The organism is Microbacterium sp. FW305-3-2-15-F-LB2 (genome assembly GCF_058787255.1).
In genome coordinates, this window is record NZ_JBYSZO010000001.1 from 1,065,906 (window position 1) to 1,179,223 (window position 113,318).

Genomic DNA, 113,318 nt, shown 5'->3' on the forward strand with positions numbered 1-113,318 from the left:
CTACGCCAAGCACATCTCGCCCAGCGGCGAGATCCCCGCCGGCGCGCGGGCCGAGCTCGACCGCAAGACCGGTCATGTCGGCATCTTCACCCCGGTCCTCGACGACGAGGGCGTCGTCATCGGCGAGGAGGAGCAGGCGCCCGACGACTTCGGTCGCATCGCGGCGTTCGCGGCGAAGCAGGTCATCAGCCAGCGTCTGCGCGACATCGCCGACGACGCGGTACTGGGGGAGTTCCGCGGCAAGGAGGGCGACATCGTCGCCGGCGTCGTGCAGCAGGGGCCGAACCCGCGCATGGTCCACGTCGACCTCGGCACCGTCGAGGCCATCCTCCCGCCCGAGGAGCAGGTCCCGGGCGAGACCTATCCGCACGGCTCGCGTCTGCGCGTCTACGTCACCTCGGTATCGAAGGGCAACAAGGGCCCCCAGATCACCGTGTCGCGGACGCACCCCGGTCTGGTGCGCAAGCTGTTCGCGCTCGAGGTCCCCGAGATCGCCGCCGGGCTGGTCGAGATCGTCTCGCTCGCTCGTGAAGCCGGTCACCGCACGAAGATCGCCGTGAAGGCGAACGACCCGACGGTCAATGCCAAGGGCGCCTGCATCGGCGAGGTCGGCCGCCGCGTCCGCGCCGTGACGGAAGAGCTCTCCGGCGAGAAGATCGACATCATCGACTACGACGCCGAGCTGCCCAAGTTCGTCGCCAACGCGCTCTCGCCCGCGAAGGTCACGTCGAGCTTCGTGCTGGACGCCTCCACCAAGGCCGTCCGCGCCCTGGTGCCGGACTACCAGCTGTCGCTGGCGATCGGCAAAGAGGGCCAGAACGCGCGTCTGGCCGCCAAGCTGACCGGCGCGAAGATCGACATCCAGCCGGACAGCATCCTCGAAGACAACTGAGCGTCCGTCGTCCGGACGACCGCGAGGTGTACCATGGAGCCTGTACGAACGTGCGTCGGATGCCGCGCACGTGCCCCCCGATCATCGCTTCTGCGTGTGGTCGCGGAGGGGTCGGTCCTCGTCAGAGACGAGCGGGCGGTCCTGCCGGGACGGGGTGCGTGGGTGCACGAGACGGACGCGTGCGTCGGGAAAGCTCTCGCGCGCCGCGCCTTCGTACGAGCATTGCGTGTGTCAGGCCCGCTTGACACGCAGACCTTCGAATCAACCCTCCAGCGAAACGGCTGAACGGCTATGGACACGAAGTGAACGGCTCGAAATGAGACCCGTCCGCAACTAACGGTCTGCCCTGTCCGGGGTAGACCCCTCAGACAGGAGAATTGTGGCAAAACCACGCGTGCACGAGATCGCTTCCGAGCTCGGCGTCGACAGCAAGGTCGCGCTCGCGAAGCTCAAGGAGCTCGGCGAATTCGTCAAGAGCCCCTCATCGACCATCGAACCCCCGGTGGCCCGTAAGCTTCGCGCTGCCTTCGCGGCGGAAGGCGCGTCCGGATCCTCGGATGCCAAACCCTCGGCCGCCGCGGCGCGCCCGGGTGCTCGCCCGAACCCGGCCCGCCCCGCAGCGGCACCCGGCGCACGTCCGTCCGGTCCCACGCCCGGACCGGCGCGTCCCGCCGCGCCCAAGAGCGCTCCGGCCCCTTCGGCACCCGCCCCCGCTCCGGCGGAATCCGCCCCGTCGGCGTCCGCTCCGGCGGCGTCCGCTCCGGCGAAGCCCGCCTCATCCGCTCCGGCCCCCGCGGCCCCGGCGCAGGCTCCCGCGTCGCAGGCGCCGAAGCCCGGCGGCCCGCGTCCCGGTCCCGCCGGTGGCGGGTCGAACCCCCGCGTCCCGGTGGTGCTCCGCGCCCCGGTAACAACCCGTTCGCGTCGGCGCAGGGCATGGGACAGCGTCCCGCCGGCCCGCGCCCGGGTAACAACCCGTTCGCGTCGGCGCAGGGCATGGGACAGCGTCCCACCCCCGGCAACATTCCGCGTCCGCAGGCCCCGCGCCCCGGCGCTCCCCGTCCGGGCGCTCCGCGTCCCGGCGGTGCAGGTCGTCCCGGTGGCGGCGGTCGTCCCGGTGCTCCGTTCCAGCAGCGTCCCGGCGGTCCCGGTCGTCCCGGCGGCGCGGGCGGTGGCTTCCAGCGTCCCGGTGGCGCGCCCGGCGCGGGCGGCGGTTTCGCCGGTCGTCCCGGTGGTGGTGGCGGCCGTGGCCGTGGTCCCGGCGGTGGCACCGCGGGTGCCTTCGGTAAGGGCGGCGGCAAGTCCAAGCAGCGCAAGTCGCGTCGGGCGAAGCGGCAAGAGTTCGAGATGCGGTCGGCGCCGGTCGTCGGCGGCGTCAACGTCTCGAAGGGCAACGGCGAGATCATCCGCCTGCGTCGCGGCGCCTCGATCGCCGACTTCGCGGACAAGCTCGAGGCTCTGCGCGGGTACACCGTGCAGCCCGGCACGCTCGTGACCATCCTGTTCAACCTGGGCGAGATGGCCACGGCCACCGAGTCGCTCGACGAGGCCACCTTCGAGGTCCTCGGCGCGGAGCTCGGCTACAAGATCCAGATGGTCTCGCCCGAGGACGAGGACAAAGAGCTCCTCGAGGGCTTCGGCCTCGACCTCGACGCCGAACTGGAGGCCGAGAGCGAGGACGACCTCGAGATCCGTCCTCCCGTGGTCACCGTCATGGGTCACGTCGACCACGGTAAGACGCGACTGCTCGACGCCATCCGCCAGACGAACGTCGTGGCGGGCGAGGCCGGCGGCATCACGCAGCACATCGGTGCGTACCAGGTCTGGACCGAGCACGACGGCATCGAGCGCGCCATCACCTTCATCGACACCCCGGGCCACGAGGCGTTCACCGCCATGCGTGCCCGTGGTGCGCAGGTGACCGACATCGCGATCCTCGTGGTCGCGGCCGACGACGGCATCATGCCCCAGACGGTCGAGGCGTTGAACCACGCACAGGCGGCGAACGTGCCGATCGTGGTCGCGGTCAACAAGGTCGACAAGCCGGATGCCAACCCCGCCAAGGTGCGCCAGCAGCTCACCGAGTACGGTCTGGTCGCCGAGGAGTACGGCGGCGACGTCATGTTCGTCGACGTCTCGGCCCGTCAGGGCACGAACATCCAGGAACTCCTGGACGCCGTGCTGCTGACCGCCGACGCCGGACTCGACCTGACGGCCAACCCGAACAAGGCGGCCCGCGGTGTCGCGATCGAAGCGAAGCTCGACAAGGGCCGCGGTTCGGTCGCCACCGTCCTGATCCAGTCGGGAACGCTGCGCGTCGGAGACGCGATCGTCGCCGGAACGGCCTACGGCCGCGTCCGCGCCATGATCGACGAGAACGGCGACGCGGTCGACGAGGCTTACCCCTCGCGTCCCGTGCAGGTGCAGGGCCTCAACTCGGTCCCGCGCGCCGGCGACGTCTTCATCGTCACCGAGGAAGACCGCACCGCGCGTCAGATCGCCGAGAAGCGTGAGGCCGCCGAGCGCAACGCCCAGCTGGCCAAGGCTCGCAAGCGCATCTCGCTCGAGGACTTCACCCGCGCTCTCGAAGAGGGCAAGGTCGAGTCGCTCAACCTCATCATCAAGGGCGACGTGTCGGGTGCCGTCGAGGCGCTCGAGGAGTCGCTGCTCAAGATCGAGGTCGACGACAGCGTCCAGCTGCGCATCATCCACCGTGGTGTGGGTGCGATCACCGAGTCGGACATCAACCTGGCCACGATCGACAACGCGATCGTGATCGGCTTCAACGTCCGCCCCGACACCAAGGCCCGTGAGCGTGCCGCCCGTGAGGGCGTGGACGTGCGGTTCTACTCGGTCATCTACAACGCGATCGACGACGTCGAGCAGTCGCTCAAGGGCCTGCTCAAGCCGGAGTTCGAAGAGGTGCAGTCGGGTGTGGCCGAGATCCGCGAGGTGTTCCGCTCCTCGAAGTTCGGCAACATCGCCGGTGTCATCGTCCGCTCGGGAACCATCACGCGCAACGCCAAGGCGCGCGTCATCCGCGACGGTGTGGTGCTGGCCGACGGTCTGGCCATCGAGTCGCTGCGTCGCTTCAAGGACGACGTCACCGAGGTTCGTACGGACTTCGAGGCCGGTATCGGACTCGGCAAGTACAACGACATCCAGATCGGTGACGAGATCGAGACCACCGAGATGGTCGAGAAGCCGCGAGGCTGATCCGTCGAACGGGGGTCGCGCCTGCGGGCGCGGCCCCCGTTCCGTCCTCCAGAGAAGGAGAAGGAAGTGGCAGGGGAACGACAGGCCCGTGTGGCCGACCGCATTCGCGTGGTCCTTGCGGAGCGCCTCGAGAGGGGACTGCGAGACCCCCGGCTCGGATTCGTCACGATCACGGATGTCCGGGTGACGGGCGACCTGCAGCACGCGTCGGTGTTCTACACCGTCATGGGCGACGAGGCGCACCGGGCCGATACGGCCGCGGCGCTGAAGTCCGCCACCGGCATGCTGCGCAGTGAGGTCGGCAAGAACCTCAACACGCGGCTCACTCCGTCGCTGGAGTTCATCCTCGACGCGATCCCCGAGAACGCCGACCACATCGCGGCGTTGCTGCGCGAAGCGCGTGAGCGCGACCAGTCGGTGGCGGGTCTCGCCGCGAGCGCCTCGTACGCCGGCGAGGCCGATCCGTATGTCAAGCCGCGGGAGTTCGGTGACGACGACATCGACGATGACGACATCGACGACGACGAGGGTGACGACGACGGAGACGAAGCGCGCCCCTGACAGCGTCGTGCGAACGGCCGGATGCCGCCCCCGCGGGGGTCGTGTCCGGCCGTTCGTCGTTCCGCATCGCGAGGAGGAGCGTCTCTCCGTCGCGCGGGGGAGGTGGTGGCATCCGGGGCTTCGTAGGGTCGAAGCATGACCGCTTCGTCTCGCCCGGACTGGCTCTCCATCGGCGTCTTCGCCGTCACCTCTGTCGCCCTGTCGTGGCTCATCGCGCTGCCGCTGTGGTCGCGCGGACAGGGTTTGGCGGATCCGTTCCTGGGCCTCGTCGCCGCTGCCATGATGTTCACTCCTGCGCTGGGAGTTGTCGCGGCGCTTCTGGTGCAGCGGCGTCGTCGCGGACGCCGTGGTGCACGCGTCGTGCTGCGGGAACTCGGGATGTGGCCGCTGCGACCGGCCGCGCGGACGATCTGGACCTGCGTGGCCGTCATCGTCGGCGCACCGCTGCTCGTCGCGGTCGGTCTCGTGGTGGTGGGGGCTTTGGGCCTCGCGACCTTCGATCCGATCGGATTCTCCGGCTTCGAGAAGACGCTGGAGGCCGCGGTGCCGTCCGGGACCCCGCTGCCGCCGGTGGGAATTCTCGTGGCGGTGCAGCTGGCCACGATCCCGCTCGGCGCCATCATCAACGCGCCGTTCGCGTTCGGTGAGGAGCTCGGGTGGCGCGGCTTCCTGTTGCCCGCCCTGCGGCCGCTCGGAGTGTGGCCGGCGTTGCTCCTCTCGGGCGCGTTCTGGGGGTTCTGGCACGCCCCGCTGATCCTGCTGGGCTACAACTTCCTCGAGCCCAACGCGTTCGGCGTCCTGCTGATGATCGGTGGCTGCGTCCTCTTCGGCGTGCTGCTGGGGTGGACGCGACTGCGCACGGCATCCGTGTGGCCCGCGGTGTTCGCGCACGGAGCGTTCAACGCCTCGGCGGGATTGGGTGCGCTGGTGGTCGCGGCCGACTCGGTCACTCCGTCACCCGTGCTTGCGGGTCCGCTCGGCCTCGTCATGTGGGGCGTCTTCGCGGTGGTCATCGCGGTGCTCGTCCTCACGGGGCAGTTCCGGGCCGACCGCCTCGACGCGCGTCTCGGGCCGGATCCGGTGCGGTCGGCCCCGGTCACGCCGACGGTCTGAGCCGAGCGCCCTCAGCGGGGCAGGAAGAGCGCGCCGTCCTCTGCTTCGGCGAGTCCGTCGGCGATGAGTGAGTCGATCGCCCGGTCCCGCTGCACGGGGTCGGGCCAGTCGGGAACGACGTCGTCGAGGCGCACCGCCGCGGGTGCCGCATCGCGCAGCACCTTCAGCACCGCGCCGCGCGCCTGACGGTCGCTGCCCTCGTACTTCGCCTGGCGGCGACGCCGGTCCTCGGATGCCGGGTACCCCGCCGCCCGCCACGCGCACTGCGTTGCCAGGGGGCACACACCGCACTTCGGTGAGCGTGCGGTGCAGACGATGGCCCCGAGCTCCATGGCCGCGGCGTTCACGATCGCCGCCTCGCCCACGTCTTCCGGCAGCTCCGCCGTCATCCGGGCGAGGTCGGACTTCCCTGGCGGACCGGGTTGCGCGACGCCGTCGATCACGCGGGCGAGGACCCGTCGCGTATTCGTGTCGACCACCGGATGCCGGTCGCCGTACGCGAACACCGCGACGGCACGGGCGGTGTAGTCACCGATCCCGCTGAGCGCGAGGAGCGCGTCGACGTCGCGCGGCACGACTCCCTCGTGCCGGTCGCGGATCTGCACGGCCGCACGGTGCAGCCACAGCGCGCGTCGCGGGTAGCCCAGGTTCGCCCAGTGCGCGACGGCTTCCGCGGGGGGTGCGGCGGCGAGGTCAGCAGGTGTCGGCCACCGCTCGAGCCACGCTTCGAGGTGCGGGATGACGCGGGCCACGGGCGTCTGCTGGAGCATGAACTCGCTGACGAGAGTGCCCCAGGCCCCGAACCCGTCCCGGCGCCACGGCAGGTCTCGGGCATTGTCGCGATACCAGGCGATCAGCGGTGCGGCGATCCCTGGCATCCCTCAACCCTACGGTCGCCACCGCCCCGGGGGCGGCGCGAGAGACGGCGTTCGTCAGGGGAAGGCGATGTCGCCGCGTGGCTCAAGAAGAGGCGGTGTCGGTGGGCGACCGTAGGCTGGAGGCATGTCGAGCGAGAACCCCGTCGAGACCCTGCAGCGCAGCCTCCGCGATCTCCTGCATCAGAACGCGGGCAACGGCCGTCTTGTCGTGGCGATCGACGCCCTGGATGCCGCCGCCGCCACTGCTTTCGCTGACGCCTTCGCCGCGGCGGTCGCCGAGGACGGCACCGCGGTGTTCCGCGCGACGCTCGGCGACGGCGCCGACGACGTGCGCGAGGGTCTCGTCGCGCCGTTCCGCGCGGGCGAGCCCTTCGAGGGCAGCGGAACCGCCGCCCCCGAACGCGCGGTCCTCGTCGTCGACGGCCGTTTCCTTCACGCGTCCGGCCTGCGCGGCTTGTGGAACTGGTCGGTGTGGCTCGAAGCCAACCCGCCCTTCGGTGCTCCCCGTCCCGAGCTCCCGGATGCCGAGAAGCAGTACGTCCGGTCATCGCGGCCCCGGGCTGCGGCGTCGGTCATCGTCGAGAACTCCGACCCCGCCCACCCGGTGCAGGTGTTCGGCGACTTCTGCTGATGGTGCGCGCGGGCATCCTCCTGGTCGACAAGCCGGGGGGCATCACCAGCCATGACGTCGTGGCGCGCGCGCGTCGCGCGCTGGGTACGCGGAAGATCGGCCACGCGGGCACGCTCGACCCCATGGCCACGGGCCTGCTGGTGCTCGGCGTCGAGGGCGCGACGCGCCTGCTCACCTACATCGTGGGCGCCGACAAGACCTACGAGGCGACGATCCTCCTCGGGGTCTCGACCGACAGCGACGACGCCGACGGAGAAGAGACCGGGCGCGCGGATGCCGCGGCGGTCGACGCCGTGACCGAGACCGCGATCGCCGCCGGTGTCGCCGAGCTGACCGGCGAGATCGAGCAGGTGCCCAGCACGGTCTCCGCGATCAAGGTGCAGGGCCGTCGCGCGTACGACCTGGCCCGCGCCGGCGAGGCGGTCGAGCTGAAAGCGCGTCGTGTGACCGTGTCACGCTTCGACGTGCGTGCGATCCGGAGAGAAGCGGCGACGATCGCCCTCGACGTCGTCGTCGACTGCTCCAGCGGAACGTACATCCGCGCGCTCGCCCGCGACCTGGGCGCCGCGCTCGGCGTCGGCGGCCACCTCACCGCTCTCCGCCGAACCCGCATCGGGTCGTTCGGCGTCGGGTCAGCGGCATCCGTCGACGACATCGCCGAGGAAGCCCTGGTGAACCCGGCCACCGCCGCCGCGACGGTCGTCGGTGCTCTCGCGGTGAGCTCCGACGACGCGCGCGACCTCCGCCACGGCAAGCGCATCGACGGCGGCGGGCGCCTCACGGGCGAGCGCGCGGCCGCGATCGATCCGGACGGGCGGCTGGTCGGGATCGTGGAGCGGCGGGGGAGTCAGCTCAAGAGCGTCATGAACATGCCCGGGGAGGTCGCGGGATGATCCTGTGGTTCACACTCACGCAGGTGGGGGTCGCGGTTCTCGCGGGCCTCATCGCCGTCGTCGCGGGGCTCGCCGGACGCCGACCGTCCGACCTCACGGTGGGGGCCCTCGCGCTCATCGAGGTGCTGCTCATCGTGCAGATCGTCGTCGCCATCGTGTCGCCGTTCGCCGGGAACCCGCCGACGGGCAGCCTGCTGGAGTACTGGACGTACCTCGTCTCGGCCGCACTCCTCCCGCCCGCCGGCGCCGCGTGGGCGCTCATCGAGCGCAGCCGGTGGAGCACCGTCATCATGGGCGCCGTCGCCCTCGCGGTCGCCGTGATGGTGTGGCGCATGCACGTGATCTGGACGGTGCAGGTCGCCTGAAGCGTCGGTGGCGGCCGAGGCGAGAGGACGCCGGGAGAACTAGACTCGGAAGGTCATGGCATCCATCACTCCCGCCCGCACCCGCGGAATGACCGGCGTCGGCCGGGTCCTCGTGATCGTCTACGGCATCATGGCGCTCGCCGCGACGGGACGGTCGTTCGTGCAGATCGTCCGTGAGTTCGACGACGCGCCGGTCGCCTACACGCTTTCCGCGCTCGCGGCCGTGGTCTACATCGTCGCGACGCTCGCGCTCGTCTTCTCGGCGCGGCCCGCGTGGTACCGCGTTGCGTGGGTCGCCATCGGTTTCGAGCTCGTGGGAGTCCTCGTCGTGGGCACGCTGAGCCTCGCGCTGCCGTCGCTGTTCCAGCATCCGACGGTGTGGTCGGTCTACGGCATCGGCTACCTGTTCATTCCGCTCGTGCTGCCGTTCCTCGGTCTGTGGTGGCTGGTGCGGCACCGCCGGACGGCGTCGTGATCGTCTTCCGCGACCCCGCGGAGGTGCCCGCGGGCTTCGGTCCGTCGGTCGTGGCGATCGGCAAGTTCGACGGCGTGCACACCGGCCACCGTGCCGTGATCGACCGGGCTCGCGTCGAGGCGGCGGACGGCGCGCAGGTCGTGGCCGTGACCTTCGACCGCAACCCGTTGAGCGTCCTGCGACCCGAGAAGTGCCCGCCGGATGTCATCGGCCCGCACCAGAAGCTCGAGCTCCTCGATCGCGCGGGAGTGGATGCCACCCTGCTGCTGACTTTCGACGAGACGCTGGCCGCGCAGCCGGCCGACGCCTTCGTCCGGCGAGTGCTCGTCGACGCCCTCGCGGCTCGGACGGTGCTCGTGGGGCGCGACTTCCGCTTCGGCGCCGGGGGCGCCGGCGATCCCGCGATGCTCGTGCGGCTGGGGGAGGAGTACGGCTTCCGGGTGGACGTGGTCGACGACGTCCGCGCGGTTCACGCCGACCGTCGCGTGTCGTCGACGTGGATCCGCGAGGCCCTCGCGGCGGGTGACATCGCCACCGCCGCTCGTCTCCTCGGTCGGGCTCCCTCGGTGTGGGGCGAGGTCGTGCACGGGCTCAAGCGCGGGCGCGAGCTCGGATACCCGACGGCCAACCTGTCGCCCGACCTCGAAGGGTTCGTGCCCGCCGACGGCGTGTACGCGGGGTGGCTCGTCGACGTCGACGGCGCGCGTCGCATCAGTTACCCGGCCGCCATCAGCATCGGCACCAATCCGACGTTCGACGACGTGCACACGCGGCAGGTCGAGGTGTACGTCCTCGACGAGACCGACCTCGATCTCTACGGGCACCACGTCGAGGTGCGTTTCGTGGAACGGGTCCGCGGCATGGCGGCTTTCGACGGCGTCGAGGCCCTGCTGGTGCAGATGGCCGACGACGTGGAGCGCGTCCGCGGCATCCTGAGCTGACGACGCCCGACGCGTGGGCGCCGAGAGCGCGTTACGTTGCCGCCGCGGCGACCTCAGTCCCGTCGCGACAGGTGGTTGCGGATGCCGAGGAACGACGTCGCCGCGCCGAGCCCCATGAGCACCGCGGTGAAGATCGCCGCGCGGTGGAACCCGTCGAGGTCGAGGGCGCCGCCGGCGATCGCGGACACCGCGGCGATTGCGAGGAGACCGGCCACCCGCGACACGGCGTTGTTGACCGCCGAGGCGATTCCCGACCGCTCCGTATCGATCGCGCCCAGCACCGCGGCGGTCAGCGGAGACACGGTGGCGGTGAGACCCAGGCCGAAGACGACGACGCCCGGCAGCACCTGCGTCCAGTAGTCGAACTCGGGGCGAACCGTCAGCAGCAGGAGCGCCCCGACGGCCATGACGGCCGGTCCGAGCGTCATGAACAGCCGCGGCCCGATGCGGCCCGACAGTGCGCCCATCCGTGAGCTGAGGGCGATCATCAGCAGCGTGCTCGGCAGCGATGCCAGGCCCGCGAGGGTTGCGGGCAGTCCCGCCCCCTGTTGCAGGTAGACGCTGAGGACGAAGCCGTTCAACGACAGCGCCGCGTAGACGAACATCGTCGTGAGGTTCCCGGCCCAGAAGTTGCGGGATCGGAAGAGGTCGAGCGGCATCATCGGTTCGCGCGCGACGCGCTGGCGCACCAGGAACCCCGCGAACGACACGACCCCGAGCGCAGCCGGTATCCAAATCACCGGCGAGCCCCATCCGAGGTTCGGTTGCTCGATGAGCGCGAACACGATCCCGCCGAGGCCGACGGCGCACAGGACCGCACCGAGGATGTCGACGTGCGCGCCGGGGCGGCGCTGGTCCGCATGGCCGCGTCGCGCGAGCAGCCACAGCGTCACGCCGATCGGCAGGACGTTGACGAGGAAGACCAGGCGCCACGACAACGCGTCGACGAACACGCCGCCGATGAGGGGTCCCGCGATCATGGCGACGGTGGTGGCACCGGTCCAGATCCCGATCGCGCGGGCCTGCGCGGCGCCGCGGAACGTCGACGTGATCAGCGCGAGGGAGCTGGGCACCAGCAGCGCGCCCGCGACGCCCTGGAGCGCCCGCGCGGCGATGAGGAACTCCGCGGTCGGCGCGGCGGCGATGGCGATCGAGGTGACGCCGAACCCGATGAGGCCGATGCGCAGCACGAGCGTGCGGCCCAGGACGTCGCTCATCGATCCGGCGACGAGGATGAACGCGCCGAGCGTGACGAGGTAGGCGTCCACGACCCACTGCTGTGTGGACAGCCCGCCGCCCAGGTCGCGGGAGATGGCCGGGAGCGCCACGTTCACGACGGTGCCATCCAGGAACGACACGAAGGATGCCAGCACCGCCACGGTCAGCACGACGCGTTGGTCCCGCGACATCCGTTCGGCCATGGGCCCAGCGTACGGGCGGTGGGACCGCTGCGGTCGAGCGGCCGTACCCCCGGGCCGTGACACCTCGGGCGGGCCTCCCCGACGACTCGCCCGCAGGCACTCCGGAACCGCACTACGCCCGGGTTAGGGTCGATCCGATCCTCGGAGGTCTCATGCCCGCCCTCGCCCGTGTGCTCGCCGTCGGCTCCGCCGCCGCGGCCCTTGTCGTCGCCCTGAGCGGCTGCGTTCCGGAACCGTCCCCGACTGCGTCGCCGACCTCCGAAGCATCGGTGTCGAGCACCCCGTCGGCGTCCGCGACGCCGAAGCCGTCCTCGTCGATCCCCTCTCCGACAGTGAGCCCGAGCACGGCTCTCCCCGCCTCCTGCGACGACGTCTACTCGGATGCCATGCTCACCCGGCTCCAGGAGCAGGACGGCCCGCTCAACGATCCCGGGGTCTCCCTGCTCTCCACCGACCAGGCGTCGTTGCTCGAGCTCCTGGACTCGATCCCGACACTGCGCTGCTCGTGGGGCCCGCCGGGAGAGAAGGGTCTGTCCACGAACGTGTCGATCGTCGACGCCACGCAGGCGGCGTTCGTCCGCGACGCGCTGTCGTCGAGCGGATTCGGGTGCGACACCAGTGACTCCGCGACCATCTGCCGTCTCGACCAGCGCGGGGTCTCGCTCGACGACGTGCCGTTCGAACGCGGCGAAGTGCAGGCCATCCGTGGGGAGGTCTGGGTCACGACGTCGTGGATCAACTTCGATCCGGAGGGCTACACCGAGGACATTCTGTCGACGGTGGCGGGGTGACCGGCTCCGAGAACCGCTAGAATGGATGCGACCCCGTCACCCGCCTCCTCGCGAGCCGTTCCGGTGAAGACGCGTTACGGGTCGCAGACGCTGCCGCTCCGGTGGTCAGTCTCGCGGCATTCTCCGGGGTCATCGATCCACCGGCTTCAGGCCGGACGTCCCGGACCCATCCGGACGACACGCTCAGGAGGAGCATGCCGACCACGGCAACCGCCGCCCGAAGCTCGAGCCAACGGCGCCGCAAGACCTCGTCATCCCGTCGCGATGACGAGGCCCCCGTCATCCCCATCCTCGCCCGCAAGGTGCGAGAGGTCGAGGCCAAGGCCCAGCGCGGCAAGCTCGGTCCGACCAACCGCGTCAAGTTCCAGGTGATCGCTTTCCTCGTCCGCGAGGAGCGCGCCCGGGTGAAGGCCGACACCGAGATCACCGACGCCGCGCGCGCCGAGCTGCTCAAGCGCCTCGACGGCGTGGCCACGATCCTCGCGAAGACCGCTGCGCGCGACACGTCTCTCATCCAGCTGCTCGAGGTCGACCAGGCCACCTCGCCGGTCGCGCGGCGTATGCGGCGCGACTGGCTGCTCGAGTCCGGTGCCGAGCTGCCGCCGGACGAGCTGATCATCACCGACAACGCGCCCGCCACCGCTCCGGTGGTGCCCGCGGCACTCGCCGAGAAGCAGGTCGTTCCGGCCTCGATCGAGGCGCGCCAGATGGCGAACCCGTTCCTCGCTCCCGATCTCACCCCCCGATCGACGGGTGATGCGCCCCGCCGCCGTCTGGACGGCTGGGAGCTCATGGGACCGCTGTACAAGGCGTTCGAGACCGGTGCCGGCGGTTCGGCCGCCAGCATGGACCTGCCGCCCGTCCCCGAGTTCGACCGCCTGTCACCGCGCGGACTCGAGGTCATGCCGCACCAGTCCCGCTTCCTCGAGGCGGTCCGTCAGGGTCACCGCTCCTTCCTCCTCGCGGACGAGCCGGGCCTGGGCAAGACCGCTGAGTCGGTGCTCGCGGCTTCCGTCGCCGAGGCCTACCCGCTTCTGGTCGTGGTGCCCAACGTTGTGAAGATGAACTGGGCTCGCGAGGTGCAGCGCTGGACGCCGCATCGTCGTGCCACGGTCATCTCCGGGAGTGGCGCCGACATCGACGCGTTCGCCGACGTGTTCATCGTCAACTACGAGATCCTCGATCGCCACCTCGCGTGGCTGTCCTCGATCGGCCTCAAGGGCATCGCGGTCGACGAGGCGCACTTCATCAAGAACCTGTCGTCGCAGCGGTCGCAGAACGTGCTGGCTCTGGCATCCCGTGTCCGCCAGCAGACGCGCGACCCGCTGATGCTCGCCCTGACCGGTACGCCGCTGATCAACGACGTCGAGGACTTCGACGCGATCTGGCGCTTCCTCGGCTGGACCACGGGTGAGAAGCCCGGTCCCGAGCTGATGGAGAAGCTGGATGCCACGGGCCTGACCCCCGCCGACAAGGCGTTCTATCCCGAAGCGCGCGAAGCCGTGATCTCCATGGGCATCGTCCGTCGCAAGAAGAAGGACGTCGCCGCCGACCTCCCCGACAAGCTCATCGCCGACCTCCCCGTCGAGCTGGACGACGAGTTCGGCCGCTCCATCCGGCACGCCGAGCGCGAGCTGGGTGCCCGTCTCGCGGCGAAGTACCGGCGCATCATCGAAGCCCGCGGCGACCGCGGTCTCGCTCCCGGCGAGATCGACGAGGACATCGTGCGCCTCGTCGCGCACGGCGAGCTCGAAGAGAGCAAGGCAGCCGGCACCGGATCCGAGAACGTCTTCACCATGGTCCGCCGCATCGGCCAGGCCAAGGCGCAGCTCGCGGCGGACTACGCCGTGCAGCTGCAGCGCTCGGTCGGGAAGGTCGTCTTCTTCGCCAAGCACATCGACGTCATGGATGCCGCGGAGGCGCACTTCAAGGCATCCGGGCTCAAGGCGGTGTCCGTGCGGGGCGACCAGACGTCCACGGCTCGCCAGGCAGCGATCGACGCGTTCAACACCGACCCGAGCGTCGGGATCGCCGTGTGCTCGCTGACGGCCGCGGGCGTGGGCCTGAACATGCAGGCCGCGTCGAACGTCGTGCTCGCCGAGCTCTCGTGGACCGCCGCCGAGCAGACGCAGGCCATCGACCGTGTGCACCGCATCGGCCAGGAGGAGCCCGTCACCGCGTGGCGCATCATCGCCGCGCACACGATCGACACGAAGATCGCCGAGCTCATCGACTCGAAGGAGGGCTTGGCGCAGCGCGCCCTGGACGGCCTCGCGATCGAGCCGGGGTCGAGCGATTCCGTGCAGCTGTCCGCGCTGATGCACCTGCTGCGGCAGGCGCTCGGGGGCTGACCCCGGTCGGCTGCCCGGCCCCGCTACGTCGGAGGCTGTCGCTAGGGTCGAGGGCATGTCCCTCGACCCTTCGGCGTTGCTCGACGGCCCGCGCGGTCGACGGCTGTGCCTGGAGATACATCGTGCGGCACCGGACACCGTCGAGAAGAGCGACGCCGTCCACGCCGTGTTCTGGGCCGGCCACGCTCTCGCGGAGAACCCGGGCACGGTCATGTGGATCGGGGAGACGCCACGGGAAGAGCCGAAGGTGTCGGTGGCTGAGGCGGCGGCCGCGCTCGCTCGCGTCCCGACGCCCGAGCTGACCCCCGCGCTCATCGACCGGGCGCTCCAGGTGGCGGTCGATCTGGCCGCCTACTGGCAGCCGCCCTACGGCGAGGACGTGCTCGCCGCGGCCGATGATGTCCGTGCCGTGCTGGCTCCCGTGGCGGCTTCGGTCGCGGAATCCGCACACGTGCGCTGGTGGGAGAGCACCGTGGCACGAGACGACCAGTGGACGGTGGTGCGCGAGGGTGAGGCCAGAGGCCCCGATACCCCGGAGGCGATCTTGGAGGACTGGCCCAGGGGGATGGCGGCGACCGAGCTGCAGTTCGCGGCGGCCGAGAACGCCGGTCAGCTGTCCGGACCGTGGTGGTCGACGCCGCCGATGTCCTTGCCTCGCACGACGAGACGGAGGGGTGCGGCAGGTCCGGTCGCGCTGTCACTCGTCGAGGATTCGTTCGGGTGGCGTTCCGCGCGGGTGCAGCCGGCCGCCGTGCCCTCGGGAGACGTCATCGAGATCGACGGACCCGAGGCGTGGGCCGCGCTGTGCCGACGGCATCCCCTGATCGTCACCGCCTCGCGACGCGCCGTGTGGCGCTGGACCACGGGGCGCGAGGGCGTGTGGATCCAGCCCGACTGGTCCGCCGTCGCACGGGAGGCGGTGGGCGTCCACCTGACGGTCGCGGGGTACCTCACGACCGCGGGGAAGGTGGTCGACCTCGGCGACCTCGGCGCGAGTGTGCTCGCGGGGTGGGGTCCCGACGAGACGTTCTGGTTCGACGACGTCACGCCCGCGGGCGCGGCCGAGGAATGGATCACCGCCGACTCCGGCGAGCCCGGCTCGTGGCGTCGCGCCTGACGCGTCCCCCATTTGACGAGCGCGCCGGGTGGGGCACTAATGTCGAACGCGGCAGCGTCGCCGACTCGATCACCCGACTAGCGAGGTTCACAGCATGAAGATCGGCATCCTGACCAGCGGCGGCGACTGCCCCGGGCTCAACGCCGTCATCCGTGGCGTCGTGCTCAAGGGCACCACCAATCACGACATCGAGTTCGTCGGCATCCGGGATGGGTGGCGCGGCGTCGTCGACGGCGACTTCTTCCCCCTGACCCGGCACGAGGTGAAGGGCCTGTCCAAGGTCGGCGGCACGATCCTCGGCACGAGCCGAACCAATCCGTACGAGGGCGTTCGCGGCGGGGCGGAGAACATCTCCAAGACGCTCTACGGGCACCGCATCGACGGCATCCTGGCCATCGGCGGCGAGGGCACGCTGGCCGCCGCCGATCGCCTGTCGAAGGACGGCATCAACGTCATCGGTGTGCCCAAGACCATCGACAACGACCTCCGTGCGACCGACTACTCGTTCGGTTTCGACACCGCCGTGAACATCGCGACCGATGCCATGGACCGCCTGCGCACGACCGGCGACTCGCACCAGCGCTGCATGGTCGCCGAGGTCATGGGCCGCCATGTCGGCTGGATCGCCCTGCACGCCGGAATCGCCGCCGGCGCCCACGTCATCTGCATCCCCGAGGTGCCGATGTCGATCGACGAGATCGTCGAGCAGGTCACGCGGGCGCACGATCGCGGTCGCGCGCCGCTCGTGGTCGTTTCCGAGGGGTTCAAGCTCACCGGCATGGAGGAGGCCTTCAGCGACAAGGGCCTGGATGCCTTCAACCGCCCCCGCCTCGGCGGGATCGGCGAGCTGCTGGCGCCCGAGATCGAGCGCCGCACCGGCATCGAGACCCGGGCCACGGTGCTCGGGCACATCCAGCGGGGCGGTTCCCCGTCGGCGTTCGACCGCGTTCTCGCCACCCGCCTGGGGCTGCACGCCGCCGACGCGCTCGCCGACGGTGCCTGGGGTCAGATGGTCGCGATGCGCGGCACCGACATCATCCGGGTGCCGTTCGCCGACGCGCTCGGCGAGCTGAACAGCGTCCCGCTTTACCGCTACGAAGAGGCCGCCGCGCTCTTCGGCTGAGCCACTGCCGCTGCGCCCCGTCCCGCCTGCGCGGGGCGGGGCGCTGTCGTTTCGGGGCGGTGCTGCGCTGGATAAGCACCCTCGTCCCACATATGGCGGTGCATGTCCCACTCTTTGTCGGTTCAGGCGCGCTGAGACAGCCACAAATGGGACATGCCCCGCGCTCGAGGCAGCTTCCTCCACAGGTGACGGTCGAGGGGAAGGGGCTGTGGACATCGCCGACCCACGCGAGCACGTCCGGGACCCTGGGGGCATGACCCGACTCCAGCCCCTGCCGGGAGGCCTGCCCGAACGTTTCCACGTCGCCCACGCCATGGAGAAGGGGGCGAGTCGAACTCGACTCCGCGCCTCAGACCTGTCGGCACCCTTCCACGGTGTGCGATCGCTCTCGCTCGGGGAAGCCGACACCATCCTCGACCGATGTCGTTCCTATGTACCGCGTCTCGCCCCGGGGCAGTTCTTCAGCCACGAGACCGTGTTCGTCTTGCGCGGGCTCAGCACACCGGAGTGGCCTTACGTTCCTCGCATCCATGTATCCGCACATCGGCCGGCCCGGGAACCTCGCACCCACGGCGTTGTCGGTCACCGGCTGCAGACGCGTGAGCCGGCCATCGACGTCGGACCGGAGGGGATGCCGATCGAGAACGCCGTCCGAGCGTGGCGGCAGTGCGGTCGGCTCTGGGGCCTCGATGATCTCGTCGCGGGTGCCGACGCGCTCTTGGCGGGCCGACACCCGATCGCCTCCCTCGGCGATTTGGAGGACGAGGTGGCTCTCATGGGCGATGTCCGCGGCGGCATCCTGCGGCGATCGCTCGCCTTGGCCCGTCCGGGTGTGAGGTCACCGAGAGAGACGCACCTGCGTCTCCTCCTCGTGCGCCGGGGATTTCCGGAGCCGGACGTCAACGTCGACATCTTCTCGACGCGCGGAGAGTTCGTCGCGGAGATCGATCTGGCCTTCGCGGCCTGGCGAGTCGCTGTCGAGTACGACGGGCGGGTGCACGCCGAGGACCCGCGACAGTTCGCCCGGGACGCTGACCGCTGGGCGGCGATCCGCGATGCAGGCTGGGACCACGTTCGCATCCTGAACCACCACCTCCGCGGCGGCGGTGCTCCGGCCGTCGCGATGGTGCGCGCTGCTCTGATCAGGGCGGGCTGGCGGCCCGGCCTGTGACCCTCGTCCCACTTATGGCTGCTTCAGCTGGCCTCAGCCGACAACATCTGGGACATGCACCGCCATATGTGGGACGAGGTTCCTGCACCCGCGCGCCGCCTCTACTCCGCGAGCCCCATCACGTCGAGGAGCCATGCGAGCTCGAACGACCGCTCGCGCCACGCGTTGTAGCGACCGCTGACGCCGCCGTGGCCGGCCACCATCTCGCACTTCAGCAGTGCGTCGGCGCCCACCTCGCGCAGTCGCTGCACCCACTTGGCCGGCTCGACGTACAGCACGCGGGTGTCGTTGAGCGAGGTGACGGCGAGGATCCGCGGGTAGGGCACACCGTCGCGCACGTTCTCGTACGGCGTGTACGACTTCATGTACGCGTACACGTCCGCGTCGTGCAGCGGGTCGCCCCACTCGTCCCATTCGATGACGGTGAGGGGCAGCGACGGGTCGAGGATCGTCGTGAGGGCATCGACGAACGGAACGTCGGCGAGGATGCCGGCGAACAGCTCGGGCGCGAGGTTCGCGACCGCGCCCATGAGGAGGCCGCCGGCGCTCCCGCCTTCGGCGACGAGCCGGTCGGGGGTGGTGTACCCGGATGCCACGAGGTGGCGGGCCACCGCAACGAAATCGGTGAACGTGTTGCGCTTGGCACCCAGCTTGCCGTCCTCGTACCACTGGCGCCCCATTTCGCCGCCGCCGCGGACGTGCGCGACCGCGAAGATCGCGCCGCGGTCGAGCAGCGACAGACGCGGCACCGAGAAGCCCGGTTCGATGGAGTGCTCGTAGGAGCCGTAGCCGTACAGGTGCACCGGTCGCGGCGCGGTCCCGGGCTCGCCGAACGAGCGCTTCCACACCAGGGAGACGGGAACCTGCGTGCCATCGTCGGCCGTCGCCCATGCGCGGGCCTGGCCGTAGTCGGCGGGGTCGAAGCCGCCGAGCACGGGCTGCCGCTTGCGGAGCAGCAGCTCACCGGTGTCGATGACGTAGTCGAAGACCGTGCCGGGAGTGACGAACGAGCCGTACCCCACGCGGAGGACGGGCGGTGCCCACTCGGGATTCCCGCCGGTGCCGACGCTGTACAGGACTTCGTCGAACCCGATCTCGGTGACCGCCCCGTCGGTGTACGACAGCAGGCCCAGGCGCGCGAGCCCGTCACGACGGTAGGCGACGACGCCCCAGTCCCGGAACGTGTCGACGCCGAGCAGGCGCTCGCCGGGGCGGTGCGGGATCACCGTCTCGCGGGCGCCTTCGGGATCGGATGCCGAGACCCGCACGAGCTCGAAGTCGAGAGCGCCGTCGTTGTGCAGGATGTACAGCACGTCATCGCCGTCGACGATCGCGTGCTCCGCCGAGTACTCCACACCCTCGCGCCGCGGCCACACCACGCGGGCTTCCCCGCGCAGGTCGTCGGCGTCGATCAGGCGCTCCTCCGAGGTGATCGAGGACCCGACGCCGATGACGAGGTAGCGGTCGCTGCGGGTGAAGTCGGCGCCGACCCAGAACCGCTCATCGGGTTCGTGGAACAGCTTCACGTCGGCATCCACGTCGGTGCCGATCTCGTGCAGCCACACGGTGTCGGGGCGCCACGCGTCGTCGACGGTGGTGTACACGATGAAGCGGCCGTCGGGCGAGAACGTCGCGCCCGAGAACGTGTCGGGGATCTCGTCGGCGAGCGTCTCTCCGGTGACGAGGTCGCGGACGCACACGGTGTAGCGCTCGTCCCCGGCGACGTCGATGCCGTACAGCATGCGGGTGCCGTCGTTCGAGACTTCGAAGCTCCCGAGCGAGAAGAAGTCGGTGCCCTCGGCCTCGACGTTCCCGTCGAACAGCACCTGCTCGCCCGGGACGGGCTCGTCGGGCGAGAGGACGGGCGGCGTCCAGTCGTCGGGCGAGGCCAGCGGAGCGCGGCACTGGATGCCGTACTGCGCTCCCGCCACCGTGCGGCCGTAGTACCACCACTCGCCGCGGCGAGCGGGCACGGAGAGGTCGGTCTCGAGCGTCCGGCCCTTGATCTCGCCGAAGATCTCGTCGCGGAGGGATGCCAGGTGCGCGGTGCGCGCGTCGGTGTAGGCGTTCTCGGCTTCGAGGTGGGCGATCACCTCCGCGTCGTCCTTCGCGCGCAGCCATTCGTACGGGTCGTCGAAGGTGTCGCCGTGGTGGGTGCGCGTCGTGACACGGCGGGCGGCGACGGGCGGAACGAGGTGGGCGGGCGTGTCGGTCACCTCTCCACGGTAGTCGGCTGCGGGGCGACGGTCGCCGACCGCCGCCGTCCGTTTGACCGGGGGAGACGCCGGTGAAATGATGTCGACGGCCCGGTGAACGCGAGCCGAATGTCAGGTGAACTCTTCGTTCTCCGCGCCGATCCCGTCGGCATCCTCCCTTCCCCCTACGGAAAGCGATCGGTGGAGAGCGCAGCCCTTGTCATCGTGCTGGTCATCGTCCTGGCACTGTTCTTCGATTTCACCAACGGCTTCCACGACACGGCGAACGCGATGGCGACGCCCATCGCGACGGGTGCCCTCAAGCCGAAGGTCGCGGTGCTCCTGGCTGCGAGCCTCAACCTGGTCGGAGCGTTCCTGTCGACGGAGGTGGCCAAGACCATCTCCGGCGGCATGATCCGGGAAGACCAGCTGAGTCCCGACATCTTCCCGCCGATCATCTTCGCCGGTCTCATCGGCGCGATCACGTGGAACATGCTCACGTGGCTGCTGGGCCTGCCCTCGAGCTCGTCGCACGCCCTGTTCGGCGGTCTCATCGGCGCGACCCTGGTGGGCGTGGGGGTCTCGGCCATCGACACGGGTGTCGTGCTGAGCAAGGTCATCCTGCCCGCCCTGATCGCGCCCCTCACGGCAGGCATCATCGCCTTCACCGTGACGAAGATCGCCTACGGGGTCACGCGCCGCTACGACATGAAGGCGGACGGACGAGACGGCTTCCGGTGGGGGCAGATCTTCACGTCATCCCTCGTCGCCCTCGCGCATGGGACCAACGACGCCCAGAAGACGATGGGCGTCATCACGCTCGCCCTCATCACGGTCGGGTGGCAGTCGACGTCCGAGCCCGACCCGCAGCTGTGGGTCGTCCTCGCGTGCGCGCTCACGATCGCGCTCGGCACCTACATGGGCGGCTGGCGCATCATCCGAACCCTCGGCAAGGGCCTCACCGACGTCAAGCCCGCGCAGGGCTTCTCGGCCGAGACGTCCACGGCCGCGACGATCCTGGCATCCAGTGCGCTCGGCTTCGCCCTTTCGACGACGCAGGTCGCTTCGGGGTCCGTGATCGGCTCCGGACTCGGGCGTCGCGGGTCGACCGTCCGGTGGCGGACGGTGGGTCGTATCACGATCGGGTGGGTGCTCACGCTGCCCGCCGCCGGGGCCGTCGGAGCCGCGGCAGCGCTCCTCGTCGTCTGGCTGGGTGGCTGGGGGATCGCGGTCGACGCTGTCATCGCGGTGACGATCGTCTTCGGGCTGTTCCTGCGCTCCCGGCGCGACGAGGTCACCTCGGCGAACGCGATGAGCGAGGTCGCCGACTCCGGTGCCGCGGTGAAGGTGCCGCGCAAGCCCGGGCCCACGCGTCGGCAGCTCCGCCTCGAGCGTGCCCAGGCCGGGAAGGACGGCGACGCATGATCATCGACTGGGAAGCCTTCCTCCACGTCTTCGTCGCGGCGCTCGCCGGCGCCGTGATCGTCGTGACGTTCTACGCCCTCGGCCTGCGGCTCCTCGTGCGCGGTGGCCGCCCGCCGCTGGTCGCGCCGGCGGAGTTCACGGATGCCATCACCGTGCTCACCGACAAGCAGAAGCGTCGCGCCGAGAAGGCGGTCGCCAAAGCGGCCGCGCGCAACCCGCTCAGCGCGGGGCAGAAGAAGGTCGCTCTCGTGGCGGCCTACGCGTGCTTCGCGGTATGCGCGGCGGCCGTGCTCGGCGCCCTCCTGCTGATCCTGTTCCACTGACACGGGGTGTCGGTGCCCCCTCGTAGGCTGGGGACATGGCATCCGTGCAGTTCGGTCAGCACGCGCCCGCGCGGCGTGTGATCCTTCACCTCAGCGACACGCATCTGCTCGCCGGTGATCGGCTCCTGGGCGGACGCTACGACACCGCCGCCCACCTGCGACGCACACTCGAGGCCGCCGAGGCCACGGGGGTGCGTCCGGATGCCGTCGTGTTCACGGGCGACCTGACCGATCTGGGGGAACCCGAGGCGTACCGGGCTCTGCGCGATGCCGTCGAACCGTGGGCGGAACGTCTCGGTGCGCCGGTGGTGTGGGTCGCGGGCAACCACGACGAGCGTCCCGCCCTGCGCGCAGGGCTCCTGGATGCCGAGCCGACCGAGGAACCCGTGACGGGCGTCTGGGACCTCGACGGTCTGCGGTTGATCGCCCTCGACTCGACCGTTCCGGGGTGGCACCACGGCGACCTCGACGCCGCGCAGCTCGAGTGGCTGCGGGCCGAACTCGCCGAGCCGGCGCCGCTGGGGACGATCCTGGCGCTGCACCACCCTCCACTGCCGACCCACATCCCGTTCTTCGACATCCTGGAGCTGCGCGACCAGCCCGGGTTGGCGGCGGCGATCGCCGGGAGCGATGTGCGCGCGATCCTCGCGGGCCACCTCCACTACTCGACGTCGGGCACGTTCGCCGGGGTACCGGTGAGCGTCTCGGCGGCTTCCTGCTACACGATGGACCTCGCGCGCCCCGCGGACGAGGTCAACGGAATGGATGCCGGTCAGTCGTTCCACCTCGTCCACGTGTGGGACGACACGATCACCCACGCGGTGGTGCCGGTCGTCGACGCCGAGCCGGGCGGCTACTTCACGCCCGAGTGGGTGGAGCGGATGGCGGCGCTCACGCCCGAGGGACGCCTCGAGGAGTTCTCGCGCAAACGGTGACCCGCTGTACGCGGGGGAGCGTCCGCCTCTTTCACCCGGCCGTGGCGTCCAACGACGACGCCCCTCACGGTCGTTAGGTGTACCCGGTCAGGACGTTGGTGACTGACAAATAGCGAGAAGGCCCCCAAGATGAGTGGTGTCTAACGTCACTCTCCAAAGGAGGCCTTCTCGTGTCCCACCGTAACGCCAAACTCACTGCCGCGGGCAGACGCATCCTGGTCAACCGGGTACTTTCAGGGCGCCCGGTCTCGCACGTCGCGAAGGAAATGGGTATCTCCAGGCAGTGCGCTCATCGCTGGGTCGGGCGCTACCGGCGCCACGGCCTCGCGGGTCTGCACGATCGTTCCTCGAAGCCCCACAGCTCGCCCGACGAGACCGCGATGCAGATCTCGGAGCACGTACTCCGTATCCGGGCAGACGAACGGATCGGACGCGATGAGATCGCTCGGAGAACCGGTGTGAGCGCCTCGACGGCGTCACGGATCATCGCTCACGCCGGGCTCCCGGCGCTGCACCAGCTCGACCCCGTCACCGGGGCGAGGATCCGGGCGTCTCGCCGCACGAATCATCGTTACGAGCGCGATGCCCCAGGAGATCTCATCCACATCGATGTGAAGAAGCTCGGCCGGATCCCCGACGGCGGCGGGTGGCGCATCGACGGTCCGGACGTGATCAACCACAACCGTGGACGTAAGAAGTCGAAGAAGCTGGGCATGGATCGGGTGCACGTCGCTGTCGATGATCATTCCCGGCTCGCGTTCGCCCGCGTGCTGCCCGACGAGACCGGGCCGACCTGCGCACAGTTCCTGCTTGATGCCGCACAGTTCTTCGCCACTCACGGGATCCGCATTCGTGAGGTCATGACCGATAACGCGCTGAACTACCGACTCTCCCGAGATTTTCACGCTGCCCTGGCCGTGCTCGGCGCAAAGCACATCCTGACGCGACCGTACTCGCCGTGGCAGAACGGCAAGGCTGAACGCTTCAACAGGACGCTCCAGGAGGGGTGGGCGTACCGGCATCCGTTCGCTTCGAACCAGGATCGTACTGACGCTCTACAGCCTTGGGTAGATCACTACAACTACACTCGTCCACACACCGCTTGCCGAGGCCTCCCGCCGATCAGTCGACTGACACCAACGTCCTGACCGGGTACAGTTAGGCTCGAAGGATCCCTGACCGCCGTGACGACCCACAAGGACACCCCCCATGGCTTTGGACGCAATGACGCGCACCCGTATCGAGACCGACTCCCTCGGATCGCTCGAGATCCCCGCCGATGCCTACTGGGGCATCCACACCGCGAGGGCTCTGGAGAATTTCCCGATCGCAAAGCGACCGATCTCGGTCTATCCCGATCTCGTCCGGGCCCTCGCCATGGTCAAGCAGGCATCGGCTCGGGCTAACCGGCAGATCGGCGTCCTCGACGCGGCCAAGGCTGATCTCATCGATCGTGCCGCGCAGCGCGTCATCGACGGGGAGTTCCATGACGAGTTCGCCGTCGGCGTCATCCAGGGCGGGGCCGGCACCTCGACCAACATGAACGCCAACGAGGTGATCACCAACATCGCCCTCGAGATGGCCGGCCGCGAGAAGGGTGATTACGGCTTCCTCTCGCCCATCGATGACACCAACCGCAGCCAGTCGACGAACGACGTGTATCCGACCGCGATCAAGATCGGCCTTTCCCTGACGCTGCGGAGCCTGCTGGAAGAGCTCGGGCTGCTGCGGCAGTCCTTCCTGACCAAGGCCGAGGAGTTCCACGACGTCCTCAAGGTGGGGCGCACCCAGCTCCAGGATGCCGTGCCCATGACGCTCGGCCAGGAGTTCCACGGCTTCGCCACGACGCTCGGCGAGGACTACAACCGCCTCACCGAGAACGCCTACCTCCTGTTCGAGATCAACATGGGCGCGACGGCGATCGGCACCGGTATCACCGCGCACCCGGAGTATGGTCCGGCCGTCTTGCGCCACCTCCGGGAGATCACGGGTCTCGACCTCGCGACCGCCACCGACCTCGTGGAGTCCACGAGCGACACGGGCGCGTTCATGTCGTTCTCGTCATCCCTCAAGCGCAACGCGATCAAGCTGTCGAAGATCTGCAACGACCTGCGGCTGCTGTCCAGCGGCCCGCAGGCGGGTCTCGGCGAGATCAACCTGCCGGCGCGGCAGGCGGGGTCGAGCATCATGCCCGGCAAGGTCAATCCCGTCATCCCCGAGGTCGTCAACCAGGTCGCGTTCGCCGTCGCCGGTGCCGACCTGACTGTCACGATGGCCGTCGAGGGCGGTCAGCTGCAGCTCAACGCCTTCGAGCCGGTCATCGCCCATTCGATCTTCCAGTCGATCACCTGGATGCGGCAGGCCATGTGGACCCTCCGGGTCAACTGCATCGACGGCATCACAGCGAACCGCGAGCGTCTCGGCGCCATGGTGGGTTCGTCGGTCGGTGTCGTGACGGCCCTGACACCGTTCATCGGCTACGCCGCGGCTGCCGCGCTGGCGAAGACGGCGCTGTTGACGCATCGCAACGTGGCCGACCTGGTCGTCGAGGCCGGGCTGATGACGCGCGACGAGGTCATGAAGCAGATCTCGCCGGCCCGCCTGTCGGGGCTGCAGGCGATCACCGAGGCGATTCCCGTCATCCGCGCCGCCGACAGCCTCGTCGAGGACTGACCCCGCGCCCCCGCGCGGGTCCCCGCCCGCGGCCCCGCCCCTCACTTACCCGCGAGACTTCATCGCGCCGACAAGTCCCTTGCAGGCTGCGGGGCACATGTCGGCGCGATGAAGTCTCGGCGTCTCCGGGAACGGACGAACGGTCGGGAGGGAGAGGGAGAGACAGCAGAGCGGTCAGTCGAGGATGCGGCAGTGGGTCGTCAGCTCGCCGATGCCGTCGATCCCGACGGTCACGGTCGAGCGGTCGCGCAGGAAGATCTGCGGGTCGCGCGAGTAGCCGGCGCCGCCGGGGCTCCCGGTGGAGATGAGGGTGCCCGGGAGGAGCGTCGCGGACTCCGACAGCTTGTGGATGAGCGTCGCCACGGACCGCACCATCTGGCCGGTCGAGGCATCCTGAACCGTGTGACCGTCGACGACCGTCCAGATGTGGAGATCCTGCGGGTCGGGGATCTCGTCGGCCGTGACGACGAAGGGGCCGGTCGGCGTGAAGCCGTCGAAGGACTTGCAGCGCGACCATTGCGCCTCGGAGAACTGGATGTTGCGCGCGGTGATGTCGTTCACGACGGTGTAGCCCCACACGTGGTCGAGGGCATCCGCCTCGGCGACGTCCCGGCCGGGGCGTCCGATGATGACCCCGAGCTCGGCCTCGTAGTCGACGGCCTCGCTGAGGGCGCGCGGCCACGACGTGGTCGCGTCGTGGGCCGTCAGGGAGTTGGGCCACAGCACGAAGACCGTGGGCCCGGCATCCGTCTTCAGCCCGAGCTCGCCGGAGTGTGCCGCGTAGTTCAGTCCGACGGCGAGGATCGTCGGGGGAGCGAGCACCGCCGAGGCGAACAGAACACCGTCGAGACCGTGCCGGGGAGCGCTCCCCGCCGCTTCGCGGACCCGATCCAGGAGGTCGTCGCCGCCGGCGATGAGCTGCTCGAGGGTCGACGGGGCGCCCGGGAACAGCTCGTCGACGAACGTGTACTCCCCGCCGTGCACGCTGACGAGACGAGGGGCATCCGCCGCCTCCGGGGAACGGACGTGGGCGAAACGCATGCACCCACGCTACCGGGCCGAGGAGAGATGGATGCCGTCGGCCGCCGCCGCAAACCCGCCGATCCGGTGTCCGCGCGCCCCTAGGCTGTGCGCATGAGCTACCCCTCGCCGCTGTGGCAGCCGGGCCCGGGTGAGCCCGCGCGCATCGCCGACGCCCCGCCGTCCGCCGGCGCCGTCGTCCCGCCCCGCCCTCGACGCAGCGGCGTGCTCCTGTGGGTCGTCGCGGCGCTGCTCGTGCCGGTGCTCGCGCTGCTCGTGCTGTACTTCCTGCGCTTCCTCGGGCCCGCGGCATCCGTCGTCGGGGTGATCCTCGCGGTGGTTCCGTTCGTGATCGTGTGGTTCGCGGTGCGCCTCATCGATCGGTGGGAGCCTGAGCCTCGACGGCTGCTCGTCTTCGCCGTCGCGTGGGGGGCCGTCGCGTCGGTCGCCATCGCGCTCGGCGTCGACGCGCTGCTGGCGTTCCTCGTGGGCGGATTCGGCGACGTGTTCAGCTCCGTGGTCCAGGCGCCGATCGTCGAGGAGGTCGCGAAGGGATTCGGTCTCCTGCTGCTGTACGTCGGCGCGCGCCGATCGTTCGACGGTCCGGTCGACGGCATCGTCTACGGCGCGCTCATCGGTGCGGGCTTCGCCTTCACCGAGAACGTGCAGTACTTCGCGATCAGCTTCATCGAGGGGGGCGCGGTGCAAGTGGGTGGCGTGTTCTTCCTCCGCGCGGTCCTGTCGCCGTTCGCTCACGTCATGTTCACGAGTCTCACGGGGTTCGCTCTCGGGCTCGCCGCCCGGCGTTCGCTTCGGCCCGGTGCTGCCCTCCGCTACGCCCTCACGGGGCTCATCGGCGCGATCGTGCTGCACGCGCTGTGGAACGGCTCGGCGACCTTCTTCAACTTCTTCGAGCTCTACGCCACCCTCCAGGTGCCGCTGTTCGTGCTCTTCATCCTCGGCATCCTGGTCCTCCGGCGCGAGGAGGCCCGACTGACGCGGGCACGGCTGGGGGAGTATGCCGCGGCGGGCTGGTTCACGCCACAGGAGGTCGACATGCTCGCCACCGGCGCGGGACGCCGGTCGTCGGTGACGTGGGCGCGGTCGCTCCCGGGCGACCGTTCCGCGGTCATGAGGGAGTTCATCCGGGATGCCACGGCGCTCGCCGCCGCGCGCCAACGCGCGCTCTCGGGACGGGACGCTCACGCCGCCTCTCACGAGCGCGAGCTGTTGCAGCGGACCACCGCGGCGCGGGCGGCCCTGCTGGCCCCGTGAGGGGGGCGATCCGTCCCGCTTCGCCGTGCTCGCCCGGGTCGCGGGAGGGGGCGATCCGTCCCGCTTCGCCGTGCTCGCCGGGGGTCGCGGGAGGGGGTCTTGACACGGGCCGGTGGGCCGGAGCACCATCGATGTAGGCCAACTCAGCGCCCGGGAGACACGCAGGCATCGCCGCGGCACCGGGCGCTGAGTCTTTGTGCAGGGGGTTCGCGGCGGCGCTTCGCGTGCTTGGATGGTCTCATGACTGATCGCACCAAGCCGGAGTTCGACGCTCCCACCGGCCCTGCCCCCTCCGACCTCGTCGTCCGCGACATCATCGTCGGCGACGGCGACGAGGCCAAGCCCGGCGACACCGTCACCGTGCACTACGCCGGTGTCGAGTACGAGTCGGGCGAAGAGTTCGACTCCTCGTGGGGACGCGGCGAGAGCATCCAGTTCCCCCTCCGCGGCCTGATCCAGGGCTGGCAGGACGGCATCCCGGGCATGAAGGTCGGCGGACGCCGCGAGCTCGTGATCCCGCCGCACCTCGCCTACGGTCCCGCGGGCGGCCACTTCCTCGGTGGCAAGACCCTCATCTTCATCATCGATCTGCTCAAGGTCGGCTGACACCGCGTTTCACCGTCTGTTCACGAACCCGAGGGCGCTCCGGCCCCCTCGGGTTCGTGTTTTTCGGGAATCGTGGAATACATTCGTATGAATGCGAGTTGGACCGCGGCAGGACGCCGATCCGGCTCCCCAGACCTCAAGGAGTGACATGACCGACACGACCACGCTCGAGATCCCCGGCTACAAGGCGGGCACCTGGGTGCTCGACCCCTCGCACAGCGAGGTGACCTTCACCGTTCGCCACATGATGATCTCGAAGGTCCGCGGCACCTTCGGCATGAAGAGCGCGACGCTCGTCGCCCCCGAGAACCCGCTCGAGGCCACCGTCGAGGCATCCGTCGACGTGACCTCGGTCGACACCAAGGACGAGGGCCGCGACCAGCACCTGCGCTCGGCCGAGTTCTTCGACACCGAGACCTACCCCACCATGGACTTCCGCTCGACCGGTGCCCGCGTCGAGAACGGCGACTTCCTCGTCGACGGTGAGCTCACCATCCGCGGCGTCAGCAAGCCCGCCACCTTCGCGATCGACTTCGGCGGCTTCGGCACCGACCCCTGGGGCAACTACAAGGCCGGCGCGACCGCGAAGACGGTCATCAACCGCGAGGAGTACGGCCTCACGTGGAACGCGGCGCTCGAGACCGGCGGTGTGCTCGTCGGCAAGGACGTCACCATCGAGCTCGACCTGCAGTTCGCCCTGCAGGCCTGATCGCCTCTCCTTCACGCGGGTCCCGGATGCCACGGCATCCGGGACCTTCGTCGTTTCCGGAACCGTGAGTCAGGCGCGCTGGCGGCGGCCGAAGCGGACCCGCTCCTGCACGAGCAGGATCCCGAGGAAGACGATGACGGCGCCGGTCGGCTCGTTCCAGGTGAGTCGCTCGCCCAGGATCAGGATGCCGAGGGCGACCCCCACGACCGGGGTGATGTAGGTCACGGTCGAAGCGCGGGTGGGTCCCCACGCGCGCAGCGTGTTCTGATTCCACACGTACGCCAGGCCGGTCCCGAGAACGCCGAGCGCGACGATGCTGGCGACGACCTCGGGGGTCAGCCGCATCGGCTCGGCCAGGATCATCGGCGACAGGAGCACCATGAGTGCCGCCGCCGGGCCGATGTAGCCGAAGGCGAAGGCGATGCCGGACAGGCCCGCGTCGCCGAGGAATCGCCGCATGTACGCGAGGCTGAAGCCGTAGCACGCCGTCGCGCCGAGCAGCGCCACCTGCGCGACGGTGCTGCCGCCCACGTCGGTGAGCGCGCCGGGGGCGATGATGACGATGACGCCCAGGATGCCGAGCGCGATCCCGGCGAGCTGACCCGCGCGCAGCCGTTCGACGCGGAAGACCGTCCACGCCATGATCGCCGTCATGATCGGGGTGGTCGCGTTGAAGATGCTCGCCAGTCCCGACGACACGTGCTGCTCGGCCCACGCGAAGAGCAGGAACGGCACGACGCAGAACGACACGCTCAGGACGCACAGGTGCGCCCAGACGCGGAGCGTGCGCGGCAACGGTTCCCGGCGCAGGGCGACGACCGCGGCGAGCGCGAGCGCCCCGAACACCAGCCGTCCCCCGGCGACCTGCGCGGGCGTCAGGCCCGTCAGGGCGACCGCGATGAACAGGAAGCTCGAGCCCCACACGATGCCCGTCAGAACGAACTGCACCGTGATGGAGACCGGGGAGGGGGAGGGGGAGGATGCCACGTCCTGACCCTAGGCCCGGGGTCGGACACGCGTGCGGGCCGTGGGCTGAGACGTCCGGAATCCGCCGGTGGTTGGCGCTAGGGGACGGGGTTCAGCGCGTCGTACTCCCGGAACCGCGGAGACAACCGCACGAGCAGCCCGACGAGGGCGAGGATCAGGATGCCACCCAGCAGCGGCGGCACCCAGAGGGCCGTGAGCGTCGCGAGAGTGCCCGCGTAGAGCGCTCCGACGCGCGGGCCGCCGGCGACCACGACGATGAAGATGCCCTGGAGGCGTCCGCGCATGGCATCCGGGACCGCCGCCTGCATCATGGTCGAGCGGTAGATGGCGCTGACGTTGTCCGCGGCTCCCGACACCGCCAGCACGATCGCCGCGAGCACGATCAGCACGATCGCCCCGGAGTCCTCTCCCGTGTCCGGGGGGCGCGCCCAGCCGAATGTCGCCGCCAGCAGCACGAGGCCGAACGCGCCGATCGACAGGCCGTAGACCTGGATCGCGCGTTCGATCCCGAGGCCCTGGCGTCGCACGCGACCGACCGGTCCCGAGAAGAGGCTCGACAGGAACGCCCCGGCGGCGACGGCCGCGGTCAGGACGCCGGTCGTGATGGCTCCACCGCCCAGCAGCACCGCGCCGATCGCGGGGAACAGGGCGATGGGTTGGCCGAACGTCATCGCGGTGATGTCGAGCAGGTACTGCAGGCGGATGTTCGGTGCGCGGCGGAGGAATCGAGCGCCGTCGCGGAACGACTCCAGCCCGGGGCGGACGACCTCGCCCTCGGGCCGGAGCTTCGGCAGCGACCACAGGCCGAGGAACAGCGAGGTCATGAGGAGCACATCGAGCGAATACGTCCAGGCGTACCCGGCGACCGCGACGAGCACCCCCGCGAGGGCGGGACCGGCCATGACCATGATCCCGACGGTGACGCCCTGCAGCGCGGCCGCGGCCGGGAGGAGGTCACGGGGGAGGAGGCGCGGGGTGATCGCCGAGCGCGTGGCCATGACGATGGAGTTCGCCGCCGAGTTCACGACGCTGAGCACGAAGAGGGATGCCACATTCTCCAGGCCCGTCCATGCCAGGGCCGCGAGGAGAGCGGTCGACACGAACGTCACCGAGGCGGCCAGCAGTGCGACCGTCCGGCGGTCGAACGCGTCCGCGAGCATGCCGCCATACAGCCCGGCCAGCACCATCGGCACGAGCCCGGCGACCGCGATCATCGACACCGCGAACGTGCTCTGGGTCAGCTCGAACACGTGCAGCATCACCGCCACGACGGTGAGCTGGCCGCCCATGCCCGAGAGCGTCGACCCGATCCACAGGCGCGCGAATGCGGGGGAGGTGGTGAGCGGGCGCAGATCGATCAGCGCGCTGCCGCGACTCACTCCGCGACCTCGACGCGTTTGACCCGCGCGGTGTGGCCACGCACGATCTCGACGTCGCGCGGCGCGACGCCGAAGTGATCGGCCAGGGCGTGGACGACGCCGGCGTTCGCCGCGCCGTCGGCGGCGCGCTCGCGCACGTGGACGAGGAGGCCGTCCGGTCCGTTCTCCACGAGGGGGCCACGCCGGCTGCCCGGCTTGACGCGGACGGTGATCTGCACTCGTCGAGGCTACGGCACCCCCGGGGAGGGCGGCCGTCGCGCGGGTGGGTGACGGCATCCGGATGCTGGTAGACTCATTCGGTTGCCGTTGGATCGGCCGCGGATAAAGAGAGCCCACGCATCAGGCGTCGGGCGCCGCGCAACTAGAGGAAGGGGATCCCATCTATGGCACTCGAAGCAGACGTCAAGAAGGCGATCATCGAAGAGTACGCGACGCACCCCGGTGACACCGGATCCCCCGAGGTGCAGGTCGCGATGATGACGCAGCGCATCAAGGACCTCACCGAGCACCTCAAGGTTCACAAGCACGACCACCACTCGCGCCGTGGCCTGTTCCTGCTCGTCGGTCAGCGCCGTCGCCTGCTGGGTTACCTGCAGGATGTCGACATCAACCGTTACCGCTCGCTCATCGAGCGTCTCGGTCTGCGTCGCTAATCGCACCAGCGTTCTATCGCGCAAAACATTCTTGGAAGGCCGCCCCACGGTGTGGGGCGGCCTTCGTCATTCCCGGAGGCCGGGCGGGACGTGAGGCACCCGCGCGCGCCGAGGCGCCCGGAGCCTGGCATCCATCGATAAACGCTCCCTGCACTGAGACACGCTCTCGGCGAGCGTTTCCCGGTGCAGGGAGCGTTTATCGGGGAGGGGCGGAGCGCGCCGACCCCGCCGGACCGATCAGGATGCCGCGCGCGCGGCGACCAGGTCGGGATGCCAGCGCTCGGCGACGTCGGGGTGCGCCCGCAGGCGTGATTTGAGGGCGTTCTCGCCGTAGGTGGCGTGGATCGGGTTCGTCGGGTCGTTCTCGACACCGTGGGCATCGGCGGCGAGCTCGGCGGGCAGGTCGATGATGGGGAGGACCGCGTCGAGGGCCGGGTTGAAGAAGAACGGCACCGAGATGCGCTCGTCGGGGAACCGCGGCGAGATGACCCGATGATTCGTCGCCGTGAGGTAGCCCTGCGTGGCGTACTCGAGCAGCTCCCCGATGTTGACGACGAAGGCGCCGGGCACCGGCGGGGCATCGACCCATTCGCCGTCGCGCAGCACCTGCAGGCCGCCCTTGCCCGGCTCCACCCACAGCAGCGTCAGGACGCCCGAGTCCTTGTGCGCGCCGACCCCCTGCTGGGGCGTGGGGTCGTCCTTGCCGGGGTACCGCACGATCTTTATGAGGGTCTGCGGGTCGCCGAAGTGACGGTCGAAGTAGTCTTCATCGGCGCCGAGTGAGAGGGCCCAGGCGCGCAGGAGCTTCCGCGCGATCCCCGTCAGGTGGTCGTGCCACTCCGACACGACATCGCGCAGCTCCGGCTGCGCGGCCGGCCAGAGGTTCGGGCCGACGAGTCGGTTGTAGCCGGGGCCGTCGGGGTCGGTTATCGCCTCGCGCTCCGGTCCGATGTCGATCTGCTCGCGCCAGTCGACGCGGCCCTGCGTGAGTTCGCCGCCGACGCGCGTGTATCCGCGGAAGTGCGGGCTCGTGACGTTCTCGATCGCGAGCTTCTCGGCCTCGGGGAGCGCGAAGAAGTCCTTCGCGGCGTGAAGGAGGCGCGCCTCGAGCTCGGGGCTCACGCCCGTTCCCGTCAGATAGAAGAACCCGACGTCGCGGGTCGCGGTCCGCAGATCGTCACGGAAGCGAGCGGCGGCCTCGGGCCCCTGGTCGAGGAGCGAGAGATCGAGGATCGGGAGGTTCAGCTCGGGCATACGTCGAGGCTAAGTCGGTCGGTGGCCGCGATGGTCGAATGTTGCCGAGGGTTACCGCCCGATGCGCGACCCCCGCCGGTTGGCGGGGGTCACCCGCCGATGGGTGGGGTGCGGGCGGAGGCCGACATTGCGTAAAGTTGCTGAGTCAGGTGAGGCTGTCCTTACCTACCCGCAGTGCCGCGGCATCCCTTCCGAAATCCCGAAAGTCGGTCTTCGCCCGTGCTCGCCTCCTTCTTCGCCCCGTTCGTCATCGGGTTGCGTGAGGGCCTGGAAGCCGCCCTCGTCGTGGGCATTCTGGTCGCCTATCTCACCAAGCTCGGGCGGCGTGACGCGCTGCCCCGCCTCTGGGTGGGCGTGGGGCTGGCGATCGCCCTCGCCGTGGTCATCGGTGCGATCTTCACCTTCGGTGCGTACGCCCTCACGTTCGAGGCGCAGGAGCTCATCGGCGGAGGGCTCTCCCTGCTCGCGGTCGCCATGGTGACCTGGATGATCTTCTGGATGCAGAAGGCCGGACGCACTCTCAAGGCGGGGCTCGAGGGCGGCATCGATCGCGCGCTGCAGGGCAGCGTGTGGGCGCTCGTCGCCGTCGGGTTCGTCTCGGTCGCGCGTGAGGGCGTCGAGACGACGCTGCTGCTGTGGTCGATGGTGCAGGGCTTCGGCGACAAGCCCGTGTCCCTGGTCGGCGCCCTCGTCGGCCTCGTCGTCGCGGCTCTGCTGGGCTGGCTCATCGCCCGCGGAATGCTGCGGCTGAACCTCGGCCGATTCTTCACCTGGACCGGCGCATTCCTCGTCATCGTCGCGGCGGGCGTCCTCGCGTACGCGGTCCACGACCTGCAAGAGGGCGGCGCGCTGCCGGGCCCGTTCGGTGCGTCGGCAACCATCGACCCCGCGACGGGCCTCGCTGCCGTCGGATGGGCGGGCTTCCCGTTCGGCTGGGCTTTCGACCTCTCCGGCGTCATCGCCCCGAGCGGTGGACTCGCCGCACTCCTCCAGGCGACGGTGGGTTTCATGCCTCAGATGACGTGGCTCCAGGTCATCGCGTGGGTCGCCTATGTCGCCGTCGTCGTCCCTCTCTTCGTCCGCGGCGTGCGGGCGAACCGTCGCCCGTCCGGTGCGTCGGCCCGTGCTTCGCGCACGGATGCCGAGCCCGCCGCCCCCACCCCGACTCCGGATGCCGCGCCCGCCGCGGCATCCGTCGCCCACCCGAACGGAGCATCATGAACCCGACTCGCCTCCTCGCGGCCACGGCCGCAGCCGGCGCGGCCGTCCTCGTCCTCTCGGGCTGCGTCGCCAAGACCGACGCGGCCGCCACCGGAGCCCTCACCGTCACCTCGACGGCCGACGGCTGCGACGTCTCGGCCGCGACGGCCCCCAGCGGGACGCTCGCTTTCGACGTGGCGAACAAGGGAGACCAGGTCACCGAGTTCTACCTGCTCGCCTCCGACGGCCTGCGCATCGTCGGTGAGGTGGAGAACGTCGCCCCGGGCGCCTCGCGCACGCTGACCGTGACGGCCCAGCCGGGTGACTACTTCACGCTCTGCAAGCCCGGAATGGTCGGCGACGGAGTCGGTCGCGCCGCGTTCTCGGTCACCGGTGAGGCCGTCGCGATCGATGGTGAGGATGCCGAGCAGAAGCAGCAGGCGATCGACCTGTACGCCGCGTTCGTGAAGGACCAGGTCGGACAGCTGCTTCCGGCCGTCCAGACGTTCGCGGACGTCTACGAGTCCGGTGACGACGCCGCCGCGCGCGAGCAGTTCCCGCACGTCCGCGCGTTCTACGAGCGCATCGAGCCGATCGCCGAGGCGCTCGGCGACCTCGACCCGCGGATCGACTACCGCGAGGTCGACGCCGTCGCCGAGGGGCTGTCGTGGACCGGGTTCCACCGGATCGAGAAGGATCTGTGGGTCCCCGCGCAGGACGCGCTCAACGCCGACGGCGAGACCCCGGCGTGGAAGGACTGGGCGCCGTCCACCCCCGCCGAGCGGGCGACGTACGGCGACACCCTCATCAAGGACACGCAGGAGCTGTACGACTACGTCCACTCCGACGCGTTCGAGCAGGCGCTCACAGATCAGGGCGTGGCGGGTATCTCCAACGGTGCCATCGCGCTCCTGGACGAAGTCGCCACCGGAAAGATCAGCGGCGAAGAGGACTGGTGGTCGGGTACCGACCTGTACGACTTCGCCGCGAACGTCGAGGGCTCCAAGATGGCGTTCTCGCTGGTGCGGGACTTCGCCGAGTCCAAGGGTGACAAGGGCGCGTCGCTCGTCACCCGTATCGACACCGGCTACGCCGACCTCGAGGCGGCCCTGGCCACGCACGGCTCCGCCGATGCCGGCTTCGTGCCGTACTCGCAGCTGACCGAGGATGACAAGCGCCAGCTCACCGACCTCATCAACGCGCTCGCCGAGCCGCTGTCGCAGCTCACCGTCACCGTCCTCGAGTGACATGACTGAGGTCGAGAACTCCCCGGATGCCACGGGTCTGTCGCGGCGCGGCCTGATCGGCCTCGCTGTCGGGGCCGGTGCGGCGGGCCTCGCGATCGGGGCCGGTGCGGGTGTCGCGGGCGGGGTTGCGCTGGGCCGTGCGCGCGAGCGGCAGGTTCAGGATGCCGTGGCGTCAGGGGATGGCATCCATCAGCCGGGGATCACCACGCCGGTGCAGGACCACCTTCACTTCGCGTCCTACGACATGATGGCGCGGACCACCCGGGACGACCTCTCGTCGCTGCTCGCGGACTGGACGTACGCCGCGACGCGGATGATGCAGGGCCTCGAGGTGAGCGCCACCGGCGCGGTCGGGGGATCACCCGAGGCTCCGCCGGACGACACGGGCGAGGCGCTGGGGCTGCCCGCCAGCAACCTCACGATCACGTTCGGGTTCGGACCGTCGCTGTTCGACGACCGTTTCGGCCTCGCGGACCAGCGTCCAGCCGGGCTCGAGCGCCTGCCCGCCTTCCTGGGCGATGACCTCGACCCCGAGCGCTCCGACGGCGATCTGTGCATCCAGGCGTGCGCGGACGACCCGCAGGTGGCCGTCCACGCGATCCGCAACCTCAGCCGCATCGCCTTCGGGCGCGCGAGTATCCGGTGGTCGCAGCTCGGATTCGGGCGCACGTCCAAGACGACCACCGATCAGGCGACCCCGCGGAACCTCTTCGGTTTCAAGGACGGCACGGCGAACATCCTGGCGAACGACGCCGAAGCGCTCGACGAGAACGTGTGGGTGTCGGCATCCGAGGGGCCGGCGTGGCTCGCGGGTGGGTCGTATCTCGTCGCGCGGCGCATCGCGATGCTCATCGAGACGTGGGACCGCACGCGCCTCGCCGAGCAGGACCGCGTGGTCGGGCGAGACAAGGCGCAGGGGGCTCCGCTCTCCGGCGGGGACGAGTTCACGGCACCGGACTTCGCCGCGACCGACGCGGCGGGCAAACCCCGCATCGACGAACGCAGTCACGTCCGTCTCGCGCATCCGGAGATGAACAACGGCATCCGGATCCTCCGCCGGGGCTACAACTTCGTCGACGGCACCACCGACCTCGGCCGGCTGAACGCCGGTCTGTTCTTCCTGTCGTTCCAGCGCAGCCCCGACCGGTTCGTCACCCTGCAGCGCGCTCTCGCGACCGACGCGATGGGGGAGTACCTCAAGCACGTCGGCTCCGGGCTGTGGGCCGTCCCTCCCGCGCCGACGTCCGGCGCCTCGATCGGCGCGAGCTTGCTCGGCGCCTGACTGTCTCGTGCAGAAACGCTCGGGCTCGGCGGAAACGCCGGGTCCGGGCGTTTCTGCTGAACGGCAGCGTTTCTGCGTGCGGATGCCGGACGCGGGGCTCGGGAATAGATCTCGCGCCCACGCGTTCTCCCATGTATATTCAGGTGCATACAAAAAGGAAGGGCATCGTGAACGAGACGAACAACTGGCCCGGGATGCAGTTCGGTGTCATGACGGTGAGCGACATCACCCAGGACCCGACCACCGGCAAGACCCCGAGCGAGGCCCAGCGCATCAAGGACACGCTGACGATCGCGAAGCACACCGAAGAGGTGGGGCTCGACGTCTTCGCCCTCGGTGAGCACCACAACCCCCCGTTCTGGTCGTCGTCGCCGACCACGACCCTCGCGTACATCGCCGCCCAGACCGAGCGGCTCATCCTCACGACCTCCACGACCCTCATCACCACGAACGACCCGGTGAAGATCGCCGAGGACTTCGCGATGCTGCAGCACGTCTCCGGTGGTCGCGCCGACCTCATGCTCGGCCGCGGAAACACCGGCCCCGTCTACCCGTGGTTCGGCAAGGACATCCGTCAGGGCCTGCCGCTGACCATCGAGAACTACGACCTGCTCCACAAGCTGTGGCGCGAGGACGTCGTCGACTGGGAGGGCAAGTTCCGCACACCGCTGCAGGGCTTCACCTCGACCCCGCGTCCCCTCGACGGCGTTCCCCCGTTCGTCTGGCACGGTTCGATCCGCACGCCCGAGATCGCTGAGCAGGCCGCCTTCTACGGCAACGGCTTCTTCGCGAACAACATCTTCTGGCCCAAGGAGCACTACCAGCGCCTCATCATGCTCTACCGCGAGCGCTTCGCCCACTACGGCCACGGCACGCCCCAGCAGGCGATCGTCGGCCTCGGCGGCCAGGTGTTCATGCGGTCGAACTCGCAGGACGCGGTGCGGGAGTTCCGCCCGTACTTCGACAACGCGCCGGTCTACGGCCACGGCCCGAGCCTCGAGGACTTCAGCGAGATGACCCCGCTGACCGTCGGCTCGCCGCAGCAGATCATCGACCGGTACGCCGCGATGCGCGAGACCTTCGGCGACTACCAGCGTCAGCTGTTCCTCATCGACCACGCCGGACTCCCGACCAAGACGGTGCTCGAGCAGCTCGACATCCTCGGTGGCGAGGTCGTCCCCGTGCTCCGCAAGGAGCTGCAGAAGAACCGTCCGGCCGAGGTGCCCGACGCCCCGACGCACGCGAACCTGGTCGAGAAGACCTACGCGGGTGCCGCTCCGCGGCAGGCCGTTCCCGGCGCGAACCGCGGCGACAACCTGACCGCGGGCAGCCCGTACCAGGACGCCCCGGCCAAGGCCGGCAGCGCCTTCGGTGCCGCCGCGACGCGAGTGGGGGCCTGACATGACCGCCCGCCGTATCGCGGTCGTGACCGCGGGGCTGTCCACCCCGTCGTCGACGCGGATGCTCGGTGACCGACTCGCGCATGCGGCGCTCGCCGAGCTCCGCGAGCGCGGGATCGATGCCACGAGCGACGTGTTCGAACTGCGCGACTTCGCGCACGACCTGACCGACAACCTGCTGACCGGCTTCGCGCCGCCCGCGCTCGAGCAGATGATCAACTCCGTGGTCTCTGCCGACGGCCTCATCGTGGTGACGCCGATCTTCTCCACGAGTTACTCGGGTCTGTTCAAGTCGTTCATCGACGTGCTCGACCCGCAGGCTCTCAGCGGCACGCCGGTGCTCCTCGGCGCGAACGCGGGGACCGCTCGCCACTCGCTCGCGATCGATTACGCCATCCGCCCCCTTTTCACGTACCTGCATGCGAACCCGGTTCCGACCGGCGTGTTCGCGGCATCCAGTGACTGGGGTGCGAACGCCGACGAGGTCGCCCCGCTCGGTGCGCGGGTCGACCGCGCCGCGCGGGAGTTCGCCGACGCGATCGCCGCGCGGGAGCCCGTGCAGGACGCCGACCCGTACGACCCGGCCTCGTACCTGGGTGCGGGCAAGTCGTTCGGCCACCTGCTGGGCGGTCTCGCCGGCGAGTGACCCGTTCGAAGCCCCGCTCTCCTCCGGGAGGGCGGGGCTTCGTGCCGTCCTGCCCGCGTGCGTGGGCTTCGCGTGCTGCGCGGCGTGCGCGGGCGCGCTGGCTCAATGATTCGCGCAACCTCAGTCCGGCTGCGGGATTCGTGCTGAGCTGGGGCAGATCGCTGAGGTTGTGCGGCGGGGCGCTGTGGACGGGTGGATGCGGAGCTGTGGGGCGTCACGGCGTCCGCTCCGCGCAACCTCCGCGATTAGCGCAACCTCAGTCCGTTCGTGCGGATTCGTGCTGAGGTCGTGCAGATCGCTGAAGGTTGTGCGGGCGCGCGGCGCCGACGTCGCGCGCATCACCGCGGTCCTGCGCCGGCCATAGGGTGAGGGCATGGATGCCGCGCAGTGGGACGAGCGCTATCGAGCCTCGGCCGGAGGGGTGTGGGCGAGCGAGCCGCCCGCCATCGTGCGGGAGATCGTCGGGCCATTGGCGCCGGGATCCGCCATCGACGTGGCCACGGGTGACGGGCGGACCGCGCTCTGGCTGGCCGCGCGCGGCTGGGGCGTCACGGGCGTCGACTTCTCGGCCGAGGCGCTCGCCATCGCGGCCTCCCGGCCCGGCGGCGACGCGGTGTCGTGGGTCCAGGGCGACGTCCACGCGTGGGAGCCCGTGGCATCCGTCGATCTCGTGGTGTCGTGCTACCTGCACCTGAGCGACAGCGCTTCCGCGATCGCGCGCATCGCCGAGTGGGTGGCGGTCGGCGGGACACTCGTGGTCGTTGGACACGACGTCGAGAACATCGCGGCCGGGGGACACGGACCGTCGGACCCCGCGATCCTCTACACGCCCGAGCTGCTGCGGGGCGCTCTCGACGACCGGTTCCGGATCGAGCGCTGTGAACGGATGATCCGAGGTACCGCGGACGCCGAACTCCGCGGCGGGCACACGCACGCCGCGGTCGATACGGTGCTGCACGCGGTGCGCGTGCGCTGAGCCCGCGCGGCGCGGAGCCGGCGATCAGAGCACGATGTCGTCCGCACCCCGCAGCTCGCGAGCACCCGCCGGTCGAACGCCGGGTCGCACGAGGACGTCCGCGCCCGCGAGCGGACCGACATCGACGCCCGCCTCGGCGGCGATGTCGGCGATCGGCACCTGGAACGTGCGGAACGCCCCCAGGGGAGGCACGCGCAGGCCCTGACGCGTATCGACGAGCGAGGTCTGGTCGAGCACGAACCCGGCGGCGGCGAGTCTCGCGTCGGAGCGCCAGGCGGCGATCTTCCAGAACCGCAGAGGCACCCGGATGCCGCGGTAGGGAGGATCTGCCTCGTCGAGCACCGGCGCCGTGAAGACCACGATCCGCTGGTCGGTGGTCTCGGCGTAGGCGAGCACGTGGTCCTCGAGCCCCAGCCAGAGATCCTTCGACTGGTTGAAGCCCGCGGCCTGTGGGGCGGCGTTCGTGTAGAAGAACGTGGCGGCGGTGGCATCCCGAGCCTCGGACACGCTGCCCCACCCGGGATCGCGGCGCCGAACGAGATGGCCGCGATCGAGGTCGTTGCGGCTGTAGATCTCGGGACCGGCCTGCGCGGTCTCGGGTGCGCGCGGGTCGAGCCGCCATTCGCCGGAGCGGGGCAGGTCGAGCAGCGTCGCTCCGTCGATGACGACGCCCGTGACGGCGGCGAACCGCCGCACGGGGTCGAGCAGCACGGAGAATCGCGGGTAATCCAGCCGGATGGTCTCGACGGCGGGGGAGGGGAGGGGCAGGGGGATGCCGAGGAAGTCGGGGTCGAAACCGTCGCTCATCGCTCCATCGTGCCCGCAGCCTCCGACATCGCGACAGACTGGGACGATGGAACGGCTGGTGAAGTCGCGGGACGACGCGCCCGCGGGGTTCTTCGCGGCGGAGGCCGCGGGTCTGCGGTGGCTCGCCGAAGCGGACGGCGCCCGAGTGGTCGAGGTGCTCGAGGTCGCGCCGACGCGCATCGCGCTCGAACGCGTGGAGACCGTGCGCGCCACGCCGGAGGCCGCCGAGGAGTTCGGCGCGGCGCTCGCCGCCACCCACGACGCGGGAGCCGCGGCGTTCGGCGATCCGCCGCCGGGCTGGACGGGCGACATCTTCATCGGACGCCGGTCGCAGCCCGCGCGCCCCGAACCGCGATGGGGAGCGTTCTACGCCGCCCAGCGCGTCGAGCCGTTCCTCGACCCCGCCGTCGCGGCGGGGAACCTCACGGCATCCGGGTCCGCGGTGGTCCGGCGGGCGTGCGCGCTCATCGCCGCCGGAGCCTTCGACGACGACGCGCCCCCGGCCCGCCTCCACGGTGATCTGTGGTCGGGCAACGTGCTGTGGTCACGCGAGGGTGTCGTGCTCATCGACCCCGCGGCGCACGGGGGTCACCGCGAGACCGACCTGGCGATGCTCGCCCTCTTCGGCTGCCCGTTCCTCGACCGCATCCTCGAGGCGTACGACCGGCGGCATCCGCTGCGTCACGGCTGGCGGGAGCGTGTGCCCCTGCACCAGTTGCACCCCCTCGCCGTGCACGCCGCCGGACACGGACCGGCGTACGGCGACGAACTCGTGGATGCCGCCCAGCGCACGCTCGCGCTCGCCTGAGCTCGAGCGGTTCAGGCCGACACGTCCCGAGCGGTGCGGCGGCGTGCGCGGCGTGCGAGCACCAGGTCGATGCCGACGCCGAGGCCCACGGCGACCACGATCGACACGATCACCGCGACCACCGGCCCACCCGGGACCAGCGCGGCGACGACCGCGCCGATGACCGCCTGGTACGCGGCCCACGCCATCGCCGCGACGGCCGCGACGCCCAGGTACCGCGCCGGGTTCACGCGCGCCGCCCCCGCCGCGAGGTTGACCGCGAGCCGGGCGAACGGCACGAACCGCGCCGTGAAAAGCACGACCGCCGCGTTTCGTTCGAGGCGCGCTCGCGCCCACTCGAGGGCCGCGCGCACCCGCGGCCCTCGCATCCACGCCCAACGCTCGACGCCGACGGCGCGCCCGACGAGGTAGCAGGAGAGGTCGCCGCAGAACGCCGCGGCGCCCGCGACCGCGATCACCGCGACGAGCGGCGGGGTGCCGTGCGAGACGGCCAGCGCACCGAACGCGGTGACGGCCGCTTCGCCGGGGATGACGACGAGGAACGCATCGGCGAACACGAGCAGGGCCATCGCCGGAAGCGCCCACGGGCTCGCCGCGAGAGCCCCGAGCCAAGCGTCGATCCCATCCACCCGGTCACTCTCCGCCGCCGATCGAGACGCGCCGCCCACGCGGCGGTGACGCGGCGCGGAGCATCCGGTGAACATCGCGAACGTCGGGCCCTGATCGACGCCGCGGTGCGTCGGCGGGTCCCACCCTGGAGGCGTGAGAGTCGCGCTGCTTGCCGAGTCCTTCCTCCCGCACATGAACGGGGTCACCGGTTCCGTTCTGCACGTCCTCCGTCATCTGGCGGAGGCAGGTCACGAGACCCTCGTGATCGCCCCCAAGTCCGGAGACGTCACCGCCGACCTGCACGGCGCGCGCGCGGAGCTGCTCCGCTCGGTGCCGCTGCCGTCCTACCCCGAGGTCCGCGTGGTGTTCGCGCGCGCGGCACGCCTCGGTGCGCTGCTGCGGGAGTTCCGTCCCGACGTGGTGCACCTGGCATCCCCCTTCGTCCTCGGCTGGCAGGGACTCGCCGCCGCCGAGGCGCTGAAGATCCCCTCGGTCGCCGTCTATCAGACCGACGTCATCGCCTACGCGCAGAAATACGGCCTGCCGCAGGCCACCGCGCTCGTGGCGGGGCACGTCACGCGGCTGCACCGCCGCGCGACGCTCACCCTCGCGCCCTCCTCGGCGTCGTCGCGGCAGCTCGAGGGCCTCGGCGTCGACCGCATCCGCCGGTGGGGACGGGGAGTGGATGCCGTCCGCTTCGCGCCCGAGCACCGTGATGAGGCGTGGCGCGCCGCCGTCGCCCCGAACGGCGAGCGCATCGTCGGCTATGTCGGACGCCTCGCCCCCGAGAAGCAGGTCGACGACCTGCGCGCGCTCGCCGACGTGTCGGGGACGCGCCTGGTGATCGTGGGCGACGGGCCGTCGCGTCCGGCGCTGGAGAAGGCGATCCCGGATGCCGTTTTCACCGGCCACCTCTCGGGTCACGAGCTCGCACGCGTGATGGCGGGATTCGACGTGTTCGTGCACCCCGGCGAGAGCGAGACCTTCGGGCAGACGATCCAAGAGGCCCTCGCGAGCGGTGTGCCGGTCGTCGCGACCGGCGTCGGCGGACCCCTGGATCTCGTGCGTTCGAGCGTGGACGGCTGGCTCTACAAGCCGGGCGACCTCGACGACCTCCGGGCGCGGGTCGCTGACCTCGTCGGCGACGACTCCAAGCGGCAGGCCTTTGCGCGCGCGGCCCGGGAGGCCGTCGCGGGCCGCACGTGGGAGGCACGGACACAGGAACTGGTGGGGTACTACCGCGAAGCCGCGGCGCTGCGCTCGATGGACGAGGGAATGCTCGTGCGCGGCGGTGAGCGGCCGGAGGTTCCCGCTCAGCGCACCCGTGGCCGGTGGACCCGCTTCGTGGCGCTGGGTGATTCGCTGACGGAGGGTCTGTGCGATGCCTCCCGCATGCCGGAGGGCCAGTTCCGCGGCTGGGCGGACCGTCTCGCCGAGCTGCTGGCGCACACGAGCGACGAGGGTCCGTTCCGCTACGCGAACCTCGCGGTGCGCAGCCGCCGGGTGCGGCACCTCATCGACGAGCAGATCCCCGCGGCGCTGGAGATGCAGCCGGATCTGGTGTCGATCCTCATCGGCGCGAACGACCTGGTCGGGCCGGCGCCCGTGATCCCCGCGCTCGTCGCCGAGGTGGAGTCGGCCGTGCGTGCCGTGCGCCGCACCGGCGCCGATGTCCTGCTCGTGACGACGTTCCTGCCGCGGAGGGCGGCCGCCCGGATCTTCGCCCGCCGCTTCTCGGCGTACAACGTCGAGTTGCGGCGCATCGCTCGCGCGCACGGGGCGATCCTCCTCGATCTCGAGGCCGTCGCGGAGATCGGCGACCTTCCGCTGTGGGCCGATGACCTCGTGCACCTCCGGTCGCGGGGTCACCGGCTCGTGGCCTACCGCGCGGCCGAGGCACTGGGCGTTCCCGACGCCGATGCGTTGCTCGGCCTCGACGAAGCACTGCACGCCGACGACGACATCCCGCAGGGTGGGTGGCTCGTGCGCGACGCGTTGCCGTGGGTGTGGCGGCGCCTCCACGGTCGCACCGCCGGCGACGGCATCCTGCCCAAACACGACGGCTACGTCGAACTCCCCACGCGCGGCGATCGCCAGCGCCAGCCCGCGTCGTCCTGACCGCGGCGGATCGACCGGCCTCGAGAACACACGATCCGGTCCACCGCGTACGTTGCGGGCGTCTCGAACGTGCGTGCTCGGGCGGATCGTGTGCTTTCGGCGCGAGGCACCGGGTCAGTACCAGCCGGTCGACTCGGAGTGGGCCCACGCGCCGCAGGGGGAGCCGTAGCGGGACTTGATGTACGACAGACCCCACGCGATCTGTGTCGCGGCGTTCGTGCGCCAATCCGGACCGGCCGCGGCCATCTTGTCTCCCGGAAGGGCCTGAGGGATGCCATAGGCACCGCTCCACGGGTTGTAGGCGTCCGCGCGCCAACCGGACTCGCGATTCCACAGGGAGACGAGGCAGGAGAACTGATCGTCGCCCCAGCCGTAGCCGCCGAGTGCGCCGCGGGCGTAGTCCCGAGCCTGGCTGGGACTCATCGTGGGGCCCGCGGGCGCCGTCGTGCCGCCCGACCCGGATCCGCCGCTGCCGCCCGACGACCCGCCGCCGGATCCCGCCGATCCCGAGCCCGACCCGGATCCTCCGCCCGTGCCGCCCGAGGAGGATCCGCCCGAGCCGGAACCGCCGGATCCCGATGCTCCGCCCGAATTCGAACCGCTGCCCGATCCGGTGCCGGATCCGCCCGACCCCGACGCGGGGCCCGAACTCTCTCCGCCGCTTCCGGATGCCGGCCCGCCGCCCGACGACCCGCCGCCGGTGGCACCGCCCGGTTCGGCCGCCTGTGCCGCCGTCTGCTGCGCCAGGCGCGCCGCTCGCTCCTGCGCCGCAGTCGTCTCGCGCAGCGCGGCGAGGCGTGCGAACAGCTCGTCGAGGCGGGTCTGCGTGGCGGCGACAGTGGCCGCCTCGGCATCCGCCCGCGTGGTGGCCTGCGCGGCGGTGGTCTCGGCTTCACTCGCCCGGCGCGCCGCTTCCGTGCGCGCCTGGTCCGCCTGTGTGCGCAGCGACTCGGCGACGTCCGCCGCGCTCTGGGCCTCGCCGACGGTGCGCGCTGTCAGGGTCGTCACCCGATCCAGGATGCCGAGGCGGTCCAGCAGGGAGTCGGGATCGGCCGACGTCAGCAGCTGGGCGACGAGGGGGCCGGTGGCCGTCGTGCGATACAGGCGGGATGCGCTCGCTCCGGCTCGCGCGCTCGCCGCGGCGAGGGTCGCATCGGCTGCGGTGCTCTGAGCGGTGAGCGCCTCGGCTCGTGCCGCGGTGCTCGCCGCGAGCTGCCGCGCGCGCTCTGCCGCCGCGGACGCGTCGAGGGCGCCACGGGACGCGGCCGCGGCCGAGGCCTCGGCGGCATCCAGCTGCTGCTGGACTTCGCGCACTGCCGGATCGTCGTCGCCGACTGCGGCAGCGCGCGGGGGAGCGGCGATCGCGCCGCCGGCAGGTGCCGTCACGAGGGCCGCGCACACGAGGACACACGCGAGAACGGTGTGACGTGTGTGACGTCTGAGGCCCATGAGGCGAGGGTACGGCACGAGCCCGCGGCGAACCACCCGTGAAAGCCCGGCACTGATAGGCTCTCGGAGGGTGCCGCCATGGCATCCGCTCAATTACATATGAGCTCACGGAGCAGGCCGGCAGACGCTGGTCCCCTGTGGTGGACTCCCCGTCATGACGCCGGGTGGTCCTCTACTGGTGGCCAGTCGCCGGGATTCCGGGCCGACGAGTCGGCGCGCCCTTTCTGCCTGTTCCTGCTCCTTCGCATGTCCGCTCGTCGCCCACACGGGGCGGCGAGCTTAAACAAAGAAGGAGGGACCTCTTGGAAGGTCCAGAAATCACCGCCGCTGAAGCCGTTCTCGACAACGGCCGTTTCGGCACCCGTACCGTCCGCTTCGAAACCGGTCGTCTCGCGCAGCAGGCGCAGGGCGCCGTCGCCGCGTACCTCGACGAAGAGACCATGCTTCTCTCGGCCACCAGCGCCGGCAAGCACCCGCGTGAAGGCTTCGACTTCTTCCCGCTGACCGTCGACGTCGAAGAGCGTGCATACGCCGCGGGCAAGATCCCCGGCTCGTTCTTCCGTCGTGAGGGTCGCCCCTCCACCGAGGCCATCCTCGTGTGCCGTCTCATCGACCGCCCGCTGCGTCCGTCGTTCGTCGACGGTCTCCGCAACGAGGTGCAGATCGTCGTGACCGTCCTCTCGATCGCGCCGGGCGAGTTCTACGACGCTCTCGCCATCAACGCCGCGTCGCTGTCGACCCAGATCTCGGGTCTGCCGTTCTCGGGCCCGATCGCCGGTGTGCGCCTCGCACTCATCCCCGGCCACGGCGAGCACGCCGACCAGTGGGTCGCGTTCCCGACCGTCACCCAGCTCGAGGACGCCGTCTTCGACCTGATCGTCGCGGGCCGCGTGCTCGACGACGGCGACGTCGCCATCATGATGGTGGAGGCCGAGGCGACCGAGGGCAGCTGGAACCTCATCAAGGGCGGCGCCACCAAGCCGAACGAGCAGGTCGTGGCCGAGGGCCTCGAGGCCTCGAAGCCCTTCATCCGCGAGCTCGTCGCCGCGCAGAACGTCGTGGCGAACACCGCGGCCAAGGAGATCCAGCCCTACCCGGTCTTCCCCGCCTACAGCTCCGAGGTCTACGACTTCGTCGCCGGTCGCGCGTACGACGACCTCGTGGGCGTCTACCAGATCGCCGACAAGCAGGACCGCCAGAACGCCGACGACGCCGTCAAGGACCGCGTCAAGGCCGAGCTCATCGCAGCCGTCGAAGCGGGCGAGCTTCCCGCCGGTGCGCCGCTGGAGTTCTCCGGCGCCTACAAGTCGGTGACCAAGAAGATCGTGCGCGGCCGCATCCTCACCGAGGGTGTGCGCATCGACGGCCGTGGCCTGGCCGACATCCGTCCGCTCGACGCCGAGGTGCAGGTCATCCCGCGCGTCCACGGTTCGGCGATCTTCCAGCGCGGCGAGACCCAGATCCTGGGTGTCACGACGCTGAACATGCTCAAGATGGAGCAGCAGATCGACTCGCTATCGCCCGTGACGCACAAGCGTTACATGCACCACTACAACTTCCCGCCGTACTCGACCGGTGAGACCGGCCGTGTGGGTTCGCCCAAGCGTCGCGAGATCGGGCACGGCTTCCTCGCCGAGCGCGCCCTCGTGCCGGTGCTGCCCAGCCGCGAGGAGTTCCCCTACGCCATCCGTCAGGTCTCCGAGGCGCTGGGCTCGAACGGCTCGACCTCGATGGGCTCAGTGTGCGCGTCGACCCTGTCGCTGCTGAACGCGGGTGTGCCGCTGCGCGCTCCCGTCGCCGGTATCGCGATGGGTCTGGTCTCGGACGAGGTCGACGGCCAGACGCGCTACGCCGCGCTGACCGACATCCTCGGCGCCGAGGACGCCCTGGGCGACATGGACTTCAAGGTCGCCGGTACGAGCGAGTTCGTCACCGCGATCCAGCTCGACACGAAGCTCGACGGCATCCCGTCGTCGGTGCTGACCGCCGCTCTGCAGCAGGCTCATGAGGCTCGTCTGACGATCCTCGGCGTGCTGAACGCCGCGATCGACGCTCCCGACGAGATGGCGCCCACCGCGCCGCGCGTCATCAGCGTGCAGATCCCGGTCGACAAGATCGGCGAGCTCATCGGCCCCAAGGGCAAGACGATCAACGCCATCCAGGACGAGACCGGCGCCGACATCTCCATCGAGGAGGACGGCACCGTCTACATCGGCGCGACCGACGGCCCCTCGGCCGAGGCCGCCCGCGCCCAGGTGAACGCGATCGCCAACCCCACCAACCCCGAGGTCGGCGAGCAGTTCCTGGGCACGGTCGTCAAGATCGCGACCTTCGGTGCGTTCATCTCGCTCCTTCCCGGCAAGGACGGCCTGCTGCACGTCAGCGAGGTCCGCAAGCTCGCCGGTGGCAAGCGCGTCGAGAACGTCGAGGACGTCCTGTCCGTCGGCCGAAAGATCCTGGTGCGCATCACCAAGATCGACGACCGCGGCAAGCTGTCGCTCGAGCCCGTGCTCGACGAGGCGGCCACGACGCCCGAGCCCGCGGACACGCAGAGCTCGGCCGCCGCGAGCGAGGGCCCGGAGGCTCCCGCCGAGGGCTGATCCCTCCTCACCGGATGCCCGTCCCGCGTTACGCGGGGCGGGCATCCGTGCATTCCGGTCACTCGGGTGCCCGTGACGCCGACGGCATCAAGCGTTATGCAATGTTTATCGCCGAGCCGGGCGAATCGGCGGTCGCTTTTCGCAGAGGCCCTACCCTCGAACTACGCGTCGGGGGCGAGGCGGGCGCAGCCGGCGTCCGAGATCCGACGCATCGAGGAGAGGCCCATGAGCGGCTCGGGCGTCGATGAGACGGCCCCGTCGCCCCTGCGTCGAAATCGCGCATCGCATCCTTCCGCCCCGGTGACGCTGCAGGGCCCCGGCCTCGGATCGCACGTCCGTGTCCCGCTCGGCGAGACCGGATTCGACGTGTTCCCGCTCTTCCTCGGTGGCGGCGAATTCGGCTGGAACGTCGACGCCCAGGCCAGCCACGAGATCCTCGACACGTACGTCGAGCTCGGCGGGAACGCGATCCACACGGCCGACAGCTACGCGGCCGGCCGCAGCGAGTACATCATCGGTTCCTGGATGCAGTCGCGCGGAATGCGCGACGAGATGGTTCTCACGGTGCGTATCGGTCGGCATCCGGACAATCCCGGTCTCGGCGCGGTGAACCTCGTCCGTGCGGTCGAGGCGTCGCTCAGTCGACTCGGTACCGACCGGATCGATGTGCTCTCTCTGGATGTCGCGCGCGGCGATACCGCGGTGCTGGAAGACACCCTCGCCACGTGCGAGTGGCTCGTCGAGAGCGGCAAAGTCCGCGCCATCGGCGCGCACGGTTATTCAGCCTCTCAGCTGGTGGAGGCGAGAATTCTCTCGTCGGCGGGTTACCCGAGGGTGACCGTGCTCGACGTGCCCTACAACGTGCTGCGTCGCGACGAGTTCGACGGCGACCTGCGGCTCATCGCGTCCGCGCAGGGGATCGCGGTGACGCCGTCGCATCCGCTCGCCCACGGGTTCCTCGCCGGCGAGACCCGGACGCGGGGCCAGCAGGCCAGCTCGGTGCGCGGGTCTCAGCTCGCCGTGCACTTGAACCGCCGTGGGTCCCGGGTGCTCCGCGCGCTCGACGCCATCGGGGATGAGCTCGGAATCCCGGATGCCGCTGTCGCGGTGGCGTGGCTTCTCGCGCAGAAGGTCGTGACGGCGCCGATCGTGAACGCCTTCGCCGCGCGTCACGTCGTGGAGTGCATGCGCGCCGTGGGCGTGCGACTGAGCCGAGCCCACTTGTCGGACATCGCCCGCGCCGCAGAGTGAACGGCCCCGTGTCGGGGGCGTGACGTAGGCTGGAAGTGTTCTGCGGGGGGCCCGCACACTGACGACGAGGTGAGCTGACGTGACGCATTACATCTACCTGGTGCGCCATGGTGAGCACCAGGATGCCGAGCACGGACTCACCGACGGACCCCTGTCGCCCCGCGGCCATCGTCAGGCTGCGCTCCTCGCCGATCGCCTGTCCGGACTCCCGCTGGACGCCGTATGGCACTCGCCTCTCGAGCGCGCGGCGCAGACCGCCCGCGCCGTGGCAGAGCGCTTGCCGTCGGTGTCGCCCGAGGCATCCGCCCTGCTGTTCGACTGCGTCCCGACGGGCATGACGCCCGAGACTCCCGCGGCCTACGAGCCGTTCTTCGGCTCGGTGACCGAGGCCGAGATCGAGGCGGGGCGGGCGCAGATGTCGGATGCCACGGCCGAGTTCCTGGCCCGGAAGACCGGCGAGGTGCACGAGCTGCTGATCACCCACAACTTCGTGATCGCCTGGTTCGTGCGCGAAGTTCTGCAGGCCCCGGACTGGCGATGGATGACGATCAACCAGGCCTTCTGCGGCCTGACCGTCATTGCGCAGAAGAAGGGCCGGCCCTGGACTCTCCTGTCGCACAACGACCTGTCGCATCTTCCGGTCGAGCTGCGCACGGGGCTCGTCGACCCGCTCCCGGTGTGAGGTGGCGACGCTCGGGTAGCGTGCGGTGACATGTCGGCTTCGCCTCCCGCAGACGTCCGTGTCGCCCGCGAGAGCGACACCGACGCTGTCTGCGCCTTCGGATCGCGTCATATCGTGGACTTCTATGCCCCGATCCTCGGCACCGACGCGGCGAGGTCGCAGGTCGAGACCTGGTGGAGCGACGCGGCGATCCGTCCCGCGATCGCCGCGGGCGGCGTCGTCGTCGCGGAACGCAACGACCAGATCGTCGGCGTCGCGCAAGTCGACGTCTCGATGACGCCCCCGATGGTCTGGAAGCTCTACGTCGACCCGGCACTGCGGGGCCAAGGGCTAGGTCCGCGGTTGCTCGACGCGGTCCGGTCGTTGCTCCCTCCGGATGCCACCACCGTCGGCATCGAACACTTCACCGCGAATGTCCGCGCGGGGCACTTCTACGAGCGCGAGGGGTTCGTCGTCGACCGCATCGAGGAGGCGGCATCCGGAGACCCGCGCCACAGCGTGACCTGGCGAGTGAAGCCGTTGCGCTGAAATGCCGCCGCGCCGAGTGGGAACGGCCTGCGCCGGAGCCCCGCCGCCTTGCAGATCCCTCGGTGGTGCGCGCAACGCGGAAGATCGGCCGCGCGCTCAGAAGTCATCGGGCCGGATGCCTAGTCCGGCGAGCGTCGTCGCGCGTTCCGCTTCGGGAAGCCAGGCGAAGTCGTAGCGACCGGTGCGGGACGCGTCGCGGCTATGCACGTCCATGTACCCGGCTCGCATCTCGTTGACCGTCCAGAACGGTGGGTAATCCTCGGTCGAAGGTTCCCGCACACCGTCGCTCCAGGCGACGATGTACCAGACCCACCACTGCATCCTGAGCGGGCTGGACGGCGACCAGAACGTGCCCAACGTCGTCGCCACGTGGCCGATGACCCGCCCGTCGCGTGTCAGCAGTCCGACACCTCCGTCGAATGGCGTGAGCGAGTCGTCGGGGAGAGGCGGCTTCACCAGCGGCATCCCCACAACCTAGCGGGACGGCGGTTCGGCCTCGCCGCAGGGGAGGGCCCACCTCATCGAAGCAGCCGACCGTCGGGTCAACTCGCCGCGAGAACCTTGCCGTACCACCTCGTCGCGTTGGCGTTGTCGTTGTAGGCCGGGATCGCCTCGAACCCCGACCGTGCGTAGAGCCCGCCCGCGGCGTCGAGCGTGTGATGGGTGTCGAGCACGAGTTCCGCGGCGCCGCGCTCACGCGCGCGGCGTTCGAGGTCGTCGAGGATCACACGGCCCCAGCCGCGGCCACGTCCGCTGTCGCGGACGAACAGGTGCTTCACCTCGTCGCGCGGTCCGTGGGGTCCCTCCTCGATCCGACGGATGCCGCCGCACCCGACGGGGTGACCCTCGTCGTCATCCAGGACGACGAAGACCCCGGCCGGCTCGACGAACGTCGCGGGGGAGGGGAACACCGTCCGGTATCCGCCGCCGGGGAAGATCGAGGCACGCAGCGCGAAGTACTCCTCGAGCAGCGCGTGGGCATCGGGGGCGTCGACGGGGGAGGTGCGGATCGAGACCATCTGTCGATGCTAAGCGAGGGGTGCCGCGGCGCGTCTGTGGACAGAGCGTTCCGACCCTCGCGTCGCCGCCTAGGCTGACACCATGACCACACGCGTAGCCATCGTGGGCGCATCCGGAAAGCTCGGCGGAGTCATCCGCGACGTCGTCGAGTCCGAAGAGGGGTACGAGGTCTCCGCCGTGCTCGGTTCAGGCTCCGACCTGGGCGAGCTCGACGGCGCCGATCTGGTGATCGACGCGTCCACCCCGGCGGTCTCGATCGACGTCGTCCGCGCGGCCATCGAGCGCGGCATCAACGTGCTCGTGGGCACGTCCGGCTGGTCGAGCGAACGCATCGCGCTGGTGCGCCCCCTGGTGGATGCCAGTGGCACGGGCGCCGTGTTCATCCCCAACTTCTCGCTCGGCTCCGTCGTCGGCACCGCGCTGGCTGCGGCGGCGGCACCCTTCTTCCCCTCGATCGAGATCGTCGAGGCGCATCGCGAGACGAAGGTCGATTCGCCCAGCGGTACCGCGGTCCGAACCGCGGAGCTGATCGCGGCGGCACGCGAGAAGGTCGGTCCGGTGCAGTCGCCGCACGTCGACCAACGCGCGCGCGGCCAGCAGGTCGCCTCGGTTCCCATCCACTCGCTCCGTCGCCCCGGTGTCATCGCCCGGCAGGAGACGGTTCTCTCGGGGGCGGGGGAGTCGCTCACGATCGTGCACGACACGATCGATCCGGCCACGGCCTACGCTCCCGGCATCCGAATCGCCTTGGCCGCCGCCCGCGAAGCGCGAGGCGTCATCGTCGGGCTCGACAGCTTCATCGACATCGGGGTGCGCACGCGCCCCGCCCGCGCCGAGGCGCCCATCGCCGACGACGACGTGTCGGGGCAGGTCGCCGGCGTCACCAGCGCATGAAGCCGCGCGTCGCCGTCGCGGTCATGACGGTGCTGTTGCTGCTGTACATCGTGCTGGCCGGTCAGCGTGCCGTGGTGCTGCTGACCAGCGGTGACGGCGTCGGCGTGGCGATGGGGGTCGCCCTCATCGTGCTGCCGATCATCGCTCTCTGGGCCATCGGGCGCGAACTATGGTTCGGTGTTCGCGCCCAGAGGCTCGGCGAGACGCTGGATGCCGAAGGCGGGCTGCCGCGTGAGGAGATCGAGGTGCGGCCGAGTGGCCGCGCGACCCGCGACGACGCCGATGCCCTGTTCCCGGCCTACCGCGCCGACGTCGAAGCTCGGCCCGGCGACTGGCGCGCGTGGTACCGCCTCGGACTCGCCTACGACGCGGCCGGCGATCGCCGTCGTGCTCGCGAGGCCGTCCGTAAGGCGATCTCCCTCGAGGCAGCCGACCGGCGAACCGCCTGAGACGCCTTCCGTGGGCGACGGCGCGCCCCCGCGGGCGCGCTCAGCGCACGGCGGGAACGGCCGAGGCCACGGCATCCTCGACGGTCGCGTGCTGGAACGCGAAGCCGTCGTTCTCGAGGACGGCGGGGCGAACATCGGCATCCGAGGTGAGCAGCGCCTCCGTCGCGTCGCGCCCGAGTGCGAGCTTCATGCCCCACACCGGGGCCCGCAGGACGTAGGGCCGGTTCATGCGTCGCGCCAGGGCGAACCCGAGGTCGTTCGCGGTCGCCCGGCTGGGGCCGGTGAGGTTCACGGGGCCCTCGATACCGGAGTCGATGACGTGGCGGATGGCGCGCACCTCGTCCTCGAGCGTGATCCAGGGCCACACCTGCGTGCCGCGTCCGATGGGACCGGAGACGCCGAGCTTCGTCATCAGCAGGAGGGGCTTCAGCACCCCGCGCTCGTGCACGATCGGGGCCGTGCGCAGCAGGGCCACGCGGGCCCGCGAACCGGCTCCGCGTGCCGCGCTCTCCCACTCCTCGCAGATGTCCGCGAGGAAGCCCTCGCCACGGCGGGACGACTCGGTGAGGACGGCGCCCGGTTGCGAGCCGTAGTACCCCGTCGCCGAGGCGTTCACGAGCGCGGGCGCGTCGTCGCCGAGTTCGCGGATTGCGGTGGCGAGCGTCCGTGTGGGGGTGATGCGCGACCACAGGAGCTGGCTCTTGTACGACGGCGTCCAGGGGAACCTGCCGATCGAGGCGCCGTTGAGGCACACCACGGCGTCGGCACCGGCCAGGATGCCGGGATCGAGGGGGGTGGCATCCTGCAGCCACTGCACCTCGTGCGGGCCGGAAGCGGGGTGCCGCACGAGCGAGGTGACCTCGACACCGTCGCCGCGGAGCGACTCCGCGAGAGCGGAGCCGATGAGGCCCGACGCGCCGGCGAGAATGACGCGTCGGGCCGAGGACTCAGGCAAGCGTGGCCTCGAGCGTGATGTCGATGCCCGCGAGCGCCTGCGAAACGGGGCAGTTCGCCTTCGCGTCGTTGGCGATCTTCTCGAACGTCGCCGCGTCGAGGCCGGGGACCACGGCGTTGACGTTCAGGTGGCTGCCGGTGATGCCGGTGCCGGGCTTGAAGGTGACCGAGGCGGTCGCGTGGATCGACTCGGGAGGGGTGCCGTTTTCGGCGAGGGCGTTGGAAAGGGCCATGCTGAAGCACGACGAGTGCGCGCCGGCCAACAGCTCTTCGGGCGTGGTGACCGAGCTGGAGCCCTCGCTCCGCGCCTTCCAGTTCACGTCGAACGTGCCGATTCCGGACGAGGTGAAGGTGACTTCGCCCGATCCCTCGAACAGGCTGCCCTTCCAGGCGGTGGTGGCTTCGCTCGTGACGGCCATGGGAACCTCCGGCTTTCCGCGCAGCCCCGAATGGCTGCGGCGAAAGTCAGCCTAGCCACGGCCTCCGACCCGTCGGAGGTCTTGACAGCCGGTGCTTCCGCGGAGGGTCAGGCGGCCGACGGGCGGCGCCGCCCGATGAGGCCCGCTCGCTGGAGGAGCAGGTAGAGCTGGCATCCCAGGCACAGGCCGAAGGCCGCGTTCAGGAACGCCGCGAGGAACGCGGCGGCGGCGGCGATCGGCAGCGCCCACGGCACGCCCGCCAGGTGGAGGAGAAGTCCTCCCACCGTGACGAACAGGCCGACGCCCTGAGCGAAACGCGGCGGGCGAGGGTCCTCGAACTCGGTCGGCGGCGCGAGACGCGGCTGGACGACGCGGCGATAGAGAACGCCCCACGGCGCGGTGCGGGGCGAGGCGACGCTCCACAGGAAGAGTGCGGCGATCACGAGGACCAGAAGGAAGCCCGGATCCGCGACGCGCGCTCCGAAGGAAGCTGCCGCCAGGTTGCCGGTGGAGATGCCGACGAGCGACAGGAACGTCGCGATCAGCAGGAGAACGGCGGTGATGGATGCCGCGAACCGCGGCCCTCGGACATCGATGCGCTGGACCTCAGGCACGGGCTGACTCCTCTTGCAAACGGGTGAGTTCGAGTTCGACCACGGCGCGGCCAGGGGTGCCGCCGAAGCGCGTACGGATGACGCCGGTCCGATCGAGGACGAGCGTGGTGGGGGTCTGCAGCACGCGGAAGTGCTGGGCGATGTCGGGGCGGTGGGTGAGGTCGACGTCGAGGTGTCGGACACCCTCGCGAGCTTCCGCGATGTCGGAGAGCATGCGGTGCACGCCGGGGCAGCGCGCGCACATCTCGGTGCTGAACTGCAGCAGCGTGGCTTCTTCGCCGAGACTGTCGGCACCCAGGCGACGCGGGTCGACGATCTCGGCGGAGTCCACGGCGCGGGCGCGGCCCTGGGTGCGGCGGAAGACGACGCCGGCACCCACGGCCACCACGACGAGCGCGGCGGTCACGAGAAGAGCGAAAGTCAGGTCCACGACCGACAACGCTAACGCGCACGCGGGGGAGGAGGGTCGATGAGTCGCCGAATGACGCGCTCGTCCGGTGTTTCCTCAGCGTGCACCCAGGACGGCCCCTCCTCCCCACCCGCAGGATCGGCGACATCGTCCCCGCGCACCGCCCGCGTGCCGGAGTCCCCGGGTATCGTGAGGGCCGTGACCGCCGACATCCCCACGCCGTACGAAGATCTTCTCCGCGACGTCCTCGAAGCGGGAGTGCACAAGTCCGATCGCACCGGCACGGGCACCACCAGCGTGTTCGGTCGGCAGATCCGGTTCGATCTGGCCCAGGGCTTCCCGCTCGTGACGACCAAGCGGGTGCACATGAAGTCGATCGTGTACGAGCTCCTCTGGTTCCTGCGTGGCGAATCCAACGTCGGCTGGCTGCAGCAGAACGGCGTGACCATCTGGGACGAATGGGCGGATGCCGACGGCGAGCTCGGGCCCGTCTACGGCGTCCAGTGGCGTTCGTGGCCCACCGCGGATGGGGGAGAGATCGACCAGATCTCGCAGGTGATCGAGCAGATCCGCCGCGATCCCGACTCGCGTCGCCTCGTCGTGTCGGCGTGGAACCCCGCCGACATCCCCGACATGGCGCTCGCCCCGTGCCACGCGCTGTTCCAGTTCTACGTCGCCGACGGCAAGCTCTCGTGCCAGCTGTACCAGCGCAGTGCCGACATGTTCCTCGGCGTGCCGTTCAACATCGCGTCCTACGCGCTGCTCACGCTCATGATCGCGCAGCAGACCGGACTCGAGCCGGGCGAGTTCGTGTGGACCGGCGGTGACTGCCACGTCTACGACAACCACCGCGAGCAGGTGCAGGAACAGCTCTCGCGAGACCCGTACCCGTACCCGACGCTGCGGTTCGCGCGGAAGCCCGCGTCGATCTTCGACTACTCCTACGAAGACATCGTGGTCGAGGACTACCAGCACCACCCGGCGATCCGGGCGGCCGTCGCCGTATGACCCGCGTCGGGCTCGTCTGGGCGCAGGCGCGCGGCGGCGTCATCGGCGCCGGCGGGGAGATGCCCTGGCACGTGCCCGAAGACCTCGCGCACTTCCGCGCCGTGACGGGCGAATCCGACGTCATCATGGGCCGGCGGACGTGGGAGTCGCTGCCGCCGCGCTTCCGGCCGCTGCCGGGGCGCCGCAACATCGTGGTGTCGCGGTCCGACGAGTGGGCCGGCGAGGGGGCGGAGAGAGCCGCGTCTCTGGACGCGGCTCTGACGCTGTCCACGACGGCGGAGGTCTGGGTGATCGGTGGCGGGCAGCTCTACGCCGGCGCCATCGCGGATGCCGACCTGCTCGAGGTCACGCAGCTCGATCTCGACGTGGACGGGGACACCGTGGCCCCCCGGCTCGAGGGCTGGACCCGCACGGCCGCCGACCCCGAGGACGGCTGGCACGTCTCGCGAACCGGCATCCGCTACCGCTTCGAGACCTACGAACCTGGGGAGCGATCGTGACGCGGACCGCGCTCATCACGGGGGCGAGCTCGGGTCTGGGCGCCGAGTTCGCCCGGCAGCTCGCCGCGCGCGGCGCCGACGTGATCCTCGTCGCGCGTGACGAGGACGCGCTCGCCACGGTCGCCGACGGCATCCGCGGGGCCTCCGGGGTGAGCGTCGAGGTGTTGCCCGCCGACCTCCTCGACGACGACGATCGGGTCGCGGTCGAAGCGCGTCTGGCCGGGGGCGTTGACGTCCTGGTCAACAACGCCGGGTTCGGACTCGACCTCGCGTTCGAGAAGAACGATGTGGCCGACGAGGTGCGGCACCTGCGTCTCCACGTCGAGGTCGCCCTGCGCCTCACCCACGCGGCTCTCCCGGCGATGCTCCGCCGCGGTGGCGGACGCATCATCAACGTCGCCTCGGTCGCCGGATTCGTTCCGCGGGGCACCTACGGCGCCGTGAAGGGCTGGCTCATCTCGTTCAGTCGGTGGGCCACGGTCGCGTACGCACCGCGTGGGGTGACCGTGACCGCGGTGTGCCCGGGCTTCGTCCACACGAACTTCCACGAGCGCCTCGGTCTGCCACCGGGGCAGGAGGGGGTCCCGCCCGGGATGTGGCTGGATGCCGAGACGGTGGTCCGCGAAGGTTTGCGTGACGCCGCCCGCGGGCGCGCGGTGTCCATTCCCTCGCTGCGCTACAAGCTGCTCGTCGCCGCCTCGCGGCTCCTGCCCGACCGTGTGGTCGTGCGCGCCGCTTCCCGCGGCCGCTGACGTCAGCGGAACCGGCCGGCGCGGATGCCGGCGAAGGCCAGAGCCGCGATCGTCTCGCCGTCGGTGATCTCTCCGTCGGCGATGAGTCCGAGAACCTCCGCGAACGCCACCCAGCGGACGGCTTCGATGCCCTCTTCCCGCTGCGAGGACCCGGCATCCTCGATTCGGAGGTCGCGGGCGAGGAAGACGTGCTCCGGCGCGTCGGCGATGCCGTTCAGGGCGTTCATCCGGCCGAGATACTCCCACCGCGCGGCCGTCACGCCGCTCTCCTCGCGCAGTTCGCGCTGCGCGGCGACGAGCGGGTCCTCGCCGTCGCTTCCCCCGGCGGGTACCTCGAGGGAGCGTCCGGTCGTATACCGCTCCAGCTCGACGAGGCAGACGCGGTCGTCCTCGTCCATGGCGACGACGAACACCGCGGGCTGCTGCATCTGCACGACGCCGTAGATGCCGTCCCCGTCGGGACCGGTGACTTCGTCTTCGCGCACCCGGATCCAGCGGTTCTCGTACACGGTGCGGGAGGAACGGGTCGACCAGGCCATGCCGTCAGCCTACGGTCGCGGAGGCCGGCGTCCCCTCGGCCGCGAGGCGAAGTTCCTCCCCCGGGGACCACGGCCGGGGAGACCGTTGCGCGAACCGATAACCTGAGAGCATGACGCACTCCGGCAACCCCTTCGGTCAGGTGCTCGTCGCGCTCGTCACCCCCATGACGGCCGACGGCGAGGTCGATTGGCCCGCCGTCGAGAAGCACATCGACGACGTCGTCAGCGCGGGTGCCGACGGTGTCGTCGTCACCGGCACGACGGGTGAGACCTCCACGCTCACCGACCCCGAGAAGCTCCGCCTCGTCGAGGTCGGCAAAGACGTGGCCGCGGGACGCGCGAAGATCATCACCGGCGGTGGCTCCAACGAGACCGCGCACGCGATCGAGCTGTACAAGGCCAGCGAGAAGGCCGGCGCGGACGGCATCATGATCGTCACGCCGTACTACAACAAGCCCACCCAGGCCGGCATCCTGACCCACTTCCGACTCGTGGCCGACGCGACCGACCTGCCCGTGATCCTCTACGACATCCCCGGACGCACCGGCGTCGAGATCAAGTACGAGACGATCCTGCGCCTGGCGAAGCACCCCAACATCCTCGCCGTCAAGGATGCCAAGGGTGATTTCAGCGAGGTCAGCCGTGTGCTGAACCAGACCGACCTCATGTACTTCTCGGGCGACGACGCGAATGTGCTGCCGCATCTCTCGATCGGCGCAGCCGGGCTCATCGGTGTCACGGCGAACATCGCCGCCGCGCCGTACCGGACGATCGTGGATGCCGTGAACCGCGGTGACCTCGCTACCGCCACCGCCGCGCACAAGCGGCTGGAGCCCCTGGTCCGCGCCGTCATGACGCACGTGCCCGGCACGGTCGCCGCGAAGTACATCCTGCACGGGCTGGGCCGCATCGGCAGCCCGCGCGTGCGCCTGCCCCTGGTCGGTCCGGAGGAGTGGGAGGCCGCCGCGATCGAGGACGAACTGGCGCTGGTCCGCGAGGTCCAGGGCGCGGACTTCTCCAACTTCCGCCCCGACCGCAATGCGGCCGCCGGTGGCGCTCTGCCCAAGGTGCACGGCACCACGAGATAAGCATCGGCGTCCGCCGAACCGCGGCCAGGGACGCCACACGAAGGGATGCCGCAGGGCGGCATCCGAGGAGGCACCATATGCCCACGACCGTTTACGATCCCCCCGCTCTCGCTCAGGGAACCCTGCGCGTCATCCCGCTCGGCGGCCTCGGCGAGGTCGGCCGCAACATGACCGTCTTCGAGTACGAGGGAAAGCTCCTCATCGTCGACTGCGGAGTACTGTTCCCGGAAGAGCACCAGCCCGGTGTCGACCTGATCCTGCCCGACTTCGAGCCCATCCGGCACCGCCTCGACGACATCGTCGGGGTCGTTCTCACGCACGGACACGAAGACCACATCGGGGCCGTGCCCTACCTGCTCAAGCTCAAGGCCGACATCCCCCTCATCGGGTCGGGTCTCACGCTCGCGCTCATCGAGGCGAAGCTCAAAGAGCACCGCATCCGGCCGTACACCCTCACGGTGAAAGAGGGCCAGCGCGAGCAGGTCGGCCCGTTCGACCTCGAGTTCGTCGCCGTCAACCACTCGATTCCGGATGCCTTGGCCGTGGCGATCCGCACCCCCGCCGGACTCGTCCTGGCCACCGGTGATTTCAAGATGGACCAGCTGCCGCTGGACGGACGGATCACCGACCTCCGCGCGTTCGCGCGTCTCGGTGAGGAGGGCGTCGACCTGTTCCTCGTCGACTCCACCAACGCCGACGTCCCCGGGTTCACGCCGACCGAGCGTGCGATCGGCCCCGTTCTCGACCAGGTCATCGCCAAGGCTCCCCGACGCGTGGTCGTGGCGAGCTTCTCGAGCCACGTGCACCGCGTGCAGCAGGTGCTCGACGCGGCGCACGCGAACGGTCGCCGTGTCGCCCTGCTCGGTCGCAGCATGGTGCGCAACATGGGGATCGCCGCCGACCTGGGCTACCTGAACGTGCCCGACGGCGTCCTCATCGACTACAAGAAGGCGCGCGATCTGCCCGACGACAAGATCGTCTACATGTCGACCGGTTCGCAGGGCGAGCCGATGGCGGTGCTCAGCCGCATGGCGAACCTCGACCACGCGATCGAGCCCGGCGAGGGCGACACCGTGATCCTGGCATCCAGCCTCATCCCCGGAAACGAGAACGCGGTGTATCGCGTGATCGACGGCCTCACCAAGCTCGGCGCCACCGTCGTGCACAAGGGCAACGCCAAGGTGCACGTGTCCGGTCACGCGGCGGCGGGCGAGTTGCTGTACTGCTACAACATCCTCAAGCCGAAGAACGTCCTGCCCGTGCACGGGGAGTACCGCCACCTGATGGCCAACGCGAAGCTGGCGCAGGAGACGGGGATCCCCGCCGAGAAGACGATCCTCGGTGAGAACGGCACGGTCGTCGACCTCCGTGACGGACGCGCCGAGGTCGTCGGCCAGCTCGATATCGGGTTCGTCTACGTCGACGGGTCCTCCGTGGGTGAGATCACGGATGCCGACCTCAAGGACCGTCGGATCCTGGGCGAGGAGGGCTTCATCTCGGTGATCGTCGTCGTCGACCGCCAGACCGGGAAGATCATCTCCGGCCCCGAAGTGCACGCGCGCGGGTTCGCCGAAGACGCTGCGGTGTTCGAGAGCGTCAAGCCGAAGATCGCCGCGGCGCTCGCCGAGGCGGCGCAGTCGGGTGTGCGCGACACGCACGCCCTGTCGCAGGTCGTCCGCCGGACGATCGGCCGCTGGGTCAACCAGTCGCTGCGTCGGCGCCCCATGATCGTGCCGCTCGTCATCGAAGCGTGAGGTCGCTCCCCGCTCTCCCCGCCCTGGGGAGCGGGGACCGTAGGGCGAGCGGGCCGGTGATCGGTATCATGCGGGCATGCCCGCCATCCCGATCCGCGCGGCACTCCCGTCCGACGGTGCCTTTCTCGCCGACATGACGGTCGAGGCCGCCAATTGGCGCGCCGGCAGCGCCCGGCCGCGGCACGAGGTGCTCAGCAGCCCCGACCATCAGCGCTACGTCGCCGGCTGGCAGCGCCCGGGGGACGCCGGTTTCGTGGCGGAGTCGCCCGCCGGCGAGGCGATCGGCGCGGCCTGGTATCGCATGCTGCCGCGCAGCGAGCCCGGTTTCGGATGGGTGGGGACGGGCGTCCCCGAGCTGATCATCGGCGTGCGTCCGGTGTGGCGCGCACACGGGGTGGGGCGGGCGCTGCTCCAGCGCCTCGTGGCCCACGCCCGTGATCAGGGCTATTCGCGCATCAGTCTGAGCGTCGAGCGCGACAATTTCGCCCGCACGTTCTATCGCACCGAGGGCTTCGCGGTCACCCGGGCGGGTCAAGGGCGCGATGTGATGGTCAAGACGCTGCGCTGACGCGTCCCGGGTATCGGTCCTGCGTCGAATACCGCGTCGGTCCGCGCGAATGTCGGACACCCCGCCTACCGTGGAGGAATGCCCCGCAGTACGTCCACGTCCGGCGGTCGCGCTCCCGCGAAGGGACAGGCGCGATCCAAAGCGTCCGCGCCCGCGCCCAAGCGGTACGTCGACGAGCCCGAGAAGCCTCCGGTCGCCGTCCGTGCCTGGACGGCCCTCGCCCACGGGGTCGGGGGGATGTTCCGCGTCTTCGGTCCCGAGACGCTCGAGCGCGACCAGCGTCGCGACGGTTTCCCCTTCCTGCTCGTGATCCTCGCGGTGCTCGGAGCGGTCGTCGAGTGGTTCTTCATCGGCAACGACGTCGCCGCGACGATCAGTGCCTACAGCTTCGGCGGAGTGATCGGCCGGGTGGCGTTCGTCTTCCCGGTGCTGTTGCTTCTGCTCGCCGGATGGCTGTTCCGGCATCCGTCGTCCGTTCACGACAACGGCCGCATCGGCATCGGCTTCGCGCTGTTCGTCATCTCCATGGCCGGGTTCTGCCATGTCGCCGGAGGGGGGCCGGCGCCGAGCGAGGGGCTGCCGCGGCTGAGTCTCGCCGGTGGACTCGCCGGATGGCTGATCGGCGAACCTCTGTCGCTCCTCACCGATGTCGGGGCGTACATCGCGCTCTCGCTCCTCACGGTCCTCAGCATCCTGATCCTCACCAAGACCCCGCCGAACCGGATCGGTCACCGCCTCGGCGACCTCTACGCCTGGATGTTCGGCGCGGAACGCGTCGAGAAAGAGGCGCCCACCGCCGTCCTTCCCGTGGATGCCGACGACGAGGCGCCCGCTGAAAAGTCGCTGCCGTGGTGGCGTCGGAACAAGTCCGGCCGCGAGGAGGACGTCGACGGCGACCTCGGCTCCGACGACCTCACGACGCTGTTGACGCCCGGGGCGCCCCAGGGCGGCTTCGAATCCGCCGTGGTGACGCCGTCGGCTCCCGCCGCTCCGCCGGCACGGCCGCCGATTCCCCCCGCGCCCGACGCTCTGACCGAGATCATCGACCCGGCCGCGCTCGCGAGCGTGGGCGCTGGGCGCGGGCTTCAGGACGACTCGCCGACGCTCGACGATGCCGATGATGATCTGCCGGGCATCTCCGGTCTCGGCGGAGACAACGCCGGCCTGCCCCCGTCGGCGAACTACCGTCTGCCGTCGGTGACCGCTCTGGCCGCCGGGACGCCGCCGAAGGAACGCTCCGCCGCGAACGACGCCGTCGTCCGCGCCATCGAGAGCGTCATGGAACAGTTCAAGGTGGATGCGCGCGTCACCGGTTTCTCGCGCGGTCCGACGGTCACCCAGTACGAGATCGAGGTCGGTCACGGTGTGAAGGTCGAGCGCATCACCGCGCTCACGAACAACATCGCTTACGCCGTCGCCTCCAACGAGGTGCGCATCCTCGCGCCCATCCCCGGCAAGAGCGCGATCGGCGTCGAGATCCCCAACGCCGACCGCGAGATCGTGACCCTCGGTGACATCCTGCGCTCCGACGCCGCGGCCGCGTCCACGCATCCGATGACGATCGGTGTCGGGAAAGACGTCGGTGGCGGATTCGTCGTCGCCAACCTCGCGAAGATGCCCCACTTGCTCGTGGCCGGTTCCACCGGATCGGGAAAGTCGAGCTTCGTCAACTCGATGATCACGAGCCTGTTGATGCGGGCCAAGCCGTCCGAGGTCCGGATGGTGCTCATCGACCCGAAGCGCGTCGAACTCACGTCCTACGCGGGCGTTCCGCACCTGATCACACCCATCATCACGAACCCCAAGAAGGCGGCCGAAGCGCTGCAGTGGGTCGTGAAAGAGATGGACATGCGGTACGACGACCTCGCGTCGTTCGGGTTCCGTCACATCGACGACTTCAACAAGGCCGTTGTCGCGGGTGAGATCCAGCTGCCGGCCGGCAGCGAGCGCGTCCTCAAGCCGTATCCGTACCTCCTCGTGGTGGTCGACGAGCTCGCCGACCTCATGATGGTGGCGCCGCGCGACGTCGAAGACTCGATCGTTCGCATCACCCAGCTCGCCCGCGCCAGTGGCATCCACCTCGTGCTGGCGACCCAGCGCCCATCGGTCGACGTGGTGACGGGTCTCATCAAGGCGAACGTGCCGTCGCGACTGGCCTTCGCGGTCACGAGCGTCACGGATTCGCGCGTCATCCTGGATCAGCCCGGTGCCGACCGCCTGATCGGTCAGGGCGACGGTCTTTTCTTGCCGATGGGGGCCTCGAAGGCCGTGCGCGTGCAGGGCGCGTGGGTGAGCGAGCAGGAGATCGAGCGCGTCGTCGCTCACGTCACCCAGCAGGCGCGCCCGGAGTACCGAGCCGACGTGCAGGCCGCGGCCGAGAAGAAAGAGATCGACGCCGATATCGGTGACGACCTCGAGCTGCTTCTCGCCGCCGCCGAACTGGTGGTCTCGACGCAGTTCGGCTCGACGTCGATGCTCCAGCGCAAGCTTCGCGTCGGTTTCGCCAAGGCCGGGCGCCTGATGGACCTCCTCGAATCGCGCGAGATCGTGGGGCCGTCCGAAGGGTCGAAGGCGCGCGACGTCCTCGTCACGAACGAACAGTTGCCGTCCGTCCTCGCCCGGCTCCGCGGCGAGGAGCCGCCAGCGGGATCCGACGACGACCGATACGGCCCGGACGCCGTAGAGGCGCAATACGACGGTCTGCCCGTCGTCGGGGATGACGAGGACTCGGAAGACGCCTGGCAGCTGACGGGACGCGAGTGATGGCTGTCCACCCGCAGCTTCCCAACGCGATCACGATCGCGCGGATCCTCTGCGCGCCGGTGTTCCTCTGGCTGCTGCTCGCGGATGCGGGTGCCGGGGGAGGACTGCGCTGGGCCGCCGGGATCCTGTTCATCGTGGCCATCGCCACGGACGGGGTGGACGGTTACATCGCTCGTCGTTACGAGATCGTCAGCGACCTCGGCAAGCTGCTGGATCCGATCGCGGATAAGGCGTTGACCGGCGTCGCCTTCGTCGGCCTGTCGATCCTGGGCGAGTTGCCCTGGTGGGTCACGATCATCGTGCTCGTCCGTGAGATCGGCATCACGATCTACCGGTTCATCGTCGTCAGCGACCACGTGCTGGCCGCCGCCTGGATGGGCAAGCTCAAGACCGTCGCCCAGGCCGTCGCGCTCTCCATCGCGCTCCTGCCGTTGGCCTCCCTCGCGGATTCCGCGGTGTGGCAGTCCGTGGTCTGGTGGGCCGGCACGGTGACGATGACGATCGCCGTGATCCTCACGATCGCGTCGGGGATCGATTACGTCGTCTCCGAGGTGCGTGGAGCGCGTGCGAAGCGGAGCGGCCGGTGATCGACGGCGTCCCTGACGACCTCGACGAGACGCTGGTGCGTGACCCGCGCGAGAGTGCGGCGGTGCTGCTCGACCGCCTCGTCGAGCTCGGCTGGACCGTCGCTGTTGCCGAATCGCTCACCGGGGGAATGGTCGTTTCCTCGCTCGTCGATATCCCCGGTGCCTCCCGCGCCGTGCGCGGCGGTGTCGTGGCATATGCGACCGATGTGAAGCGGAGTGTCCTCGGAGTCGATCCGGCGTTGCTGGAAGCGCACGGAGCTGTCCACCCCCGCGTCGCTCGCCAAATGGCACGCGGAGTGCGCGACGTTCTCGGACGCGACGGAACTCCGGCCGATGTCGGGATCGCCACCACCGGCGTGGCCGGCCCCGAGCCCCAGGACGGGCAGCCGGTGGGGACCGTGCACATCGCGGTCTCCACCCCGCTCGGCACGCGCGTTGATTCGCTCGTCATCTCCGGCGACCGGGATCGCATTCGCCGGGAAGCCACGCACATCGCCGTCCGTCGTGCCCTCGCGGCTCTGTGACGTCGGGCTGTCGTTCCCGCGGCGGGGGAACAAATGGTGACACACCCGGGTTGTTGTCATCGATTCCCATCCAGTGCCCAGCGCGCGGCATTAGGGTGACCTGAAATGGTGTTGTACCGTTGTCCACCCGGGCAGCGGAGGAATCGGTAGTGAGGAGGGGTTCACATGATCCTGGTCCGTCAAGAGATCGGCGAGGTCCTGCGTGAGCTCCGCCAGCAGAAGGGTCGTACCCTTCGCCAGGTCGCCAGCCGCGCCAGCGTCGCCCTCGGGTACTTGAGTGAAGTAGAGCGCGGTCAGAAGGAAGCGTCGAGCGAGATCCTCGCGTCGGTTGCCGAGGCCCTCGACGTCCCCATCTCGACGATCATGCGTGAGGTCGGCGATCGTCTGTCGGTTCTCGAAGGACTCCAGACCTTCCCCGATGTGGTCCCCGACGACCTCGTCGCATCCGTCGAGCCCGAACTGTCGCTGCGCTGACGTCTCCGGATGCGCCGTAGCGAATTCGATCGCGCCGTCGCCGACGAGTTCGGTCCGCGCGGTAGTTCGCTGATGACCGACCTTGTCCTGTCCGCCGTCGGTGGCCGGACGAGCGCGGATGCCCTCGCCGCGGGCGTCGACCCGCGTGAAGTCTGGCTCGCGCTGTGCGAGGAGACGGACGTTCCGATGGAGCGACGTTACGGGGTCGGGCGACTGGATCCGCGCCGGCGCTGATCGCGGTGCGTAACGACCGTCCGCCGGGGCCGTGCGTTCGGGTCTGACCACATTCTTCACGGCGTGTCATCGAATCTTCGTTCGATCTCGGCGTAGGCTCCTGCACATCGGAGTTTCGGACGTCTTCGTCCACAGAAGACGGGGTTCCCTCCACCGATGTCGGAGGCCCTCCCTACCGTGGGTGAAGTCGAACGACACTCTGAACGCCTTGTCGGGCATCTCCACCGTCGGTGGGGAGCGCGACAGCCTATAGGCGACGGAACGCGAGCAGAAAGAAGACGTCATGCCCTCACCCGCAGAGCGCGAAAAAGCCCTCGAGTCGGCCCTGGCTCAGATCGACCGTCAGTTCGGAAAGGGCTCGGTCATGCGCCTGGGCAGTGACGAGCGCGCACCGATCGAGACCATTCCGACCGGATCCATCGCCCTCGACGCCGCGCTGGGGATCGGCGGGCTTCCGCGCGGTCGCATCATCGAGATCTACGGCCCGGAGTCCTCGGGTAAGACCACGCTGACCCTGCACGCGATCGCCAACGCGCAGCGCGCCGGCGGTATCGCGGCGTTCATCGACGCCGAGCACGCGCTCGACCCCGAGTACGCCAAGAAGCTCGGCGTCGACATCGACGCGCTGCTCGTCTCGCAGCCCGACACCGGTGAGCAGGCGCTCGAGATCGCCGACATGCTGATCCGTTCCGGCGCCATCGACCTCGTCGTCATCGACTCGGTCGCCGCGCTCGTCCCCGAGGCCGAGATCAAGGGCGAGATGGGTGACTCCCACGTGGGTCTGCAGGCGCGCCTCATGTCGCAGGCTCTTCGCAAGCTCACGGGTGGACTGAACACCACCAAGACCACGGCGATCTTCATCAACCAGCTGCGCGAGAAGATCGGGGTGTTCTTCGGTTCTCCCGAGACCACCGCCGGTGGAAAGGCGCTGAAGTTCTACGCCTCGGTCCGTCTCGACATCCGTCGCATCGAGACCCTGAAGGACGGCGCCGAGGCGGTCGGAAACCGTACACGGGTCAAGGTCGTCAAGAACAAGATGGCACCGCCTTTCAAGCAGGCGGAGTTCGACATCATCTACGGCGTCGGCATCTCTCGCGAAGGCAGCCTCATCGACTTCGGCGTCGAGCACGGCATCGTGAAGAAGTCGGGTGCCTGGTACACGTACGACGGTGAGCAGCTCGGGCAGGGTAAAGAGAACGCCCGGAGCTTCCTCATCAAGAACCCCGATGTCGCCGCCGAGATCGAGTCGAAGATCAAGACCAAGCTCGGGATCGGTGTCGCCCCAGCGGCGGCACCGACGACCGACGAGCTCGCGGCCCGCCGCCCGGCCTGATGAGCGATGACGCAGGCCGCCCGGGTCGCGACCCCGAAGTATCGTCGGGGAGCGGCGCGGGCGGCGCGGGCGAAGACGCGCTCGCCCCGGTGATTCCGCTCTTCGGCAGCGGCGGGCGTGCGCGCCATGACCGAGGCGCGGTGTCGCGGCATCCCTCGATGCGATCCGTCGCCGACGACAGCTCGGTGCGGTGGGCTCTGCCCGGTGCCGCAGCCGGAGGGACCGCTGACGACGCTGCCGGTGACGATTCGCCGGAGGAGATCCGCGACCGCGCTGAGGCACTCCTCCTCCGTCGCCTGCGCGGACGCTCGCTCTCGCTGGTCGAGGCGGGTGCCGTCGTCCGCGAGGTCGAGGGCGCCGACGAGACCGTCGTCGATGAGGTCGTGGCGAAATTCGTCGACCTCGGCTATCTCGATGACGAGGCTTTCGCCGAACAGCTCGCGATGAGCGCGATCGAGCGGCGCGGTCAGGGGCGCCGTGCTGTCGTCCAGACGCTCCGCAAACGCGGCATCCCGCGCGAGGTGGCCGATGCCACGGTCGCCGAGCTGCCGGACGACGACGCCGAACGCGCGCTGGAGTTCGCCCGGTCGAAGATCCGCGGGGTGAGCGGGAAGGATTACGACGCGAGTCTCCGACGCCTGGCGGGCCAGCTGGCCCGTCGCGGGTACGCGTCGTCGGTGTCGCTCGACGCGGCGCGTCAGGCTCTCGCCGAGGCGGGTGTGCGTCGCGCGCCCTTCACACGCCCCGCGGCCTCGGGCGTGCAGTTCACTCCCGACGACTGAGTCGGTGCCGAGCGTCGGTTCCGGTTCGTCCGGCCGTGGCGGGACTCGATGAACGACCCCGGCGACGCGGCGCACGGCGCTTAGAATGGCACGCATCATGACGACCCCTGTATCCACGCCGACGCTGATCGCGCCGTCCGACGCCGCCACCTCGGCCGACGGACGCGCCCGCACCTACGAGGTGCGTACGTTCGGCTGCCAGATGAACGTCCACGACTCCGAACGGCTCTCGGGGTCTCTCGAGAGTGCCGGCTACGTCCGCGCCGAAGCCGGCACCGACGCCGACGTCGTCGTGATCAACACGTGTGCCGTCCGCGACAACGCGGCAGGCAAGCTCTATGGCACGCTCGGGCACCTCAAGTCCCGCAAGGACGCCCACGGCGGCATGCAGATCGCCGTCGGCGGGTGCCTCGCCCAGATGGACAAAGAGGCCGTCCAGCAGAAGGCGCCGTGGGTCGATGTCGTCTTCGGCACGCACAACATGGGATCGCTGCCCGGGATGCTGGAGCGAGCTCGCCACAACGGCGAGGCCGAGCTCGAGATCCTGGAGTCGCTCGAGGTCTTCCCGTCGACGCTTCCGACCAAGCGCGATTCCGTCCACAGCGGGTGGGTGTCGATCTCGGTCGGCTGCAACAACACCTGCACGTTCTGCATCGTCCCGAGCCTGCGCGGAAAAGAGAAAGACCGGCGTCCCGGCGACATCCTGAACGAGATCCGCCTCCTCGTGGATGACGGCGCGATCGAGGTCACGCTGCTCGGGCAGAACGTGAACTCCTACGGAGTCGAGTTCGGAGACCGCCTGGCGTTCGGCAAGCTGCTCCGCGCGGCCGGAGAGATCGAGGGCCTCGAGCGCATCCGCTTCACGAGCCCGCACCCCGCGGCCTTCACCGACGACGTCATCGCGGCCATGGCCGAGACGCCGTCCGTGATGCCTCAGCTGCACATGCCGCTGCAGTCGGGGTCCGACCGCATCCTCAAGGCCATGCGTCGCTCGTACCGCAGCGAGCGGTTCCTCGGCATCCTCGACCGCGTCCGCGAGCGCATCCCGTACGCGGCGATCACGACCGACATCATCGTCGGTTTCCCCGGCGAGACGGATGAGGACTTCGAGGAGACGATGCGCGTCGTCGAGGCATCCCGCTTCGCCAGCGCTTTCACCTTCCAGTACTCGATCCGCCAGGGCACTCCCGCAGCCACGATGGAGGGTCAGGTGCCCAAAGCTGTCGTGCAGGAGCGCTACGAGCGGCTCACCGCGCTGCAGGAACGGATCTCGCTCGAAGAGAACCAGAAGCAGCTCGGGCGCACCCTCGACGTGCTCGTCTCGACCGGCGAAGGCAAGAAGGATGCCGAGACGCGCCGCCTCACCGGCCGCGCCGAGGACAACCGTCTCGTTCACTTCGAGGTGTCCGACACGTCGGTCCTGCCGCGCCCGGGCGATGTCGTCTCGGTCCAGGTCACGCATGCCGCGCCGTTCTACTTGCTCGCCGACGCTCCCGCGGGGCAGCCGCTCCGCATTCGCCGGACACGCGCGGGCGACGCGTGGGACCGTACCCAGGCGGAGTCGTGCGGCGTGCCCGCGCCGGCCGGCGAGGCGGGTGCGCCCCGCGCCGTGTCGCTCGGCCTGCCCACGCTCCGCATCGGCGGGTGACGACGGACGAGGTCGCCGCACCGCGGCTCTGGGCGATCGTCGGGGCGACGGGGACCGGCAAGACGAGTCTCTCCCTCGATCTCGCGGAAGCGCTGAAGCGACGTGGCCGTGCCGCCGAGATCATCAACGCGGATGCCATGCAGCTCTACCGCGGGATGGACATCGGCACCGCCAAACTCCCCGTCGCCGAAAGGCGCGGCATCCCGCACCACCTGTTCGACGTCCTCGCGGTGACGGAGGAGGCGGCTGTCGCCTGGTACCAGGGCGTCGCGCGCGAGACCATCGAGCGGCTGCATGCCCGCGGGACGGACGCCATCCTCGTCGGTGGTTCGGGGCTCTACGTCTCGAGCGTTCTCTGGGACTTTCGGTTCCCGCCTCGCGATCCCGCGGTGCGGGCCGGTCTGGAGAAGGAGCTCGAGAGGCTCGGGCCTGGCGCGCTCTACGAGCGTCTCCGCGCAGCCGACCCCATCGCGGCTCAGCGCATCGACCCGCGCAACGGCCGCCGAGTGGTGCGCGCCCTGGAAGTGCTCGCTCAGGGCGCGGACACGCACGGGGGGGCCCTCCCCGCTGCACCGGAGCTCTGGCATCCGCGCACCTCGATCGTCGGCACCTCCATCGAACGCGACATCCTGGTCGGATTGCTGGACGAGCGCGTCCTGCGGATGTGGGAGCTCGGCCTGACCGACGAGGTCGCCGGGCTTCGCGCTGACGGCCTCGAGCGGGGAGCGACGGCGGCACGTGCGATCGGGTACGCGCAGGCGCTGGCGGAGCTCCGCGGCGAGATGACGCGCGCGGAGGCGATCGCGGAGACCCAGGCGCTCACGCGGCGCTATGCGCGCCGCCAGGTGTCGTGGTTCCGCAGGTACGAGGACGTCCGGTGGGTCGACGCGCGCTCCATCCGGGCCGAAGAACTCATCATCGAGGAGACCGGGAGATGACCGTGGAGATTCGAGCGTTCGACATCGCGGACGAAGACGCCGTCGTCGACCTGTGGGACACGGCCGGACTCACACGTCCCTGGAACGATCCGCGCGCCGATATCCGCCGCAAACTCACGGTGCAGCCCGAACTGTTCCTCGTCGCGGTCGACGGGGGAGAGCTCGTCGGCAGCGTCATGGCCGGATACGACGGTCATCGCGGTTGGCTCTACTACCTGGCCGCGGCCGAATCCCACCGCGGGCGAGGAGTCGGCCGTGCGCTCGTCGCCGAGGCCGAGCGGCTGCTCGAGGCGCTCGGTTGCCCCAAAGTCCAGCTGATGGTTCGACCCGACAACGTCGGCGTTCGTGGGTTCTACGACGCCCTCGGCTACGAGCCCTTCGAGACGTGGGCAACGGGCCGCCGGCTCATCATCGACGGTCCCGGCGGCCCGGCCTGAGCCTCGTCCGCACGGGCCAGGGTGTCCATCGGCGGCGCCGGGCGCTCACCCGCATCGCCAGAGGACGAGCCTGCGATTCCGATCCCTAGACTGGATGCCATGGCGACTCTCGCGTTCACCAAAGGCCACGGAACCGGCAACGACTTCGTGGTCGTGTCCGATCCCGACGGTGAACTCGACCTTTCGGACGAACAGGTCGCGATCCTCTGCGACCGCCACTTCGGTATCGGTGCCGATGGACTCCTCCGTGTCGTGCGCTCGGCCGCCATCGAAGAGGGATCGGATGCCGCGGCCTCGGGTGCCGAGTGGTTCATGGACTACCGCAACGCCGACGGCTCGAAAGCCGAGATGTGCGGCAACGGCACACGGGTCTTCGCCCGCTACCTCACCGACACGGGACTCGCGGACATCGCCGACGGCCTGCGGATAGGAACGCGCGCCGGGGTGAAGACCCTGACGCGCAGCGACCGCGGGTTCGAGGTCGATCTGGGTGAGTTCCGCATCGAGTCCGGTGAGGTGCTGGTGCGCGCCAAGGGGTTGCCGGTCGCCCGCCCCGGCGTGGGAATCGATGTCGGCAATCCGCACGTGGTCGTGGCGCTCTCGTCGGACGCCGAGCTCGAGGGTCTGGAACTCGCGTACCAACCGCTTCTGGATCCGACGCCCGAGCGTGGCGCGAACGTCGAGTTCGTGGTCCCCGCCGACCCTCTCGTGCACGAGGGTGTGGGGTCCATCAGCATGCGCGTCTTCGAGCGTGGCGTCGGTGAGACGCTCAGCTGCGGTACCGGGGTGGCCGCGGCTGCTCTCGCCGTCCGGCACTGGGCCGGCGCGGCGGCGCCCGATCTCTGGACCGTCGAGACGCGCGGGGGAACCCTGGGCGTCCGTGTCGCTGCGGGCCGAGTGTTCCTGTCCGGCCCCGCGTCGCTGGTGTTCACCGGCGAGGTCGCGCTCGCCTGAACCCGGCGGGAGCTGCCGTCGGCCGCGTCAGATCTCGTCGCGGATGACGTCGATGGGCTCGCTCGGCGGCGAGCCGTGGCGACGCACGCGCAGCACACGGTAGCCGCGGCCCGTCGCGGCGCGGTGCACGGAGAACCCCGTCGTGAAGGTGGCGGCCAGCCAGCGCTGCAGCGAGTCCGAGCCGAGGTTGCGCTGCACGACGAACCACCCGTCCGACCGCTCGGCGAGGCGCGGGATCCAGTGCTCGAGCATGCCGTGCAACTCGTTCTTGCCGACCCGGATCGGGGGATTCGAGCGGATCGTGCGGAAGGAGATCCCCTCGGGAACATCCTCGGGGCGCACGGCGTTCACATTGTCGAGGCCGAGGCGCTGCGCGTTCTGTCTCACGAGGTCGAGAGCACGTTCGTTGACGTCGACCGCCCAGATCGTCGCGTGCGGCGCGTCCAAGGCGAGGCTCAGCGTGATCGGGCCCCAGCCGCTTCCCAGGTCGAGGAAGTTCCCACCGGCGGGCGGGGCAGGCGTGTTCGCCAACAGAACCGAGGTCCCGGCATCCAGGCGATCGGGACTGAACACTCCGCCAGCGGTCACGACTTCGAGTTCACGCCCGGCGAGCGTGACGCGAAGCCGGCGGAACTGTTCGGGACTCGACGGCGACGCGCTGAAATAGTGGTCGCTGCCCATCCCGGAAGCGTAGCGGACCGAAGCCCCCGGAGGTGGGGGCGACTAAAGTGCGAGCATGCCGTGGCATCGCCCGCGGACGAAAGGAACACATGACCGAACAGACCACACCCCCGAGCACCGATGCGTCGCCGGCTGACCCGGTCGACCGCGTGCTCTCGCGCGCCGAAGCGCACCGAGGGGTCCGGGTCTTCGGAGCGGCGCAAGCCCTTCAAGATGCCTCGACGGCGTACGGCGGATCGAGCGACGGCGACCAGTGGGATCGCGAGGAGCGCGCCGCGCTGCGCCGCGTGCCCGGCCTGTCGACCGAGCTCGAGGACGTCACCGAGGTCGAATACCGACAGTTGCGCCTCGAGAACGTCGTCCTCGTCGGCGTCCACCCTCAGGGTGAGCAGACGGATGCCGAGAATTCGCTCCGCGAGCTGTCCGCTCTGGCCGAAACCGCGGGTGCGGTCGTGCTCGACGGCGTCTTGCAGCGCCGCCCGCACCCCGACCCCGCCACGTACGTCGGCCGCGGCAAGGCGGAGGAGCTCCGCGACATCGTCGCCGCGGTCGGCGCCGATACCGTCATCGCCGACACCGAGCTCGCACCGAGCCAGCGACGTGCCCTGGAGGATGTCGTGAAGGTGAAGGTCATCGACCGCACCACCGTGATCCTCGACATCTTCAGCCAGCACGCCAAGAGCCGCGAGGGCAAGGCCCAGGTGGAGCTTGCTCAGCTCGAGTACCTGCTCCCGCGCCTGCGCGGATGGGGTGACTCGATGTCCCGACAGGCCGGTGGCCAGGTGGGCGCGGGCGGCGCGGGAATGGGATCCCGCGGTCCGGGTGAGACGAAGATCGAACTCGACCGCCGTCGCATCCGCACCCGCATGGCGCAGCTGCGCAAGCAGCTCCGCGACTTCGCCCCGGCCCGTGAGGCGAAGCGCGCCGAGCGGAAGCGGCACACGATCCCCTCGGTCGCCATCGCCGGGTACACCAACGCCGGCAAGTCGAGTCTGCTGAACCGGCTCACGAGCGCCGGAGTCCTTGTCGAGAACGCCCTGTTCGCGACGCTGGATGCCACGGTCCGGCGTTCCGAGACGACCGACGGGCGCGTCTACACGCTCACCGACACCGTGGGGTTCGTGCGTAACCTCCCGCACCAGCTGGTCGAGGCGTTCCGGTCGACGCTCGAGGAGGTCGGCGGCGCCGACGTCATCCTGCACGTCGTCGACGCTTCGCACCCCGATCCGGCGGCGCAGCTGTCCACGGTGCGCGACGTCATGGGCGATGTGAACGCTGATTTCGGTCACGAGATCGTGGTGTTCAACAAGGCCGACCTGCTGAGCCCCGACGACCGATTGGTGTTGCGCGGCCTCGCTCCCGCGGCCCTGTTCGTGTCGTCGCGCACCGGCGAGGGCATCGACGAATTGCGTGCCACGATCGAAGACGCGCTTCCGCTCCCCGCGGTCGAGGTGCACGCGGTCGTGCCGTACGACCGCGGCGACCTCGTGTCCGCCGTTCACGAGAGCGGCCTCATCGTCGCCCAGGAGCACCGCGAGCAGGGAACGTTCCTCCACGCCCACGTCGGCGCGCGTCTCGCAGCCGAACTCGCACCGTTCGCCTCCTGACCGGTCCGCACACCGACGACGCCCCGCCTTGAGGCGGGGCGTCGTTGCGCGTGCCCCCGTCGGGGCTCAGTCGAGCGTGAGCGGCGGGATGCCGGGGCTCTCGAACCCGAACACGGCGCCGAGGAACCCTAGTTCGCGCTCCAGCGAGTCGACGACCGTCTCCGCCCGGCGGAACCCGTGGCCCTCGCCGTCGTAGAGCACGTAGGCGTGGGCGACCCCGTGCGCGGCCAGCGCGTCGCGGATGGCTTCGGCCTGCGAGGGCGGGACGACGCGGTCTTCGCTACCCTGCAGGATGAGCAGGGGTACCCGGAAGCGCTCGGGATGCGATAGCGGTGACCGTTCGACGTAAACGGCTTCGGCATCCGGGAGCGGTCCGATGAGCCCGTCGAGATAACGGGCCTCGAAATCGTGGGTGTCCTCGGCGAGGGCCCGCGCGTCTCCGACGCCGTAGCGGGAGATGCCGGCGGAGAAGACATCGGTGTTGGTCACCGCCGCGAGAACGGTCCACCCACCCGCGGATCCGCCCGCGATCGCAAGACGTTCGGCGTCAGCGAGACCGGCGGTCGCGAGTGCGGATGCAGCGGCGGCGACGTCGTCCACGTCGACGACGCCCCATTGGCCCAGGAGCCGCTCTCGATAGGCGCGGCCATACCCTGTCGAACCGCCGTAGTTGACGTCGAGGACGCCGATACCGCGACTGGTGAAGAACGCCGTCTTCGCCGACGGCGCCGGACCGACGTGCGAGGTCGGCCCGCCATGCACGAGCACGACGTATGGCGGCCGCTCACCCTCGGCCGCGACCGCATCCGGATTCGTCGGCGGGTACGCGAAGGCGTGGACCGGGCCGTGCGGACCCTCCGTGCGGAGGGCGCGGGCCGTCGGCATCCATTCGGTCCCGGGGTGCTCGCCGGCGGTGACGACCTGTGCTTCTCCGGTGTCGAGGTCGACCGACCAGAGGGCCGAGAGGCCCGATGCGTCAGTGCCGGAGATCAGGGCTCGCGAGCCCCGCACGTCGTCGATCGAGGCGCCCGCCACGATCGGGACGCCGAGGGGACGGATGCCGCTCGGTGCGATCTCGACGATCTCGTCGCCTCCGTTCGTGCGTACCGCGATGATGCGGCCATCCGACGTGGCGCCGAACCACCGGGTTCCGAGAACCCACACCGGCCCGCCGGTGTCGGCGTCGGCCGGTGCGACCGGCTGGGGATCGCCCCCGAGAACGCGACGGAACAGATTCCAGCGCCCGTCCGGATCGTCGGCGTAGAGCAGCTCGTCGTCCCCGATCCACACCGGCTGCAACGGCGCGCGCCGATCGCCCGAGGCGAGGTCGCGCACCTCACCGGTGACGAGGTCTGCGACACGGAGGATGGTGGCATCCCAGGGCATGTCGGGATGATTCCACGCGATCCAGGACAGGCGCTGGCCGTTGGGGGAGAGCGCCGGGTGGGCGAGGAAGTCGCTGCCGTCGGCCAGCACCTCGGAGTCGGAATCGTCGAGGGGGATCCGCACGATGGCGCGATCCGGCACGCGTCCGCCGCCGTGGATCTCGCGGACCGCCAGCAGGGTGCCGTGTTGCCACGAAAGTCCGCCGTGGCGCACGTCGCCGTCGGCGCGGGTCAGTGCCCGCGGTGCGCCGCCCGGTGTGAGGGCGTAGACGCGCTGGTCGGACTTCTCGACGTAGTACAGCTCGCCGTCGTCGGAGGCCGTCCAGGCGCCGCCGCCGTACTCGTGCACGGACGAACGCGCGTTCGCGGGGGCCGGCAGGACCGTCTCGTTCGACCCGCCACCGCGTCGCCGACGCACCGCGACCCGGCCGCCCTCGCTCGGCACGGACTCTCCCCACCAGACGTCGTCGCCCACGAAGCGCGCGCCGTCCAACCGGGGCGACGCCTGCGCCACCGCCTCGGGCGTCAGGGGAGAGGGCCAGGATCCGTAGGGAAGCGTCTGGGGCATGGCATCCACCCTATGTACCGCCTCGGACACGACGTCCGTCGCCGCCCGCGCGCGGGCCGGTCAGCCTCCGACGGGTTGGCGTTCGATCCCCAACCCCGCCACCCAGTCGCGGATGACCTGGCGCTCGTCCGCGTTGCAGGTGTACCCGTACCCGACGCTGACCTCGTAGTACGAGGAGTCGTCGATCGTGACCTCGTGGTCCAGCGACCAGCCATCCAGGAACGTCAGCGCGAAGCAGTCCGCCATGGTCTCGGCGTCGCCGTCGAAGGTGGCGAGCGCCGCATCGGTGTCTTGGGGGTTCGTGAACTGCAGCACGTGGGCGTACTCGTGGTAGGCGGCACCGGTGCGGATCCACTCCGTCATCGTCGGGTCCGTCTGAGTGCTCGCTCGCACATGAACGGTGAACGGATCCTCGCCGGAGACGCAGGCCAGAGCCGTCGATCCGCACGGCGTCCCGCCGTCGTCGAAGACCGCGCGGACCCAGCCGCGTCCGAGCGTGTCGAGCGCGGCCTCCCACGCTGTGCCGGAGGCGTTGGATCCGGCCTGGTCGCCGACCCCCGCTGTGCGCGCCGAGATCTGCGAGGTCAAGGCCCGGAGATCCCTGATGTCCCCGTCGAGGGAATCGGGATTCCGGCGATGGATCCATGCGCGGTCAGCGAGATCCTCGGCGCGGTACCACGGGACGAGGGTCGCGAAAGGAAGACCGACGAGGGGCTCGACGGTCGCGTACAGGTCGTCCATCGCGGCGCCGAACTGCTCCTTCCGCTCGATCATCTCGTCCTGCTCGTCGATTTGTCTCTGCTGGTCGGTGATCTGGCGCTGCTGATCGCCGATCTGCGTGCGCGCCTCTTGCAGCTGGGTGGACAGCCAAATGAAGCCGAGTCCGCCCGCGGCTACGACCAGCGACAGGAGGACGCTGAGGACGACGGTGCTCGTTCGCGGTCGGCGCGGAGTCTCCCTGACCGGGGTCGATCGGGCCTGTTCCGCCGGGCCCGCCTCTTCCGCCGGGCCCGCCTCTTCCGCCGGGCCTGCCTCGGGGGCAGGCGCGCCGTCGGGCTCGAGGGATGCCGGTTGTCCGGTGGGGATGTTCGACGACACGGGGCCCGCTCTCTCGAGGTGTCCTGTCATGGTAGGGGTGTCGGCCACGCCGCTGCGGCAGCCTGGGGAGGGGACGTCGCGCCCGCCGACGGCGAAGGCCGGACGCCGCGACGAGCGGAGCATCCGGCCTTCCTGGACCTTGAGGTGGGGTCAGACCGTGCGCAGCACCGCCACGATCCGGCCGAGCACGACGGCCTCATCGCCCAGGATCGGCTCGAACGCGGAGTTGCGAGGGAGAAGCCACGTGTGACCGTCGCGGCGGCGGAACGTCTTGACGGTCGCCTCGCCGTCGAGCATCGCGGCGACGATCTCACCGTTCTCGGCGGTCGACTGCGCACGCACGACGACCCAGTCTCCGTCGCAGATCGCGGCGTCGATCATCGAGTCGCCGGACACCTTGAGCATGAACAGCTCGCCCTTGCCCACCAGCTGACGGGGGAGGGGGAAGATCTCCTCCACCTGCTGGTCGGCGGTGATGGGAACGCCCGCGGCGATGCGACCGACGAGGGGGACGAGGGCGGCGTCGCCCACGGCGGGCGCGGTGTCGGCGGGGTTCTCGGCGGCGGTGCCGGGCAGGTCGATCAGCACCTCCATCGCGCGCGTCTTCCCGGGGTCGCGGCGAAGGTATCCGCTGAGCTCGAGCTGATTGAGCTGGTGGGTGACGCTCGAGAGCGACTTCAGCCCCACGGCGTCGCCGATCTCGCGCATGCTCGGCGGATAGCCGTGCCGGGCGATCGAGCGCTGGATGACCTCGAGGATGGCGAGCTGCTTGTCGCTGAGGCTCTTCCGGCGCCGGGTCTGCGGCCGTTCTCGGCCGGCCGCGGTCGTCGCGTCGGTCATGTGTGCTCCCCTCGCGCCGCCCTGTCGATGCGGCGGAAATTCGAATGTCGGAGGTCCGTGGTGAGGTCTCCTCGTCGAAACCGTATCCGGTAGATCCCTCGATCACCGCGGAGCGCTCCGCGTGTCGCGTTCGATCGGTCTCCGAGAACCACGGTGTTGACACCCTCACAGTATCGAAGATAGATTCGGAATACAGATTCGCACCACCGCCCTCCCGGCCGAGGGCGGGGTGCGAATCTCTCCCCACCGAGGAGCACATCATGAGCAGCATCGCCGTCACCACCCCCACCACCCGTCTGCGTCTGACCGCACGCGGGCGTCGCGTGTTCGCCTTCCTGGCCGCGCTTCCCGTGATCGTCGCGCTGGCCATCGCCGTCGTCGGAGGCGGTGCGGCCCTGGCCTCGAACGAGACCGGTGCTGCCGCCGGTGCCTTCACCGAGATCACCGTCATGAGCGGCGAGACCCTGTGGTCCATCGCCGAAGACGTCGCCCCGGGTTCCGACCCCCGCGACGTGGTTGCCGAGATCACTCGACTGAACGCCCTCGAGAACGGGTCCGTGGCCGCCGGTCAGCGCATCGCGATCCCCACCGCGTACGCGTCTGGACGGTGATCGTCGGGCGCGGACCCGCCTACGATGGGTGAGGTGACCGTTCGCCTCGACGACCTTCCTCTTCGTGACGACCTGCGGGGTCTGACTCCCTATGGAGCACCACAGGCTGCGCTCCCCGTCGCCCTCAACGTCAACGAGAACACGCATCCGGTGCCGTCCGAGGTGGCGGATGACATCCTGGATGCCATCGCCCGTGCGTTGCGCGACGTGAACCGCTACCCCGATCGTGAGTTCACCGCCCTCCGTGAGGCTTTCGCCGACTACCTTGGGCACGGGCTGACACGCGAGCAGATCTGGGCCGCCAACGGCTCGAACGAAGTGCTTCAGCATGTCCTGCAGGCGTTCGGCGGCCCGGGTCGCCGAGCGATGGGCTTCGCGCCGACGTACTCGATGTACCCGATCCTCACCCGCGCCACCGGTGCGGAATGGGTCGCGGGGGAACGTGAGCACGACTTCACGTTGAGCCCGGCGTTCGCCGCTGAGCAGGTGGTCCGCGAGAACCCCGACATCGTGTTCCTCTGCGCGCCCAACAACCCCACCGGTACGCCGCTGGGTCTCGACGTCATCGAGGCCGTCTACGCGGTGACCGACGGGATCGTCATCGTCGACGAGGCCTATCAGGAGTTCGCGCCGCACGACGAGCCGTCGGCCGTGACTCTTCTGCCCGGCCGTCCGCGACTCGTGGTCTCGCGGACCATGAGCAAGGCGTTCGCGTTCGCGGGCGCTCGCGTGGGGTATCTGGCCGCCGATCCTGCCCTGATCGACGCCCTCCGCCTCGTGCGTCTGCCGTACCACTTGAGCGCTCTCACGCAGGCCGCCGCGACGGCGGCGCTCGCCCACGCCGACACGATGCTGTCGATGGTCGACGAGATCGTTGCACAGCGCGACCGCATCTCGGCGACCGTGGCGGCCCTGGGCTACGTCGCGCACGAGTCCTGGACCAACTTCGTGCTCTTCGGAGGAGTCGACGACCCCGCCGCGATGTGGAAGGCGCTGTACGACCGCGGCGTCCTCATCCGCGACGTGGGGATCGCCCACCACCTCCGCGTGACCGCCGGGACGGCCGACGAGACCACCGCGTTCCTCGACGCCCTCGCCTCGGTAGGATCGCGAGCATGACCGGCCCCGCCTCGCCCCGCACCGCCACGATCGTCCGCGAGACGAGCGAGTCGCGGGTTGAGCTCTCCCTCGACCTCGACGGAACCGGCTCGAGCCAGATCTCAACGAGTGTGCCGTTCTTCGATCACATGCTCACCGCTTTCGCCAAGCACTCGCTCACCGATCTGCGTGTGACGGCGACGGGCGACACCCACATCGACGCGCACCACACGGTCGAGGACACCTCGATCGTGCTCGGTCAGGCCATCCGGCAGGCGCTGGGCGACAAGTCCGGTATCGCCCGGTACGGCGACGCACTGGTCCCGCTCGACGAGGCACTCGCGCAGGCGGTGGTCGACATCAGCGGCCGTCCGTATCTGGTGCACACGGGCGAGCCCGCGGGGTTCGAGCACCACCTCATCGGCGGCCACTTCACCGGGTCGCTCGTGCGCCACTCGTTCGAAGCGATTTCGATCCACGCGGCGCTCACCGTGCACGTGCGCGTCCTGGGCGGGCGCGACCCGCACCACATCGCCGAGGCGGAGTACAAGGCGCTCGCCCGCGCGTTCCGCCAGGCGAAGACACTCGACCCGCTCGTCGACGGCATCCCGAGTACGAAGGGCGCCCTGTGAGCAAGCCTGTCGTCGCCGTCCTCGACTACGGCTCGGGCAACGTCCACTCCGCCGTCAAGGCACTCATCGAGGCGGGTGCGGACGCGCGGCTGACCTCGGATCGCGCGCTGCTGCTCGACGCGGACGGCCTGCTCGTTCCGGGCGTGGGTGCCTTCAGCGCCGTCATGGGGGCGCTCAACGCCAGCCGGGGTGGAGAGATCATCGATCGCCGCCTCGCCGGAGGGCGCCCCGTGCTCGGTATCTGCGTGGGCATGCAGGTCATGTTTGGCCGCGGCATCGAGCGGGGCACCGACACGGAGGGTCTGGGGGAGTGGCCCGGAACCGTCTCCGAGCTCGCGGCGCCGGTCCTTCCGCACATGGGCTGGAACACGATCTCCGCGGGCGAGGGCTCGCGGCTGTTCGACGGTCTCGCCGACGAGCGGTTCTACTTCGTGCACTCCTACGCCGCGCAGGAATGGTCGCTCGAGGTGACCCCGCCGTTCCCCGAACCGGTGCTCACGTGGTGCACGTATGGCGCTCCCTTCCTCGCGGCGGTCGAGAACGGCCCGCTCGCCGCGACGCAGTTCCACCCCGAGAAGTCGGGGGAGGCCGGCATCCGGCTCCTCGCGAATTGGATCGACGGGCTGCGCGCGACTACTGTGTGACCTCGTGCCCGGGCTGGCGAGAGGCGCCTGCCGGCACGAGGAGCCATGAACGATTTCGCGTCCACGCCCGAGCTTGTCCTGCTGCCCGCGGTCGATGTCGCCGACGGTAAGGCCGTCCGACTGACCCAGGGAGAGGCCGGCACCGAGACCAGCTACGGCGACCCCGTGGATGCCGCGCTGGACTTCGCGCGTCAGGGGGCGGCGTGGATCCACCTCGTCGACCTCGACGCGGCCTTCGGCCGTGGCAACAACACCGCGGTGATACGCAAGGTCATCAAGCAGGTCAAGGGCGTGCAGGTCGAGCTGTCCGGCGGCATCCGTGACGATCGCTCGCTCGAGGCCGCTCTGGAGAGCGGCGCGAGTCGCATCAACCTCGGCACCGCGGCGCTCGAGAACCCCGAGTGGGCCGCCGACGTCATCAACCGCTACGGCGAAGCGATCGCCGTCGGGCTGGACGTGCGCGGCACGACCCTCGCCGCCCGCGGGTGGACCCGCGACGGCGGCGACCTGTGGACCGTGTTGGAGCGCCTGGAAGACGCCGGCTGCAGCCGCTACGTGGTCACCGACGTGACGAAGGACGGTACGCTTCGCGGTCCGAACCTCGAACTGCTGCGCGAACTGACCCAGCGCACACCCAAGCCGATCGTGGCGTCGGGCGGCGTGTCGAGCCTGGATGACATCGTCGCGCTTCGCGAGCTGGTGCCGCTGGGCGTGGAAGGGGCGATCGTGGGCAAGGCCCTCTACGCGGGCCAGTTCACCCTCGCCGAGGCGCTGGATGTCGCCGGGCACTGAAGATCATCGCGCCGATTCGGCGGGCGTCCCCTGGGAGGGGCGTCGGTTCGAGTCGAACCCGCACTCCGGCGACGACGGGTCCGCGGATCCCGCACTCCTCGTCGCGCTGCAGGCGTTCGCGGCGGGGGAGGGCGATGCCGGTGCCGTCGTCGAGGCGTACCGCAGCGCGCGCCTGCTGATCCCGCTCGTGGCCGAGAAGGGCGACCACGGTGTCGGTCCGCACGGCCTCGAGGTCGACAAGACGCAGGAACTGTCGATCGTGACGGTGGCCGCGCCCGACGGTCGCAAGGTGTTGCCCGTGTTCAGTTCCGTCGATGCGATGCAGCGGTGGGATGCCAAAGCGCGCCCGGTCCCCGCGGACGGTCGGCGCACCGCCCTCGCGGCGGCGTCGGAGGACACCGAACTCATCGTGATCGACCCGGCGTCCGAGACCGAATTCGTGCTGCGACGCCCGGCCGTGTGGGCGATCGCCCAGGGGGAGCCGTGGGAGCCCGCGCACGTGTCCTCGGCCGTCTTCACGGGTCTGCAGGAGAGCATCGCCGGCGAGCTGGCAGTCCTGGATCTCGCGGTAGAGCCCGGGGATCCGACGGGCCGTCTGCGCGGTGCCGAACTCGTCGTCCATCTACGCCTCATGGCTGGCCTTGCCCAGGACGAATTGGATGCCGTCCTCGCCCGGCTGGCGCGACGCTGGGCAGCCGACGACCGGATAGCGGTCCTGGTCGATTCCCTGACGGTGAAGCTCCACCGTCCCACCGACATCTGACCCGCGCGGGTCTCACGCCTTCGCGGCGTTCCGAGGGTCGCGCGCCAAAACCCGCTGTAGCGCCGTGTCGAGCCAGCGACGGTAGCGAGCGTCCGTCCACCCGGACTTCGTCACGAAGAACGCATAGGTCTCGGGGCCCACGAGATGGTTCAGTTCATCCGTGGCCTGCTCCCGTTCCTCGGGCTCGAGCATCCCGCGTTCACTCAACCACCGGGCGGCCAAGCCGAGGTCCGCGCGCCGACGCGCGTCGAGGTCGGCGATGGATGCCGCGGCGAGTTCGTCCGTCTCCGCGGCCACGGCCATCGCCCGGACGAGGCCGGCGGTGGCCCGGTTGGCATGTGCGACGTAGTCGAGCCATCCGCGCATGGCGTCCCGGGCGTCCGGCCGCGACATGATCTCGGCCATCGCGGGACGTTCCGACAGGCTGTGCGGACCCTCGTCGCCCGCGAAGGTCCGCTCGAAGGCGGCGACCAGCAGCGTCGCCTTGGAACCGGCGAGGTGGACCGACTGGACCGAGACCCCCGCCTCCGCCGCGATGTCCTTCATCGTGGTCCTCGTGTAGCCGCGCCGGGAGAACAGGTCAGCGGCGGCGTCGAGTATGGCCGTTCGTGTGCGCTGGGCGTCCGCCTGCCGGGCTGGCGACGAATAGGGTCGCGGGGACATGGCATCCTCCCACTATCGTTAGAGTCTCAATCTAACGAAATGGAGCCGCCCATGGTGACCGTTCTCCTGGCGTCCAACCCCATTCACGGGCACGTGGGCCCGATGCTGCAGGTTGCGGGGCACCTGGTGCGCCACGGGCACGCGGTGACGATGCTCACCGGCACCCGTTTCCGCGATCGAGTCGAGAGCGCCGGCGCCGACTTCCGTGCGCTCGGCGGAGCGGCCGACTACGACGACCGCCGCCCCGACCTCCACCTTCCCGATCGAGCGAAGTACTCCGGGGTGCGACAGGCGCAATACGACATCCGCACGATCTTCGTCGACACCATCCCGGACCAGTACGCGGCCGTGGATGCCGCGATCGACGCGATCCAGCCGGACGCGGTCCTGGTGGACGGGGCCTTCGGGGGTATCTTGCCGGTCTTGGACCGCGCCGGCATCCGCCCTCCGGTGCTCGCCCTCGGTGTCACCCCCCTCTCGCAGTCGTCGCGCGCGCTGGGTCCTTACGGCATGGCACTCCCCCCGGCGCGCGGAGCGGGCGACCGCGCCCGGTACGCAGCGCTCGGTCTCGTCGCGCGCCGCGTCGTCTTCCGCGCGACCCAGCGTGCCGCAGAGCGCGCGCTCGCCGCCTGCGGCACGCGTCCGCACGGATTCGTCATGGACCTGTCGCGGCGCTTCGATCGGTTCCTCCAGACGGGGCCCGCCAGCCTGGACTACCCGCGCCCCGACCTCGACGCGAACACGCACTTCGTCGGCGTGCTGCCGCAGGCGAGTTCCGGCGCGCCCTTGCCGACGTGGTGGGGAGACCTCGATGGGGCGACGCCGATCATCCATGTCACCCAGGGCACGATCGACAACCACGACTTCGGGCGCCTCGTCCGGCCGACGCTGGCCGGGCTGGCAGACCGCCCCGTCACCGTCGTCGTCAGCGCGGGTGGGCGCGCCGTCGAAGATCTCGGCCCGCTTCCGCCCAATGCCCGAGCGGCGAGCTATCTCCCTTACGACGCTCTGCTCCCGCGGACGGACGTCTTCGTCACCAACGGCGGGTTCGGGGGAGTGCAGGCGGCTGTCGCGGCCGGGGTTCCGGTGGTCGTGGCGGGCGACACCGAGGATAAGCCCGAGGTTGCTGCGCGCATCGCGTGGACCGGCGCCGGCGTCGATCTGCGGACCGGCAGCCCGAGGTCGGAGGTCGTCGCCCACGCCGTGGACACCGTTCTCGCCGACCGGTCATACCGTTCGGCGGCCGGAAGGATCGCCTCGGATGCCGCGCGCCACGACGCGCTGGCGGAGATCACCCGCCACCTCCTCGACGCCCGCGTACCCTGACGTCTCGCCTCGCGGCCGGACCCCGTTGCGTCGGGACCGATCGATCTAGTTGACGGGACCCGTCCACTTCTCGCCCGGTCCCTTGCCGATCGGATCGGGGATCAGGGATGCCTCGCGGAAGGCGAGCTGCAGGGAGCGGAGGCCGTCGCGCAGCGAGCGCGCGTGCATGTCGCTGATCTCGGGCGCCCCCGCGGTGATGAGTCCGGCGAGGGCGTTGATGAGCTTGCGGGCCTCGTCGAGGTCGAGCTGCTGCTGCGGGTCGTCGGCGAGGCCGACCTTCACCGCGGCAGCACTCATGAGGTGCACGGCGGTCGTGGTGATGACCTCGACGGCGGGCACGTCGGCGATGTCGCGGGAGGCGGAGGCGGAGACGCGCTCCTGCTCCTCCCACCGTGCGAGACGCTCGGCATCCGAGGCGGCGCGGCTGTCGTCGGGGGGAATCGTGTCCACGTGGTTCTCTCTGCTAGACTGTGGCGGGCTTCGGAGCGTTCTGCTCCGTACGAAAGAGGATCACATCCCACCCGCGCTTGCCGCTCCAGGCTACCGGGTTCCCGCACTCCGCTCCGTCCCGCACGGGGTCGCTCGGGTGCAGAAGCCGGTGCTCACCGCACCGAGCCGGGTGGCGTGTACTCCTCTTCGCCCGTGGTCCACCAGGATCGCGGCGGCCGTCATCCGCAGACAAGAGGAGTTCCGCATCAGCGATCCCCGCACCAACGAGCGCATCCGAGTCCCGGAAGTCCGCCTCGTCGGACCCAACGGCGAGCAGGTCGGCATCGTCCGCATCGAAGCTGCGCTACGTCTGGCCCAGGAAGCGGACCTCGACCTGGTCGAGGTCGCGCCGAACTCGAGGCCGCCCGTGGTCAAGATCATGGACTACGGCAAGTTCAAGTACGAGGCTGCACAGAAGGCCAAGGAAGCGCGTCGCAACCAGGCGAACACGGTCCTCAAGGAGGTCCGCTTCCGTCTGAAGATCGAGGCGCACGATTACATCACCAAGCTCAAGCGCGCCGAGGGCTTCCTCCAGGCGGGCGACAAGGTCAAGGCGATGATCCTGTTCCGCGGTCGTGAGCAGTCCCGTCCCGAGCAAGGTGTGCGCCTGCTCCGTAAGTTCGCCGAGGACGTCGCCGAGTTCGGCACGGTCGAGTCGAACCCCACGATCGACGGCCGCAACATGGTGATGGTGGTCGCGCCGCACAAGAACAAGTCCGAGGTCAAGACCGAGCAGAACGCACAGCGTGCGGCCAACCGTGAAGCGGCCCGTAGCGCCGCCCGCGGTGACTCGGCCTCCGCGGAACAGCCCACCTCGGCACCGGCCGAGTAAGGCCCCCCGAACTCCCGCCCGGCGGGAACCACAACGAAGGAAGAGACATGCCGAAGCAGAAGACCCACTCGGGTGCCAAGAAGCGCTTCAAGGTCACCGGCAGCGGAAAGATCAAGAAGCAGCAGGCGAACCTCCGCCACAACTTCGAGGGCAAGCCCACCAAGCGCACCCGTCGTCTGTCGGCGGACAAGATCCTCGCGCCGGGTGACGCCAAGGTCGCCAAGAAGCTGCTCGGTATCTGAGCGTCCGCGAGATTTAAGGAAGATTAATCATGGCTAGAGTCAAGCGGGCCGTCAACGCCCACAAGAAGCGTCGCGTCATCCTCGAGCGCGCCTCCGGTTACCGGGGTCAGCGTTCGCGCCTGTACCGCAAGGCGAAGGAGCAGGTCACCCACTCGCTCGTCTACGCGTACCGCGACCGTCGCAAGCGCAAGGGCGACTTCCGTCGTCTGTGGATCCAGCGCATCAACGCCGCGAGCCGCCAGAACGGCCTCACGTACAACCGCTTCATCCAGGGCCTCGGCCTCGCGGGTGTGCAGGTCGACCGTCGCATGCTCGCCGAGCTCGCGGTGAACGAGCCCGCCGTGTTCGCGTCGCTCGTCGCCACGGCGAAGGCTGCGCTGCCCAGCGACGTCAACGCCGCCAAGACCGCGTAACACCGGTTCCACGAACGGGCGTCCTCTCCGGAGGGCGCCCGTTCGGCGTTTCTCCCTGGTTCCCGGGTCGCATGCCGGTGGCGTCATACACTGGGGGCGTGCTGGAGAACCCCCGTTCGCCGCGGGTGCGCGCCGTGGCCAAGCTGAGCAAGCGCGCCGCCCGGCAGGAAACAGGTCTGTTCCTGCTCGAGGGTCCGCAGGCCGCACGTGAGGCCTTGGCCTGGGCACCCGAGACGGTGATCGAGCTCTACGCCACGCCGACCGCGCTCGAGAAGCACACGGACGTGCGGGATGCCGCCATCGACGCCGGCGTCGACCTGCAGTACACGACCGAGGCGGTCCTGGATGCCATGGCCGACACCGTAACGCCGCAGGGCATCGTCGCGGTGGCCCGACAGTCTCCTACCGCGCTGAAGGACGTCCTGGCCGCCGATCCCCGCCTGCTCGCGATCTGCGAAGAGGTGCGCGACCCGGGGAATCTCGGCACGATCATCCGCGCCGCGGATGCGGCGGGGGCGGATGCCGTCATCCTCACGGGTCGCACCGTCGACCTGTACAACCCGAAGGTCGTGCGTTCGACCACGGGGTCACTGTTCCACCTTCCGGTCGCGGTCGATCTCGAGCTCGCCGACGTCGTGGAGCGGGTGCACGAGGCGGGCCTGCGCGTCGTGGCCGCCGATGTCGGGGGCGACGACTTCGTGGCATCCCGAGGTCTCCTCAGCCAGCCCACCGCGTGGCTCTTCGGGAACGAAGCCCGCGGTCTCGACGATGCCGCGCTCGCCCATGCCGACCAGTCGCTGCGCCTCCCCATCTACGGGCGGGCGGAGTCGTTGAACCTCGCGACCGCCGCCAGCGTCTGCCTGTACGAGACGGCTTTCGCGCAACGCGCGGGGTGATTCCGCTGTTACGGAACGGTTAAGGCGTCCGTAGCGAGCTGGTCGCATTCCGGGCAGTCTCATAGGGTGGGGGAATGGCATCCGTTCCCCCGGCGGGCCCTGAGCCCCTTGTCGTCCTCTCCGACGTGCAGAAGCACTACGGCCAATTCCAAGCGCTCAAGGACATCGATCTCACGGTCGACCGCGGCGAGGTGGTCGTCGTCATCGGCCCCTCGGGGTCGGGCAAGTCGACCCTGTGTCGCACCATCAACCGACTCGAGACCATCACGAGCGGCACGATCACGATCGACGGCGCGGCGCTGCCCGAAGAGGGGAAGGGGCTGGCGAAGCTCCGGGCGGACGTGGGCATGGTCTTCCAGTCGTTCAACCTGTTCGCGCACCTCACGATCCTCGAGAACGTCACGCTCGGGCCGATCAAGGTCCGCAAGCTGAAGAAGGCGGATGCCGAGAAGGAGGCGCGTGCGCTTCTGGAACGCGTGGGCGTCGGCCACCAGGCCGACAAGCTGCCGGCGCAGCTCTCGGGCGGCCAGCAGCAGCGAGTCGCGATCGCCCGTGCTCTCGCGATGAAGCCCAAGGTCATGCTCTTCGACGAGCCGACCTCCGCCCTCGACCCCGAGATGATCAACGAGGTCCTCGATGTGATGGTCGGGCTCGCGAAGGACGGCATGACGATGATCGTCGTCACCCACGAGATGGGCTTCGCCCGCAAAGCCGCGAACCGGGTGGTGTTCATGGCCGACGGTCAGATCGTCGAGCAAGCCGCCCCGGAGCAGTTCTTCACCCGTCCCGAATCCGATCGCGCGAAGGACTTCCTCTCGAAGCTCATCACCCATTGATCAGGCGCGGAACACCGTCGTTCCGCTGCCCGCACCGACTCCGGCCACCCGTGCCATTCCCCCGTATCCCCTCCGCACAGCACACGTAACCAAGGAGACATCACATGCGTAGAACTCGACTGCTCACGAGCGCCGGCATCGTGGCCGCCGGCCTGCTCGCCCTCACCGCCTGCAACAGCGGTACTCCCGGATCGCCCGACGCCGGTTCCGGTGACGGGGCGAGCGACGCGCCCGTCTGGGGCGAGGTCGCCACCGACGTCACCATCGACGGCAGCACGACGTTCGAGAACATCAGCTCGGCCGGCAAGGTCGTCATCGGCGTCAAGGAAGACCAGCCCGGCCTCGGGTACCTCGACCCGGTCACGGGCGAGCGCAAGGGCTTCGACGTCGACATCGCCCGCTGGATCGCGGCGTCGCTCGGCTACGACCCGGCCGATGAGTCCAAGGTGGAGTACAAGGCGATCGCCTCGGCCAACCGCGAGCAGGCGCTCATCAACGGCGACATCGATTACTACGTCGGCACGTACTCGATCACCGACAAGCGCAAGGAGCAGATCTCCTTCGCGGGTCCGTACTTCCTCACCGGTCAGGGCCTGCTCGTCGCCGCCGACAACGACACGATCACCGGTAAAGACTCGCTGACCGCCGAGACGACCGTGTGCTCGGTCACCGGATCCACCCCGATCCAGCGCATCCGCGAACAGACCCCCGCCCAGGTCGTCGAGTTCGACACGTACTCGCAGTGCGTCGAGAAGCTCAAGAACGGCGAGGTGGATGCCGTCACCACCGACGAGGCGATCCTCCTCGGCTACGCCGCGCAGGACCCCGACAACCTCAAGATCGCGGGCGAGCCCTTCAGCGAGGAGCGCTACGGCGTCGGCCTCGCCAAGGGCGACACCGCTTTCCAGGAGTTCGTGAACACGCTGTTCACTGACGGCGGGACGACCTGGCAGGCGATCTTCGAGAAGAACCTCGGCGCGTCCGGCGTCGAGGGCACGCAGCCCGCGGTCGACGCCGCCGGTTGAGCGAACGGTGCGGGCGGCGCGCGAACGCCGCCCGCACCGTTGCCCTCGCTGTTGACGAGTAGGACGGGAAGCAAGCGGTGAATCAGATCTTCGAGTACCCCGACCTGTGGGTGCAGGCCCTGTGGGGAACCGTCGTGCTCTTCGTCGGCGGTGGCCTGATCGCCATCGTGCTGGGCTTCATCGTGGCGGCGATGCGCGTCTCACCCATCCCGATCGCGCGGGCGGTGGGTGCCGTCTACGTCAACTGGATCCGTAACACCCCGCTGACGCTGGTGCTGTTCTTCTTCGCGTTCTGCGTGCCGCTCCTCGTGGACGTGCCTCGCGGAAGCTTCCTCGCTCTGGCCGTCTGCGGGATCGGGATCTACACCGCGACCTACGTGGCTGAGACGATCCGGTCGGGCATCAACACCGTGCCCGTCGGACAGGCGGAGGCGGCGCGGGCCCTCGGGCTGAGCTTCGGTCAGGTCATGACGCTGGTCGTCCTTCCGCAGGCGACGCGCGCGGTCATCCCGCCGATGGTGAGCGTCTTCATCGCCCTGCTGAAGAACACCACCGTCGCGTCCGGCTTCTCCGTGGTGAACCTCGGGAACATCCGGGCCAACATGAGCGAGAACGGTGAGAATCAGCTCGTGACGATCGTTCTCGTCATGGTGATCTTCGTCCTTCTCGTGTTCGTGCTCTCGGCCCTGCAGCGTGCCGCCGAGAAGAAGTGGAAGGTCGCCCGATGAGCTCCTCCGTTCTGTACGACCTCCCCGGGCCCCGGGCCCGGATGCGAAACCGCCTGCTCGGCATCGTGACCCTCGTCGTGGTCGCGGCGCTCATCGGCTTCGTCGTGTGGCGCTTCGCCGACACCGGCCAGTTCTCGGCGACGAAGTGGAACGTCTTCACCTACACCGCGATCTGGGCACGCTTCGGCGAGGCCACTCTGGCGACCCTGGCCGCGTTCGCCGCGGCCGCGGTCGGCGCGTTGGTCCTCGGGTTCGTGCTGGCGATCGGTCGCATGTCCGACCACGCCTGGGTGCGTGTGCCCGTCGGCTGGATCGTCGAGCTCCTGCGCGCGGTCCCGGTGCTCGTCTTCATGCTGCTGCTCTATTACGGCATGCCGGTCATCGGCATCCGGCTCTCGCCGTACTGGGCGGTCGTGATCGCGCTCATCGCTTACAACGGCTCCGTGCTGTCCGAGGTGATCCGTGCCGGTGTCGAGTCCCTGCCCCGCGGTCAGAGCGAAGCCGGATACGCCATCGGTCTGCGCAAAGCGGGCGTGATGCGCCTCATCCTGCTGCCGCAGGCGATCCGGGCGATGCTGCCGGTGATCATCGCGCAGCTCGTCGTGACCCTGAAGGACACCGCCCTCGGCTTCATCATCACCTACCCCGAGTTGCTGTACTTCGCCCGCCAGCTCGGGTCCAACGGCGAGTACGGCTCGCCGCTCATCCCCGCCGCCATGGTGGCCAGCGTCATCTATGTCGCGATGTGCCTCGCGCTGTCGTATGCCGCCCACCGCGTGGAGCTGGGTCTGCGCCGATCGCCGAAGGCCGGTCGGGTGGCCGGGGCCGAGGCTCCGGGGCAGACCGGCACCGACACCGAACTGATCGTCGCTCAGCGCGGCTCCGGCAAGAACGACCCCGGTTCGACCGCCTGACGCATGGCCGGACTCGACCGTCGGGCGGGGGAGTGTCCCCGCCCGTCGGTAGACTCGGTTCTCGTGTCTGACGCACCCGAGATCACCCCCGAGGCCGTCGCCTCCGCCGTCGACGCCGCACTTGCGGCCGTCACCGCCGCCGCGACCACAGCCGACCTGAAGGCCGCGCGGTCCGCGCACGCCGGCGAGCAGTCGCCGCTCTCGCGACTCAACGCCCAGCTGCGCAACGTCGCCCCCGAGAACAAGGCCGAGTTCGGCAAGCTCGTCGGTCAGGCCCGCGGCCGAGTGAACCAGGCGTTCACCGCCCGCGAGGGCGAGCTCGCCGAGGCCGAGACCGCCGCGCGACTGGAGGCGGAGCGCGTTGATGTCACCGCCCTCCCGCAGCGCGCACGCGTCGGTGCCCGGCATCCCATCTCGCTCCTGCAGGAGCAGGTGTCCGACATCTTCGTCGGCATGGGGTGGGAGATCGCCGAGGGGCCCGAGCTCGAGCACGAGTGGTTCAACTTCGACGCTCTCAACTTCGACGTCGACCACCCGGCGCGGCAGATGCAGGACACGTTCTTCGTCGACCCGGTCGCCCGCCACCTCGTGATGCGCACGCACACGAGCCCCGTGCAGGTGCGCTCGATGCTCGAGCGCGACCTCCCGATCTACGTCCTGTGCCCCGGCCGGGTGTACCGCACCGACGAGTTCGACGCGACCCACCTGCCCGTCTTCACGCAGTTCGAAGGCCTCGTCGTCGACAAGGGCATCACGATGGCCCACCTCAAGGGCACGCTCGACCACGCCGCGCGCGTACTGTTCGGCCCCGAGGCCAAGACGCGGTTCCGCGCCAACTTCTTCCCGTTCACCGAGCCGAGCGCCGAGCTCGACCTGTGGCATCCCACCTTCAAGGGCGGGGCGCGCTGGATCGAGTGGGGTGGCTGCGGGATGGTGAACCCCAACGTCCTGCGTGCCGCGGGCATCGACCCCGAGGAGTACTCGGGCTTCGCTTTCGGCATGGGCATTGAGCGCACGCTCATGTTCCGCAGCGACGTGCAAGACATGCGCGACATGGCCGAGGGCGATGTCCGCTTCAGCGAGCAGTTCGGAATGGTGGTCTGATGCGCGTCCCGCTCTCCTGGTTGCGCGAGTACGTCGACGTGCCCGCGGATGCCACGCCGGATGACGTCCTGGCATCCCTGGTGTCCGTCGGCTTCGAGGAAGAAGCCGTGCACCGCTTCGAGCTCGGCGGTCCCATCGTGGTCGGTCAAGTGAAGGAGTTCACGCCCGAGCCGCAGTCCAACGGAAAGACGATCCGGTGGTGCCAGGTCGACGTCGGCGAGGAGCACGGCGGCGTCCGCGGCATCGTGTGCGGCGCGGGCAACTTCTTCGAGGGCGACAAGGTCGTGGTGACGCTCCCGGGTGCCGTGCTGCCCGGGCCTTTCCCCATCGCCGCACGGAAGACGTACGGCCACGTGTCCGACGGCATGATCGCGTCGGCCCGCGAGCTGGGCCTCGGCGACGAGCACAACGGCATCCTTCGTCTGATCGACCTCGGGATCGATGCGCCGGTGGGCACCGACGCGATCGCCCTGCTCGGTCTCGACGATGTCGCCGTCGAGATCAACGTCACCCCTGACCGCGGCTACGCCCTCTCGTTGCGCGGTGTCGCACGCGAATACTCGCACGCGACGGGCGCGACGTTCCGTGATCCCGCCGAGCGGGCATGGGGCGACCTCGACCCGGGTGCCGGTTTCCCGATCACGGTCGATGACCAGGCGCCCATTCGCGGCCGCGTCGGGGCGACGGAGTTCGTCGCACGTGTCGTCCGCGGGGTCGATCCGACCAAGCCGACGCCGGCGTGGATGATCGCGCGACTGACTCTCGCCGGCATCCGTTCCCTCGGCATCCTCATCGACATCACGAACTACGTGATGCTCGAGCTGGGCGAGCCCATCCACGGTTACGACCTCGACCGGCTGCAGGGCGGCATCACCGTGCGGCGCGCGCTGCCGGGAGAGAGGCTCGAGACGCTCGACGGCAAGGTTCGCGCGCTGGATGCCGAAGACCTGCTGATCACCGACGAGTCCGGGCCGATCGGTCTGGCCGGTGTGATGGGCGGCGGCACGACCGAGATGACGGACGCCACCCGCAACGTCCTCATCGAGGCGGCGATCTTCGACACCGTCTCGATAGCCCGCACGGCCCGCCGCCACAAGCTCCCCTCCGAGGCCTCGCGTCGATTCGAGCGCGGCGTCGACCCGAACATCCCGTTCGTCGCGGCTCGTCGCGTCGCCGACCTCATGGTCGAATACGCCGGTGGCACCCTCGACACGAGCGTCGGGGGAGCGCTCTTCGCCGAGGTTCATATCGAGGGAATCCCCCTCCCCGGCGGATTCGTCCCGGGCCTCATCGGCGTGGATTACACCGACGAAGAGACCGAGGGCGCGTTGCGGCTCATCGGCTGCACCGTCGAACGCCGCGAGAACGGGTGGATCGTCGTGCCGCCGTCGTGGCGTCCCGACCTCACCGACAAGTGGACGCTTGCGGAGGAGGTGGCCCGCATCGAGGGGTACCACCGCATTCCCTCGGTGCTCCCGACTCCTCCGTCCGGCCGCGGACTCACGTCGGCGCAGCAGGGGCGTCGTCGCGTCGCCAACGCCCTGGCGGCGGCGGGCCTGGTCGAAACGCCTTCCTTCCCCTTCACGACCGCGGAGCAGAACGATCTGCACGGTTCGCCCTCGGGGGAGTCGCTCCCGAGCGTGAAGCTCGCCAACCCGCTCGACGGGCTGGCCCCTTTCCTGCGTCGGTCGCTGGTCCCGGGCCTGCTGCAGGTCGCGCACCGGAACTCGTCGCGCGGCATCGTCGACCTCGCGCTGTTCGAAACCGGCACGGTGTTCCTTCCGAAGCCGGGCGTTCAGTACGGCACCGCGTCCGTGCCGCCTCTCGCGGTGCGCCCCGACGCGGCGACGCTGACCGCGCTGGATGCCTCCATCCCGCCGCAGCGTCGCCATGTCGCGGTGCTGCTCACGGGGCATCTCGTGGCCAAGCAGCCCGGACAGGAGGCGGTCGCTGCCGATCTCGCCGACGTCGTGGACGCGGTGAGGGTGTTGGCGGGCGCGGCCGGTGTCGACATCGAGCTCATTCAGGCGCAGCGTGCGGCGTTGCACCCGGGGCGGACGGCGCGCGTCCTCGTCGCGGGCGTGGACGTGGGCTACGTCGGTGAGCTCCTCCCCGCGGTGGCCGCCGGGGCGGATCTTCCCGGTCGCGTGCTCGTGGCCGAGCTCGACCTCGACACTCTGCTCGAGCGAGCGCAGGCGCGGGTGGTCGCGGCATCCCTGTCCGGGTTCCCGGCGGCAACGCAGGACGTTTCCGTGGTCGTACCGGTGGACGTGGCGGCGGGCGACGTGCGCTCGGCGCTGATGGAGGGTGGCGCGCCGCTCATCGAGGGCGTGCGACTCGTCGACGACTACCGCGGCACGGGGATCGCACCGGGGATGAAGAGTCTCACCTATGCGTTGCGTTTCCGCGCGGACGACCGGACGCTCACGGCCGCTGAGGCGACGGATGCCAAGCTGGCCGGCGTTGCGCTCGCGGCCGAGCGGTTCGGCGCGGTGATCCGCGACGGTGACACGGGCGCCTGATCGAGATCGGGCCGGCGCCGGGAAACGTGCCTGCCCTCATCGCCGACGAGGGGGCAGTCGGAAGTGGTCGGCGATGAGGGCAGGTGCCTTGAGCATACCCCTACTTTGTCCCCCAAATGGGGGACAAGCTGAAAGAAGTCTCTGTGGCGCGTTTCGTTCTCCGGTGGGCGCGGTCGCGGGAGGCGGATTTGCTCCCGTCCTGCCGGGCCGGATACTCTCGCGGAATGTCGTCGATCGTCCGTGGCAGCGAGGAGCTCTCCGTGAGCACCGTTGTCGTGCGTCGACGTCGGGTCGCACGCCGAGTTTCGGCGACCTCGTAACCCGCCGTCAGTCGGGCACACGGGCGTCGCCGCCCCGGTTCACGCTCATCGCAGCCACAGCCCCGACTCCTAAGGTGGATCCATGACCCTCTCGGTCGCCGTCTCCGGCGCCTCCGGCTATGCGGGAGGCGAGATCCTTCGCCTGCTCGCCGACCATCCCGACGTCGAGATCCGCACCGTCACCGCGCACGCGAACGCGGGGCAGCCGCTGATCTCCCACCAGCCCCACCTGCGGTCGCTCGCGCACCTCGAGTTGCAGGCGACGACGCCGGACGTGCTCGCCGGACACGACGTGGTGTTCCTCGCGCTGCCCCACGGGCAATCCGCCGCCTACACCGAGGCACTGGGCGACACCCCGCTCGTCATCGACGCCGGCGCGGACCACCGGCTCACCTCGTCCGAGGACTGGGCCGCGTTCTACGGCGGGGAGCACGCCGAGCCCTGGGCCTACGGCGTGCCCGAGCTGCCGGTCAACGGCGGGAAGCAGCGCGACCTGCTCCGGGGCGTCACGCGTATCGCCGCCCCCGGCTGCAACGCCTCGACCGTCTCTTTGTCGCTGGCACCGGGTGTCGCCGCCGGCGTCATCGACCCGGGTGACATCGTGTCCGTGCTCGCCGTCGGCCCCAGCGGGGCGGGCAAGTCTCCCAAGACGAATCTCCTCGCGAGCGAGATCCTCGGCACCGCCAACCCCTACGCGGTCGGCGGTACCCACCGGCACATCCCCGAGATCCGCCAGGCCCTGGCCGCGGCGGGTGCGCCCGCCGATGGCATCCGGATCTCCTTCACGCCCGTCCTCGTGCCGATGGCGCGCGGGATCCTGGCCACCTCGTCCGCACCGATTCGCGACGGGGCGACGGATGCCGAGATCCGCGACGCGTGGGAGAGCGCCTACGCCGACGAACCTTTCGTCGAGATGCTTCCCGAGGGTTCCTTCCCCCGGACGGCCGACGTCCTGGGGGCCAACGTCGCCTCGCTCGGGCTCGTGATCGACCGCGCGGCGAACCGCGTGGTGGTGGTTGCCGCCGTCGACAATCTGATGAAGGGCACCGCGGGAGCCGCCGTGCAGTCCATGAACATCGCGCTGGGTCTTCCCGAGACCACGGCGCTCCCCACGAACGGAGTCGCCCCGTGAGCGTGACCGTCCCCGCAGGATTCGAGGCGGCCGGGGTCGCCGTCGGCCTGAAGTCGACGGGTGCGCGCGACGTCGCGCTGGTCGTCAACCGCGGGCCGCTGAAGGTCGGAGCGGCCGTCTTCACGTCCAACCGTGCCAAGGCCAACCCCATCCTGTGGTCCGAACAGGTCATCCGCGACGGCGTGGTCGAGGCGGTGGTGCTCAACTCCGGCGGAGCGAACTGCTTCACCGGATCCTTCGGGTTCCAGACCACGCATCAGACCGCCGAGCGCGCGGCCGAGCTCCTCGGCGTCGGCGCGGGCGACGTCGTCGTGTGCTCGACGGGTCTGATCGGCACGGGAGACGAGGTCTTCCGCGCGAAGGTCCTCGACGGCGTCGAGAAGGGCATCGCGGCTCTCTCGCCCGACGGCGGCGACGAGGCATCCCTGGCGATCATGACGACCGACTCGCGCCCGAAGCGGGCGGAGCACCGCGGGCCCGGCTGGAGCATCGGCGGCATGGCGAAGGGCGCCGGCATGCTCGCGCCCGGGCTCGCGACGATGCTCGTCGTGCTCACCACCGATGCGGTCCTCGACGCGTCCGAGGCCGATGCGGCCCTGCGTGCCGCGACCCGCGTGAGCTTCGACCGCCTCGACTCCGACGGCTGCATGTCGACCAACGACCAGGTGACGCTGATGGCCAGCGGTGCCAGTGGCATCCGGGTGGATGCCGACGAGTTCGCCGCCGCGCTCACCGCGGTGTGCGACGATCTCGCGGAACAGCTGCAGGGCGACGCCGAAGGAGCCAGCCACGACATCACGATCCGGGTCGTGGGTGCCGCGTCCGAGGACGACGCCGTCGAGGTGGGGCGGTCGATCGCTCGCAACAACCTCTTCAAGGCCGCCATCTTCGGCAACGACCCCAACTGGGGTCGCGTGCTCGCCGCCATCGGGACCACCCGGGCCGCCTTCGATCCCTACGACGTCGACGTGTGGATGAACGGGGTGCGGGTGTGCACCGCCGGCGGTCCCGACCGTCCGCGCGAGGAGGTCGACCTGACGCCGCGAGCGACCGACCTCGTCGTCGATCTCCGGGTCGGCGATGCCGCGGCGACGATCCGCACCAACGACCTCACGCACGACTACGTCCACGAGAACAGCGCCTACTCCTCATGAGCGACATCGACATCCAGGACACCGATCCGGCCGAAGCCAGCGAGCGGGCGGTGACTCTCGTCGAGTCGCTGCCGTGGGTGCGCAAGTACCGCGACCAGGTCGTGGTCGTGAAGTACGGCGGCAACGCGATGGTGAGCGACGAACTGCAGGACGCGTTCGCCGCCGACATCGCCTACCTGCGGTACGTCGGCGTGAAGCCGGTCGTCGTGCACGGTGGCGGTCCCCAGATCTCTTCGATGCTGGAGCGGCTCGACATCCCGAGCGAGTTCCGCGGGGGCTACCGGGTCACCTCGACGGAGGCGATCGGGGTGGTGCGAATGGTGCTCACCGGGCAGATCAACCCGCAGCTCGTCGCCAAGGTCAACGCGCACGGTCCGCTGGCGACGGGTCTGAGCGGTGAAGATGCCGGACTCTTCGGCGGACGTCGCCGCGGCGTGGTCGTCGACGGTGTCGAGCACGACCTCGGCCGGGTCGGTGACGTCGTGACCGTCGATCCGCAGCCGGTGCTGGATCACCTCGCCGCCGGACGCGTGCCGATCGTGTCGAGCATCGCGCCCGACCTCGACCACCCGGGTGCGTCGCTCAACGTGAACGCGGATGCCGCGGCGGCCGCGCTCGCCGTGGCGCTGAAGGCCGCGAAGCTCGTCGTGCTCACCGACGTCCCGGGCCTGTACGCCGATTGGCCCAACCGCGACTCGCTCGTGTCGCACCTGACCTCGACCGAGTTGCGCGCGATGGTGCCGAAGCTCGAGTCGGGGATGATCCCCAAGATGCAGGCGTGCCTCGACGCCGTCGACGGGGGAGTGCCCACGGCCGCGATCATCGACGGTCGCGTGCCCCACTCGGTGCTCGTCGAACTCTTCACCAGCAAAGGAATCGGAACGGAGGTGGTCGCGTGAACGCGGACACGACACAGGAATCCCTCGGCTCGCGCGGCCCGTCCTGGCAGGAGGATGCCGGGCGCGACCTCGTCCGCAGCTTCGGCGACCGGATGGCGCTGTTCGTGCGCGGCGAGGGGGCGTACGTCTGGGATGGCGACGGCAAGAAGTACCTCGACTTCCTCGCGGGGATCGCCGTCCTCTCGCTCGGCCACGCCCACCCGACGTTCGTCGAGGCCGTGTCGACGCAGGCCGCGACCCTCGTCCACATCTCCAACTACTTCGCCACGCCCCCGCAGCTGGCTCTCGCCGCTCGCCTCAAGCGGCTCGCCGGCACGGGGGAGTCCGGTCGCGTGTACTTCGCCAACTCGGGTGCCGAGGCGAACGAGGCGGCGTTCAAGCTCGCGCGTCTGCACGGCCGCGGCACCGACCGCACGCGCATCCTGACGCTCAAGGGTGGCTTCCACGGTCGCACGATGGGGGCGCTCGCGCTCACCGGGAAGCCCGCGCTGCAGGCGGACTTCCTCCCGATGGTGCCCGGGGTCGAGCACATCGACGCCACCATCGAGGCGCTCGAGGCGGCCGTCGATGAGAACGTCGCGGCGTTCATCGTCGAGCCGATCCAGGGCGAGGCCGGTGTGGTCGAGCTGCCCGAGGGATACCTCGAGGCCGCGCGCGAGATCACCGCGCGCCACGGCGCGCTGCTCATCGTGGACGAGATCCAGACCGGCGCCGGGCGCACCGGCGCATGGTTCGCCTTCCAGCACGCGGGCATCGTCCCGGATGCCATCACGGTGGCCAAGGGCATCGGCGGTGGATTCCCCATCGGCGCGCTCGTGACCTTCGGCGCGGCGAGCGAGCTGTTCTTCCCCGGCACCCACGGTTCCACCTTCGGCGGCAACGCCCTGGGGACGGCCGTCGCCGGTGCCGTCCTGCAGGAGATCGAGTCCGCGGGACTCGTCGACAACGCGGCGCGCCGCGAGGCCGAGCTGCGCGACGGGATCGCCGCTCTGGGATCGCAGCTCGTCGCCGGCGTGCGCGGGCGCGGGCTTCTGCTGGGCGTCGCGCTCTCCCACCCCGTCGCGAAGGCCGTCGTGGCCGCGGCGCAGGAGCACGGGCTCATCGTCAACGCCGCGAACGACGAGACGATCCGTCTCGCGCCGCCGCTCATCATCGGGGATGCCGAGATCGCCGAGTTCCTTGCACTCTTCGGCGCGGCGCTGTCCACCGTGACCGATGCCCTCATGATCGACGAGTCCGCCGCCCCGGCGACCGAAGGAGTACCCGCGTGACCCGCCATCTGCTGCGCGATGACGATCTGACCCCGGCCGAGCAGGCCGAGATCCTCGACCTCGCGATCGAGCTGAAGAAGGACCGCTGGGCCGTGAAGCCGCTGGCGGGGCCGCAGACGGTCGCGGTGATCTTCGACAAGTCCTCGACGCGGACGCGTGTGTCCTTCGCGGTGGGCATCGCCGACCTCGGCGGCTCGCCGCTGATCATCTCCACGGCGAACAGCCAGCTCGGCGGCAAGGAGACGCCCTCCGACACCGCCCGTGTCCTGGAGCGCCAGGTCGCGGCGATCGTGTGGCGCACGTACGCGCAGGCCGGGCTCGAGGAGATGGCGCGCGGAACGCGCGTCCCCGTCGTGAATGCCCTGAGCGATGACTTCCACCCCTGCCAGCTGCTCGCCGACCTGCTCACGATCCGCGAGCACAAGGGGGAGCTGAAGGGCCTGACGCTGTCGTTCTTCGGCGACGGGCGGAGCAACATGGCCCATTCGTACGTGCTGGCCGGAGTCACCGCCGGAATGCACGTGCGGGTGGCGTCACCCGCCGACTATGCGCCCCGGGCGGATGTCATCGCGGATGCCGAGCGCATCGCGGCCGCGACCGGCGGATCCATCTCGCTGACCACCGACCCCGAGGCCGCGGCCTCCGGCGCCGACGTCGTCGTCACCGACACGTGGGTCTCCATGGGCAAGGAAGAGGAGAAGATCGCCCGCATCCGCGATCTCGGCGGCTTCAAGGTGACGACCGATCTCATGGCGCGTGCCGACGAAGCGGCGATCTTCATCCACTGCCTCCCCGCCGACCGTGGCTACGAGGTCGACGCCGAAGTCATCGACGGACCGCAGAGCGTGGTGTGGGACGAGGCCGAGAACCGGCTGCACGCCCAGAAGGCGCTGCTGGTGTGGCTGCTGCGCCAGGACTGACCTCCCGCGTGGGCCGGGCGTGGAACCGTTTCGACGGGCCCGCCCGGCTCGTCGGGATCGATCTGGCCCGTGGGCTGGCGGTGCTCGGCATGCTGGCCGCGCACCTGCTGACCATCGATCCGTGGGTCGCCGACGATCCGGCGACGTGGCTCGATGTCGTGAACGGGCGCTCCTCGATCCTCTTCGCCACGCTGGCCGGCGTCTCCATCGCGCTCGTGACCGGAGGCCCTCGGCCGTTGGCGGGACCAGCCCGCGCCCGTGCGGCGGCGCGACTGGCCCTGCGCGGAGCATTGTTGTGGGCGATCGGCATCCTGCTGGTGATGACCGGCGTGCCCGTCTACGTGATCCTGCCGGCGTACGCCCTGCTGTTCGCCCTGTCGCTGCCGTTCCTGGGGCTGCGTCCGGGCCGGCTCTTCCTCGCCGCGGGAATCGTCGCGGTGACCATGCCGTGGGTCTTCCCGTTCTTGGATGCCGCTCCGATCTGGGGCGGCCCCGGGGGAGACGAGCTCCAGGCCTTCGTGGGATGGGCGTACCCGTTCCCGGTGTGGATCGCGTTCCTCCTCGCGGGGATGGGGGTGGGCCGACTCGACCTGCGGCGACTCCGTGTCCAGGCGTCGATCACCGTCATCGGCGCGGCGGTCGCGACCGTCGGCTATGCCGTCGCGGTCGTCACGGGCCCGGCGGTCGCGGCCGCGAACCCGTACCTCGCGGCGGTCTGGAGCGCGGAAGCGCATTCGTCGGGCCTGTGGGAGGTCGTCGGCTCCGGCGGGTTCGCCATCGCGGTGATCGGGCTGTGTCTCCTGATCGGCCGGACGCCGCTGCGATGGGTCGCGATCCCGCTGCGCGCGGTGGGATCCCTGCCGCTGACCGCGTACGTCCTGCAGATCGTGGTGTGGGCCGTGTTCGCGGCGGCCGTGCTCGGCGACACCTCCGATTTGTACGGAGTGCGCGATGCGGGACTCTTCCTGCCGCTGACCCTCGGGCTCGTCGTCGGCTGCACCGCATGGGCGCTCCTGATCGGCCGCGGGCCGCTCGAGGCGATCATCGACGGCATCATCCGCCGCGTGGCGGGGCCGCCTTCCCGCCCCGATGCCACACCCCCGGCGTCCGCCGCCTGAGCCGGCCGGGCGGTGTCCGCCGCTCTCGCTAGGCTGGGAGGCATGAGCAGTGAGACGGGCCAGGGCACGAACGAGGGCGCGCTGTGGGGCGCCCGTTTTTCCGGCGGGCCCTCTCCCGAGCTGGCGGCGCTGAGCCGCTCGACCCACTTCGACTGGGACCTCGCGCTCTACGACATCGCCGGTTCGCACGCGCACACCGCGGCGCTCGAGGCGGCTGGGTACCTCTCCGCCGACGAGGCGCGCGACATGCACGCCGGCCTCGACGACCTGGCCGACCGCGTCCGGGCGGGCACATTGGTCGCGGCTCCCGCCGACGAGGACGTCCACGGCGCGCTCGAGCGGGTCCTCATCGAGACCGTCGGTCCCGCCCTGGGGGGCAAGCTGCGCGCGGGGCGCAGCCGGAACGACCAGATCGCCACGCTCGTGCGCCTCTATCTCCTCGACCACGCCCGCACCATCACGCGCGAGCTCCTCCGCCTCATCGACGCGCTCGTCTCGCAGTCCGCTGCGCACGAGTCGGCCATCATGCCCGGGCGCACGCACCTGCAGCACGCACAACCCGTGCTGCTCGCCCACCATCTCCAGGCCTACGGCTGGGCTTTCGTCCGCGGCATCGAGCGTCTGCGCGATTGGTCGGTGCGCGCCTCCGTCTCGCCCTACGGCGGCGGCGCGCTCGCCGGAGCCACCCTCGGTCTCGACCCTCAGCTGGTCGCCGACCGACTCGGGCTCGCCCGACCGGCCGAGAACTCGCTCGACGGCACGGCATCCCGCGACGTCGTCGCCGAGTTCGCCTTCATCACCGCGATGGTCGGCGTCGATCTGTCGCGCCTGGCCGAAGACGTGATCCTGTGGAACACGCGCGAATTCGGTTTCGTGACTCTCGACGACGCGTATTCGACGGGGTCGAGCATCATGCCCCAGAAGAAGAACCCCGACATCGCCGAGTTGGCGCGCGGCAAGGCGGGCCGGCTGATCGGCAACCTCGCTGGTCTCCTTGCCACGCTCAAGGGGCTCCCGCTGGCGTACAACCGTGACCTGCAGGAGGACAAAGAGCCCGTGTTCGACTCCGTGCGGACCCTCGAGCTCGTCCTGCCGGCTTTCTCCGGGATGATCTCCACCCTCCGTTTCCACACCGAGCGGATGGCCGAGCTGGCTCCTCAGGGCTTCTCGCTCGCGACGGACGTCGCCGAGTGGCTGGTCCGCCAGGGGGTGCCGTTCCGCGACGCGCACGAGATCTCGGGCGCGCTCGTGCGCGCATGCGAGGAGCAGGGGATCGGTTTGGAGGATGCTGACGACGCGCTGCTGGCATCCGTGTCGCGGTCCCTGACTCCCGAGGTGCGCGACGTCCTGACGATCGAGGGGTCGGTGGCGAGCCGGACGGGCGTCGGCGGAACGGCTCCCGAACGGGTGTCGGAACAACGCGCAGACCTGGTTTCGCGCGCACAGGCGGCTGCTCACGCGTTGGGAATGTAATCAGTGATTCGCTTATACATTGCTCCCCATAAGCAATAAGCTGATCACATGATCGCCGCCGTCATCGCCGACATCGTCCGTTCCCGCGAACTGGACGATCGCGCCGGTGCGCAGCGCGCCATCCGCGACGCGATCGCGCGGGCGCAGACCGACGCGCCGTTGGCTCGCACACCGCTGACGGCCGTCGTCGGTGATGAACTCCAGGGCGAATATCCGACGATCGGTGCGGCGGCGGCGGCGCTCCTCCTCGTGCGACTGAATCTGCCCGACGGGATCGAATGTCGGTTCGGAGTGGGCGTCGGCGACGTACGCCCCGTCGAGCTCGATGACCGGACGATCCCCGAAGGACCCGCGTGGTGGGCGGCGCGGGCCGCGATCGAGCGGGTCGAAGCGATGCAGCAGCGCGTCGCGCCGCTCGCCCGCACGTGGTTCGAGGCCGAGAGCGGTGCGGACGCCGTCGTACGGCAGGGCGTCGCGCTGGCGAACGCCTATGCGCTTTCGCGCGATCAGCTCGTCTCGTCGATGAGCGAGCGCACGCGCCGGTTGACGTACGGTCGGTGCCTGGGGAGGTCGCAGCGCGACCTCGCCGAGGCGGAAGGTGTCACGCAATCCGCGGTCTCCCAGGCTCTCGCCTCGGCCGGGTCGGCCGCCGTCGTCGAGGGATTCCTGGCTCTGCGCGCGGAGGCCGAGTCATGATCGCGGCCGCACTGCTCCTCCTCGCCGTCGGTGGTGTCGACCTCGTGCGTCGCTTGATCGTCCGTCGTCGCGGACTCGCGTTCACCGTCGGGGGCGTGGTGCTCGTGGCGGTGTCGGCCCGAGCGGATGCCGTCGTCGCCGGCGTCCTTGCCGTTGCGGTCGCAGCGATCTGGACGTGGGTCGTCCCCGAGTCCGGTTCCGCCCGCGCGGGGCTGTGGCCGGTGGGTCTGCTCGGTGTCGCGGTGGCTGCCTGCGTGGTCGTCGCTCCGGCGCGGCCGCGTCCGGGGCTGCTCGGCTCGACATGGGAGGCGTACGGACCGCGCGGCGATGTTTCGCTCGACGTGGTCCTGCTGGTCGCGGGATGCCTGTTGTTCCTGCTGGAGTCGGGCAACGCCGTCGTCCGTATCGCTTTGCGCGCAGAGATGGGGGAGCGCGTGCTCCCGGCGTCCGGCGAAGCGCCGACGACGCTCAAGGGCGGGCGCCTGATCGGACCGCTCGAACGGATCCTCGTCTTCGCGCTGACCCTCGCCGGCGCCTACACACTGCTGGCGGCCGTCCTCGCCGCCAAGGGCATCGTGCGATTCCCCGAGATCTCCCGCGACGGCGAGGGCGGCGATCGCGCCGAGTACTTCCTCATCGGCAGCCTCGTGAGCTGGGTCACCGCGCTGGCGGCCGCGTTCGTCGTGTGGTGGGGCGTCCAGGCAGTGTGAGCCCTCCGGCACCCGGGCCGTCCCGCCGCCGCTGATAGCCTGGAGGGGTGTCCGCGCCCTTCGACGAGCCCTCCGTTCGTGCCCTCGAGCCCGCCAACGACCCGACGTTCGAAAACGTCTGGGACGAGCTCGTCTATCGCGGACTGATCCACGTCTCGACCGACCAGGACGAGCTGCGCGAGCTCCTTTCCGGACCGCCGGTGGTCTTCTACTGCGGCTTCGACCCGACCGCGCCGAGCCTGCACCTCGGCAATCTCGTGCAGCTGCTCACCATGCGCCGTCTGCAGCTGGCTGGCCATCGTCCGCTCGGTCTCGTCGGCGGATCCACGGGTCTCATCGGCGACCCCCGTCCGACCGCGGAGCGCACGTTGAACACGCGCGAGACGGTCGCGGAGTGGGTCGACCGGCTGCGGGCACAGGTCGAGCGATTCTTGAGCTTCGACGGTGACAACGCCGCCCGCATGGTCAACAACCTCGATTGGACCGCGCCGCTGAGCGCGATCGACTTCTTGCGCGACATCGGCAAGCACTTCCGGGTGGGCACGATGTTGAAGAAGGATGCGGTCAGCGCACGCCTCAATTCCGAGGCCGGCATCAGCTACACCGAGTTCAGTTACCAGATCCTGCAGGGCATGGATTACCTGGAGCTGTTCCGTTCCTACGGCTGCGTACTGCAGACCGGCGGCAGCGACCAGTGGGGCAACCTCACCAGTGGCACCGATCTCGTCCGCCGAGTCGAGGGGGCGTCGGTCCACGCGATCGGTACGCCGCTCATCACGAACAGCGATGGCACCAAGTTCGGCAAGAGCGAGGGCAACGCCATCTGGCTGGATGCCGACATGTGCAGCCCGTGGACGATGTACCAGTTCTGGCTCAACACCGATGACCGTGACGTGGTCGAGCGCCTCAAAGTGTTCACGTTCCTCACTCGGGCGGAGATCGAGGAGTACGCACGCCTGGTCGCCGAGGAGCCGTTCCGGCGCGCGGCGCAAAAGCGCCTCGCCCGAGAGGTGGTCACGACGGTGCACGGTGCCGAGGCGACCGACGCGGTCATCGCCGCGACCGAGGCGCTCTTCGGCCAAGGCGACTTGACCGCGCTGGATGCCGGCACCCTTCGCAGCGCGCTCGATGAGCTGCCGCACGCGTCGCTGGCCCCGGGCGCCACCGTGCTCGACGCGCTGACGGCGACCGGACTCGTGAGCAGTCTCAGCGAGGCGCGCCGCGCGATCGCCCAGGGCGGGGTCTCTCTGGACGGTGAGAAGGTGGCGACCGACGACGTCGTCGTCACCGGCTCGTTGCCGGGCGGGGTGTCGGTGCTCCGACGCGGGAAGAAGACTCTCGCCGGAGTGTTCGTCGGCTGATGCCGTTCACGCCGAGCCACGCCGTCGTCGCGCTGCCCTTCGCGCGCACACGGCTGGTGCCGGCGGCCGTGGCGATCGGCGCGATGACGCCCGACCTCCCGTTGTTCTTTCGCGGGATGCTGCCGGACTACACGATGACGCATGATCTCGCGTTGCTCGTTCCCACCACAGTCCTTGCGCTGGTGCTGTTCCTGGTGTGGCGGTGCATCCTGCGTCCCGCCACTCGTGAGCTCTCGCCGCGGGTCGTCGCCGACCGGCTGCCGGCGACGTGGGACGCGGGCTTCCGCGCCGGTCTGCGCGAATCGTTCGGCGGGGGAGCGGTCGGTCTGGCGTGGCTGGCCGCAGCTCTCGCTCTCGGTGTGGTCAGCCACATCGTGTGGGATCTCTTCACGCACGAAGGACGTCTCGGCGTTCAGCTGTTCCCGATCCTCGATCAGCAGTGGGGGCCGTTCCTGGGTGTGAAGTGGCTGCAGTACGGCTCGGGCGCGGTCGGCCTGATCGTGCTCGCCGCGTGGGGTCTCGTCTGGCTGTCTCGTCGGAGTCGCGTGCCCGTTCAGCGCTCTGTCCCCGGAGCCGTGCGTGTGGCGTGGTGGGTCTCCCTCCCCGTGGGCCTCGTCGTCGTCGGAACCGTCGCGATGCTCGTGACGATCAGCGCCGGCGAAGCGCTCTCGCCGACAGCGCTCATCTACGCCGTTCTGACCCGAGTCGCGGCAGTCTGGGCGCTCGCGACCCTGGTGCTCGCTCTCATCGTTCAGGTCCGCCGTCGGTCGTAGATCCGCGTTTTTCCGCGGTTTCGGGGGTGCGACACGCCCGGGGTGTGGTGTGGATTGGACGAGTGGGTGGGATCCGCGTAACTTATTACTTGTTCGCCCCACAGGGGAGAGCGGAGCGGCCGAAAGGCCCCGCGTCCTCTCAAGTGGCGAACCGCCCCGATCAGAACTTGTGAGCTTCGGCTTCCTGGTCTACGATAGGGATTCGCCACTCGGCACTTGTCCTCCATGACTGAACCTTCGGGTCTCGTCTCGTGTGCTTGGACGTGTTCGGTGGCCACATAGGTAGTGAGTTGCCTCATGGTTACGGTCTTTTGGGCTGGTTCTGTGGGTGCGTCCGTTCCTTGAGAACTCAACAGCGTGCACTTGTCAAATGCCAATTTATTCCTCGTTGGTCCGTTTCGGCGGATTGCGAGTAATTCCTTTGGATCAAAGTCCAACCCTTTGGGGTTGGCATCTGGATAGTCAGTTTTGACTTCCTGTTTGGTCAGATTGAACTCGTCTGTCCCGACCTTATTCCGGTTGGGTGGGCATTTTTCTTTTACGGAGAGTTTGATCCTGGCTCAGGATGAACGCTGGCGGCGTGCTTAACACATGCAAGTCGAACGGTGAAGCCAAGCTTGCTTGGTGGATCAGTGGCGAACGGGTGAGTAACACGTGAGCAACCTGCCCTGGACTCTGGGATAAGCGCTGGAAACGGTGTCTAATACTGGATATGAGCTCTCATCGCATGGTGGGGGTTGGAAAGATTTTTCGGTCTGGGATGGGCTCGCGGCCTATCAGCTTGTTGGTGAGGTAATGGCTCACCAAGGCGTCGACGGGTAGCCGGCCTGAGAGGGTGACCGGCCACACTGGGACTGAGACACGGCCCAGACTCCTACGGGAGGCAGCAGTGGGGAATATTGCACAATGGGCGGAAGCCTGATGCAGCAACGCCGCGTGAGGGATGACGGCCTTCGGGTTGTAAACCTCTTTTAGCAGGGAAGAAGCGAGAGTGACGGTACCTGCAGAAAAAGCGCCGGCTAACTACGTGCCAGCAGCCGCGGTAATACGTAGGGCGCAAGCGTTATCCGGAATTATTGGGCGTAAAGAGCTCGTAGGCGGTTTGTCGCGTCTGCTGTGAAATCCCGAGGCTCAACCTCGGGCCTGCAGTGGGTACGGGCAGACTAGAGTGCGGTAGGGGAGATTGGAATTCCTGGTGTAGCGGTGGAATGCGCAGATATCAGGAGGAACACCGATGGCGAAGGCAGATCTCTGGGCCGTAACTGACGCTGAGGAGCGAAAGGGTGGGGAGCAAACAGGCTTAGATACCCTGGTAGTCCACCCCGTAAACGTTGGGAACTAGTTGTGGGGACCATTCCACGGTTTCCGTGACGCAGCTAACGCATTAAGTTCCCCGCCTGGGGAGTACGGCCGCAAGGCTAAAACTCAAAGGAATTGACGGGGACCCGCACAAGCGGCGGAGCATGCGGATTAATTCGATGCAACGCGAAGAACCTTACCAAGGCTTGACATACACCAGAACACCGTAGAAATACGGGACTCTTTGGACACTGGTGAACAGGTGGTGCATGGTTGTCGTCAGCTCGTGTCGTGAGATGTTGGGTTAAGTCCCGCAACGAGCGCAACCCTCGTTCTATGTTGCCAGCACGTAATGGTGGGAACTCATGGGATACTGCCGGGGTCAACTCGGAGGAAGGTGGGGATGACGTCAAATCATCATGCCCCTTATGTCTTGGGCTTCACGCATGCTACAATGGCCGGTACAAAGGGCTGCAATACCGTGAGGTGGAGCGAATCCCAAAAAGCCGGTCCCAGTTCGGATTGAGGTCTGCAACTCGACCTCATGAAGTCGGAGTCGCTAGTAATCGCAGATCAGCAACGCTGCGGTGAATACGTTCCCGGGTCTTGTACACACCGCCCGTCAAGTCATGAAAGTCGGTAACACCTGAAGCCGGTGGCCCAACCCTTGTGGAGGGAGCCGTCGAAGGTGGGATCGGTAATTAGGACTAAGTCGTAACAAGGTAGCCGTACCGGAAGGTGCGGCTGGATCACCTCCTTTCTAAGGAGCATCTGGCATCGTCGGGTTTTTCCTGGTGGTGTCCAGGCGCCGGATCAGACCGAATGTGTCTGCCGGTTAGCTCATGGGTGGAACATTTGATGGGGTGCTCATGCCGATGGTTCGGGTCTAGTACGCAGCTTGCTGTGGGAACGGTTCGGGTTGTGGGGGTGGGTACATGCACGCTGTTGGGTCCTGAGGGGCCGGGCGCTGATTGCGGGTCTTTGGGCTTGTGGTTGGTGGCTGTTCCTCTAGGGCCTTTTCCTGGTGTCACGGTTGTGGCATGTCGGGGAGGGTACCGCCCGTACTTTGAGAACTACACAGTGGACGCGAGCATCTTCCATGCAACCTTTTGGGGTTGTGTGGTGTAGATGATCTTAAAGATCATTAGTCAATTTTTTGACGATTCAACTCATGTGATTTCAAGTCTTTAAGAGCAAACGGTGGATGCCTTGGCATCTGGAGCCGAAGAAGGACGTAGCAATCTGCGATAAGCCTCGGGGAACTGATAAGCGAGTTTTGATCCGAGGGTGTCCGAATGGGGAAACCCCGCCAGGGCGCGTGCGTACCTGGTGACTCCCGCCTGAATATATAGGGCGGGTAGAGGGAACGTGGGGAAGTGAAACATCTCAGTACCCACAGGAAGAGAAAGCAAAAGCGATTCCGTGAGTAGTGGCGAGCGAAACCGGAAGAGGCTAAACCTAGCGTGTGTGATAGCCGGCAGGTGTTGCATGTTGGGGGTTGTGGGACTTTTCTGATTGTTCTGCCGAGCAGTCGACGTGACAAGAGGGTATAGACGAACGGTTTTGAATGGCCGGTCATAGAGGGTGCGAACCCCGTAGTCGAAATGCCTGTTCTTGGCGTGAAGAGTATCCCAAGTAGCACGGGGCCCGAGAAATCCCGTGTGAATCTGTCAGGACCACCTGATAAGCCTAAATACTCCCAGATGACCGATAGCGGACAAGTACCGTGAGGGAAAGGTGAAAAGTACCCCGGGAGGGGAGTGAAATAGTACCTGAAACCGTTTGCTTACAAACCGTTGGAGCCTCCTTAGTAGGGGTGACAGCGTGCCTTTTGAAGAATGAGCCTGCGAGTTAGCGATACGTGGCGAGGTTAACCCGTGTGGGGTAGCCGTAGCGAAAGCGAGTCTGAATAGGGCGATTCAGTCGCGTGTCCTAGACCCGAAGCGAAGTGATCTATCCATGGCCAGGTTGAAGCGACGGTAAGACGTCGTGGAGGACCGAACCCACTTAGGTTGAAAACTGAGGGGATGAGCTGTGGATAGGGGTGAAAGGCCAATCAAACTTCGTGATAGCTGGTTCTCTCCGAAATGCATTTAGGTGCAGCGTTGCGTGTTTCTTGCCGGAGGTAGAGCTACTGGATGGCCGATGGGCCCTACAAGGTTACTGACGTCAGCCAAACTCCGAATGCCGGTAAGTGAGAGCGCAGCAGTGAGACTGTGGGGGATAAGCTTCATAGTCGAGAGGGAAACAACCCAGACCACCATCTAAGGTCCCTAAGCGCGTGCTAAGTGGGAAAGGATGTGGAGTTGCTTAGACAACCAGGAGGTTGGCTTAGAAGCAGCCACCCTTGAAAGAGTGCGTAATAGCTCACTGGTCAAGTGATTCCGCGCCGACAATGTAACGGGGCTCAAGCACGCCACCGAAGTTGTGGCATTGACATTTTTGGTAGGCCTTCGTGGTCCAGCCGTGTTGATGGGTAGGAGAGCGTCGTGTCGCGAGTGAAGCGGCGGGGTGACCCAGCCGTGGACGCGACACGAGTGAGAATGCAGGCATGAGTAGCGAAAGACGTGTGAGAAACACGTCCTCCGAAAGACCAAGGGTTCCAGGGTCAAGCTAATCTTCCCTGGGTAAGTCGGGACCTAAGGCGAGGCCGACAGGCGTAGTCGATGGACAACGGGTTGATATTCCCGTACCGGCGAAGAACCGCCCAAGCTAATCCAGTGGTGCTAAGAGTCCTAGCTCAGAATTTTCCGGATCCCTTCGGGGTGATGGTTGTCTGTGTGAACGCTCGACCCCATGCTGGTGCGGCTAGCGTATTAACAGGTGTGACGCAGGAAGGTAGCCCAAGCCAGGCGATGGTAGTCCTGGTGCAAGTGCGTAGGCCGAGTGATAGGCAAATCCGTCACTCATACAGGCTGAGACACGATGCGGATAAAAAGTGGGTGATCCTATGCTGCCGAGAAAAGCATCGACGCGAGGTTCTAGCCGCCCGTACCCCAAACCGACTCAGGTGGTCAGGTAGAGAATACCAAGGAGATCGAGAGAATCGTGGTTAAGGAACTCGGCAAAATGCCCCCGTAACTTCGGGAGAAGGGGGGCCATCCACTTATTAGGACTTGCTCCGAAAGGGTGTGGTGGCCGCAGAGACTAGTGGGTAGCGACTGTTTACTAAAAACACAGGTCCGTGCCAAGTCGCAAGACGATGTATACGGACTGACGCCTGCCCGGTGCTGGAAGGTTAAGAGGACCGGTTAGCCGCAAGGCGAAGCTGAGAATTTAAGCCCCAGTAAACGGCGGTGGTAACTATAACCATCCTAAGGTAGCGAAATTCCTTGTCGGGTAAGTTCCGACCTGCACGAATGGCGTAACGACTTCCCAACTGTCTCAACCGCGAACTCGGCGAAATTGCATTACGAGTAAAGATGCTCGTTACGCGCAGCAGGACGGAAAGACCCCGTGACCTTTACTACAGCTTGGTATTGGTGTTCGGTGTGGCTTGTGTAGGATAGGTGGGAGACTGTGAAGCGGACACGCCAGTGTTCGTGGAGTCATTGTTGAAATACCACTCTGGTCACTCTGGATATCTAACTTAGGACCGTGATCCGGTTCAGGGACAGTGCCTGGTGGGTAGTTTAACTGGGGCGGTTGCCTCCCAAAATGTAACGGAGGCGCCCAAAGGTTCCCTCAACCTGGTTGGCAATCAGGTGGCGAGTGTAAGTGCACAAGGGAGCTTGACTGTGAGACTGACAGGTCGAGCAGGGACGAAAGTCGGGACTAGTGATCCGGCAGTGGCTTGTGGAAGCGCTGTCGCTCAACGGATAAAAGGTACCTCGGGGATAACAGGCTGATCTTGCCCAAGAGTCCATATCGACGGCATGGTTTGGCACCTCGATGTCGGCTCGTCGCATCCTGGGGCTGGAGTAGGTCCCAAGGGTTGGGCTGTTCGCCCATTAAAGCGGTACGCGAGCTGGGTTTAGAACGTCGTGAGACAGTTCGGTCCCTATCCGCTGCGCGCGTAGGAAGTTTGAGAGGATCTGACCCTAGTACGAGAGGACCGGGTTGGACGAACCTCTGGTGTGTCAGTTGTTCCGCCAGGAGCACCGCTGATTAGCTACGTTCGGGATGGATAACCGCTGAAAGCATCTAAGCGGGAAGCCGGCCTCAAGATGAGACTTCCATACCATTTATGGTGAGAGGCTCCCAGCCAGACTACTGGGTTGATAGGCCGGATGTGGAAGCGTAGTAATACGTGAAGCTGACCGGTACTAATAAGCCGATGACTTGATAACACACCGTTTTTGGTGCTTGCGTCCACTGAGTGGTTCTCGATGTACGGTCGGGAACACAACAATGACATTCGTTGTTGGTTTTTGAAACATCAATAGTGTTTCGGCGGCCATAGCGAGAGGGAAACGCCCGGTTACATTCCGAACCCGGAAGCTAAGCCTCTCAGCGCCGATGGTACTGCAGGGGGGACCCTGTGGGAGAGTAGGACACCGCCGGACTTCTTCTAAGACGAAATGGCCACCCAACGCTGGGTGGCCATTTCGCATATACGGACACTTTTCCGGGGGAAGGATCGTCATGTCGAACGACGACGCCAACGAGCGCAAGGGCAACGGGGGTCGCTCAGACGATCGTTCCCGACCCCGGTCCACCTCGGGCGGTTCCTCCGGACGCCCCGCTCGCGACTCATCGGCGCGACCGTTTCGGCGCGAGGGTGAGGGCGCCGCGCGCCCCCGTCGCGAGGGTGATGACCGTGCACCCCGACGCGACGGTGACAACACGCATCGTCCGCGTCGGGACGGTGACTCGCGCCCACGACCGGGGAGCGGTGACGCTCGCCCGCGGCGGGATGGTGTCACCGG

At 69.3% G+C, this 113,318-nt stretch carries 107 protein-coding genes, 3 rRNA genes and 1 pseudogene (1 of these 111 only partly in view); 87 read left to right on the forward strand and 24 right to left on the reverse strand.

What is annotated here, in order from left to right; genetic code table 11:
* The 5 genes and pseudogenes from nusA to AC3WLZ_RS05125 form a co-directional block, all read left to right on the forward strand.
* Positions 1–892: the 3' portion of a transcription termination factor NusA gene (nusA, locus tag AC3WLZ_RS05105; protein ID WP_492469307.1), read on the forward strand. It extends 98 nt beyond the left edge of the window; the window shows 892 of its 990 coding nt (coding positions 99–990); its start codon lies off the left edge, out of view; its stop codon occupies positions 890–892.
* A 33-nt stretch (positions 893–925) separates the two neighbouring features.
* Positions 926–1,177, forward strand: a complete 252-nt coding sequence (locus AC3WLZ_RS05110) for a YlxR family protein (RefSeq protein WP_076490888.1) — start codon at positions 926–928, stop codon at positions 1,175–1,177.
* Between the two features lie 94 nt (positions 1,178–1,271).
* A pseudogene (gene infB, locus AC3WLZ_RS05115) lies at positions 1,272–4,105 on the forward strand (translation initiation factor IF-2).
* A 66-nt stretch (positions 4,106–4,171) separates the two neighbouring features.
* Positions 4,172–4,666, forward strand: a complete 495-nt coding sequence (gene rbfA / locus AC3WLZ_RS05120) for a 30S ribosome-binding factor RbfA (protein ID WP_492469308.1) — start codon at positions 4,172–4,174, stop codon at positions 4,664–4,666.
* 135 nt (positions 4,667–4,801) lie between these two features.
* Positions 4,802–5,779 (forward strand): CPBP family intramembrane glutamic endopeptidase, encoded by a 978-nt coding sequence (locus tag AC3WLZ_RS05125; RefSeq protein ID WP_492469309.1) that lies wholly within the window; start codon positions 4,802–4,804, stop codon positions 5,777–5,779.
* Positions 5,780–5,790: 11 nt separating this feature from the next.
* Here AC3WLZ_RS05125 and AC3WLZ_RS05130 read toward each other — a convergent pair whose 3' ends face one another.
* Entirely contained in the window at positions 5,791–6,657 is an 867-nt protein-coding gene (locus AC3WLZ_RS05130) for an HhH-GPD family protein (protein ID WP_492469311.1), read from the reverse strand.
* A 124-nt stretch (positions 6,658–6,781) separates the two neighbouring features.
* Between AC3WLZ_RS05130 and AC3WLZ_RS05135 the strand changes: the two genes are divergently transcribed.
* The 5 genes from AC3WLZ_RS05135 to AC3WLZ_RS05155 are packed head-to-tail and all read left to right on the forward strand — an operon-like array spanning position 6,782 to position 9,962.
* Positions 6,782–7,288 (forward strand): nucleoside/nucleotide kinase family protein, encoded by a 507-nt coding sequence (locus AC3WLZ_RS05135; RefSeq protein WP_412924013.1) that lies wholly within the window; start codon positions 6,782–6,784, stop codon positions 7,286–7,288.
* Positions 7,288–8,181 (forward strand): tRNA pseudouridine(55) synthase TruB, encoded by an 894-nt coding sequence (gene truB / locus AC3WLZ_RS05140; RefSeq protein WP_412924014.1) that lies wholly within the window; start codon positions 7,288–7,290, stop codon positions 8,179–8,181. The genes AC3WLZ_RS05135 and truB overlap by 1 nt, the downstream gene beginning before the upstream one ends.
* Positions 8,178–8,546, forward strand: a complete 369-nt coding sequence (locus AC3WLZ_RS05145; protein ID WP_412924015.1) for a hypothetical protein — start codon at positions 8,178–8,180, stop codon at positions 8,544–8,546. The genes truB and AC3WLZ_RS05145 overlap by 4 nt, the downstream gene beginning before the upstream one ends.
* Before the next feature lie 55 nt (positions 8,547–8,601).
* Positions 8,602–9,021: a hypothetical protein gene (locus tag AC3WLZ_RS05150; RefSeq protein ID WP_412924016.1), complete on the forward strand. Its 420-nt coding sequence runs from the start codon at positions 8,602–8,604 to the stop codon at positions 9,019–9,021.
* Positions 9,018–9,962 (forward strand): bifunctional riboflavin kinase/FAD synthetase, encoded by a 945-nt coding sequence (locus AC3WLZ_RS05155; protein ID WP_492469312.1) that lies wholly within the window; start codon positions 9,018–9,020, stop codon positions 9,960–9,962. Before AC3WLZ_RS05150 ends, AC3WLZ_RS05155 begins: the two co-directional genes overlap by 4 nt.
* 53 nt (positions 9,963–10,015) lie before the next feature.
* On the opposite strand, the gene AC3WLZ_RS05160 is transcribed toward AC3WLZ_RS05155, so the two are convergent.
* Positions 10,016–11,383, reverse strand: coding sequence for an MFS transporter (locus tag AC3WLZ_RS05160; protein WP_412924018.1), 1,368 nt, complete (start codon positions 11,381–11,383; stop codon positions 10,016–10,018).
* A 152-nt stretch (positions 11,384–11,535) separates the two neighbouring features.
* Between AC3WLZ_RS05160 and AC3WLZ_RS05165 the strand changes: the two genes are divergently transcribed.
* From AC3WLZ_RS05165 to AC3WLZ_RS05185, 5 genes are all read left to right on the forward strand, one after another.
* Entirely contained in the window at positions 11,536–12,174 is a 639-nt protein-coding gene (locus AC3WLZ_RS05165) for a hypothetical protein (RefSeq protein ID WP_492469313.1), read from the forward strand.
* Between the two features lie 194 nt (positions 12,175–12,368).
* On the forward strand, positions 12,369–14,525 hold the full coding sequence (locus AC3WLZ_RS05170; RefSeq protein ID WP_412924020.1) for a DEAD/DEAH box helicase: 2,157 nt from the start codon (positions 12,369–12,371) through the stop codon (positions 14,523–14,525).
* Positions 14,526–14,580: 55 nt separating this feature from the next.
* Positions 14,581–15,642, forward strand: coding sequence for a hypothetical protein (locus AC3WLZ_RS05175; RefSeq protein ID WP_492469314.1), 1,062 nt, complete (start codon positions 14,581–14,583; stop codon positions 15,640–15,642).
* Positions 15,643–15,736: 94 nt separating this feature from the next.
* The gene (locus AC3WLZ_RS05180) at positions 15,737–16,765 is read left to right on the forward strand and encodes a 6-phosphofructokinase (protein WP_412924022.1); all 1,029 of its coding nucleotides are present in this window, start codon (positions 15,737–15,739) and stop codon (positions 16,763–16,765) included.
* Between the two features lie 253 nt (positions 16,766–17,018).
* On the forward strand, positions 17,019–17,936 hold the full coding sequence (locus tag AC3WLZ_RS05185) for a putative endonuclease domain-containing protein (RefSeq protein ID WP_492469315.1): 918 nt from the start codon (positions 17,019–17,021) through the stop codon (positions 17,934–17,936).
* Between the two features lie 101 nt (positions 17,937–18,037).
* On the opposite strand, the gene AC3WLZ_RS05190 is transcribed toward AC3WLZ_RS05185, so the two are convergent.
* Positions 18,038–20,152, reverse strand: coding sequence for a S9 family peptidase (locus AC3WLZ_RS05190; RefSeq protein ID WP_492469316.1), 2,115 nt, complete (start codon positions 20,150–20,152; stop codon positions 18,038–18,040).
* A 180-nt stretch (positions 20,153–20,332) separates the two neighbouring features.
* Between AC3WLZ_RS05190 and AC3WLZ_RS05195 the strand changes: the two genes are divergently transcribed.
* From AC3WLZ_RS05195 to AC3WLZ_RS05215, 5 genes are all read left to right on the forward strand, one after another.
* Positions 20,333–21,556, forward strand: coding sequence for an inorganic phosphate transporter (locus AC3WLZ_RS05195; RefSeq protein ID WP_412926111.1), 1,224 nt, complete (start codon positions 20,333–20,335; stop codon positions 21,554–21,556).
* On the forward strand, positions 21,553–21,879 hold the full coding sequence (locus tag AC3WLZ_RS05200; protein ID WP_412924027.1) for a peptidase: 327 nt from the start codon (positions 21,553–21,555) through the stop codon (positions 21,877–21,879). Before AC3WLZ_RS05195 ends, AC3WLZ_RS05200 begins: the two co-directional genes overlap by 4 nt.
* 35 nt (positions 21,880–21,914) lie before the next feature.
* A complete protein-coding gene (locus AC3WLZ_RS05205; RefSeq protein WP_492469317.1) occupies positions 21,915–22,814 on the forward strand; it encodes a phosphodiesterase in 900 nt (299 codons plus the stop codon).
* A 170-nt stretch (positions 22,815–22,984) separates the two neighbouring features.
* On the forward strand, positions 22,985–23,962 hold the full coding sequence (locus tag AC3WLZ_RS05210; RefSeq protein WP_492469318.1) for an IS481 family transposase: 978 nt from the start codon (positions 22,985–22,987) through the stop codon (positions 23,960–23,962).
* Positions 23,963–24,023: 61 nt separating this feature from the next.
* Positions 24,024–25,487, forward strand: coding sequence for an aspartate ammonia-lyase (locus AC3WLZ_RS05215; protein WP_492469319.1), 1,464 nt, complete (start codon positions 24,024–24,026; stop codon positions 25,485–25,487).
* 174 nt (positions 25,488–25,661) lie between these two features.
* Here the strand turns inward: AC3WLZ_RS05215 and AC3WLZ_RS05220 are convergent, their stop codons facing one another.
* On the reverse strand, positions 25,662–26,528 hold the full coding sequence (locus AC3WLZ_RS05220; RefSeq protein ID WP_412924030.1) for a fumarylacetoacetate hydrolase family protein: 867 nt from the start codon (positions 26,526–26,528) through the stop codon (positions 25,662–25,664).
* 93 nt (positions 26,529–26,621) lie between these two features.
* Between AC3WLZ_RS05220 and AC3WLZ_RS05225 the strand changes: the two genes are divergently transcribed.
* The 3 genes from AC3WLZ_RS05225 to AC3WLZ_RS05235 all read left to right on the forward strand — a co-directional run bounded on the left by AC3WLZ_RS05225 (position 26,622) and on the right by AC3WLZ_RS05235 (position 29,097).
* Entirely contained in the window at positions 26,622–27,782 is a 1,161-nt protein-coding gene (locus AC3WLZ_RS05225; RefSeq protein WP_492469320.1) for a PrsW family intramembrane metalloprotease, read from the forward strand.
* Positions 27,783–28,022: 240 nt separating this feature from the next.
* Positions 28,023–28,388: an FKBP-type peptidyl-prolyl cis-trans isomerase gene (locus AC3WLZ_RS05230; protein ID WP_412924032.1), complete on the forward strand. Its 366-nt coding sequence runs from the start codon at positions 28,023–28,025 to the stop codon at positions 28,386–28,388.
* A 148-nt stretch (positions 28,389–28,536) separates the two neighbouring features.
* Entirely contained in the window at positions 28,537–29,097 is a 561-nt protein-coding gene (locus AC3WLZ_RS05235; protein ID WP_077050207.1) for a YceI family protein, read from the forward strand.
* A 69-nt stretch (positions 29,098–29,166) separates the two neighbouring features.
* Here AC3WLZ_RS05235 and AC3WLZ_RS05240 read toward each other — a convergent pair whose 3' ends face one another.
* From AC3WLZ_RS05240 to AC3WLZ_RS05250, 3 genes are all read right to left on the reverse strand, one after another.
* Positions 29,167–30,084 (reverse strand): DMT family transporter, encoded by a 918-nt coding sequence (locus tag AC3WLZ_RS05240; protein ID WP_492469321.1) that lies wholly within the window; start codon positions 30,082–30,084, stop codon positions 29,167–29,169.
* A gap of 77 nt (positions 30,085–30,161) precedes the next feature.
* Positions 30,162–31,463, reverse strand: a complete 1,302-nt coding sequence (locus AC3WLZ_RS05245; RefSeq protein ID WP_412924035.1) for an MFS transporter — start codon at positions 31,461–31,463, stop codon at positions 30,162–30,164.
* A complete protein-coding gene (locus AC3WLZ_RS05250; protein ID WP_412924036.1) occupies positions 31,460–31,681 on the reverse strand; it encodes a DUF167 domain-containing protein in 222 nt (73 codons plus the stop codon). Before AC3WLZ_RS05250 ends, AC3WLZ_RS05245 begins: the two co-directional genes overlap by 4 nt.
* A 165-nt stretch (positions 31,682–31,846) precedes the next feature.
* Here AC3WLZ_RS05250 and rpsO point away from each other — a divergent pair, with 165 nt between their 5' ends.
* Complete coding sequence (gene rpsO, locus AC3WLZ_RS05255) at positions 31,847–32,116, forward strand: 30S ribosomal protein S15 (RefSeq protein ID WP_412924037.1); 270 nt, start codon at positions 31,847–31,849, stop codon at positions 32,114–32,116.
* 237 nt (positions 32,117–32,353) lie between these two features.
* On the opposite strand, the gene AC3WLZ_RS05260 is transcribed toward rpsO, so the two are convergent.
* Entirely contained in the window at positions 32,354–33,370 is a 1,017-nt protein-coding gene (locus AC3WLZ_RS05260; protein ID WP_412924038.1) for an isopenicillin N synthase family dioxygenase, read from the reverse strand.
* A gap of 219 nt (positions 33,371–33,589) precedes the next feature.
* On the opposite strand from AC3WLZ_RS05260, the gene efeU reads away from it, so the two are divergent.
* The 6 genes from efeU (at position 33,590) to AC3WLZ_RS05290 (ending at position 40,121) form a co-directional block, all read left to right on the forward strand.
* Positions 33,590–34,591, forward strand: a complete 1,002-nt coding sequence (efeU, locus tag AC3WLZ_RS05265; RefSeq protein ID WP_412924039.1) for an iron uptake transporter permease EfeU — start codon at positions 33,590–33,592, stop codon at positions 34,589–34,591.
* Positions 34,588–35,817 (forward strand): iron uptake system protein EfeO, encoded by a 1,230-nt coding sequence (gene efeO, locus AC3WLZ_RS05270; RefSeq protein ID WP_492469322.1) that lies wholly within the window; start codon positions 34,588–34,590, stop codon positions 35,815–35,817. Before efeU ends, efeO begins: the two co-directional genes overlap by 4 nt.
* Before the next feature lies 1 nt (position 35,818).
* Entirely contained in the window at positions 35,819–37,099 is a 1,281-nt protein-coding gene (efeB, locus tag AC3WLZ_RS05275; protein WP_492469323.1) for an iron uptake transporter deferrochelatase/peroxidase subunit, read from the forward strand.
* A gap of 194 nt (positions 37,100–37,293) precedes the next feature.
* Complete coding sequence (locus AC3WLZ_RS05280) at positions 37,294–38,499, forward strand: LLM class flavin-dependent oxidoreductase (RefSeq protein WP_492470944.1); 1,206 nt, start codon at positions 37,294–37,296, stop codon at positions 38,497–38,499.
* 1 nt (position 38,500) lies between these two features.
* The gene (locus tag AC3WLZ_RS05285) at positions 38,501–39,145 is read left to right on the forward strand and encodes a CE1759 family FMN reductase (protein ID WP_412924042.1); all 645 of its coding nucleotides are present in this window, start codon (positions 38,501–38,503) and stop codon (positions 39,143–39,145) included.
* Positions 39,146–39,518: 373 nt separating this feature from the next.
* Positions 39,519–40,121, forward strand: coding sequence for a class I SAM-dependent methyltransferase (locus tag AC3WLZ_RS05290; protein ID WP_492469324.1), 603 nt, complete (start codon positions 39,519–39,521; stop codon positions 40,119–40,121).
* 24 nt (positions 40,122–40,145) lie between these two features.
* On the opposite strand, the gene AC3WLZ_RS05295 is transcribed toward AC3WLZ_RS05290, so the two are convergent.
* A complete protein-coding gene (locus AC3WLZ_RS05295) occupies positions 40,146–40,928 on the reverse strand; it encodes a DNA/RNA non-specific endonuclease (RefSeq protein ID WP_492469325.1) in 783 nt (260 codons plus the stop codon).
* Between the two features lie 46 nt (positions 40,929–40,974).
* On the opposite strand from AC3WLZ_RS05295, the gene AC3WLZ_RS05300 reads away from it, so the two are divergent.
* A complete protein-coding gene (locus tag AC3WLZ_RS05300; RefSeq protein ID WP_492469326.1) occupies positions 40,975–41,736 on the forward strand; it encodes a fructosamine kinase family protein in 762 nt (253 codons plus the stop codon).
* 11 nt (positions 41,737–41,747) lie between these two features.
* Here the strand turns inward: AC3WLZ_RS05300 and AC3WLZ_RS05305 are convergent, their stop codons facing one another.
* On the reverse strand, positions 41,748–42,365 hold the full coding sequence (locus AC3WLZ_RS05305; RefSeq protein WP_412924046.1) for a DedA family protein: 618 nt from the start codon (positions 42,363–42,365) through the stop codon (positions 41,748–41,750).
* Positions 42,366–42,498: 133 nt separating this feature from the next.
* On the opposite strand from AC3WLZ_RS05305, the gene AC3WLZ_RS05310 reads away from it, so the two are divergent.
* Positions 42,499–44,463: a glycosyltransferase gene (locus tag AC3WLZ_RS05310; protein ID WP_492469327.1), complete on the forward strand. Its 1,965-nt coding sequence runs from the start codon at positions 42,499–42,501 to the stop codon at positions 44,461–44,463.
* A gap of 114 nt (positions 44,464–44,577) precedes the next feature.
* Here the strand turns inward: AC3WLZ_RS05310 and AC3WLZ_RS05315 are convergent, their stop codons facing one another.
* Positions 44,578–45,912 (reverse strand): aggregation-promoting factor C-terminal-like domain-containing protein, encoded by a 1,335-nt coding sequence (locus AC3WLZ_RS05315; protein ID WP_492469328.1) that lies wholly within the window; start codon positions 45,910–45,912, stop codon positions 44,578–44,580.
* A 302-nt stretch (positions 45,913–46,214) separates the two neighbouring features.
* Here AC3WLZ_RS05315 and AC3WLZ_RS05320 point away from each other — a divergent pair, with 302 nt between their 5' ends.
* The 4 genes from AC3WLZ_RS05320 to AC3WLZ_RS05335 all read left to right on the forward strand — a co-directional run bounded on the left by AC3WLZ_RS05320 (position 46,215) and on the right by AC3WLZ_RS05335 (position 50,973).
* Positions 46,215–48,512, forward strand: a complete 2,298-nt coding sequence (locus AC3WLZ_RS05320; protein ID WP_412924049.1) for a polyribonucleotide nucleotidyltransferase — start codon at positions 46,215–46,217, stop codon at positions 48,510–48,512.
* A gap of 225 nt (positions 48,513–48,737) precedes the next feature.
* On the forward strand, positions 48,738–49,763 hold the full coding sequence (locus tag AC3WLZ_RS05325; RefSeq protein WP_492469329.1) for an aldo/keto reductase: 1,026 nt from the start codon (positions 48,738–48,740) through the stop codon (positions 49,761–49,763).
* 79 nt (positions 49,764–49,842) lie between these two features.
* On the forward strand, positions 49,843–50,445 hold the full coding sequence (locus tag AC3WLZ_RS05330) for a histidine phosphatase family protein (RefSeq protein ID WP_412924051.1): 603 nt from the start codon (positions 49,843–49,845) through the stop codon (positions 50,443–50,445).
* Between the two features lie 30 nt (positions 50,446–50,475).
* On the forward strand, positions 50,476–50,973 hold the full coding sequence (locus AC3WLZ_RS05335) for a GNAT family N-acetyltransferase (protein WP_492469330.1): 498 nt from the start codon (positions 50,476–50,478) through the stop codon (positions 50,971–50,973).
* Positions 50,974–51,069: 96 nt separating this feature from the next.
* On the opposite strand, the gene AC3WLZ_RS05340 is transcribed toward AC3WLZ_RS05335, so the two are convergent.
* Positions 51,070–51,438: a hypothetical protein gene (locus AC3WLZ_RS05340; protein WP_492469331.1), complete on the reverse strand. Its 369-nt coding sequence runs from the start codon at positions 51,436–51,438 to the stop codon at positions 51,070–51,072.
* 77 nt (positions 51,439–51,515) lie between these two features.
* Positions 51,516–51,992, reverse strand: a complete 477-nt coding sequence (locus AC3WLZ_RS05345) for a GNAT family N-acetyltransferase (RefSeq protein ID WP_492469333.1) — start codon at positions 51,990–51,992, stop codon at positions 51,516–51,518.
* Positions 51,993–52,074: 82 nt separating this feature from the next.
* On the opposite strand from AC3WLZ_RS05345, the gene dapB reads away from it, so the two are divergent.
* The gene (gene dapB, locus AC3WLZ_RS05350) at positions 52,075–52,887 is read left to right on the forward strand and encodes a 4-hydroxy-tetrahydrodipicolinate reductase (RefSeq protein ID WP_492469334.1); all 813 of its coding nucleotides are present in this window, start codon (positions 52,075–52,077) and stop codon (positions 52,885–52,887) included.
* Positions 52,884–53,336 carry a tetratricopeptide repeat protein gene (locus tag AC3WLZ_RS05355; protein WP_492469336.1) on the forward strand — a complete coding sequence of 151 codons (453 nt, stop codon included), beginning with the start codon at positions 52,884–52,886 and terminating at the stop codon, positions 53,334–53,336. Before dapB ends, AC3WLZ_RS05355 begins: the two co-directional genes overlap by 4 nt.
* 40 nt (positions 53,337–53,376) lie before the next feature.
* On the opposite strand, the gene AC3WLZ_RS05360 is transcribed toward AC3WLZ_RS05355, so the two are convergent.
* The 4 genes from AC3WLZ_RS05360 to AC3WLZ_RS05375 form a co-directional block, all read right to left on the reverse strand.
* Positions 53,377–54,291, reverse strand: a complete 915-nt coding sequence (locus AC3WLZ_RS05360; protein ID WP_492469338.1) for a TIGR01777 family oxidoreductase — start codon at positions 54,289–54,291, stop codon at positions 53,377–53,379.
* Entirely contained in the window at positions 54,284–54,709 is a 426-nt protein-coding gene (locus tag AC3WLZ_RS05365) for an OsmC family peroxiredoxin (protein WP_412924056.1), read from the reverse strand. The genes AC3WLZ_RS05360 and AC3WLZ_RS05365 overlap by 8 nt, the downstream gene beginning before the upstream one ends.
* A gap of 107 nt (positions 54,710–54,816) precedes the next feature.
* Entirely contained in the window at positions 54,817–55,323 is a 507-nt protein-coding gene (locus AC3WLZ_RS05370) for a DUF4395 domain-containing protein (RefSeq protein ID WP_492469339.1), read from the reverse strand.
* Positions 55,316–55,753 carry a TlpA family protein disulfide reductase gene (locus AC3WLZ_RS05375; RefSeq protein WP_492469341.1) on the reverse strand — a complete coding sequence of 146 codons (438 nt, stop codon included), beginning with the start codon at positions 55,751–55,753 and terminating at the stop codon, positions 55,316–55,318. Before AC3WLZ_RS05375 ends, AC3WLZ_RS05370 begins: the two co-directional genes overlap by 8 nt.
* A 177-nt stretch (positions 55,754–55,930) precedes the next feature.
* Between AC3WLZ_RS05375 and AC3WLZ_RS05380 the strand changes: the two genes are divergently transcribed.
* From AC3WLZ_RS05380 to AC3WLZ_RS05390, 3 genes are read left to right on the forward strand one after another with little or no spacing between them, the layout of a single operon-like run.
* Positions 55,931–56,740 carry a thymidylate synthase gene (locus tag AC3WLZ_RS05380; RefSeq protein WP_492469342.1) on the forward strand — a complete coding sequence of 270 codons (810 nt, stop codon included), beginning with the start codon at positions 55,931–55,933 and terminating at the stop codon, positions 56,738–56,740.
* Positions 56,737–57,240: a dihydrofolate reductase gene (locus AC3WLZ_RS05385; protein ID WP_492469343.1), complete on the forward strand. Its 504-nt coding sequence runs from the start codon at positions 56,737–56,739 to the stop codon at positions 57,238–57,240. The genes AC3WLZ_RS05380 and AC3WLZ_RS05385 overlap by 4 nt, the downstream gene beginning before the upstream one ends.
* The gene (locus AC3WLZ_RS05390; RefSeq protein WP_492469344.1) at positions 57,237–57,992 is read left to right on the forward strand and encodes an SDR family NAD(P)-dependent oxidoreductase; all 756 of its coding nucleotides are present in this window, start codon (positions 57,237–57,239) and stop codon (positions 57,990–57,992) included. Before AC3WLZ_RS05385 ends, AC3WLZ_RS05390 begins: the two co-directional genes overlap by 4 nt.
* Positions 57,993–57,994: 2 nt before the next feature.
* On the opposite strand, the gene AC3WLZ_RS05395 is transcribed toward AC3WLZ_RS05390, so the two are convergent.
* On the reverse strand, positions 57,995–58,531 hold the full coding sequence (locus AC3WLZ_RS05395; protein ID WP_492469345.1) for an NUDIX domain-containing protein: 537 nt from the start codon (positions 58,529–58,531) through the stop codon (positions 57,995–57,997).
* Positions 58,532–58,641: 110 nt separating this feature from the next.
* Here AC3WLZ_RS05395 and dapA point away from each other — a divergent pair, with 110 nt between their 5' ends.
* The 14 genes from dapA (at position 58,642) to dapF (ending at position 72,615) form a co-directional block, all read left to right on the forward strand.
* On the forward strand, positions 58,642–59,619 hold the full coding sequence (dapA, locus tag AC3WLZ_RS05400; RefSeq protein ID WP_412924063.1) for a 4-hydroxy-tetrahydrodipicolinate synthase: 978 nt from the start codon (positions 58,642–58,644) through the stop codon (positions 59,617–59,619).
* A 77-nt stretch (positions 59,620–59,696) separates the two neighbouring features.
* A complete protein-coding gene (locus AC3WLZ_RS05405; protein WP_492469347.1) occupies positions 59,697–61,373 on the forward strand; it encodes a ribonuclease J in 1,677 nt (558 codons plus the stop codon).
* A gap of 76 nt (positions 61,374–61,449) precedes the next feature.
* Positions 61,450–61,941: a GNAT family N-acetyltransferase gene (locus AC3WLZ_RS05410; RefSeq protein ID WP_412924065.1), complete on the forward strand. Its 492-nt coding sequence runs from the start codon at positions 61,450–61,452 to the stop codon at positions 61,939–61,941.
* A gap of 78 nt (positions 61,942–62,019) precedes the next feature.
* The gene (locus AC3WLZ_RS05415) at positions 62,020–64,704 is read left to right on the forward strand and encodes an FtsK/SpoIIIE family DNA translocase (RefSeq protein ID WP_492469348.1); all 2,685 of its coding nucleotides are present in this window, start codon (positions 62,020–62,022) and stop codon (positions 64,702–64,704) included.
* Positions 64,704–65,291 carry a CDP-diacylglycerol--glycerol-3-phosphate 3-phosphatidyltransferase gene (pgsA, locus tag AC3WLZ_RS05420; RefSeq protein WP_412924068.1) on the forward strand — a complete coding sequence of 196 codons (588 nt, stop codon included), beginning with the start codon at positions 64,704–64,706 and terminating at the stop codon, positions 65,289–65,291. The genes AC3WLZ_RS05415 and pgsA overlap by 1 nt, the downstream gene beginning before the upstream one ends.
* Positions 65,288–65,815, forward strand: a complete 528-nt coding sequence (locus tag AC3WLZ_RS05425) for a CinA family protein (protein ID WP_412924070.1) — start codon at positions 65,288–65,290, stop codon at positions 65,813–65,815. Before pgsA ends, AC3WLZ_RS05425 begins: the two co-directional genes overlap by 4 nt.
* Before the next feature lie 165 nt (positions 65,816–65,980).
* On the forward strand, positions 65,981–66,289 hold the full coding sequence (locus AC3WLZ_RS05430) for a helix-turn-helix domain-containing protein (RefSeq protein WP_125132412.1): 309 nt from the start codon (positions 65,981–65,983) through the stop codon (positions 66,287–66,289).
* Positions 66,290–66,298: 9 nt separating this feature from the next.
* Positions 66,299–66,523: a DUF3046 domain-containing protein gene (locus tag AC3WLZ_RS05435; RefSeq protein ID WP_412924071.1), complete on the forward strand. Its 225-nt coding sequence runs from the start codon at positions 66,299–66,301 to the stop codon at positions 66,521–66,523.
* A gap of 283 nt (positions 66,524–66,806) precedes the next feature.
* Positions 66,807–67,856 carry a recombinase RecA gene (gene recA / locus AC3WLZ_RS05440; RefSeq protein ID WP_412924072.1) on the forward strand — a complete coding sequence of 350 codons (1,050 nt, stop codon included), beginning with the start codon at positions 66,807–66,809 and terminating at the stop codon, positions 67,854–67,856.
* Complete coding sequence (locus AC3WLZ_RS05445; RefSeq protein ID WP_412924073.1) at positions 67,856–68,638, forward strand: regulatory protein RecX; 783 nt, start codon at positions 67,856–67,858, stop codon at positions 68,636–68,638. The genes recA and AC3WLZ_RS05445 overlap by 1 nt, the downstream gene beginning before the upstream one ends.
* A 97-nt stretch (positions 68,639–68,735) precedes the next feature.
* Positions 68,736–70,286, forward strand: coding sequence for a tRNA (N6-isopentenyl adenosine(37)-C2)-methylthiotransferase MiaB (gene miaB / locus AC3WLZ_RS05450; protein WP_492469349.1), 1,551 nt, complete (start codon positions 68,736–68,738; stop codon positions 70,284–70,286).
* Positions 70,283–71,224 carry a tRNA (adenosine(37)-N6)-dimethylallyltransferase MiaA gene (gene miaA / locus AC3WLZ_RS05455; protein ID WP_492469350.1) on the forward strand — a complete coding sequence of 314 codons (942 nt, stop codon included), beginning with the start codon at positions 70,283–70,285 and terminating at the stop codon, positions 71,222–71,224. Before miaB ends, miaA begins: the two co-directional genes overlap by 4 nt.
* Positions 71,221–71,661, forward strand: coding sequence for a GNAT family acetyltransferase (locus AC3WLZ_RS05460; protein ID WP_492469351.1), 441 nt, complete (start codon positions 71,221–71,223; stop codon positions 71,659–71,661). The genes miaA and AC3WLZ_RS05460 overlap by 4 nt, the downstream gene beginning before the upstream one ends.
* Positions 71,662–71,760: 99 nt before the next feature.
* Positions 71,761–72,615: a diaminopimelate epimerase gene (gene dapF, locus AC3WLZ_RS05465; protein ID WP_492469352.1), complete on the forward strand. Its 855-nt coding sequence runs from the start codon at positions 71,761–71,763 to the stop codon at positions 72,613–72,615.
* 27 nt (positions 72,616–72,642) lie between these two features.
* Here the strand turns inward: dapF and AC3WLZ_RS05470 are convergent, their stop codons facing one another.
* Positions 72,643–73,296 (reverse strand): class I SAM-dependent methyltransferase, encoded by a 654-nt coding sequence (locus AC3WLZ_RS05470; protein WP_412924078.1) that lies wholly within the window; start codon positions 73,294–73,296, stop codon positions 72,643–72,645.
* Positions 73,297–73,385: 89 nt separating this feature from the next.
* Here AC3WLZ_RS05470 and hflX point away from each other — a divergent pair, with 89 nt between their 5' ends.
* Positions 73,386–74,903: a GTPase HflX gene (gene hflX, locus AC3WLZ_RS05475; RefSeq protein ID WP_412924079.1), complete on the forward strand. Its 1,518-nt coding sequence runs from the start codon at positions 73,386–73,388 to the stop codon at positions 74,901–74,903.
* Between the two features lie 66 nt (positions 74,904–74,969).
* Here hflX and AC3WLZ_RS05480 read toward each other — a convergent pair whose 3' ends face one another.
* The 3 genes from AC3WLZ_RS05480 to lexA all read right to left on the reverse strand — a co-directional run bounded on the left by AC3WLZ_RS05480 (position 74,970) and on the right by lexA (position 78,794).
* Entirely contained in the window at positions 74,970–76,856 is a 1,887-nt protein-coding gene (locus AC3WLZ_RS05480; RefSeq protein ID WP_492469353.1) for a S9 family peptidase, read from the reverse strand.
* A 60-nt stretch (positions 76,857–76,916) separates the two neighbouring features.
* A complete protein-coding gene (locus AC3WLZ_RS05485) occupies positions 76,917–77,984 on the reverse strand; it encodes a hypothetical protein (RefSeq protein ID WP_492469354.1) in 1,068 nt (355 codons plus the stop codon).
* A 120-nt stretch (positions 77,985–78,104) separates the two neighbouring features.
* Positions 78,105–78,794 carry a transcriptional repressor LexA gene (gene lexA, locus AC3WLZ_RS05490; RefSeq protein WP_412924082.1) on the reverse strand — a complete coding sequence of 230 codons (690 nt, stop codon included), beginning with the start codon at positions 78,792–78,794 and terminating at the stop codon, positions 78,105–78,107.
* A 260-nt stretch (positions 78,795–79,054) separates the two neighbouring features.
* Between lexA and AC3WLZ_RS05495 the strand changes: the two genes are divergently transcribed.
* From AC3WLZ_RS05495 to AC3WLZ_RS05520, 6 genes are read left to right on the forward strand one after another with little or no spacing between them, the layout of a single operon-like run.
* Positions 79,055–79,405 (forward strand): LysM peptidoglycan-binding domain-containing protein, encoded by a 351-nt coding sequence (locus tag AC3WLZ_RS05495; RefSeq protein ID WP_412924083.1) that lies wholly within the window; start codon positions 79,055–79,057, stop codon positions 79,403–79,405.
* A gap of 24 nt (positions 79,406–79,429) precedes the next feature.
* A complete protein-coding gene (locus AC3WLZ_RS05500) occupies positions 79,430–80,524 on the forward strand; it encodes a histidinol-phosphate transaminase (RefSeq protein WP_412924084.1) in 1,095 nt (364 codons plus the stop codon).
* A complete protein-coding gene (gene hisB / locus AC3WLZ_RS05505; protein ID WP_412924085.1) occupies positions 80,521–81,135 on the forward strand; it encodes an imidazoleglycerol-phosphate dehydratase HisB in 615 nt (204 codons plus the stop codon). The genes AC3WLZ_RS05500 and hisB overlap by 4 nt, the downstream gene beginning before the upstream one ends.
* Positions 81,132–81,779 (forward strand): imidazole glycerol phosphate synthase subunit HisH, encoded by a 648-nt coding sequence (gene hisH / locus AC3WLZ_RS05510; RefSeq protein WP_412924086.1) that lies wholly within the window; start codon positions 81,132–81,134, stop codon positions 81,777–81,779. Before hisB ends, hisH begins: the two co-directional genes overlap by 4 nt.
* A 45-nt stretch (positions 81,780–81,824) precedes the next feature.
* Positions 81,825–82,571, forward strand: coding sequence for a bifunctional 1-(5-phosphoribosyl)-5-((5-phosphoribosylamino)methylideneamino)imidazole-4-carboxamide isomerase/phosphoribosylanthranilate isomerase PriA (gene priA, locus AC3WLZ_RS05515; protein WP_492469355.1), 747 nt, complete (start codon positions 81,825–81,827; stop codon positions 82,569–82,571).
* Positions 82,555–83,334 (forward strand): SseB family protein, encoded by a 780-nt coding sequence (locus AC3WLZ_RS05520; protein WP_492469357.1) that lies wholly within the window; start codon positions 82,555–82,557, stop codon positions 83,332–83,334. The genes priA and AC3WLZ_RS05520 overlap by 17 nt, the downstream gene beginning before the upstream one ends.
* Before the next feature lie 12 nt (positions 83,335–83,346).
* Here the strand turns inward: AC3WLZ_RS05520 and AC3WLZ_RS05525 are convergent, their stop codons facing one another.
* A complete protein-coding gene (locus tag AC3WLZ_RS05525; protein ID WP_412924088.1) occupies positions 83,347–83,997 on the reverse strand; it encodes a TetR/AcrR family transcriptional regulator in 651 nt (216 codons plus the stop codon).
* Between the two features lie 51 nt (positions 83,998–84,048).
* Here AC3WLZ_RS05525 and AC3WLZ_RS05530 point away from each other — a divergent pair, with 51 nt between their 5' ends.
* On the forward strand, positions 84,049–85,323 hold the full coding sequence (locus AC3WLZ_RS05530; protein ID WP_492469359.1) for a glycosyltransferase: 1,275 nt from the start codon (positions 84,049–84,051) through the stop codon (positions 85,321–85,323).
* A gap of 45 nt (positions 85,324–85,368) precedes the next feature.
* Here the strand turns inward: AC3WLZ_RS05530 and AC3WLZ_RS05535 are convergent, their stop codons facing one another.
* Positions 85,369–85,773, reverse strand: coding sequence for a DUF1844 domain-containing protein (locus tag AC3WLZ_RS05535; protein ID WP_412924090.1), 405 nt, complete (start codon positions 85,771–85,773; stop codon positions 85,369–85,371).
* 205 nt (positions 85,774–85,978) lie between these two features.
* Between AC3WLZ_RS05535 and infC the strand changes: the two genes are divergently transcribed.
* From infC to rrf, 24 genes are all read left to right on the forward strand, one after another.
* Positions 85,979–86,644 (forward strand): translation initiation factor IF-3, encoded by a 666-nt coding sequence (gene infC, locus AC3WLZ_RS05540; protein WP_412926113.1) that lies wholly within the window; start codon positions 85,979–85,981, stop codon positions 86,642–86,644.
* Positions 86,645–86,691: 47 nt separating this feature from the next.
* Positions 86,692–86,886, forward strand: coding sequence for a 50S ribosomal protein L35 (gene rpmI / locus AC3WLZ_RS05545; protein ID WP_005048908.1), 195 nt, complete (start codon positions 86,692–86,694; stop codon positions 86,884–86,886).
* Between the two features lie 29 nt (positions 86,887–86,915).
* Positions 86,916–87,299, forward strand: a complete 384-nt coding sequence (gene rplT / locus AC3WLZ_RS05550) for a 50S ribosomal protein L20 (RefSeq protein WP_063257942.1) — start codon at positions 86,916–86,918, stop codon at positions 87,297–87,299.
* A 98-nt stretch (positions 87,300–87,397) separates the two neighbouring features.
* Positions 87,398–88,195, forward strand: a complete 798-nt coding sequence (locus AC3WLZ_RS05555) for a TrmH family RNA methyltransferase (protein ID WP_412924091.1) — start codon at positions 87,398–87,400, stop codon at positions 88,193–88,195.
* Between the two features lie 74 nt (positions 88,196–88,269).
* Complete coding sequence (locus AC3WLZ_RS05560) at positions 88,270–89,031, forward strand: amino acid ABC transporter ATP-binding protein (RefSeq protein ID WP_412924092.1); 762 nt, start codon at positions 88,270–88,272, stop codon at positions 89,029–89,031.
* A 104-nt stretch (positions 89,032–89,135) separates the two neighbouring features.
* The gene (locus tag AC3WLZ_RS05565) at positions 89,136–90,056 is read left to right on the forward strand and encodes a glutamate ABC transporter substrate-binding protein (protein ID WP_412924093.1); all 921 of its coding nucleotides are present in this window, start codon (positions 89,136–89,138) and stop codon (positions 90,054–90,056) included.
* A 77-nt stretch (positions 90,057–90,133) separates the two neighbouring features.
* Complete coding sequence (locus AC3WLZ_RS05570; protein WP_412924094.1) at positions 90,134–90,784, forward strand: amino acid ABC transporter permease; 651 nt, start codon at positions 90,134–90,136, stop codon at positions 90,782–90,784.
* Entirely contained in the window at positions 90,781–91,698 is a 918-nt protein-coding gene (locus AC3WLZ_RS05575; protein ID WP_412924095.1) for an amino acid ABC transporter permease, read from the forward strand. Before AC3WLZ_RS05570 ends, AC3WLZ_RS05575 begins: the two co-directional genes overlap by 4 nt.
* Positions 91,699–91,761: 63 nt before the next feature.
* Positions 91,762–92,802, forward strand: coding sequence for a phenylalanine--tRNA ligase subunit alpha (gene pheS, locus AC3WLZ_RS05580; protein WP_492469362.1), 1,041 nt, complete (start codon positions 91,762–91,764; stop codon positions 92,800–92,802).
* Positions 92,802–95,324: a phenylalanine--tRNA ligase subunit beta gene (gene pheT / locus AC3WLZ_RS05585; protein ID WP_492469363.1), complete on the forward strand. Its 2,523-nt coding sequence runs from the start codon at positions 92,802–92,804 to the stop codon at positions 95,322–95,324. Before pheS ends, pheT begins: the two co-directional genes overlap by 1 nt.
* Positions 95,325–95,726: 402 nt before the next feature.
* Positions 95,727–96,776 carry an N-acetyl-gamma-glutamyl-phosphate reductase gene (gene argC / locus AC3WLZ_RS05590; RefSeq protein ID WP_492469364.1) on the forward strand — a complete coding sequence of 350 codons (1,050 nt, stop codon included), beginning with the start codon at positions 95,727–95,729 and terminating at the stop codon, positions 96,774–96,776.
* Positions 96,773–97,930 carry a bifunctional glutamate N-acetyltransferase/amino-acid acetyltransferase ArgJ gene (gene argJ / locus AC3WLZ_RS05595; protein ID WP_492469365.1) on the forward strand — a complete coding sequence of 386 codons (1,158 nt, stop codon included), beginning with the start codon at positions 96,773–96,775 and terminating at the stop codon, positions 97,928–97,930. The genes argC and argJ overlap by 4 nt, the downstream gene beginning before the upstream one ends.
* Complete coding sequence (gene argB, locus AC3WLZ_RS05600) at positions 97,927–98,829, forward strand: acetylglutamate kinase (protein WP_492469366.1); 903 nt, start codon at positions 97,927–97,929, stop codon at positions 98,827–98,829. Before argJ ends, argB begins: the two co-directional genes overlap by 4 nt.
* Positions 98,826–100,100, forward strand: a complete 1,275-nt coding sequence (locus AC3WLZ_RS05605) for an acetylornithine transaminase (RefSeq protein WP_492469367.1) — start codon at positions 98,826–98,828, stop codon at positions 100,098–100,100. The genes argB and AC3WLZ_RS05605 overlap by 4 nt, the downstream gene beginning before the upstream one ends.
* The gene (gene argF / locus AC3WLZ_RS05610; RefSeq protein WP_412924103.1) at positions 100,097–101,020 is read left to right on the forward strand and encodes an ornithine carbamoyltransferase; all 924 of its coding nucleotides are present in this window, start codon (positions 100,097–100,099) and stop codon (positions 101,018–101,020) included. Before AC3WLZ_RS05605 ends, argF begins: the two co-directional genes overlap by 4 nt.
* Positions 100,999–102,138 carry a heparan-alpha-glucosaminide N-acetyltransferase domain-containing protein gene (locus AC3WLZ_RS05615; protein ID WP_492469369.1) on the forward strand — a complete coding sequence of 380 codons (1,140 nt, stop codon included), beginning with the start codon at positions 100,999–101,001 and terminating at the stop codon, positions 102,136–102,138. The genes argF and AC3WLZ_RS05615 overlap by 22 nt, the downstream gene beginning before the upstream one ends.
* Before the next feature lie 42 nt (positions 102,139–102,180).
* Positions 102,181–103,611 carry an argininosuccinate lyase gene (argH, locus tag AC3WLZ_RS05620; protein WP_492469371.1) on the forward strand — a complete coding sequence of 477 codons (1,431 nt, stop codon included), beginning with the start codon at positions 102,181–102,183 and terminating at the stop codon, positions 103,609–103,611.
* Between the two features lie 48 nt (positions 103,612–103,659).
* A complete protein-coding gene (locus tag AC3WLZ_RS05625; RefSeq protein ID WP_492469373.1) occupies positions 103,660–104,307 on the forward strand; it encodes a SatD family protein in 648 nt (215 codons plus the stop codon).
* The gene (locus AC3WLZ_RS05630) at positions 104,304–105,017 is read left to right on the forward strand and encodes a hypothetical protein (RefSeq protein ID WP_492469374.1); all 714 of its coding nucleotides are present in this window, start codon (positions 104,304–104,306) and stop codon (positions 105,015–105,017) included. Before AC3WLZ_RS05625 ends, AC3WLZ_RS05630 begins: the two co-directional genes overlap by 4 nt.
* 47 nt (positions 105,018–105,064) lie before the next feature.
* A complete protein-coding gene (gene tyrS, locus AC3WLZ_RS05635) occupies positions 105,065–106,378 on the forward strand; it encodes a tyrosine--tRNA ligase (protein ID WP_492469376.1) in 1,314 nt (437 codons plus the stop codon).
* A complete protein-coding gene (locus AC3WLZ_RS05640) occupies positions 106,378–107,151 on the forward strand; it encodes a DUF4184 family protein (RefSeq protein ID WP_492469377.1) in 774 nt (257 codons plus the stop codon). The genes tyrS and AC3WLZ_RS05640 overlap by 1 nt, the downstream gene beginning before the upstream one ends.
* Before the next feature lie 537 nt (positions 107,152–107,688).
* Positions 107,689–109,210: ribosomal RNA gene (locus tag AC3WLZ_RS05645) — 16S ribosomal RNA — on the forward strand.
* Between the two features lie 417 nt (positions 109,211–109,627).
* Positions 109,628–112,739 (forward strand): 23S ribosomal RNA (locus AC3WLZ_RS05650).
* A gap of 99 nt (positions 112,740–112,838) precedes the next feature.
* Positions 112,839–112,955, forward strand: a 5S ribosomal RNA gene (gene rrf / locus AC3WLZ_RS05655).
* The 16S, 23S and 5S rRNA genes sit together here, the layout of an rRNA operon.
* The last annotated feature ends 363 nt before the right edge of the window (positions 112,956–113,318 follow it).

Bases quoted from the DNA above. Each gene is read 5' to 3' on its own strand.
- AC3WLZ_RS05110 (WP_076490888.1), top strand. From the start codon at position 926: ATGGAGCCTGTACGAACGTGCGTCGGATGCCGCGCACGTGCCCCCCGA.
- AC3WLZ_RS05125 (WP_492469309.1), top strand. From the start codon at position 4,802: ATGACCGCTTCGTCTCGCCCGGACTGGCTCTCCATCGGCGTCTTCGCC.
- AC3WLZ_RS05130 (WP_492469311.1), bottom strand. From the start codon at position 6,657: ATGCCAGGGATCGCCGCACCGCTGATCGCCTGGTATCGCGACAATGCC.
- AC3WLZ_RS05135 (WP_412924013.1), top strand. From the start codon at position 6,782: ATGTCGAGCGAGAACCCCGTCGAGACCCTGCAGCGCAGCCTCCGCGAT.
- truB (WP_412924014.1), top strand. From the start codon at position 7,288: ATGGTGCGCGCGGGCATCCTCCTGGTCGACAAGCCGGGGGGCATCACC.
- AC3WLZ_RS05145 (WP_412924015.1), top strand. From the start codon at position 8,178: ATGATCCTGTGGTTCACACTCACGCAGGTGGGGGTCGCGGTTCTCGCG.
- AC3WLZ_RS05150 (WP_412924016.1), top strand. From the start codon at position 8,602: ATGGCATCCATCACTCCCGCCCGCACCCGCGGAATGACCGGCGTCGGC.
- AC3WLZ_RS05160 (WP_412924018.1), bottom strand. From the start codon at position 11,383: ATGGCCGAACGGATGTCGCGGGACCAACGCGTCGTGCTGACCGTGGCG.
- AC3WLZ_RS05165 (WP_492469313.1), top strand. From the start codon at position 11,536: ATGCCCGCCCTCGCCCGTGTGCTCGCCGTCGGCTCCGCCGCCGCGGCC.
- AC3WLZ_RS05170 (WP_412924020.1), top strand. From the start codon at position 12,369: ATGCCGACCACGGCAACCGCCGCCCGAAGCTCGAGCCAACGGCGCCGC.
- AC3WLZ_RS05175 (WP_492469314.1), top strand. From the start codon at position 14,581: ATGTCCCTCGACCCTTCGGCGTTGCTCGACGGCCCGCGCGGTCGACGG.
- AC3WLZ_RS05180 (WP_412924022.1), top strand. From the start codon at position 15,737: ATGAAGATCGGCATCCTGACCAGCGGCGGCGACTGCCCCGGGCTCAAC.
- AC3WLZ_RS05185 (WP_492469315.1), top strand. From the start codon at position 17,019: ATGACCCGACTCCAGCCCCTGCCGGGAGGCCTGCCCGAACGTTTCCAC.
- AC3WLZ_RS05200 (WP_412924027.1), top strand. From the start codon at position 21,553: ATGATCATCGACTGGGAAGCCTTCCTCCACGTCTTCGTCGCGGCGCTC.
- AC3WLZ_RS05205 (WP_492469317.1), top strand. From the start codon at position 21,915: ATGGCATCCGTGCAGTTCGGTCAGCACGCGCCCGCGCGGCGTGTGATC.
- AC3WLZ_RS05215 (WP_492469319.1), top strand. From the start codon at position 24,024: ATGGCTTTGGACGCAATGACGCGCACCCGTATCGAGACCGACTCCCTC.
- AC3WLZ_RS05220 (WP_412924030.1), bottom strand. From the start codon at position 26,528: ATGCGTTTCGCCCACGTCCGTTCCCCGGAGGCGGCGGATGCCCCTCGT.
- AC3WLZ_RS05225 (WP_492469320.1), top strand. From the start codon at position 26,622: ATGAGCTACCCCTCGCCGCTGTGGCAGCCGGGCCCGGGTGAGCCCGCG.
- AC3WLZ_RS05230 (WP_412924032.1), top strand. From the start codon at position 28,023: ATGACTGATCGCACCAAGCCGGAGTTCGACGCTCCCACCGGCCCTGCC.
- AC3WLZ_RS05235 (WP_077050207.1), top strand. From the start codon at position 28,537: ATGACCGACACGACCACGCTCGAGATCCCCGGCTACAAGGCGGGCACC.
- rpsO (WP_412924037.1), top strand. From the start codon at position 31,847: ATGGCACTCGAAGCAGACGTCAAGAAGGCGATCATCGAAGAGTACGCG.
- AC3WLZ_RS05260 (WP_412924038.1), bottom strand. From the start codon at position 33,370: ATGCCCGAGCTGAACCTCCCGATCCTCGATCTCTCGCTCCTCGACCAG.
- efeO (WP_492469322.1), top strand. From the start codon at position 34,588: ATGAACCCGACTCGCCTCCTCGCGGCCACGGCCGCAGCCGGCGCGGCC.
- efeB (WP_492469323.1), top strand. From the start codon at position 35,819: ATGACTGAGGTCGAGAACTCCCCGGATGCCACGGGTCTGTCGCGGCGC.
- AC3WLZ_RS05280 (WP_492470944.1), top strand. From the start codon at position 37,294: ATGCAGTTCGGTGTCATGACGGTGAGCGACATCACCCAGGACCCGACC.
- AC3WLZ_RS05285 (WP_412924042.1), top strand. From the start codon at position 38,501: ATGACCGCCCGCCGTATCGCGGTCGTGACCGCGGGGCTGTCCACCCCG.
- AC3WLZ_RS05290 (WP_492469324.1), top strand. From the start codon at position 39,519: ATGGATGCCGCGCAGTGGGACGAGCGCTATCGAGCCTCGGCCGGAGGG.
- AC3WLZ_RS05295 (WP_492469325.1), bottom strand. From the start codon at position 40,928: ATGAGCGACGGTTTCGACCCCGACTTCCTCGGCATCCCCCTGCCCCTC.
- AC3WLZ_RS05300 (WP_492469326.1), top strand. From the start codon at position 40,975: ATGGAACGGCTGGTGAAGTCGCGGGACGACGCGCCCGCGGGGTTCTTC.
- AC3WLZ_RS05315 (WP_492469328.1), bottom strand. From the start codon at position 45,912: ATGGGCCTCAGACGTCACACACGTCACACCGTTCTCGCGTGTGTCCTC.
- AC3WLZ_RS05325 (WP_492469329.1), top strand. From the start codon at position 48,738: ATGAGCGGCTCGGGCGTCGATGAGACGGCCCCGTCGCCCCTGCGTCGA.
- AC3WLZ_RS05335 (WP_492469330.1), top strand. From the start codon at position 50,476: ATGTCGGCTTCGCCTCCCGCAGACGTCCGTGTCGCCCGCGAGAGCGAC.
- AC3WLZ_RS05340 (WP_492469331.1), bottom strand. From the start codon at position 51,438: ATGCCGCTGGTGAAGCCGCCTCTCCCCGACGACTCGCTCACGCCATTC.
- AC3WLZ_RS05345 (WP_492469333.1), bottom strand. From the start codon at position 51,992: ATGGTCTCGATCCGCACCTCCCCCGTCGACGCCCCCGATGCCCACGCG.
- dapB (WP_492469334.1), top strand. From the start codon at position 52,075: ATGACCACACGCGTAGCCATCGTGGGCGCATCCGGAAAGCTCGGCGGA.
- AC3WLZ_RS05355 (WP_492469336.1), top strand. From the start codon at position 52,884: ATGAAGCCGCGCGTCGCCGTCGCGGTCATGACGGTGCTGTTGCTGCTG.
- AC3WLZ_RS05365 (WP_412924056.1), bottom strand. From the start codon at position 54,709: ATGGCCGTCACGAGCGAAGCCACCACCGCCTGGAAGGGCAGCCTGTTC.
- AC3WLZ_RS05385 (WP_492469343.1), top strand. From the start codon at position 56,737: ATGACCCGCGTCGGGCTCGTCTGGGCGCAGGCGCGCGGCGGCGTCATC.
- AC3WLZ_RS05395 (WP_492469345.1), bottom strand. From the start codon at position 58,531: ATGGCCTGGTCGACCCGTTCCTCCCGCACCGTGTACGAGAACCGCTGG.
- dapA (WP_412924063.1), top strand. From the start codon at position 58,642: ATGACGCACTCCGGCAACCCCTTCGGTCAGGTGCTCGTCGCGCTCGTC.
- AC3WLZ_RS05405 (WP_492469347.1), top strand. From the start codon at position 59,697: ATGCCCACGACCGTTTACGATCCCCCCGCTCTCGCTCAGGGAACCCTG.
- AC3WLZ_RS05410 (WP_412924065.1), top strand. From the start codon at position 61,450: ATGCCCGCCATCCCGATCCGCGCGGCACTCCCGTCCGACGGTGCCTTT.
- AC3WLZ_RS05415 (WP_492469348.1), top strand. From the start codon at position 62,020: ATGCCCCGCAGTACGTCCACGTCCGGCGGTCGCGCTCCCGCGAAGGGA.
- pgsA (WP_412924068.1), top strand. From the start codon at position 64,704: ATGGCTGTCCACCCGCAGCTTCCCAACGCGATCACGATCGCGCGGATC.
- AC3WLZ_RS05430 (WP_125132412.1), top strand. From the start codon at position 65,981: ATGATCCTGGTCCGTCAAGAGATCGGCGAGGTCCTGCGTGAGCTCCGC.
- AC3WLZ_RS05435 (WP_412924071.1), top strand. From the start codon at position 66,299: ATGCGCCGTAGCGAATTCGATCGCGCCGTCGCCGACGAGTTCGGTCCG.
- recA (WP_412924072.1), top strand. From the start codon at position 66,807: ATGCCCTCACCCGCAGAGCGCGAAAAAGCCCTCGAGTCGGCCCTGGCT.
- AC3WLZ_RS05445 (WP_412924073.1), top strand. From the start codon at position 67,856: ATGAGCGATGACGCAGGCCGCCCGGGTCGCGACCCCGAAGTATCGTCG.
- miaB (WP_492469349.1), top strand. From the start codon at position 68,736: ATGACGACCCCTGTATCCACGCCGACGCTGATCGCGCCGTCCGACGCC.
- AC3WLZ_RS05460 (WP_492469351.1), top strand. From the start codon at position 71,221: ATGACCGTGGAGATTCGAGCGTTCGACATCGCGGACGAAGACGCCGTC.
- dapF (WP_492469352.1), top strand. From the start codon at position 71,761: ATGGCGACTCTCGCGTTCACCAAAGGCCACGGAACCGGCAACGACTTC.
- AC3WLZ_RS05470 (WP_412924078.1), bottom strand. From the start codon at position 73,296: ATGGGCAGCGACCACTATTTCAGCGCGTCGCCGTCGAGTCCCGAACAG.
- hflX (WP_412924079.1), top strand. From the start codon at position 73,386: ATGACCGAACAGACCACACCCCCGAGCACCGATGCGTCGCCGGCTGAC.
- AC3WLZ_RS05480 (WP_492469353.1), bottom strand. From the start codon at position 76,856: ATGCCCCAGACGCTTCCCTACGGATCCTGGCCCTCTCCCCTGACGCCC.
- AC3WLZ_RS05485 (WP_492469354.1), bottom strand. From the start codon at position 77,984: ATGACAGGACACCTCGAGAGAGCGGGCCCCGTGTCGTCGAACATCCCC.
- lexA (WP_412924082.1), bottom strand. From the start codon at position 78,794: ATGACCGACGCGACGACCGCGGCCGGCCGAGAACGGCCGCAGACCCGG.
- AC3WLZ_RS05495 (WP_412924083.1), top strand. From the start codon at position 79,055: ATGAGCAGCATCGCCGTCACCACCCCCACCACCCGTCTGCGTCTGACC.
- AC3WLZ_RS05500 (WP_412924084.1), top strand. From the start codon at position 79,430: ATGGGTGAGGTGACCGTTCGCCTCGACGACCTTCCTCTTCGTGACGAC.
- hisB (WP_412924085.1), top strand. From the start codon at position 80,521: ATGACCGGCCCCGCCTCGCCCCGCACCGCCACGATCGTCCGCGAGACG.
- priA (WP_492469355.1), top strand. From the start codon at position 81,825: ATGAACGATTTCGCGTCCACGCCCGAGCTTGTCCTGCTGCCCGCGGTC.
- AC3WLZ_RS05520 (WP_492469357.1), top strand. From the start codon at position 82,555: ATGTCGCCGGGCACTGAAGATCATCGCGCCGATTCGGCGGGCGTCCCC.
- AC3WLZ_RS05525 (WP_412924088.1), bottom strand. From the start codon at position 83,997: ATGTCCCCGCGACCCTATTCGTCGCCAGCCCGGCAGGCGGACGCCCAG.
- AC3WLZ_RS05530 (WP_492469359.1), top strand. From the start codon at position 84,049: ATGGTGACCGTTCTCCTGGCGTCCAACCCCATTCACGGGCACGTGGGC.
- rpmI (WP_005048908.1), top strand. From the start codon at position 86,692: ATGCCGAAGCAGAAGACCCACTCGGGTGCCAAGAAGCGCTTCAAGGTC.
- rplT (WP_063257942.1), top strand. From the start codon at position 86,916: ATGGCTAGAGTCAAGCGGGCCGTCAACGCCCACAAGAAGCGTCGCGTC.
- AC3WLZ_RS05560 (WP_412924092.1), top strand. From the start codon at position 88,270: ATGGCATCCGTTCCCCCGGCGGGCCCTGAGCCCCTTGTCGTCCTCTCC.
- AC3WLZ_RS05565 (WP_412924093.1), top strand. From the start codon at position 89,136: ATGCGTAGAACTCGACTGCTCACGAGCGCCGGCATCGTGGCCGCCGGC.
- AC3WLZ_RS05575 (WP_412924095.1), top strand. From the start codon at position 90,781: ATGAGCTCCTCCGTTCTGTACGACCTCCCCGGGCCCCGGGCCCGGATG.
- pheT (WP_492469363.1), top strand. From the start codon at position 92,802: ATGCGCGTCCCGCTCTCCTGGTTGCGCGAGTACGTCGACGTGCCCGCG.
- argC (WP_492469364.1), top strand. From the start codon at position 95,727: ATGACCCTCTCGGTCGCCGTCTCCGGCGCCTCCGGCTATGCGGGAGGC.
- argB (WP_492469366.1), top strand. From the start codon at position 97,927: ATGAGCGACATCGACATCCAGGACACCGATCCGGCCGAAGCCAGCGAG.
- argH (WP_492469371.1), top strand. From the start codon at position 102,181: ATGAGCAGTGAGACGGGCCAGGGCACGAACGAGGGCGCGCTGTGGGGC.
- AC3WLZ_RS05625 (WP_492469373.1), top strand. From the start codon at position 103,660: ATGATCGCCGCCGTCATCGCCGACATCGTCCGTTCCCGCGAACTGGAC.
- AC3WLZ_RS05630 (WP_492469374.1), top strand. From the start codon at position 104,304: ATGATCGCGGCCGCACTGCTCCTCCTCGCCGTCGGTGGTGTCGACCTC.
- AC3WLZ_RS05640 (WP_492469377.1), top strand. From the start codon at position 106,378: ATGCCGTTCACGCCGAGCCACGCCGTCGTCGCGCTGCCCTTCGCGCGC.